Origin of the sequence: Chryseobacterium sp. OV279, from assembly GCF_900128945.1 — a bacterium.
Classification (GTDB): Bacteria; Bacteroidota; Bacteroidia; order Flavobacteriales; family Weeksellaceae; genus Chryseobacterium.
The window spans coordinates 1-115,343 of record NZ_FQUD01000003.1 but is presented as its reverse complement, the minus strand read 5'-3'; the positions used below and the strand labels follow the sequence as shown (position 1 = coordinate 115,343).

102 protein-coding genes, 1 tRNA gene and 1 pseudogene are annotated in these 115,343 nt (G+C 36.9%); 26 read left to right on the top strand and 78 right to left on the bottom strand.

Features of this window, described 5'->3' with window-relative positions; genetic code table 11:
• Nucleotides 1-512: 512 nt before the first annotated feature.
• The 16 genes and pseudogenes from BUA72_RS12915 to BUA72_RS12820 form a co-directional block, all read right to left on the bottom strand.
• Entirely contained in the window at nucleotides 513-674 is a 162-nt protein-coding gene (locus BUA72_RS12915; RefSeq protein WP_072923266.1) for a PTS sugar transporter subunit IIBC, read from the bottom strand.
• Complete coding sequence (locus tag BUA72_RS12910; RefSeq protein WP_072923265.1) at nucleotides 661-2,148, bottom strand: recombinase family protein; 1,488 nt, start codon at nucleotides 2,146-2,148, stop codon at nucleotides 661-663. Before BUA72_RS12910 ends, BUA72_RS12915 begins: the two co-directional genes overlap by 14 nt.
• Before the next feature lie 1,914 nt (nucleotides 2,149-4,062).
• Complete coding sequence (locus BUA72_RS12900) at nucleotides 4,063-5,337, bottom strand: amidohydrolase family protein (protein WP_072923263.1); 1,275 nt, start codon at nucleotides 5,335-5,337, stop codon at nucleotides 4,063-4,065.
• A 95-nt stretch (nucleotides 5,338-5,432) separates the two neighbouring features.
• Complete coding sequence (locus BUA72_RS12895; RefSeq protein ID WP_072923262.1) at nucleotides 5,433-6,329, bottom strand: DUF3078 domain-containing protein; 897 nt, start codon at nucleotides 6,327-6,329, stop codon at nucleotides 5,433-5,435.
• 622 nt (nucleotides 6,330-6,951) lie between these two features.
• Entirely contained in the window at nucleotides 6,952-7,392 is a 441-nt protein-coding gene (locus BUA72_RS12885) for a transposase (RefSeq protein WP_072923260.1), read from the bottom strand.
• A 44-nt stretch (nucleotides 7,393-7,436) separates the two neighbouring features.
• Complete coding sequence (locus tag BUA72_RS12880) at nucleotides 7,437-8,069, bottom strand: NAD(P)H-dependent oxidoreductase (RefSeq protein ID WP_072923259.1); 633 nt, start codon at nucleotides 8,067-8,069, stop codon at nucleotides 7,437-7,439.
• An 11-nt stretch (nucleotides 8,070-8,080) separates the two neighbouring features.
• A complete protein-coding gene (locus BUA72_RS12875; RefSeq protein ID WP_072923258.1) occupies nucleotides 8,081-8,944 on the bottom strand; it encodes an SDR family oxidoreductase in 864 nt (287 codons plus the stop codon).
• 73 nt (nucleotides 8,945-9,017) lie between these two features.
• Nucleotides 9,018-9,428, bottom strand: a complete 411-nt coding sequence (locus tag BUA72_RS12870) for a nuclear transport factor 2 family protein (protein ID WP_072923257.1) — start codon at nucleotides 9,426-9,428, stop codon at nucleotides 9,018-9,020.
• 156 nt (nucleotides 9,429-9,584) lie between these two features.
• A complete protein-coding gene (locus BUA72_RS12865) occupies nucleotides 9,585-12,029 on the bottom strand; it encodes an autotransporter outer membrane beta-barrel domain-containing protein (protein WP_072923256.1) in 2,445 nt (814 codons plus the stop codon).
• A gap of 35 nt (nucleotides 12,030-12,064) precedes the next feature.
• Nucleotides 12,065-13,624: a helix-turn-helix domain-containing protein gene (locus BUA72_RS12860; protein ID WP_072923255.1), complete on the bottom strand. Its 1,560-nt coding sequence runs from the start codon at nucleotides 13,622-13,624 to the stop codon at nucleotides 12,065-12,067.
• A gap of 731 nt (nucleotides 13,625-14,355) precedes the next feature.
• Nucleotides 14,356-15,708, bottom strand: a pseudogene (locus tag BUA72_RS12855) (IS3 family transposase).
• A gap of 604 nt (nucleotides 15,709-16,312) precedes the next feature.
• A complete protein-coding gene (locus tag BUA72_RS12845; protein WP_072923254.1) occupies nucleotides 16,313-16,645 on the bottom strand; it encodes a hypothetical protein in 333 nt (110 codons plus the stop codon).
• A 1,393-nt stretch (nucleotides 16,646-18,038) separates the two neighbouring features.
• A complete protein-coding gene (locus tag BUA72_RS12835; RefSeq protein WP_072924092.1) occupies nucleotides 18,039-18,365 on the bottom strand; it encodes a transposase in 327 nt (108 codons plus the stop codon).
• Nucleotides 18,366-18,426: 61 nt separating this feature from the next.
• Nucleotides 18,427-18,849: a transposase gene (locus BUA72_RS12830; protein ID WP_072923252.1), complete on the bottom strand. Its 423-nt coding sequence runs from the start codon at nucleotides 18,847-18,849 to the stop codon at nucleotides 18,427-18,429.
• Nucleotides 18,850-18,961: 112 nt separating this feature from the next.
• Nucleotides 18,962-19,495 (bottom strand): hypothetical protein, encoded by a 534-nt coding sequence (locus tag BUA72_RS12825; RefSeq protein ID WP_072923251.1) that lies wholly within the window; start codon nucleotides 19,493-19,495, stop codon nucleotides 18,962-18,964.
• A gap of 24 nt (nucleotides 19,496-19,519) precedes the next feature.
• Nucleotides 19,520-20,860 carry a hypothetical protein gene (locus tag BUA72_RS12820; protein WP_072923250.1) on the bottom strand — a complete coding sequence of 447 codons (1,341 nt, stop codon included), beginning with the start codon at nucleotides 20,858-20,860 and terminating at the stop codon, nucleotides 19,520-19,522.
• 519 nt (nucleotides 20,861-21,379) lie between these two features.
• Here BUA72_RS12820 and BUA72_RS12815 point away from each other — a divergent pair.
• Nucleotides 21,380-23,092, top strand: coding sequence for a tetratricopeptide repeat protein (locus BUA72_RS12815; protein WP_072923249.1), 1,713 nt, complete (start codon nucleotides 21,380-21,382; stop codon nucleotides 23,090-23,092).
• 473 nt (nucleotides 23,093-23,565) lie between these two features.
• Here the strand turns inward: BUA72_RS12815 and BUA72_RS12810 are convergent, their stop codons facing one another.
• A complete protein-coding gene (locus BUA72_RS12810) occupies nucleotides 23,566-24,009 on the bottom strand; it encodes a JAB domain-containing protein (RefSeq protein WP_072923248.1) in 444 nt (147 codons plus the stop codon).
• Nucleotides 24,010-24,459: 450 nt separating this feature from the next.
• On the opposite strand from BUA72_RS12810, the gene BUA72_RS24825 reads away from it, so the two are divergent.
• Both BUA72_RS24825 and BUA72_RS12800 read left to right on the top strand, forming a co-directional pair.
• Nucleotides 24,460-24,726 carry a helix-turn-helix domain-containing protein gene (locus BUA72_RS24825; RefSeq protein ID WP_072923247.1) on the top strand — a complete coding sequence of 89 codons (267 nt, stop codon included), beginning with the start codon at nucleotides 24,460-24,462 and terminating at the stop codon, nucleotides 24,724-24,726.
• Entirely contained in the window at nucleotides 24,716-25,006 is a 291-nt protein-coding gene (locus tag BUA72_RS12800; RefSeq protein WP_072923246.1) for a hypothetical protein, read from the top strand. Before BUA72_RS24825 ends, BUA72_RS12800 begins: the two co-directional genes overlap by 11 nt.
• Before the next feature lie 36 nt (nucleotides 25,007-25,042).
• Here the strand turns inward: BUA72_RS12800 and BUA72_RS12795 are convergent, their stop codons facing one another.
• The 5 genes from BUA72_RS12795 to BUA72_RS12775 form a co-directional block, all read right to left on the bottom strand.
• Complete coding sequence (locus tag BUA72_RS12795) at nucleotides 25,043-26,425, bottom strand: site-specific integrase (RefSeq protein WP_072923245.1); 1,383 nt, start codon at nucleotides 26,423-26,425, stop codon at nucleotides 25,043-25,045.
• 274 nt (nucleotides 26,426-26,699) lie between these two features.
• Nucleotides 26,700-26,784 (bottom strand) — tRNA-Ser (locus BUA72_RS12790).
• A 189-nt stretch (nucleotides 26,785-26,973) separates the two neighbouring features.
• Entirely contained in the window at nucleotides 26,974-27,405 is a 432-nt protein-coding gene (locus BUA72_RS12785; protein WP_228407881.1) for a hypothetical protein, read from the bottom strand.
• 5 nt (nucleotides 27,406-27,410) lie between these two features.
• Nucleotides 27,411-27,758, bottom strand: a complete 348-nt coding sequence (locus BUA72_RS12780; RefSeq protein ID WP_047454187.1) for a DoxX family protein — start codon at nucleotides 27,756-27,758, stop codon at nucleotides 27,411-27,413.
• Between the two features lie 81 nt (nucleotides 27,759-27,839).
• Nucleotides 27,840-28,412 carry a DUF6624 domain-containing protein gene (locus BUA72_RS12775; protein WP_072923243.1) on the bottom strand — a complete coding sequence of 191 codons (573 nt, stop codon included), beginning with the start codon at nucleotides 28,410-28,412 and terminating at the stop codon, nucleotides 27,840-27,842.
• 178 nt (nucleotides 28,413-28,590) lie between these two features.
• On the opposite strand from BUA72_RS12775, the gene BUA72_RS12770 reads away from it, so the two are divergent.
• The 3 genes from BUA72_RS12770 to BUA72_RS12760 all read left to right on the top strand — a co-directional run bounded on the left by BUA72_RS12770 (nucleotide 28,591) and on the right by BUA72_RS12760 (nucleotide 32,921).
• On the top strand, nucleotides 28,591-31,401 hold the full coding sequence (locus BUA72_RS12770; protein ID WP_072923242.1) for a TonB-dependent receptor: 2,811 nt from the start codon (nucleotides 28,591-28,593) through the stop codon (nucleotides 31,399-31,401).
• A 4-nt stretch (nucleotides 31,402-31,405) separates the two neighbouring features.
• On the top strand, nucleotides 31,406-32,440 hold the full coding sequence (locus BUA72_RS12765) for a phytase (RefSeq protein WP_072923241.1): 1,035 nt from the start codon (nucleotides 31,406-31,408) through the stop codon (nucleotides 32,438-32,440).
• A gap of 280 nt (nucleotides 32,441-32,720) precedes the next feature.
• Nucleotides 32,721-32,921 (top strand): bacteriocin-like protein, encoded by a 201-nt coding sequence (locus BUA72_RS12760; protein WP_072923240.1) that lies wholly within the window; start codon nucleotides 32,721-32,723, stop codon nucleotides 32,919-32,921.
• A 276-nt stretch (nucleotides 32,922-33,197) separates the two neighbouring features.
• Here BUA72_RS12760 and BUA72_RS12755 read toward each other — a convergent pair whose 3' ends face one another.
• From BUA72_RS12755 to BUA72_RS24770, 16 genes are all read right to left on the bottom strand, one after another.
• Complete coding sequence (locus BUA72_RS12755; RefSeq protein ID WP_072923239.1) at nucleotides 33,198-33,563, bottom strand: hypothetical protein; 366 nt, start codon at nucleotides 33,561-33,563, stop codon at nucleotides 33,198-33,200.
• Nucleotides 33,564-33,565: 2 nt separating this feature from the next.
• Nucleotides 33,566-33,796 (bottom strand): hypothetical protein, encoded by a 231-nt coding sequence (locus BUA72_RS12750; RefSeq protein WP_047454175.1) that lies wholly within the window; start codon nucleotides 33,794-33,796, stop codon nucleotides 33,566-33,568.
• Between the two features lie 433 nt (nucleotides 33,797-34,229).
• Nucleotides 34,230-34,646, bottom strand: a complete 417-nt coding sequence (locus tag BUA72_RS12745; protein ID WP_072923238.1) for a hypothetical protein — start codon at nucleotides 34,644-34,646, stop codon at nucleotides 34,230-34,232.
• Complete coding sequence (locus tag BUA72_RS12740; RefSeq protein WP_139259605.1) at nucleotides 34,643-35,182, bottom strand: hypothetical protein; 540 nt, start codon at nucleotides 35,180-35,182, stop codon at nucleotides 34,643-34,645. Before BUA72_RS12740 ends, BUA72_RS12745 begins: the two co-directional genes overlap by 4 nt.
• Nucleotides 35,094-35,348 (bottom strand): RHS repeat-associated core domain-containing protein, encoded by a 255-nt coding sequence (locus tag BUA72_RS12735; RefSeq protein WP_072923236.1) that lies wholly within the window; start codon nucleotides 35,346-35,348, stop codon nucleotides 35,094-35,096. Before BUA72_RS12735 ends, BUA72_RS12740 begins: the two co-directional genes overlap by 89 nt.
• Nucleotides 35,349-35,782: 434 nt before the next feature.
• On the bottom strand, nucleotides 35,783-36,313 hold the full coding sequence (locus BUA72_RS12730; protein ID WP_072923235.1) for a hypothetical protein: 531 nt from the start codon (nucleotides 36,311-36,313) through the stop codon (nucleotides 35,783-35,785).
• Between the two features lie 3 nt (nucleotides 36,314-36,316).
• A complete protein-coding gene (locus BUA72_RS12725; RefSeq protein ID WP_072923234.1) occupies nucleotides 36,317-36,679 on the bottom strand; it encodes a hypothetical protein in 363 nt (120 codons plus the stop codon).
• A 159-nt stretch (nucleotides 36,680-36,838) separates the two neighbouring features.
• Nucleotides 36,839-37,390, bottom strand: coding sequence for an RHS repeat domain-containing protein (locus BUA72_RS12720; protein ID WP_072923233.1), 552 nt, complete (start codon nucleotides 37,388-37,390; stop codon nucleotides 36,839-36,841).
• Nucleotides 37,391-37,491: 101 nt separating this feature from the next.
• Nucleotides 37,492-37,866, bottom strand: coding sequence for a hypothetical protein (locus BUA72_RS12715; RefSeq protein WP_072923232.1), 375 nt, complete (start codon nucleotides 37,864-37,866; stop codon nucleotides 37,492-37,494).
• A 103-nt stretch (nucleotides 37,867-37,969) separates the two neighbouring features.
• A complete protein-coding gene (locus BUA72_RS12710) occupies nucleotides 37,970-38,440 on the bottom strand; it encodes a hypothetical protein (protein WP_072923231.1) in 471 nt (156 codons plus the stop codon).
• A 14-nt stretch (nucleotides 38,441-38,454) separates the two neighbouring features.
• A complete protein-coding gene (locus tag BUA72_RS12705; RefSeq protein WP_072923230.1) occupies nucleotides 38,455-38,859 on the bottom strand; it encodes a hypothetical protein in 405 nt (134 codons plus the stop codon).
• On the bottom strand, nucleotides 38,837-39,772 hold the full coding sequence (locus BUA72_RS24780; RefSeq protein ID WP_317043246.1) for an RHS repeat-associated core domain-containing protein: 936 nt from the start codon (nucleotides 39,770-39,772) through the stop codon (nucleotides 38,837-38,839). The genes BUA72_RS12705 and BUA72_RS24780 overlap by 23 nt, the downstream gene beginning before the upstream one ends.
• A 156-nt stretch (nucleotides 39,773-39,928) precedes the next feature.
• Entirely contained in the window at nucleotides 39,929-40,495 is a 567-nt protein-coding gene (locus tag BUA72_RS12695) for a hypothetical protein (RefSeq protein ID WP_072923228.1), read from the bottom strand.
• Nucleotides 40,470-41,375: an RHS repeat-associated core domain-containing protein gene (locus BUA72_RS24775; protein ID WP_317043244.1), complete on the bottom strand. Its 906-nt coding sequence runs from the start codon at nucleotides 41,373-41,375 to the stop codon at nucleotides 40,470-40,472. Before BUA72_RS24775 ends, BUA72_RS12695 begins: the two co-directional genes overlap by 26 nt.
• 166 nt (nucleotides 41,376-41,541) lie before the next feature.
• A complete protein-coding gene (locus BUA72_RS12685) occupies nucleotides 41,542-41,793 on the bottom strand; it encodes a hypothetical protein (protein WP_047454171.1) in 252 nt (83 codons plus the stop codon).
• Between the two features lie 3 nt (nucleotides 41,794-41,796).
• Nucleotides 41,797-42,822: an RHS repeat-associated core domain-containing protein gene (locus BUA72_RS24770; protein ID WP_317043242.1), complete on the bottom strand. Its 1,026-nt coding sequence runs from the start codon at nucleotides 42,820-42,822 to the stop codon at nucleotides 41,797-41,799.
• A gap of 148 nt (nucleotides 42,823-42,970) precedes the next feature.
• Here BUA72_RS24770 and BUA72_RS12675 point away from each other — a divergent pair, with 148 nt between their 5' ends.
• Nucleotides 42,971-43,237: a helix-turn-helix domain-containing protein gene (locus BUA72_RS12675; RefSeq protein WP_228407880.1), complete on the top strand. Its 267-nt coding sequence runs from the start codon at nucleotides 42,971-42,973 to the stop codon at nucleotides 43,235-43,237.
• A gap of 32 nt (nucleotides 43,238-43,269) precedes the next feature.
• Here the strand turns inward: BUA72_RS12675 and BUA72_RS12670 are convergent, their stop codons facing one another.
• From BUA72_RS12670 to BUA72_RS12615, 13 genes are all read right to left on the bottom strand, one after another.
• Nucleotides 43,270-43,734, bottom strand: coding sequence for a hypothetical protein (locus tag BUA72_RS12670; RefSeq protein WP_034732076.1), 465 nt, complete (start codon nucleotides 43,732-43,734; stop codon nucleotides 43,270-43,272).
• Nucleotides 43,706-47,275 carry a DUF6443 domain-containing protein gene (locus BUA72_RS24480; protein ID WP_083544209.1) on the bottom strand — a complete coding sequence of 1,190 codons (3,570 nt, stop codon included), beginning with the start codon at nucleotides 47,273-47,275 and terminating at the stop codon, nucleotides 43,706-43,708. Before BUA72_RS24480 ends, BUA72_RS12670 begins: the two co-directional genes overlap by 29 nt.
• Before the next feature lie 8 nt (nucleotides 47,276-47,283).
• Entirely contained in the window at nucleotides 47,284-50,649 is a 3,366-nt protein-coding gene (locus BUA72_RS12660; protein WP_072923224.1) for a hypothetical protein, read from the bottom strand.
• Nucleotides 50,650-50,655: 6 nt separating this feature from the next.
• The gene (locus BUA72_RS12655) at nucleotides 50,656-52,254 is read right to left on the bottom strand and encodes a T9SS type A sorting domain-containing protein (protein ID WP_072923223.1); all 1,599 of its coding nucleotides are present in this window, start codon (nucleotides 52,252-52,254) and stop codon (nucleotides 50,656-50,658) included.
• Nucleotides 52,255-52,570: 316 nt separating this feature from the next.
• On the bottom strand, nucleotides 52,571-53,296 hold the full coding sequence (locus BUA72_RS12650; RefSeq protein ID WP_083544208.1) for a sterol desaturase family protein: 726 nt from the start codon (nucleotides 53,294-53,296) through the stop codon (nucleotides 52,571-52,573).
• Between the two features lie 447 nt (nucleotides 53,297-53,743).
• Nucleotides 53,744-54,016: a hypothetical protein gene (locus BUA72_RS12645; protein ID WP_047454155.1), complete on the bottom strand. Its 273-nt coding sequence runs from the start codon at nucleotides 54,014-54,016 to the stop codon at nucleotides 53,744-53,746.
• A gap of 36 nt (nucleotides 54,017-54,052) precedes the next feature.
• On the bottom strand, nucleotides 54,053-55,402 hold the full coding sequence (locus BUA72_RS12640; RefSeq protein ID WP_083544207.1) for a S41 family peptidase: 1,350 nt from the start codon (nucleotides 55,400-55,402) through the stop codon (nucleotides 54,053-54,055).
• A 15-nt stretch (nucleotides 55,403-55,417) separates the two neighbouring features.
• A complete protein-coding gene (locus BUA72_RS12635) occupies nucleotides 55,418-56,158 on the bottom strand; it encodes a hypothetical protein (protein ID WP_228407879.1) in 741 nt (246 codons plus the stop codon).
• Nucleotides 56,159-56,371: 213 nt separating this feature from the next.
• Complete coding sequence (locus tag BUA72_RS12630) at nucleotides 56,372-57,295, bottom strand: T9SS-dependent choice-of-anchor J family protein (RefSeq protein ID WP_072923222.1); 924 nt, start codon at nucleotides 57,293-57,295, stop codon at nucleotides 56,372-56,374.
• A 76-nt stretch (nucleotides 57,296-57,371) separates the two neighbouring features.
• On the bottom strand, nucleotides 57,372-58,685 hold the full coding sequence (locus tag BUA72_RS12625; protein ID WP_047454146.1) for a hypothetical protein: 1,314 nt from the start codon (nucleotides 58,683-58,685) through the stop codon (nucleotides 57,372-57,374).
• Nucleotides 58,686-58,734: 49 nt separating this feature from the next.
• Nucleotides 58,735-58,896, bottom strand: a complete 162-nt coding sequence (locus tag BUA72_RS24475; protein WP_175548898.1) for a hypothetical protein — start codon at nucleotides 58,894-58,896, stop codon at nucleotides 58,735-58,737.
• Between the two features lie 87 nt (nucleotides 58,897-58,983).
• Nucleotides 58,984-62,292, bottom strand: a complete 3,309-nt coding sequence (locus BUA72_RS12620) for a TonB-dependent receptor (RefSeq protein ID WP_072923221.1) — start codon at nucleotides 62,290-62,292, stop codon at nucleotides 58,984-58,986.
• Nucleotides 62,293-62,350: 58 nt separating this feature from the next.
• Entirely contained in the window at nucleotides 62,351-63,292 is a 942-nt protein-coding gene (locus BUA72_RS12615; RefSeq protein WP_228407878.1) for a FecR family protein, read from the bottom strand.
• Between the two features lie 242 nt (nucleotides 63,293-63,534).
• On the opposite strand from BUA72_RS12615, the gene BUA72_RS12610 reads away from it, so the two are divergent.
• Nucleotides 63,535-64,161, top strand: coding sequence for an RNA polymerase sigma factor (locus BUA72_RS12610; protein WP_072923219.1), 627 nt, complete (start codon nucleotides 63,535-63,537; stop codon nucleotides 64,159-64,161).
• Nucleotides 64,162-64,171: 10 nt separating this feature from the next.
• Here BUA72_RS12610 and BUA72_RS12605 read toward each other — a convergent pair whose 3' ends face one another.
• The 3 genes from BUA72_RS12605 to BUA72_RS12595 form a co-directional block, all read right to left on the bottom strand.
• On the bottom strand, nucleotides 64,172-64,936 hold the full coding sequence (locus BUA72_RS12605; RefSeq protein ID WP_072923218.1) for a hypothetical protein: 765 nt from the start codon (nucleotides 64,934-64,936) through the stop codon (nucleotides 64,172-64,174).
• Nucleotides 64,933-65,427 carry a MarR family winged helix-turn-helix transcriptional regulator gene (locus BUA72_RS12600; RefSeq protein WP_072923217.1) on the bottom strand — a complete coding sequence of 165 codons (495 nt, stop codon included), beginning with the start codon at nucleotides 65,425-65,427 and terminating at the stop codon, nucleotides 64,933-64,935. The genes BUA72_RS12605 and BUA72_RS12600 overlap by 4 nt, the downstream gene beginning before the upstream one ends.
• A gap of 160 nt (nucleotides 65,428-65,587) precedes the next feature.
• The gene (locus BUA72_RS12595) at nucleotides 65,588-66,454 is read right to left on the bottom strand and encodes an AraC family transcriptional regulator (protein ID WP_072923216.1); all 867 of its coding nucleotides are present in this window, start codon (nucleotides 66,452-66,454) and stop codon (nucleotides 65,588-65,590) included.
• 73 nt (nucleotides 66,455-66,527) lie between these two features.
• Here BUA72_RS12595 and BUA72_RS12590 point away from each other — a divergent pair, with 73 nt between their 5' ends.
• Nucleotides 66,528-67,907, top strand: coding sequence for an MFS transporter (locus BUA72_RS12590; protein WP_072923215.1), 1,380 nt, complete (start codon nucleotides 66,528-66,530; stop codon nucleotides 67,905-67,907).
• A 292-nt stretch (nucleotides 67,908-68,199) separates the two neighbouring features.
• Nucleotides 68,200-68,586: a hypothetical protein gene (locus tag BUA72_RS12585; protein WP_072923214.1), complete on the top strand. Its 387-nt coding sequence runs from the start codon at nucleotides 68,200-68,202 to the stop codon at nucleotides 68,584-68,586.
• A gap of 299 nt (nucleotides 68,587-68,885) precedes the next feature.
• Here BUA72_RS12585 and BUA72_RS12580 read toward each other — a convergent pair whose 3' ends face one another.
• Nucleotides 68,886-69,506 (bottom strand): helix-turn-helix transcriptional regulator, encoded by a 621-nt coding sequence (locus tag BUA72_RS12580; RefSeq protein WP_047454133.1) that lies wholly within the window; start codon nucleotides 69,504-69,506, stop codon nucleotides 68,886-68,888.
• Between the two features lie 192 nt (nucleotides 69,507-69,698).
• On the opposite strand from BUA72_RS12580, the gene BUA72_RS12575 reads away from it, so the two are divergent.
• The 6 genes from BUA72_RS12575 (at nucleotide 69,699) to BUA72_RS12550 (ending at nucleotide 74,783) form a co-directional block, all read left to right on the top strand.
• Nucleotides 69,699-70,325, top strand: a complete 627-nt coding sequence (locus tag BUA72_RS12575) for a superoxide dismutase (RefSeq protein ID WP_072923213.1) — start codon at nucleotides 69,699-69,701, stop codon at nucleotides 70,323-70,325.
• A gap of 165 nt (nucleotides 70,326-70,490) precedes the next feature.
• Nucleotides 70,491-70,991 (top strand): DUF2480 family protein, encoded by a 501-nt coding sequence (locus BUA72_RS12570; protein WP_072923212.1) that lies wholly within the window; start codon nucleotides 70,491-70,493, stop codon nucleotides 70,989-70,991.
• 6 nt (nucleotides 70,992-70,997) lie between these two features.
• Complete coding sequence (locus tag BUA72_RS12565) at nucleotides 70,998-71,552, top strand: NADPH-dependent FMN reductase (RefSeq protein WP_072923211.1); 555 nt, start codon at nucleotides 70,998-71,000, stop codon at nucleotides 71,550-71,552.
• Nucleotides 71,553-71,587: 35 nt separating this feature from the next.
• Complete coding sequence (locus tag BUA72_RS12560; protein ID WP_228407877.1) at nucleotides 71,588-71,917, top strand: 2Fe-2S iron-sulfur cluster-binding protein; 330 nt, start codon at nucleotides 71,588-71,590, stop codon at nucleotides 71,915-71,917.
• Between the two features lie 161 nt (nucleotides 71,918-72,078).
• Nucleotides 72,079-72,429, top strand: coding sequence for a 4Fe-4S dicluster domain-containing protein (locus tag BUA72_RS12555; RefSeq protein ID WP_047454127.1), 351 nt, complete (start codon nucleotides 72,079-72,081; stop codon nucleotides 72,427-72,429).
• A 209-nt stretch (nucleotides 72,430-72,638) separates the two neighbouring features.
• Nucleotides 72,639-74,783, top strand: coding sequence for a S8 family peptidase (locus BUA72_RS12550; RefSeq protein WP_072923210.1), 2,145 nt, complete (start codon nucleotides 72,639-72,641; stop codon nucleotides 74,781-74,783).
• Nucleotides 74,784-74,940: 157 nt separating this feature from the next.
• Here the strand turns inward: BUA72_RS12550 and BUA72_RS12545 are convergent, their stop codons facing one another.
• Both BUA72_RS12545 and BUA72_RS12540 read right to left on the bottom strand, forming a co-directional pair.
• Nucleotides 74,941-75,876: a ketopantoate reductase family protein gene (locus BUA72_RS12545; protein WP_072924085.1), complete on the bottom strand. Its 936-nt coding sequence runs from the start codon at nucleotides 75,874-75,876 to the stop codon at nucleotides 74,941-74,943.
• Between the two features lie 309 nt (nucleotides 75,877-76,185).
• Entirely contained in the window at nucleotides 76,186-76,767 is a 582-nt protein-coding gene (locus BUA72_RS12540; RefSeq protein WP_072923209.1) for a Crp/Fnr family transcriptional regulator, read from the bottom strand.
• Nucleotides 76,768-76,883: 116 nt separating this feature from the next.
• Here BUA72_RS12540 and BUA72_RS12535 point away from each other — a divergent pair, with 116 nt between their 5' ends.
• A complete protein-coding gene (locus BUA72_RS12535; RefSeq protein WP_139259601.1) occupies nucleotides 76,884-77,807 on the top strand; it encodes an NAD(P)-dependent oxidoreductase in 924 nt (307 codons plus the stop codon).
• A 115-nt stretch (nucleotides 77,808-77,922) separates the two neighbouring features.
• Here BUA72_RS12535 and BUA72_RS12530 read toward each other — a convergent pair whose 3' ends face one another.
• Both BUA72_RS12530 and BUA72_RS12525 read right to left on the bottom strand, forming a co-directional pair.
• Nucleotides 77,923-78,285: a hypothetical protein gene (locus tag BUA72_RS12530; protein WP_072923207.1), complete on the bottom strand. Its 363-nt coding sequence runs from the start codon at nucleotides 78,283-78,285 to the stop codon at nucleotides 77,923-77,925.
• 16 nt (nucleotides 78,286-78,301) lie between these two features.
• A complete protein-coding gene (locus BUA72_RS12525) occupies nucleotides 78,302-79,294 on the bottom strand; it encodes an MsnO8 family LLM class oxidoreductase (protein ID WP_072923206.1) in 993 nt (330 codons plus the stop codon).
• A gap of 164 nt (nucleotides 79,295-79,458) precedes the next feature.
• Here BUA72_RS12525 and BUA72_RS12520 point away from each other — a divergent pair, with 164 nt between their 5' ends.
• The 3 genes from BUA72_RS12520 (at nucleotide 79,459) to BUA72_RS12510 (ending at nucleotide 84,719) form a co-directional block, all read left to right on the top strand.
• Nucleotides 79,459-80,514 carry an AraC family transcriptional regulator gene (locus BUA72_RS12520; RefSeq protein WP_083544206.1) on the top strand — a complete coding sequence of 352 codons (1,056 nt, stop codon included), beginning with the start codon at nucleotides 79,459-79,461 and terminating at the stop codon, nucleotides 80,512-80,514.
• 148 nt (nucleotides 80,515-80,662) lie between these two features.
• Entirely contained in the window at nucleotides 80,663-83,515 is a 2,853-nt protein-coding gene (locus BUA72_RS12515; protein WP_072923204.1) for a TonB-dependent receptor, read from the top strand.
• Nucleotides 83,516-83,537: 22 nt separating this feature from the next.
• Nucleotides 83,538-84,719: a Ca2+-dependent phosphoinositide-specific phospholipase C gene (locus BUA72_RS12510; protein ID WP_072923203.1), complete on the top strand. Its 1,182-nt coding sequence runs from the start codon at nucleotides 83,538-83,540 to the stop codon at nucleotides 84,717-84,719.
• Nucleotides 84,720-84,760: 41 nt separating this feature from the next.
• Here the strand turns inward: BUA72_RS12510 and BUA72_RS24470 are convergent, their stop codons facing one another.
• Nucleotides 84,761-84,994 carry a hypothetical protein gene (locus BUA72_RS24470; protein WP_175548897.1) on the bottom strand — a complete coding sequence of 78 codons (234 nt, stop codon included), beginning with the start codon at nucleotides 84,992-84,994 and terminating at the stop codon, nucleotides 84,761-84,763.
• Here BUA72_RS24470 and BUA72_RS12505 point away from each other — a divergent pair.
• The 3 genes from BUA72_RS12505 (at nucleotide 84,986) to BUA72_RS12495 (ending at nucleotide 87,440) form a co-directional block, all read left to right on the top strand.
• The gene (locus BUA72_RS12505) at nucleotides 84,986-85,672 is read left to right on the top strand and encodes a helix-turn-helix domain-containing protein (protein WP_228407876.1); all 687 of its coding nucleotides are present in this window, start codon (nucleotides 84,986-84,988) and stop codon (nucleotides 85,670-85,672) included. The genes BUA72_RS24470 and BUA72_RS12505 overlap by 9 nt on opposite strands.
• Before the next feature lie 25 nt (nucleotides 85,673-85,697).
• Nucleotides 85,698-86,858, top strand: coding sequence for an FAD-dependent oxidoreductase (locus tag BUA72_RS12500; protein WP_072923201.1), 1,161 nt, complete (start codon nucleotides 85,698-85,700; stop codon nucleotides 86,856-86,858).
• A gap of 78 nt (nucleotides 86,859-86,936) precedes the next feature.
• Nucleotides 86,937-87,440: a DinB family protein gene (locus BUA72_RS12495; RefSeq protein WP_072923200.1), complete on the top strand. Its 504-nt coding sequence runs from the start codon at nucleotides 86,937-86,939 to the stop codon at nucleotides 87,438-87,440.
• A gap of 423 nt (nucleotides 87,441-87,863) precedes the next feature.
• Here BUA72_RS12495 and BUA72_RS12490 read toward each other — a convergent pair whose 3' ends face one another.
• The 3 genes from BUA72_RS12490 to BUA72_RS12480 form a co-directional block, all read right to left on the bottom strand.
• Complete coding sequence (locus BUA72_RS12490) at nucleotides 87,864-88,628, bottom strand: hypothetical protein (RefSeq protein ID WP_072923199.1); 765 nt, start codon at nucleotides 88,626-88,628, stop codon at nucleotides 87,864-87,866.
• 76 nt (nucleotides 88,629-88,704) lie between these two features.
• Nucleotides 88,705-89,607 (bottom strand): helix-turn-helix domain-containing protein, encoded by a 903-nt coding sequence (locus tag BUA72_RS12485; protein WP_072923198.1) that lies wholly within the window; start codon nucleotides 89,605-89,607, stop codon nucleotides 88,705-88,707.
• Nucleotides 89,608-89,624: 17 nt separating this feature from the next.
• Nucleotides 89,625-90,629 carry an aldo/keto reductase gene (locus tag BUA72_RS12480; RefSeq protein ID WP_072924083.1) on the bottom strand — a complete coding sequence of 335 codons (1,005 nt, stop codon included), beginning with the start codon at nucleotides 90,627-90,629 and terminating at the stop codon, nucleotides 89,625-89,627.
• A 267-nt stretch (nucleotides 90,630-90,896) separates the two neighbouring features.
• Here BUA72_RS12480 and BUA72_RS12475 point away from each other — a divergent pair, with 267 nt between their 5' ends.
• Complete coding sequence (locus tag BUA72_RS12475) at nucleotides 90,897-91,274, top strand: VOC family protein (protein ID WP_047454218.1); 378 nt, start codon at nucleotides 90,897-90,899, stop codon at nucleotides 91,272-91,274.
• Nucleotides 91,275-91,402: 128 nt separating this feature from the next.
• Here the strand turns inward: BUA72_RS12475 and BUA72_RS12470 are convergent, their stop codons facing one another.
• From BUA72_RS12470 to BUA72_RS24130, 3 genes are all read right to left on the bottom strand, one after another.
• Entirely contained in the window at nucleotides 91,403-94,420 is a 3,018-nt protein-coding gene (locus tag BUA72_RS12470) for a reprolysin-like metallopeptidase (RefSeq protein ID WP_072923197.1), read from the bottom strand.
• Nucleotides 94,421-95,676: 1,256 nt separating this feature from the next.
• Nucleotides 95,677-97,101 (bottom strand): tetratricopeptide repeat protein, encoded by a 1,425-nt coding sequence (locus BUA72_RS24135; RefSeq protein WP_083544204.1) that lies wholly within the window; start codon nucleotides 97,099-97,101, stop codon nucleotides 95,677-95,679.
• Between the two features lie 77 nt (nucleotides 97,102-97,178).
• Entirely contained in the window at nucleotides 97,179-98,612 is a 1,434-nt protein-coding gene (locus BUA72_RS24130) for a tetratricopeptide repeat protein (RefSeq protein ID WP_083544203.1), read from the bottom strand.
• Nucleotides 98,613-98,938: 326 nt separating this feature from the next.
• Between BUA72_RS24130 and BUA72_RS24640 the strand changes: the two genes are divergently transcribed.
• Together BUA72_RS24640 and BUA72_RS24220 are read left to right on the top strand one after the other, a co-directional pair.
• Nucleotides 98,939-99,160 (top strand): hypothetical protein, encoded by a 222-nt coding sequence (locus BUA72_RS24640; protein WP_072923196.1) that lies wholly within the window; start codon nucleotides 98,939-98,941, stop codon nucleotides 99,158-99,160.
• Nucleotides 99,118-99,420, top strand: coding sequence for a GNAT family N-acetyltransferase (locus BUA72_RS24220; protein ID WP_072923195.1), 303 nt, complete (start codon nucleotides 99,118-99,120; stop codon nucleotides 99,418-99,420). The genes BUA72_RS24640 and BUA72_RS24220 overlap by 43 nt, the downstream gene beginning before the upstream one ends.
• Nucleotides 99,421-99,508: 88 nt before the next feature.
• Here the strand turns inward: BUA72_RS24220 and BUA72_RS12440 are convergent, their stop codons facing one another.
• The 12 genes from BUA72_RS12440 to BUA72_RS12390 all read right to left on the bottom strand — a co-directional run bounded on the left by BUA72_RS12440 (nucleotide 99,509) and on the right by BUA72_RS12390 (nucleotide 114,941).
• Nucleotides 99,509-102,619, bottom strand: a complete 3,111-nt coding sequence (locus tag BUA72_RS12440) for a lantibiotic dehydratase (protein ID WP_072923194.1) — start codon at nucleotides 102,617-102,619, stop codon at nucleotides 99,509-99,511.
• On the bottom strand, nucleotides 102,609-103,814 hold the full coding sequence (locus BUA72_RS12435; protein ID WP_072923193.1) for a lanthionine synthetase C family protein: 1,206 nt from the start codon (nucleotides 103,812-103,814) through the stop codon (nucleotides 102,609-102,611). Before BUA72_RS12435 ends, BUA72_RS12440 begins: the two co-directional genes overlap by 11 nt.
• Nucleotides 103,798-103,962 (bottom strand): hypothetical protein, encoded by a 165-nt coding sequence (locus tag BUA72_RS24465; protein ID WP_165571910.1) that lies wholly within the window; start codon nucleotides 103,960-103,962, stop codon nucleotides 103,798-103,800. The genes BUA72_RS12435 and BUA72_RS24465 overlap by 17 nt, the downstream gene beginning before the upstream one ends.
• A 56-nt stretch (nucleotides 103,963-104,018) precedes the next feature.
• A complete protein-coding gene (locus BUA72_RS12430; protein WP_139259600.1) occupies nucleotides 104,019-105,728 on the bottom strand; it encodes a S41 family peptidase in 1,710 nt (569 codons plus the stop codon).
• A gap of 100 nt (nucleotides 105,729-105,828) precedes the next feature.
• Nucleotides 105,829-106,053, bottom strand: coding sequence for a hypothetical protein (locus BUA72_RS12425; protein ID WP_047454104.1), 225 nt, complete (start codon nucleotides 106,051-106,053; stop codon nucleotides 105,829-105,831).
• A 468-nt stretch (nucleotides 106,054-106,521) separates the two neighbouring features.
• Complete coding sequence (locus tag BUA72_RS12415) at nucleotides 106,522-110,007, bottom strand: glycosyltransferase family 117 protein (protein WP_072923190.1); 3,486 nt, start codon at nucleotides 110,005-110,007, stop codon at nucleotides 106,522-106,524.
• A gap of 71 nt (nucleotides 110,008-110,078) precedes the next feature.
• Nucleotides 110,079-110,354 carry a hypothetical protein gene (locus BUA72_RS24635; RefSeq protein WP_228407875.1) on the bottom strand — a complete coding sequence of 92 codons (276 nt, stop codon included), beginning with the start codon at nucleotides 110,352-110,354 and terminating at the stop codon, nucleotides 110,079-110,081.
• On the bottom strand, nucleotides 110,285-111,013 hold the full coding sequence (locus BUA72_RS12410) for a hypothetical protein (RefSeq protein WP_228407874.1): 729 nt from the start codon (nucleotides 111,011-111,013) through the stop codon (nucleotides 110,285-110,287). The genes BUA72_RS24635 and BUA72_RS12410 overlap by 70 nt, the downstream gene beginning before the upstream one ends.
• A gap of 89 nt (nucleotides 111,014-111,102) precedes the next feature.
• On the bottom strand, nucleotides 111,103-111,645 hold the full coding sequence (locus BUA72_RS12405; RefSeq protein WP_072923189.1) for a helix-turn-helix transcriptional regulator: 543 nt from the start codon (nucleotides 111,643-111,645) through the stop codon (nucleotides 111,103-111,105).
• A gap of 26 nt (nucleotides 111,646-111,671) precedes the next feature.
• Complete coding sequence (locus BUA72_RS12400; RefSeq protein WP_072923188.1) at nucleotides 111,672-112,529, bottom strand: DUF4240 domain-containing protein; 858 nt, start codon at nucleotides 112,527-112,529, stop codon at nucleotides 111,672-111,674.
• 357 nt (nucleotides 112,530-112,886) lie between these two features.
• Nucleotides 112,887-113,675 (bottom strand): SDR family oxidoreductase, encoded by a 789-nt coding sequence (locus BUA72_RS12395; RefSeq protein WP_072923187.1) that lies wholly within the window; start codon nucleotides 113,673-113,675, stop codon nucleotides 112,887-112,889.
• A 99-nt stretch (nucleotides 113,676-113,774) separates the two neighbouring features.
• A complete protein-coding gene (locus tag BUA72_RS12390; protein ID WP_072923186.1) occupies nucleotides 113,775-114,941 on the bottom strand; it encodes a cytochrome-c peroxidase in 1,167 nt (388 codons plus the stop codon).
• Between the last annotated feature and the right edge of the window lie 402 nt (nucleotides 114,942-115,343).

Below are 115,343 nucleotides of genomic sequence, written 5' to 3'. Positions count from 1 at the left end.
GAAATATTTTTCAAAAGAAAAACCGGAAAAAAGAAAGCAGATAATCTAAGCGGACAATGCGGGAAGCCAAAAGGAAACGGAATAATTGGAGGGTACCTTTAGGGGGGAAACCGTTTATGCCGTAGTCTTTTGGATGGAAATAGAAGATGGCTGGCCGCTATACCTTAGCTGCCTTTTTACCGGTTGATGATGAAAAGTTCTCTGAAAAATAGTATTAGAGTCTAATCGTCAAGATATTCTAAAACAAATTATTAGAAGAAAATAGATAGAGCATCCTGATTAAAAAATCAGGATGGTCAAAGGTTCGAATCCTTTCGCGCTCACTTAAAGAGACAACTATTTGATAGTTGTCTCTTTTTTTATACCCATAAAAATCTGTGACCCAAACTCTTACTATCTGGATTTTTATAGTTGGATTTTTGAAAATAGAATCTTCAGGCTGTTGTATTAAACTGCCTAAAAAAGTGTTTCAGTGTATATTTAATGGTCTTTTTCAGAAGTTCGATGTCTCCTTAAGGTTTAGATGCCTTATCTTTGGGTTTATTGTAATTCTTTGACATGAGATATAAGAAGTCCAAGATAACTGTCACTCCTGCATCATCCACCTGAATACCATTTTTTGCTAATATAGCAATTGCCCGTTCAACGGAAACCTTTTTATCAATGAAATTCATTTTTGTTACTTTTTCGGTTATTCTTTTTTGATAATATCTTTGATAACGGATCGTTTAAACCCAAAGAGAGATTTCCTGACTGGTAGTCAACATTAGCAGGCGGGATTAGATTCACAAGATGTTTTTTATCTGCGGTGTCCAAATCTGAGAATCCCTGAAAAATGTCCACAAACGATCTGTCTTCTAACTGGTTTTGTTTTTCAATATCTCTTAATTTAACATTGATATGAAGTAATTCCTTTTTTAAACATTTGGAATTAATTTGGTTCTCCCTTTTTAATTCACAGTAATCATCAAGTTTCAGTATTTCTCCCACAAATAACTTTCTGGCTCGGGAAAGAATCAATTCCTCTTCTTTTAACTTTCTCTCCACCAAATTCCGTTCGTACAAATACCCTGTTTTTTGTGTTTTTACACTCCGATCTTCTAAAATACAACTGAATAGGTCAATTGCCTTATTTGAGAGTGTCAATTGTTGAAGTTTACTTTGGTAACTATCATTGAGAATAATCGCATTTATTCTTGTCTTGCATCCTCCATGACAGTGATAATAGGGATATTTTTTTCTCGCGCCTTGAGAAAAACTTCCGCTAAGTTTGTGACCGCAAAGAGGACATACCAAAAATCCTCTTAGGAAAAACATGGCTTTCAGATCGTCTCTTTTAGCGGTGATTTTCCTCTTTGTTGTAATGATGCGCTGAACTTCGTAAAACAAGACTTCCGGGATCAATGGCTCGTGTGTTCCCTTTACCATTTGTTCTTCTTCAGAATTGAACTTTATCGTTATAAGGCCACAGTAAATTGGATTGCGCATAAGTCTGAAAAAATGTGATCGTGAACATATCAATCCTTTATCGTTGGCCATTTTTCGGATTTCTTCTACCCTGTGAATATTCTTGGAAAGCTGATGGAAGATCCATTTTATAATGCCTGCTTCTGGTTCTTTAGGAGCAATAATTTTTTTGCCATCCACCAGTGTCAGATTGATAAATCCCAAAGGGGCCTTATTGGGATACCTACCCATCAGTTTCGCCCGACGAATACCGTTAGCTGTATTCTGGGCCCTCCTACTGTTTTCTGCCTCAGGGACTGATAGGTAAACTGCAAGCATGACTATGCTTTCAGGCACGGAAAAATCTACGGGTTGATCAATAGCCATTGCAGTGGTTCTACATTTTCGAAGCATACCTATCATTTCATAGGCATATTCAATATTCCGACTAAATCTATCCCATTTAATAAATAATATATTCTTGTCTTCCTTTGATGATTTGTGTTTAATTATTGAAAGTAGTTTTTTCCATTCGGGCCGATTGAAATTCTTAGCTGAAAAGTCTTCGCGATAAATACCCTTAACTTCTATATTGTTAAATTTACAGTATTTCAATAAGCGATCCTCCTGCTCAGGTAATGAATATCCCTTTCTTTTTTGTTCGTCTGTACTTACACGAACGTATAAATAAGCTGTTTTCATATGAATCTGTATTTAGTATTTCTAGTACATTTTCAAACATTTAAAAAGTGATTATAGAGTTACAATCTCAATTTCATTTCCAAATTTAGTTCTTAATTCATTTTCAGTTGTTTGAGAAGGAACACAAATTGCTAAAAGCTGTTTTGGTCTCGAACATGCCACGTAAATCATTCGCTGCTTTTCGTTAGGAAATGATGTTGCTCTAACAAAGCTATTAGGACCTGCACTTTCACAAGTCCCAGTGGATGAAAAGAATAATAGGAAACTGATTTTTTTAATGATTTGAGCTTTGTATAAGGTTTATTCCATTCTGGACGCTTGATTGTTTGGCAGAATAATTTTCAAAAATGTTTTCTGCAATTTGCATTAATTGGTCAGTCTATCGGCTTGGTTGCGCAGAGAATAACCTTTTGCAGCCTGCTCATCGGTACTCACCCTAACCTATAAATATGCAGTCAGAATTTAGAAAAGCATTTAAGTACTTAATATTAAACGGAAAAACAGCTTCTTTATTAAGTGTATTTATATAATTCAAATAAAAAGGCAAAATATAGCTACAATAAATTATTTACACATAATTAATTTATTGCTAAATAAACTATGCACTTATAAGCATACCGAAAGTAAATCTTACGCATTTAAAAATAAATTTTAATGAAACATTGCAGAAGCTCCAGAATATTTTATCAAAAAAAACGTAAAAAAATTGTTCCCACTGATCTTGATAATTATTCAAATGATGATAAAAGTAAACATTTAGCTACTTTTTTTTTGAAGTTAGAACCGTTACCGACAATACGGTTATAGAAGAGCTTCGAACAGCTTCGAAGAGATATCCGACAAATATTTTCAGAAAAAACCATTGACGGGGTGAAGCTTGGAACATTTAGACAGAGGTTCAATCAGCTTAAAATCTGAAAAAAATGAATTTTCTGATATTCCAAATTTAAATATCGAACGTGAGGAGATCAATATGTTCTTTGATTGGGCTTATCATGATTTAGATAAGGAAAAATTAGGGACGGCAAAATTTCTGTATTCTAGTACGGAACGCTGAGATGGGAAAATCTGAAAGTATCCGGTACAGAAACTGAAGCTCTTTTATTATCAATACTTTAAGTAGTACAGGGGACAAATCGAGGATTGTATTACACAAACCTCGATTAACCTACTCAAAGATACAACGTATCAAATATTTAGACAAAACAAATTCAAACAAAATTCAAAATCGGAGGAAACTCAGAGTTTCACTTTAGGGATTTCCACCTATCTTATGAGATGAAATGTTTGCTAAATGTAGTTTATAATATCGATGGTTATCCCGGTCCATTTATTTTTGTTGATTGTAAGTAGTTATTAACTTAAATTTAAACATTTATTCCAGATGACACAGCAATTTTACGATCACACTAGCAAAACATTAACCTGAAGCTGGGAATCAAGAAGATTCTTAAACTTCTTTAAACTCGCTATCAAGCGAACATCAATATCGTATGCCATTTTGGACCGAGACGCTCATTCATTATCAATTCCACCGTTCCTTCCGGAAAAAAGATATGCAATACCAATATTACTAATTTGTTTTCTGATAATTTTGATGACTGCGAACACGTAAATTTTAATCAAAGTAGGTGCATTATTGAAGCTGGTGACTAATTGTTCATAAAAGAAAATAAAAGGAACGTAATACACTTAAATTTCTTTACAAGCATTAGTGACAAAACAAGGGAGGGAATATAGATATGTTAAATATTGTTTTGTATTGTTTTGTATTTTTTTACATTTGCTGCCGTTAGTGAATTTTTTGTGAAGTTTTGATATTATTAATTGACGGGCGTGTCAGGCTCCTTCATCACCGGGCTGATTATAAAATTCTTTTATCTTCATATTTAAAAATGTGAAAAATAGTTATGATTATGGATGGGCATATTTCTTTTTATCCGCAACTATTTTACCATCTTTAACAACAGTCTCTACTTTCAGCAAAGCGTTGATATCAACCAATGGATCACCATCAATCACAATTAGATCGGCGATTTTACCTTTTTCTAAAGTACCAAGATTTTTTGCCCCAATAGCTTTTGCTCCTTCTTTGGTTGCAGATAATAAAATGGTTTTATTATCTATACCTTCTCCTTTCATTACTTTTATAACAGTTGGAATAACTTCTGTAGGAGGTATTCCGGGCATATCAGATGTAAATAAAGGTATTGCACCTGCTTTCAGTGCAACCTGAATATTGTTTTCTAAAATAGTATAATCATTCTTGTCTTTTTCTTCTGCATATCCAAGACCGATGTACCGCTGTAAGAAACCTAGTGTAATGGCTATAGGAAGTTTGTGCTCACCAATAGGTTTCACTAAGCTGCCTTCTGTATCTTTGGTAATACCAGGTGGATGTATAAAACCATCAACGCCTGCATCTACAATATCTTTCACATATTTTGCATCAGAATTATGAATCAAAACTTTGAGATTGTTTTTATGAGCCTCATCAACTATTGCGACTAAATTTGCTTTATTAAGAACTTTTTGATTGGTTAAACCATCTACCACCACAACATCAGATTTGCTTTTTACTAATTGCTTAACAGATTCTCTTGCCAATTCTGGCGTATCTATGGGAAGTCTAACGTGCTTGTTGCACCAATCTAATTCTGCACCAGTAAGACCACCACACGCGTAGTAATCTCCGGAATTAATTAGAACAGGACCAGCAACAAAAACACGTGGTCCGCTAATAATACCTTTTGCAACTTTTTCTCTAACCTCATAGATTTGTGGTCCAAAATCGATAGGCGACAAAATTGATGTAATCCCTTGTTCCAAATGACCACGAAGTGTTTTCGATAAATCGCCATTAATGAATTTTTCAGCGCTAGCATCACTTGTTGCAGGCATTTTTGGTGGCATATTGTAAAAATCAAAAAACAAATGCAAATGGCTATTGATCAGACCCGGCATAACGGTTTTTCCAGCTGCATCGATTGTTTTCTTTGCTTTTACTGTTTTATTACCCTTATTAATACTCAGTATTTTACCATCTTTAATGGCAATACTTGCATTTTTAACTGTTTCTGCTCCTGTTCCATCAAAAAGATTCGCATTTTTGATGACAAGATCGGCCATTTGTGCGAATGCTGTAGTAGAGAATGCAAACACTGTTAATAGGCTTACTATTTTTTTCATAAAAATTATTATTTTTAGTTTATGTATTTTTTTTGAAAAATAAATGATCTTTAATTTCTAAAAATCATTATTCATTAAATGTTTGATTATATTTTTTATTTTTTATTCCTTTTTACTCCATTATTTATATTATAGGCTAATCCAACGCCTAGAGTTTGCTTAAGCTGTACTTGCTTTATTTGGTTGTGGTCATAAAATAGATCTAAAGTCAATAAGGTTGATAAATAATTATTGATTTTCATATTAAGAACCCCGTTATAAGACATTATTAAACGTTCTGAATGTTGTAAATAATCACTAAAGACAAAAGCTGTATTTGTTAAGGTTACCTGATCCATAATTTTCATTTTATAGATTCCCATTGCCAAGAAACCCAATTGAAACAGCGAAGAATCCCCATCATTTTTTAAACCGTATGTTCCGGCTTTTTGTAGTTCTTTATCCATTACAAAAGTCCATCTTGCATTAATGGGTCTTAATGTTATTGTAAAATTATCATTGGCTCTATATGTAAAACCCGACCCAATATTGAGACAACCAGGAGCCATAAAATTGGATATTTTAGGTGCATCAGGATTATTTCCTTCTTCGTAGCCTGCAGCAAATAATGTATGCAAACTTGTTCCTATTGATGCATACCACTTATCAGAAATTTTTCGGCCGTAATTGCTCGATATATTGATGACGTCTTGAGTTTTTCTTGACCCAACTCCCTGCATTTGGTTTTCGCCATAATCTAAGATGACTATGTTTTCTAAAAGATCCTTATCATTTTTGTAGGTGAAATTATAGTTAACACCAGCTAGCCAACCAACATTATTGATGCCACCACCGATCCAGTTAGAAAATGCAGATTGGTTAATCATTAAATTATTTTGCCCTACAATAGACCAATTTTTAGTAGAATCTACAATGGCTTTATCTGCTGTAGTATTTTGTGCATTTACAATTATTCCTAAAAATAGAGATATTGTGAAGTAAAAGAAATTCATAAATTTTGGTTTGAAAAGTGTACCAGGTATCCATTGATTTGAACCATCATTATAAAAATTGTTGAAGATTTTAGAAAAAAGTTGAGTAGAATTGTTATAATAAAGTAATGCAGTCTTAAGTTTCTTTTTTTTTTCATCATTTTCTTAGGTCGAAACAAAAGGACTGCATTACATACAACATATATTGTTTTTCTATATTAAATTTTTGTCCTGTTTCCGTAAGGATAAATTGTCAGGAAAACTAGCTATCGTTTAATGATCACCATACATTTTTTTCCATTTTGCCACGGTATTTCTGCTTAATTTAAAGTGATGAGAAAGCTCAGTATTATTAAGACCGTTCTTTCTCTGATAGGTAAGAATTTCTAATATGGTAGCTTCGTTATAGGATTTATATTTTTGGCTAAAACCTTGTTTGTTTTTATCCGTTATAGGAAATATTAAAGAATTAATCTTTAAAATATCAAAAAAGGATAGGCTTTTTTTCTCGAGTATCAATAGACATTTCTCCTTGTTCTCAGTATTTTTTTTAACGATTATATCGAAATAAATTCGCTTATAATCTGGTTGTACCATCTTCATAGTTTCAGTTTGTTTTATTTTGTCTTAAATTAATTCCATTTTAGTTATCCAAGCTATTGTATTTTGCAATCCATTTGTAAAGTGTAGTTTTAGGAATTTTGTATTCATCAATCACTTGTTGTCTCGTTTTTTCTCCCGAATTTAAAGTTTCAATAACAAAATCAATAATTTCCTGAGTGTAAAGATTTTTCCTAAATAGGGGAAGTGAAGATTTATTATTTTTTACCTCACCTTTATTTTTTGCAGGAGAAGGAGGAGCATAAAAAATTAAATGCTGAGAATATAATCTGAAAAAATCATACTCTAATATTTTGCACCATTTGAGTAGAATTTCAGTTTCAAGGCTATCCAACTTTAACATTTGCAAAATCTCCTGAGTCTCAAGTTTAAAAAAAGCACATACTCTTTCCATTGAGATTTTTTCTTCTTTCAATTTGGTCTCAATCAACGTTCCAATATGAATATTTTTTAGATTAGTCATATTAATTTTTTTTTGCTCCAAAATCTATTTATCGCAAGAATTTTTTAATCAATAGATGTTACAAATTGTTCTAAAGGTTGTCTTACTTTTTTTAATGGGAATAACCAATCTTCATCTGTTTTACGTCTTCCAAGAGCCATTAAGGTTACAGACCTCAATCCCTTTTCTCTCAGTTTCAAAAACTCATCTACGCCTTCTTTGTTGAAGCCTTCCATTGGTGTTGCATCCACGCCAAGCTGAGCTGCTGCCACCAATGCAACGCCCATACCTATATGTGCTTGTTTTGCAGTATGATGGTATTGTTCCTCTTCTGTAAAAGTAGAAAACAATTGTTTCAAGCCTGCCACCGTATCTGCTGTTGCGCTATTAGGTACGCCTCTTTCGTTATTGGTGTAGTTATAAACAGCATCAATTTGTTCGTCTGTAATCTTATCCCAAGAGGCAAAGACAAGTAAGTGCGAACTTTCCACAATTTGAGGTTGCCCGAATGCGATTGGCTGGATCTGTTGTTTAACTTCCGGATTGCTTATTTTAAAAATATGGAAAGGTTGTAATCCGGCAGAAGTAGGAGCCAATCTTGCAGCCTCGATGATTTCGTCTACAAGTTTTTCTTCTAGTTTTTCACCAGTCATTCTTTTTGTGGCATATCGCCAGTTCATTGCTTCTATTAAATTCATTTTTTTAAATTTTAGTCTAAGTGATAAATCTCTTTTAGAAATTCTATTAATGTAGTGGTGGGTCTTCCCAACAAAAGTTCTAGGGTATTATCTTCTATTTCGTATTGATGATTTCTGATATCAGCAACTGTTCCGCTCAATAGATAAATAGGAAAATCTGGTACTCCTGCATCTTTTAGAATGCTAAGAAAAGTATTGGCATCGACATCTGTATAATGAACTTCTTTGCCAGTAATAGCATTTAATCCAATTACAATGTCTTGATATGAGTACGCTTTGCTTCCCGTGATATCATAGGTTTTATTTTCGTGCCCTTCCTGCAACAGTAAGTTCGCCGTTGCCTCGCCCATTTCTCTGCGAAGTGCATAAGGTACTTTCCCATTACCACCAGGTAAGGAAATGCCACGTTCAAAAATTTCTTCACCTGCAATAAGAGGAATTGCGTCTGCATACATTGTATTGCGTAGAAAAGTGTAAAGCAATCCTTTTCCTTTGATGTAGTTTTCTGTTTGAAAATGGCTTATCATCAAATCTTTAACACCAGAAGTTTCTATATCTTTTATAGCCAATCCGGTATAAATAATATGCTTAACGCCAGCTTTTACAGCTGCATCTACTACATTTTTATGCTGTTCAAAGCGGTTTTGTTCCATTGTGGAAATCAACAACAACTTGTCAATATTTGTAAAAGCATTTTCCAAACTTGACGAATCATCAAAATCACCAATGCGAACTTCTATCCCTTTTTCTTTAAGAAATTCTGCTTTTGTTTCGTTCCTTGCCAAAACAGAAAATTGATCGGTACTGGTAATTTTTAATAATTGATCGACCACGGCTAAACCAAGATTACCTGTAGCTCCTGTAATTAGAATCATAGATTTTTAAATTTCTAAATATTATAATAACCATCTTACCACATATAAAATAAGATGGTTTTAAAAATTAATATTATGCTTGTCCGCCAGCATTCCCGCCATATTGCTCGGGTGTGGCAGAGGTTGCGAACTCTTCCATACGAGAAATCAATCCGTTGGTAACGGTATAAATCTGCACCCAACTATTTCTGATGTGCGAACCATCCTGATTGGAAATAAAATGTTCATTTCCTAAAACCACCACTGTATTTCCTTCTTCAATAAATTGTGTTTTATTGAAGTAAACTACTTGAAGTGCACTAAGGTTGAAATCAAAGAACATTCTCGCGCCTTCAGAAGTTTTGAATTTTGCAGCCGGCATCACTTGTGTGCCGTGATAAATGCAAACTGCATCATCTGAAAATGTTTTTACGATTCTTTCTAAATCTTTTGCTTCAAATGCAATAAACATTTCGTCTACTATTTGTCTTGCTTGTGAACTCATTTTGCTTTTTTTTAATTAATATTCAATTTATAATTAAGATTTTTATTTGTATTTAACATAAAAAACCAAAACCATTGATATTTAAACTTTTTGACGATTTCTTTAACCAAATCTTTTGTTATAATTTTAAACTTGTTAAATTAAATTTATGTAACCTTACTGTAATGGAGTAGCAAAAAAATAATTTTCTCCACTATTAGTTATTGAAACAATTTGAACTGCGCTAAAAGATGAAGTTTTTTCAACGCTTCCAAACCTTAAATAAAGTGTTGCGGATTGTGCTGTAATTTCTATCGGGATAACACCAGCTAACATTGAATATACTCCTGATGTAGAAGCAGGCCCTAACCATCCAGAAACGAGTGTACTATTAGTAAGAAAATTAAATCCACTAGTTTGTCCGGTAGTTGAACTACTACTCAAAGTTAATCGCATCCACATATTATTATCAGAACCAGCTGGATAACTAGCCTGTACCAATTGCCCAATATTTACCAGCCATTTTCCTCTAGATAAAGTTATTGAGCTACCTACATTGAGTCCTGTTGCTACTTGTCTAGTGGTCGAATTTAATGTCCCTAATACTGTAGCTCGGAAAGGACTTGGCTGCCAACTTCCATTTCCATTACTATCACTCACCAATATATTACCTTGGGCTTGGCTTGTGTCTTGTAATCTAAAACCAGTACCCATTGAAGGTGCAACTATATGCAATTTTGTCGCAGGCGAAGCGACATTTATTCCCACATTTCCTCCATCTACTACCATGGCTGGAGTAGCCCCAACACCTATAGGACTAGCTTCTGTAGCATTGGTGTAAAATGCAATCTTTGATGTGCCACTTTCGCCATTATCAGTACCTCGGGTAGCAAGTCTTAGCCATGTATTTGTACTATTGTATATACCAAAATCACTTGTACTACCAATCGTAGTATTTCCGTTCGTAAGACCTCTAGCTTTTACAATTCCACCTACCTCTAACTTTTGCTTAGGCGCTGTTGTACCAATGCCCACATCTCCTGCAGATGTAATTCTCATCTTTTCAGATGGATTATTCGCACTCCCTGTATTGAATTGTAAATCTACAGGTAAATTCGTACCATTTACTGTTCCATTGACAACTCCCGTAATACTAGCAGATTCAATATAAGTAGGATCAGCATTAGTAACAACATTTCCTCCGAAAACTAATGTTCCTAGACCATCTCCGGTTACTACAGGAAGCGCAGCCCCTACAGTACCTCTGGTTTTCATTAGAGCAACTTGTCCTGAGCTACTAGCAACGTTGCCAGTAAATGCCTGAATTTGAATATCATCTGAAGCATTACCATCTCCTATAATTGACAAAGCTCTTGGTATAGCTCTAGATTGAAAATAAGTAGAATTAGTAGCTGAACTTATACCAATGGATCCTGATTGATAAATACTTTGGGTGTTTAAAGTTGCTTCAGTTGTTCCTCCAGCTACACGCCAAGGTTCTACGGGTGCTCCTGGGGCAGATGTACGGATGATATCCCCATCTGCATTGGTAGCTAAGTAAGCCGCGCTTTTAACATTGTCCAAACGAACACCAGATCTATCTATTTCACCAGCAACAGGTTCACCGTTAGCAGCATCTACAGGTCCCTGTACAACTAATCTGTTTTGAGGACTGGCTACAACCCCTTTTCCTATACCTACATTACCTAAATTATTAACCCCTAAACGTTCTTGCTCGCCATCAACACCTCTGGTCATAAAAGAAAATCTACCATAGTTCAAACCATTTCCTGGAGCAACTACACCTAAATTGGTATCTGCCCAAGCGCGTATCTGGGAAGTCGCTACACGTGTTGTACCATTGTAACCCTCAAATATAATATTTCCTAACATCTGATTTGCAGTAATTGCTTCAGGTGCTGTAGCATTACCATTGCTTAGACGGGTTAATACCATACTCGGTTGAAGCGCCCATCTGTGTATCCCAAAATTCTCGTTTACAGCAAATTTTTGACCTATGAGTGTAGTAGGAGGAACTGTACTAGAGGTTGTTGCTATTGGAAACCCAACTAATACACGACCTGTCTGGTAGATGTTATCTGTATTGCTAGTCGCTTGATTAGCAGTCCCCAAAACATTCCAAGGTTCTATAGAAGCAGAAGGAATAGCACCTGCTACAAATTTTTGCCACACATTGGCAACACTGTCAAAGTAATAATAGCCAGGAGAGGTTACATTTATTCTTTGCCCAGTTGTGTTTCCACCAACAATATCTGTAACATAGATCAAAGCACCATTTTGATTTGTTCCATATGTTGCTGTAAGTGAGGAAAGCTCTGATCGTGTAAGTCTAGGTGCTTGCAAACCGACGGTTTGTGTATTGTCGGTAATGACTCCGGATGTATTTCTCTTTGCATTTACATCTAATGTTGTTCTCGGGGTTTCAGTATTTACTCCAACTTGGGCAGATACTAATCCTGATCCTAAAAGAGAAAGTAAAATAATTTTTCTTTTCATAAATATTGCTTTGTTTTTCGGCAATATTATGGCAAAATGTGGAAGTGTAAAATGTTTTACATGTGAAAACCTTTGTTTTTCTGAGATGATTAAAATATTAATCATCTGATTTTCAGTAACGTTTATTTGTAAATTCCGTTTTATTCAATCTCTTTTCTTCTTTGCTCAATATAAGTAGAAGGTGACAAATTTGTTATCTTTTTGAATACTAGAGCAAACGTATTATGCGAATTGAATCCCGAAATATCTGCCAAATAACTGATTTTATAATTAAGTAGATTGGAATTATTATATATTTCTTTTATAATATAATCTATCCTCAATTCATTGATGTACGTATTGAAGTTCTTATTCTTGGATCTATTAATTATATCTGACAAGTAAGAAGCATTGGTATTTAATTCTACTGCTAATACAGCCAACGTAAGATCTTTTCTTAAGAATCTTTTTTTGGTTTCGAATTTTTGTAACTTCTCTATTATCTGTTGTTCAGTTTTAGTAAACTCTTGTTTAGTGTTCTCGTTACTTATTTCTTTAGATATTTTTACTTTTGGAATATCATGATTTGTTAACTCTATACTTTTTATAATTTTTTGATAATATTCTTTTTCTTTTTTTAGTTTTCCTTTGTAACTTCTAAATCCAAGAAAGATGATAAATAACGAAAATACACCTCCAGCGATAGTGCTCATCTGTAAAATAGTGTGGTCTTGTTGTTTTTTACTTAGCTCACTCTCTACTTCACTTATTATGTTTTTCAAAGCTTTAGATTGTTGTACATTCATTAATGACTTTACAGAATCTATTTCTAACTTTTCTGTTTCAGCTTTTGTTTCTTCACCAATTTCCTTATATGCATTGTACAAACTCTCATGTATATCAAGTAGAAAAAGAGGTTCTATATTTTTATCATTTTTTAAAGGTTCCAATATTTTTATGGCTTCCTCAGGTCTATTTGTTTTCGAGTATATCGTTCCTAGTCTTACATTATTTATAAGCGATATATAATAATAATTATCATTAGGTTTTATTAACTCCTTAGCTTTATTGGCATAGGTTTCGGCTTTTTTGAAATCATTAAGAAGCATATAAACATTGCCAGTTTCAGAATTGAGCTGGGCAATGTAAACCATTTTTGAATCCATTTGTTTAGGATTGTTTACCTTATTGAAATATTCTAATGCTTTGGAATATTGTAATAGGGTTTCCTGGTATTTTTTTTGATCCAACAAAATACTAGCATAAACGGCATAGATCAATCCTTTCAAATTGTTATTATCAGGATCTTTTTTGTCAATGAGCTCAATTGTTTTCTTTATCTCCGATACGCTTCTTTCAGGTAAACCTATCCTATAATAAGTTTCGATTAAACACATATTATTATAAACAATTTGCTCTACGTCTATTTTGTTTTTAGAGAGTTCTTCCTGAGCCTTTAGGCAATTTCTAAAAGAATTAAGATAGTCTCCAATACTATAATAAGAAATCCCTAATGCCGCATAGCTATGGGCTTTAATACTATCGTTGTCACAATTTTTAATTAAATTTAAACCTATTTTTATAGATTTTCTAGCATCACTTACCTTTGTTAATTTTTGTTGGGTAATTTCGTTTTTCCAATTTGGAACAGTATTACTACCATAGAAAAAAGTAGAAAAGAATATGGCAATAAATACAGATTTATAATATGAAAAGAGCATATTTTAATTTTTTAATTGCGAAAAGCTACATATTAAATACTCCACGCATTTTTTAACAAATTATTATTTTGAAATTAATTTAATTGATATATGAAAATATCTCTGTTGTGAAAAATAAGAAAAAAAGCTAATTAATCCTATCATATTATCAAAAAAAACTCTTAAGTTTAATTTAATGATGGCAATCTCAATAATGTTATTTGTTTCAAATTTGTACCATGAAATTGTAATTATTTGACTACTATTAGTTTTTATTTTTGAAGAATAATTAATCACTTGTCATCAAAAACTTCTTCGATTGATTTTACCTTATACAATAAGTTACTATCACCGGTATTTAGAATACATTATTCATTAACTTTCTTCTCAAACAATCCAACTAAACGCAAAAATTTTTATCTTGTATTACTTTAATTGTAGTATTGCCCTTTAAAAGATTCTGCATCGAATTTTGAGTCAAAGCATTTATTTTACAATCTCTATTTGTAGCAGTCGTTGTAATTCTTTGTCCATGTTTTCTAATAGCATTTTCAACAAGAGAAATTTCTGTTGATTTCCAATCGGCAATTTCATTGTCTGATTTTTGTGTTAAAGGGTTGCCTTCTGTATGTCTTCAAAAGAAAATGGACTTTCTCTTAGGGAGTGTTTGTTAGTTTAAAGTTATAATAAAAGTTGATTTCCATAAAATTTTCCTGAGCTTTGAGGCTCAAAAATTTTCCAGAACAACTTTCTTAGCGTTTTACTTTTTCTTTAAAGTAATTCCGTTTTCTGAGTTGCAGTGTTTTCTCTTTTATTTTCCTGCGTTCCCGGAGTATTTCATCGCTTCTTCCAAAATATACATCAGCAGGAGTTAGATTCTGCAGAGACTCATGATACCGCTGATTATTATAACGGTTTACAAATTCCTTCAGTGCTTTTTCCAATTCTTCAGAGCTGTAATAAAAATGAAGTTTTACCACATTCTTCATCGTTCGGTGGTACCGCTCGATCTTTCCCTGGGTCTGCGGATGAGCAGGTTTTCCATGAAGCTGATTGATTTGATACTTTTTCAGCAGATACTCTTTCAATTCAGAAGCTACGTAGCAGGAGCCATTATCAGATAAAAGTTTAGGAATCTGTCCTTTTTTAAGCCCTGACTTTATTACAGCTGAATCTACCATTCTTTTTACATCATTCACTTTCTTGTTTCTACAGAGTTCGTGGTGGACAATATGACGGCTGTAATCATCCAGAATGGCACTTAGATAGTACCAGCCCCAACCGATAATCTTAAAATAAGTGAAATCTGTTTGCCACATCTCATGTACAAAATTGGTTTTATCTTTAAATTCATCAGCAGCTGAGAGCAGAATATGAGAAGGAGCGGTAATCAGACCCCGCTTTTTCAAAATTCTGTACACACTTGATTCTGAAATAAAAAGACCCTGCTCATTGATGATTTTGTAAGCCAGTTCTCGGCTGGAAAGTCCGGGATGCTCCAATGCGATCTCGACCACAAGGTTTTTTTGTTTCTCAGGAATGCTGTTCCATTGTTTTCTGTTAAAAGAAGGGGAAGAAAAAAATCATTCATATCCTTTTTTCAGATACAGATTGTACCAATTGTAAAGGTGCTCTTATGGATGCCGAGTTCCCTCAAAGTCTTATTAACATCTGTTTCACTGCGCGTAACAAGTTCTATGATCTCTAATTTTTCACCGGCGGATAACCTCATATATCTTCTATATTTCTGGTTAGTCCAACATGTACAAGCTTTTTTTTACAATATCATACCGTAAAACGAGATCTGCAACCATTTCTTTTAGCTTCTTGTTTTCTTCACGAAGCTGGCTAACTACATCAGAAGTAGCCTCACGAACTACATCACCAGAAAGGCGTTTCTTATCGACCTCAAGAAATTCTTTGTTCCATTTGCAAAATGTGGATTCCTGAATGCCATGCTTACGACACAGCTCTGCTACAGAGGTCTCTGCACGAAGGGCTTCCATTACAATGAGGATCTTTTGCTCGGCAGTGAAGATTCTTCTGGTTTTTCTCCTGATCTCTTTAATGTAGGTTTCAGGAGTTGGTTTTTTCCTGGTGTTCATAATATCAAATTTAAAAATTAGTCTCTTATGAAACACTCCTTAAGTGAGAGCCTAAATCAGTACATTTTTTGCTGACGATTTACATTCGCAACCCACTTGCAGTTGCTATTTGTTCTATTAGATTTTTCATGAATTTAGATCAGTTATAGTCTCAGACAGCTTTTTTAGTCCATAATTCTTTATGGGATTAATAATATCAATAGAAGGATCTAAAAAAGTATTGGGAACGTCAGTTATATTTCTTATCAAGTCTGTTACTTTACTTTTATCATATGTTATTTGTTGCGTAACAATGTAATCAACATCACTGAGGTTATTTTCCTGTATGTTTTTAAAATACCTTTGAAGTTGAATTTTTTCAAAGCTCGTAGGAGGATCACTGATGTTGGAGCTTATGAGAGATAATTGATATTTCTCATCATTGTGATCAAATACAAGATCCTTATAGCTGGGAGGAAATCAATTCCTTCAATAGCTTTTGTAATTATGCTATAAACAAAGCCAGCATCCATATAGAGAGCCAGATCCTAACGGAAATTACGATCACTTATAGCCTTATGAGCATTAATCCGCTCTTTAATTAGTTTTTTTACACCATCAAATCCTAATTCATCCAAATTTTCATAGCAAAGCTGCAACTTAGCATGCCACTGGGCCTCATTCGGATTAGCGAGGTATAAATTACTAGAGGTTCTGAAAGTATCTTTAAGAATGCCTTAACAATGGTAAACCAAAAGAGATCACTGTTCAACGCAATATCTAGCTGTTCAATCCACTTCTTGATTTCTTTAAGAGGAACAGATTTCACCTGCTTTATCCGGTGGCGTTCCTCTATGAGGTTAACAATATTATTAAGACAGAAATTTCTTTTTAATGCAATATCTTCTTGAGAAACAGTATCTGCTGGAAATAGCTTGTTTATTTCCGTATCAATCATATCTGAGATATCCTTTAATTTGTAAACACCATGTATTACAGCAAATTTATCAAATGTAATGGCTTGATAACGTTTATTGAAAGATGAAAGATCTTGCTCATATTCAATGATTTCCTGATCTGTAATTAAGGATCAATGAATCGGTTTTTGTCTTTTGTTCAGGCTGTAGAGTTCAATCTTTCTCCTTCCATCAGTAGGAACTTTTTTTTCGGTTTTTGAATAATGGTATTTATCTATCAACTCTGCGACAACATCTCTATATTTACTTAGCTTACCATATGAATCTTCAGCAGCAGTTCTGCTATTAGAAGGTATCAGCACAAATAATGGTGCTTCTTCTTTATTCCTTAATTCAATTAGTTTAGTTGCCTAGATAAACTTTCTATCAGCATTCCATTCTTCTGAAACTATAAAAGTATCAATGTTTGGATGTTGAACATGAATGAATTACATTCCATAAAAAATCAAGCTCGTTAAGCCCCAAACCAGTTATTTTCATACAGTGCCCAGCAATAGCCCTACTGAGATCTCCCATATAAAGTTCAAGGATGAGATCAAATATTCTTCTATAATAATGTATTAGGCGTTTTCAAAATTTCCATTTTACTGAGCGTTTAGTTCATAACGTGGTGTTATTCTTTGAAGAATGTATCACCAATATTTATTAAATATTTCAAGCAGTTAAATGAAGTAATTGCATCAAATCAGTTATAAAAGTGTTCGAGGATAATCCTGTTAAGCTCACTTAAAGAGACAACTATTTGATAGTTGTCTCTTTTTTTATACTCATAAAAACCTATGAACCAAACTCTTACTATCTGGATTTTATGATTGGATTTTTGGTAATTACATCAATTTTTGTGGCAATTATTTTGAAATTCTAAAAGTGCCACGAAGTTGCACATTGTTTTTGAGTGTTTTTGAATTTTTTAGCAATACAGCCCAATGAAAAACCTGCAAACTTTACAAATTGCAGGTTTTAAAAGCTTTTGAAGCATTTTCTGAGTTTTACTCTTGCTTTTCAGCAGAGTTTTAGAGAGGGATTCGAACCTACCATCTAAAACCGCTTCAGTATCTCATTTTCCGCTTTCAAAATGACAGTTATATAATCGGATAAAAAATTCATTTAAAGCTTGGCATCTTCTGTTAATTACTCTACGGGAAAAGCCGAACAAAATATTTCACGTTCTGTTTTTTTAGTGTAGGAATCGACCAATGACTCTATAACAAACGAAGTAAGAAAAGGGCAACACTGTTGTCGCCCTCTATTAATAATTTACAGACCAATTACAAGTCTTTAACAATTATTCTATGATTCTTTTCCAGCTGTAAGGTTTTGTTATTTATTTTAGGTTGTTTAGAAAGTTATACAGGAGAGAAACCTACCTACAGATTATATTATTTTTAATCTTTTCCATTTTGTTATCGAATTTCGGCTGAGCTTAAAATGCAAGGCAAGTTGATTGTTATTAATATTGTTTTTCCGTTGATATTGTAAAATTTCACGAATGGTATTTTCATCATAAGAACGAAGCTGTTGGTTGGATTTTAAAGTTTCCTTTCCTGCATTACTAAATATCAATGTATTTAAATTTAAAACGTCCAGAATGGATAGCTCCTTTTTATTTAATATATTTTTACAAATACCTCTCTTTTCGGGATATTTTTCATCAATAATATCGGTATAGATACGCTTATAATCAGGTGATAAATTTTTCATTCTTAGCGGTTTGTTAATAGTTAATGAATTATCAACGTTAATTGAAAGGATCTTTACTGCTCTATTTTTTATATTTACTAACCCATTTGTATAAAGTTGTTCTAGGAATTCTATACTCTTGAATAATTTCATTTGTTGTTTTCTTACCTGTTTCAATGAGCTCTAAAACAAAATCTATTATTTCTTTTGTATAAATATTTTTTCTGAATTGTGGCAAATGAGTTGTTGGCTTTTGAAACTTTCCTCTTCTAGCAGATGGTGAAAACAAAATAAGGTGCTGAGTATAAATTCTGAAAAAATCATATTCAAGAAGTTTACTCCATCTTAATAAGGTTTTTGTGTCCATATTTTCAGACTGATACATTTCTTCAATTTTATCTTCAGTATCTTTAAAAAAATTACAAATGCGATTTATATCTATATCTAACTCCTCTTTTCTTCTTTTGATTAAAGTTCCTATGTGTATATATTCGAAATTTTTCATGACCCTTTTTTTAAAACTTAAGCGACTAAAAGTCTTCAGCCATACTATTAGGGATGTAAAAATAGCATAGCCGAAGAACCTACATAATAAACAAACTGTAACTAATTTCTATTTAAGGTTTCCAGAAACTCCATACTTTTCCGTTAAAGACAGCTAATAGCTTTTTTGTGGTGTCATAAACAATCATTCCTGGCGAAGGATCAATGATATTGAGATAGGGACTGGCAACTTTCGGAAGTATCATTGCTTTATTATTGTTTTCCAGTACTAAAATACCCGGAGTGGAAGATAATGGGCCGATTGCTGTTTTGGCCCCAATGTTTTCGTTAACTGTATTCTGTATGGTCACCCCGTCAATACTGCTTACAGGATCTATGGTGGTTCCCGAAATATCCACTGATAAATCTTTCCATGCGGAATTGTATTTCACTTTTATTTTATGATCTGAAAGGTCGTATATCATGGTTCCGTTCACGGCACCTGTCACGCTTGTTGCTGAACTTACCCAGGGCAGTATCATTCCTCTGTTTGCACTTCCGAATTCCAGGGATACGGAAGAATTGGTAATTGATGTTTTTCCTATTGCTACCTGAGCGAAAATATTCCAAGGTAAAAACATGATTAGTATTAATGATAGATTCTTCATTGCACTGTATTTTTTTATGTAGTTTTATAAATTATCCGGACATGTCTGATTACTGAAACATTTCCAACCTGAACCGTCATAAATGCTCAAACAGTCTAAAGTAGTATCATACACCATCATCCCTTCCGCGGGAACCAGAGCGTTTTTCTGAACCGTAGTTAATCTGTTGGGAACAAATCCTTTTGTCTTTGATTCCATGGCTGTCCACGCCCCTTTTCGTACCATAGGCCAGTTGCTAATGCCTCCTGCTCTTCCGAGAGACGAAATTCCATAGGGCGTATTTAAAACTGTTCCTGAAATAGTTGAGGGTTTATAGCAGATACAAGCATTTATGGATGTGTTTTGTGACGATCCTGCTCCCTGCCCTACATCATTTCCTATATCGGCTGTACCTCCTGAATTTACCATATTAGGTACCCCTTGAGCATTCATACAGTTGACCGTTGCACACAAATTCTGATTTGCTGCAGATCCCGTTCCTACAGTTACAGTTCCACCAGCATTAACCAGCATGGAAATGGTGACATTTTCATCTCCCTCTATAGCATCTAAACAGCCATCATTATCAGAATCCAGATCCAGAAAGTCCGGCGTTCCGTCACCATCTGTATCAGCAGACAGGCATGTCCCAAACTGGAAGTCTTCGTAAGATAATGTAGTACTTGCAGCGGCTGCACCATATATGTACACCCGGAAAGTATAAGTTGTATTTGGTAATAACCTTACCAGATTAATCAATGTCGTTGTTGCCTTATATTCATAACCGGATCCTGATCCGTCTACAACCTGAAAATCCTGAAGCAATAATGTTCCGGCACTTAAAAATCCGTTCGTTGAAACCTCGACTCCCACTTTATAAGTCCCATTATCGTTATCATCTGCCCATCCGAATTTTGAAAACTCTCTGTAGCCTGTCATTGAAGCCGGAGTTGTAAAAGAATACTGCGCGTAATCATTTCCAGTTTTTGCTGCCGATAAAGTTGTGGCATCAACACCTGTTAAAAGCCATCGTGAAAGGGTTCCTCCATTGGTAGAAAAAGTGAGTCCTGTACCAAATGTAAAAGGAGCAGCAGTAGCAACCACAGCATTATTATGTGCTCCTGCATAGGTGATAGATGATGGATTGGAAGGTGCGGATGCCCAAAGTCCATCCTGGTTTTGTGTACTTAACGGAGCATTTCCAAACCAGCCGGCATCAAACAAAGAATTTGTACAGTAACCTTCACTGGTGTCAGGAATTCCGTCATTATCATCATCCAAATCATTGATGTTGGTAATTCCATCCCCATCACTGTCTTGAGCATGGAGTGTATTGAACCCGGTAAAGCAAAGCATAATAAATAATGTAATAATTTTTTTTCTCATATAATGTATATCTTTTCATCTCGATCAATTCCTTAAAAACTCATGGTTTTATCGTTAAAAAATTCTGAGCAATAAGAACAAATGGGGTAATAAATATTTTTCGCTACTTTACTATTTTTCAACAATTGAATGACAAGATTGTTTGTATTGTGTTTTTATGAAATTCTGAACACAAAATAAGTTTAAGTAAACAGATTATAGATTAAACATGGAGTTAAAAATTGTAAGCAAAAACAAGTTATTTCAAAATAAATTGTTAGCATTTTAAGCTTAATCAATTGTTTTACAGGATCTTATTTTTTGAAAATATTAGATTCCCATTATCGAAACTTAGATATATTATTATTTTATCTGTTATAAATAATTTATTTAACATTTATTTTAAACTATTGTATCTTTAAGTATAAACAATGTATTTTAATACTAAATATGTTTATCATAGTTCATTTTCTACACATATAATATTAACAGACAATTTTCAATAAATTAGAAAAATATTAAGCTTATCCGTTACTACCTATGAAGATAATACTATACATTATTTGTTTATTGTCTATATCGACATCTTGTCGTCCTGTATCGGACGAGAATAATTATTTTCATAAAATAACACAAGAGCTTAAGCCTATTGTTAGTAACAACGCTAAAATTGAGAACATCCGGAAAAGGGAGCTTGAAAAATTTGAGAAAGAAAAAGATCAGAAATACCTGATAAGTTCGAAATATGTAGAACTATTTTTATATCAGTATAATACAAATAAGCAACTTCTAATTGTCCATGAATTATTAAAGCTGAATAAAGACAGATATCCATATATTTCCATGACTTCGAATTATAATATAGCTATCCTACTGGAAAGCACCTCTCCTGAACTGGCAATGAATTTCATAGATAAGGCTATTGAGTACAATAAGACATTATCTGCAATGTATTATTATACGGGACATCTTTACCACATGAAAGGGAGACTTTATTATAATAATAAAATGTATGCTTCTGCAATATATTATTTTGATAAAGCATTAAAAAATTTCAGGCCGGATGATAAGCTTTACATCTCTTCAATGTACAATAACTTTGGTTTGACTTATGATCAACTTAACAATACAGGAAGAGCAATTCAGGAGACTGAAAAAGCAATAGATATTCTGAAAAGGAAAACAAAAAAAAACACGGAGGATTATGATTTCCTGATTATTATGAAAGAAAACCTGGGGTTTTATTATTATAAACTAAAAGAGTATCCGGCTGCTGAGAAATTGCTTCTTGAGGTTTTTGAATATTCAAAGGACAAAAAAGACCGCTTCACCTATACCATAGGAACTTGCGAAAGACTCTTTGATCTGTATAAATTCACAGGTCAAAAAGAAAAACAAAAACAAATTGTTGATAAGCTTATTCATATCGAACCTTTACTAAAGGATACATTTAATAAAATTACAGCTTGTGAAATTGTTCAAAAATATTATTCCGATAACAATGATCTTGAGCCTTTAAAAGATATATCCAAAAAGTTGGTTTTGTTGAATCATAAATTTGACGATGAAAACAGAAAAAGCATACAAAAAACATCAGATCTCCTAAATAAAAATCTTATAAGTAGTATCCATGAGAAGTACGAATATGAACTCAGAATTCAGAAGAAAAAAACAATTTTAACCATCACCATTTGTTTTCTCTTGATTGTTATTATCGTACTCATTGCTTTAAACATCTGGACTAACAAAAAAAGTGAAATAAAAGATGCTGAAAAGCAGAGAGAGATCCTGGAAACAAACAAAAAAGTACTTGAACAGGATGTTCTTTTCCAAAAGGAAAAAATCAAAAATCTATATCAGAATCTTAATTTAAAAATAGAAACAGAGAAGGCTTTTTTGCAAAATATAAAAAAGATAAAAAGATCTTCAGATACCAATTCAGAGCAAATTTTCAGAGATTTACATTTAAAAGTCAGCAAACTCATACAGATAGATAAAAAAAACGATACTTTCATCATTGAAAGCAGCACTGAAAATAAAATATTTTTAGAAAAAATTGAACATAATTATCCCAATTTAACGAACAGAGAGGTAAAGCTCTGTATTTATTTTAGGATGGATCTTTCATCAAAAGAAATATCTGCGCTTGAAAATACCACTACGGCTACAGTCAGGGTTTATAAGACCAGGATAAAAAATAAATTGGGTTTGGGCAGAGAAGATAATTTAAGCACATTTCTTAATGACATATAGTCACAATCAATACCGTTCAACTCATTTTGTTTTCTTTTACTTTCTCACTCAGTATATCAGATCTTGTCATAATTCGCTTAATCCATGAAATAAATTCTCGCTATCAATATTTATGTCCTAATTAATATGGTTTCTTTATATTACTGATTACTGCGAAAGATCTTCATTACTCTTTGTTAACAAATAATTTATAGAAATTAATTTATCCACATCATTTAGAAAATCATTCGAATTTATTCCTGGCGGGGCTGATGTTTATACCAACATTAATAATTGTCTATACGACAGGATTAATAAAGAAAAACCTATTATTATTTCATTATTGAAGCCAATACCCAAAAAAGTCTTTTTCTAATTAGCAGCGAAAAGACACTTCCGATCAAAGAGAGGGACTGGTCTTTTCGCCCGAAAATTTCACAAGAGAACGGCAATTTTTAATCGCCGTTCTCTTTATTATATATTCTTAAAAATTCCTACAGCATTCCTTCATCTGCAAATGAAAGATATTCGGTAGAGGTTAAAATACAATGATCAAGCAATTGTATGTTTAGAAATTTTGATGCTTCTTTTATTTGCTGAGTCATTTTTACATCTTCAGTCGAAGCTTTTAAGTTACCTGAAGGATGGTTATGCGCAATAATAATGCACGATGCATTACATAAAAGAGCGGCCTGCATGATAATCCTAATATCTACAATAGTAGAGGAAATTCCGGATTCAGAGATTTTCTTTATTCCTAAAACTTTATTCGCCTGACTTAGATAGAGCGTGTAAAATGATTCTCTATAATCAATTTCATCACTGTCAAAATGTTCTCTAAATACACCAACAGCATCTCTTGAATCCGTTATTAACCTTTCACAGTTCCCTTCTCTGCAATAACTTAATTTAATTTCATTAACTACATTAAATCTCATCTTTTTTGCTCTGAGTACGGCAGAGACTGATATTTCCCGCACTTAATTAATGTCTTTATTTTTCCCCTTTTCTCCTTCCCTTGCTAAAACCTCAATAAGGCTTCTGGAAATATTTTTCAAAAGAAAAACCGGAAAAAAGAAAGCAGATAATCTAAGCAGACAACGCGAAAAGCCAAAAGGAAACGGAATAATTGGAGGGTACCTTTAGGGAGCAAACCGTTTATGCCGTAGTCTTTTGGGTGGACCAAGAAAAGGCTGACTGCTAAACCTTAGCTGCCTTTTTACCGGTTAATCATGAAAAATTTTCTAAAAAATAATATTAGATCATAATTGTAAAGATATTTTACAATACAATTTTGATCCTAAAATCTAGAAAATAAAAGCCAGATTGTTCCAAACTCCGACAGAATAAATATTCTATAAAATAATCTCTCAAATTCACAAAAAAAAATGGAACAAATTACAAGAGATCACTTAAGACAGCTAAGATTAGAAATAGTAAGTGACATAAAAAAAATATTAAGTATGAAAGGGACCGATAAGCAGGAATTTGATATTGATTGGCTACGTAGCAAAACTATAAGGCGAATAATGAATATATCTCCCGCTACTCTTCAGAATTTGCGTATAACAGGGAAAATACGTTTTCGTAAAGTAATGGGCTCATATTATTACAACAGAACCGATTTACTTAAATTATTCGAAGATGGAAAATAATGCAGTCTATTGGTTAAATTTCATAAAAATGGCATCAAATGATTACAGACTAAATGTCTGGCATATAGCTCTTATTCTTGCTTTAGTGCAGCTCGCCTATTCACAAGATGAGCGTAACATTATAAGGGTAAGCAGAAGCAGACTGATGTCGCTTTCGCATATCAATACCCTTCCTACCTATCACAAATATTTTAAACAAATCCAGGAGTTTGGTTATATAAAATACACCCCGAATTATCACCCTGGTTATCGTAGTACCGTTGAATTTTTATTGCCCTGAAGGCTCTGTTTTTTCTGATGGGATGTTAAAATATTTTTAATTAAAATCAGTCTTGAATTTAATTAATCTTTCTTCAAATTGCGCAAATTTCTCATTAAAACTGGTATGCTCTCCTAATTGATGGCTTCGTTTTAAATTTGCCAAATCATTTTCAAATTGTTCCAACAATGACGAAAATCTATTATTACTTTCCTCCTTAAGTTGTCCAGACAATCTATCCCTGAGCTGAAGCATTTCCCGACTTATAGTCTCCTGCTCTGTAATGGCATAATCCTCAGTCTGCGCTACCGAATGGTGTCCTAACATTTCTTTGACAACATGAATAGGTACACCATTGTTTAGTGTGATGGTGCTTGCAAATGTACGTCTTGCTTTATGTGTATTGAGCGTACTGTAAACTTTGCTCAGCACAGCAATTTCTTTCAGATACTCATTCATTTTCTGATTGGATTTTACGGGAAGCACCAACCCTCGATCGACACAAACGGGGTGATTTTCATATTTTTCGATGATCTCTATAGCCTTTGGAAGCAGTGGAATATCGGTACTCGATTTTGTCTTCTGCCGGTTACTGATAATCCAAAGTTCCCCGTCAATTCCCCGCTTTATGTCAATCTTTTTTAACTGCTTAACATCAACATATGCCAGCCCCGTATAGCACTGGAAAACAAAGATGTCTCTTACCGTACTGAGGCGTTCACTATCAAATTGCTTTGTTTCCAGTAAATAAAGTTCTGCCCGGGTTAAAGGCTCTTTTAAAATTTTAATCTTTTTACCCTTAAATAATAGGAACGGATCCTTTGGAATAATTTCTTTAGCAATGGCTCGTAGAACAATCTTTTTGAAATTAGCTATATATTTCAAAGTTGTATTATTCCCACATTTCCTTATGGTTTTCAGGTACATTTCATAATCTTTGATAAATTCATAATTAAGTTCCCGAAACTCAAGGTCCTCTTTTTGATATTTAAAAAGAATAAATTCATGTACATGTGCCCGAGCGGTCACAAAACGCGTATGAGTACCAATAGCATATTCGTTAGGCACTAAGGCAAATACTTCATCATTATGCTTCTGAAACTCTTCCAGTAGTTTAGATTTTGACGGATTATTACCTTTCACAAATTCAATAATGCGCAGTGCCGTAATTGTCTTTCCTTCATTGATCAATTCAGTTCTATAGTTACTGACATTATTCACCAATGAATCCAGAAAAAAGTTAAGACTTCTAGCATCCTCTCTTGTCCCGACAGCCCTTTCCGTATTTTGATCCCATCTTTTGGCATCCCATTTTCTTTTCGTGGAAGTCTCTTTAGGTATTCCATCAACAGTAACTCTCAAATAAACGTACCTGATCATATCAGATTTTCTTTTTGGCGTCTTCAAAAAGAAGGTTAGCCCGTAACTGTTTTCCAGCATAATTCAACAATTTTTAAATATTAGTAAATGTCGAATTAAAGTGTCTATGAGTCAAGTCGTTAACGTTATTTACCCGTTGATCTACAGGCTTTTACGTCAATTTCTGTGGCAATTATTTTGGAATTTTAAAAGTGCCACGAAGTTGCCACATTGTTTTTGAGTGTTTTTGAAAATTATGGCTATACAACCCAAAAACAAAAAACCTGCAATTAGTTAAAATTGCAGGTTTTAATAGCTTTTTAAGCATTTTTTGAGTTTTACTCTTGCTTTTCAGCGGAGAGAGAGGGATTCGAACCCCCGGACCTGTTACAGTCAATAGTTTTCAAGACTATCGCAATCGACCACTCTGCCATCTCTCCTGAATAACGGCTGTACCGTCGTTTTCAGTGGTGCAAATATATAACGTTTTTTGAAACTGACAAAATATTTTTTATACTTTCTAAAAAAATAATTAATCACCGCTCTCAATCATCTTTTTCTTCAAAGAATTCCCTGACAGAGAAAGGATCTGCAACGATCTGATACAGAACAAAATTCAAATATCCGGCTTATTTTGCCTGCCCTATATCCAGCCTGTCGAATTTTCCTTCATTATTTTTGTGAAACTTAAAGAATGTGCGAAATGTACCCCACTTCCCTGCTTCAAAATTTCCGTAAATATCTTTGCTATCGTTTTCCACCTTATCTATACTGAGGAACTTTTCCTTTCCCAGAGCATGTGAAAAAAAAGATTTAAAATCTATAGTATTGCCGTCATCAGTCATCATGGGATTTTCAGTGAAGAAGGTATACCAGCTCTGATCCCCGTCCTGCAATGCCTGAATGGCCTGTTTTACTGTGTCATCAGTTATTTTTGATAGATCCATATTGTTTTGGTTTGGTGTTGTAAGTATTTTTTGAGATTCTTTCCCCTGTGTCTTTTGTCCGCATGCCGTACATGACAGGGAAATAACAGCTGCCATAGCGAAGTTTCTTATCATTAGGTCTATTGTTTTAAAGGATGCTGGAGATAAATAATCAGCAGATTGAGCAGAAAAAACGGAATTTCGATCATAGCTCCTTTAAAATCTCTGTCTTGTAGCTGAAAACATATAATCAGTAATATTCCTGCGGCCATCAGGAAGTTTCCCCAGACAAATGTTTTGGGAAATAAAATCAGTATAGCAGCAATCATAGTTACTACTCCGTTGATCATCAGCCCGGTTTTGCTAAAGCCCCATTTTCCAAACATAGCCGTCATCTCCGGTTTACCCATCAACATGGCCGTTCCTTGTTTTATACCCATAAAAACGGCAGTCAGAATTAGTAAAGAATTGATAATTTTTAAAATCATTTGTTTGCTTTTATACAAATATGCAGCAAATAAATGATTGGTCTATGGTGAATTTTTCGGAAGTTATTTAAATTTCATGGCTCATATTATCTCAGAAATCCATCCGGTTTTGATTCTCCATGCTGTATAATCAGGGTCTTTACCATCTATTTCTGGAATATCTTCTATTAAGGGAATCATATTAATTTCTTCTTGGGAAAGAGGGGTTAAATTTACCTGTATCCGTCTTTTATTAAGATTATTTTTATCTTCCACGGGATATGAGACTCCTTCCGCAGTCAACTGTGTGCCATACCGCTGTGGTTTACTCTGAAAAACCTGGATTCTGTCATACAGATAGGCAATATTGGTGGGGTTAGTGTCACTGTAGTTTTCAGTCATCAGCTTGTAACAGTCTTTCATGAATTCAGGTTCGCCAATGGAATGCTGAATAATCAGCCATGCGGCATCATTTGCCTTCGCTCCTACTTTTGAAATGGTAGGAAACCCAATTTCTTTAATAATCTCCCGAAGTCTTTCTGCATTCTGTCTGTGAACAAGTTCCATTTCAGGATGATATCCTCCGTAAAGCTTACCTTCAGAAGCCAGTTTTTCTCTTACTGACAGATCTTTTTGTGCCCGCTCAATTAATTCCCTTGAAAATATTTCATTCATGCTTCTATTTGGCTTAATAATTTATATGGTGACCTCCTTTTCCTGAACTTAAAAATAATCATTAAATACCTTATATCCCTACACCTGTTCACAAATCCTTAAAACAATCGTAATCTATATTTCAGGCCGCTCTCCAAACAGACGTTTAATTTTGCTCAGATCTAATATACTGTATAAAGTGAAGAAAATTTTTACCTCTGTTTTATTTTGTGCGTCTTTATTTTTCTATGCACAAACCGGGACTGTCTCCGGAACTCTCAATGATGATTCAAAATTATCCCTGCCGGGTGCAAAAATCTCTCTGATACCGGGGAACATCTATACCACCTCAGATGATCATGGAAACTTTGTCTTTCTGAATGTTCCTCCGGGAAATTATATGATGAAAGTTGATTATCTGGGCTATGGAACCAGTGAATACAACGTAAGTGTAGAAGCTGAAAAGAATACGAAACAAAATATTATTTTCACCAGAAAAGAAACCACGATTGCAGAAGTGGTGGTCACGGGAGCTACTCTTAAAAATCAGGCAAGAGCATTAAATAAGCAAAAAAACAATGCCAATATCACCAATGTAATTTCATCCGATCAGATCGGGCGTTTTCCTGATGCCAATATCGGGGATGCCTTAAAGCGTGTTCCCGGAATTACTATACAAAATGATCAGGGTGAAGCCAGAAACCTGATTATCCGCGGCTTGGCTCCGAATCTGAACTCCGTAACCTTAAACGGCGACAGAATTCCTTCAGCGGAAGGAGACAACCGTAATGTTCAGATGGACCTTATTCCTTCTGATATGATCTCTACTATTGAGGTGAATAAAACGCTGACGCCGGATATGGATGCCGACGCCATCGGTGGATCTGTCAACCTGATCACAAGGGCTTCTCCTAACGGACAGAGAATTTCGGCAACAGTTGCTGGAGGCTATAATCCAATCCGTGAAAAAGGAAATTATACGGCGGGATTTGTTTATGGGAACCGTTTTTTAAATAAGAAACTGGGCGCTGTTTTAAGTTTCTCCTATAATAACAACAATTTCGGTTCAGATAATATTGAACCGACATGGAGTCTTGCCAACGATGCTGCACAGACCGCTTACGTCAGCAAAATGGGGGTCCGTTACTATAATGAACACCGTATCAGGCACAGTTTTGATCTGAACATGGATTATGAATTTAATTCCAAAAACAAGATCTACGCTTCGGCGATGTACAATTTCAGAACGGATAAGGAAAACAGGTTTGCATTAGGGTATAAAGTAAAACCTGTTTATAATAGCGATGAAACAGAGATCACAGGCTGGAAAGGCAGCATTACCCGACAAAATAAAGGCGGAGATGCTGATAATGACAATACACGTCTTGAAAGACAGAAAGTACAGAATTATGCATTAAGAGGAGAGCATCTTCTGGGTTCAAAAATCGACCTTGACTGGTCTATGAATTATGCCACGGCTAGTGAAAAGAAACCTCACGAACGTTATATAGAGTTTGAAAATGGAAAGATGAATTTTTCTTCGGACCTGAGTGATCCGGGAAGACCTATGATCACTCCACTTTCTGCAGATAACCCGGGCGTTTACCAGTTAAGCGATCTTTCGGATTCGAATAGCTTTACACAGGAAAAAGAGTTTGGTGCCAAGGTGAATGTGCGTTTTCCGTTTTCTGTCATTGAAAATCAGAAAGGTAGGCTTCGTGCAGGTTTACGTCTGCGTTTAAAGGAAAAAGAGCGAAACAATGATTATTATGCTTTTGAACCTTTAGATACAATGGGAAGTCTGCTGTCTGTTCCTACGGTTCATTTTGACGGGCAAAATTTCCAACCTGGGAATTATGTTCCGGGAACATTTGTGAATCCTTCTTACATAGGTGGTTTGGACCTTTTTAATCCAAATTTATTTAAAGGAGAATCAAAGCCTGAAGAATTCCTTTCCAGTAATTATACGGCGAAGGAGAATATCTATGCCGGATACATCAGATGGGATCAGGATTTCAACGATAAATTCTCAATGATTGTGGGAGCGCGTTTTGAAACAACAAAAATTGATTATACCGGAAATTATGTGTTGGATGAAGAGGATCTGGCAGGAAAAATCAACCGAACCAATACCTATACCAATGTGCTTCCGAATTTGTCCTTCAAATATGTCCCGGTTCAGGATCTGGTGCTTCGTGCGGCCTTTACAACAGCTTTGGCCCGTCCGAATTACTATTCATTGGTTCCTTACCTTAATGTCATATCCGCAGACGAAACCATCGCAGCCGGAAATCCAGATTTAAAGGCAACATACGCTTATAATTTCGATTTTATGGCGGAGAAATATTTTAAATCGGTGGGGATCCTTTCCGGAGGACTTTTTTATAAGAATCTTAAAGATTTTATTTACACATATTCCAGGAGAAATTATACAACCGGGGATTTCGCGAATGATTTTGCGGGACAGTCCAACCCTATTCCTTCGGGAGAAAATAACTGGAGATTTACCCAACAACGTAATGGTGACAATGTAGACATTTATGGTTTTGAGGTGGCACTTCAGAGACAGCTGGACTTTATTCCGGGAGCCTTCTGGAAAGGTCTTGGAGTCTATGTGAACTATACCTATACAAAATCTAAAGCCAAAGGAATTACGAATGAAGATGGTGTGGAAAGAACGGATGTAGGTCTTCCGGGTGCGGCTCCTCATATGTTTAACGGATCGCTTTCATGGGAAAACAAGCGTTTTTCGGCGCGGGTTTCTATGAATTATGCCTCTCATTATATTGATGAACTGGGTGGTAAGTCATTTGAAGACCGTTATTATGATAAGCAGGTTTTCCTTGATGCCAATGCTTCGTACAAGATCACAAGCCAGCTGAGGTTTTTTGCAGAAGCCAATAATCTGACGAATCAGCCGTTACGTTATTATCAGGGAATTCAGAGCAGAACCGCACAGGTTGAATATTACAGACCGAGATTCACTTTAGGGGTGAAATTTGATTTTTAAACGCATGAAAAAGATACCATTTATATTCGCTGTTTCAGTTTTACTTTTTGTGGTAAGCTGCAGTACTCAACACTTAGGAAAAAAGATCCAACCTTCTGTTATTACAGAAACCGTTATGCATGATACGGATGATCCGGCGATCTGGATCAATCCTGAAGATGCCTCAAAAAGTATGGTTATCGGGACCGATAAAGATACGGATGGCGGACTTTATGCCTTCGATCTTAACGGAAAGATCATCCATAAGGTTCCGGGATTAAAACGTCCAAACAATGTAGATCTCGAATACGGATTTATGCTGAACGGAAAGAAAACGGATATTGCCGCCGTAACCGAAAGGGAAACGAATACCGTAAAGCTCTACAGCCTTCCTGATCTGAAAGAAGTTGGTCAGTTTACCGTATTTGATGGTGAAACAGAACGTGATCCGATGGGAATTTCGATGTACAAAAATCCGGTAACAGGAGAAATTTATGCTGTGGTAGGAAGAAAATCCGGTCCGGCCGATGGCTATCTGTGGCAGTATCAACTTTCTGAAAAAGAGGGAAAAATAACGGGTGAAGTTGTGCGTAAGTTTGGAAAATACAGCGGACTGAAAGAGATCGAAAGCATCGCTGTAGATGATGAAATGGGCTACATTTATTATTCTGATGAGCAATTTGGCGTGCATCAGTATTACGCAGACCCGGCAAAAGGGAATGAAGAGCTTCTGGTTTTTGGGAAGGGTGATTTTAAATCTGATGTGGAAGGCATTTCCATCTACCCTACTTCTTCCCAAACAGGCTACATCCTGGTTTCCAACCAACAGAAAGATACTTTTAACGTATATCTGAGAGAAAATCCGGCAAAAGGAAAAATTGCAGAAATCCCGGTCTCTACCAGCGAAAGCGATGGTTCAGAAGTAACGAATGTGAATTTGGGGCCTAAATTTCCTAAAGGAGTATTCGTAGCGATGAGTAATGGAAGGGTCTTCCATTTTTATGACTGGAGGGTGATTGAGGAGAGAATTCAAGCGGCTAGGAAACTTGAATTAAAATAAAACATTTCACAGGCATAATTGCTCTTTTGGGCGATGATCAACCACTGCAATTGCGGTGGTTTTTTTTGATAAATATAGAATAAGCATTTTAGTCTAACGATTGATTATGGTATATAAAAAGTCAGCAATTCCTTAAAAACCAAAGCAGTAATTAATTTATTCTGACCATTTTTGACAATTATTTTGACGTCATATATAAAAAATCACTAATTTGGGATAAATTAAAAGCGGAATCTGAAAAGCTTATCAAAGAGTAGGAAAAACTAAAAAAAATTAATTCATGAAAAATCTTACAAAAATTTCGAGAGAGGGTTTAAAATCAATAACAGGAGGAACTAAAGAAGGATGTCCGGGACCTGGATCACCATTCTACCGTCCTTACGATTCACAGGAACAATGTGAAAATGCAACAGGAAAAATCTGTTATTTTTTAGAGCAAGGCTATTGTTTCAATGAGGGATGGTTTGCTGATTTACTGTAAAAATACAGAATCAGAACTTTATAATATAACAACAAAGCCAGCTTTCAGGAGCTGGTTTTTCAGTTTATAAAGGGATAGAATTACGAAGTTAAGGGGTTGAATGTTTTTAGATAAAGCCATTTTTATTTTTAGAAAATACTTTTCTTTCAATATCTCTTTAACTTTAATATTCTGTCCTTACTAACTCAGGTAATTTTTTCAATAGTTATTTTGAATAATAAGACCACTGCAATTTTACAGTGGTCTTGTTTTAATTTTTGACTACACACCATGGTATCAATCTTCTACCTTGTAAAAATTTAATATTTCTCCAGTATTTTTGTTGATATTAATATAAATTTTACAAGATCTGCAATTATAACTTTTTATAATAACCTGCCAAATTTTATTATCATTAATCAAATTAACCAAATAAGGTTTTGCTTTATCAGCACTCAATAATTCTCTATTACTTATAAGCATATCAGCGTATTTTACAGCAGTTTCTTTGTCTGGTATAATGTCTATAGAATAGCGATTTGTAATTTTGCAAGGAAGTTGTTCAGCTCCCCTTTTTACATCTTTACATTTTTGATTCGTTTTTTGCTGAGCAGTCAATAATAACGGTACAAAAAATAAAACGATTAAAATTTCTCTAAACATAATTAGTATCTTTTGGGTTGTTCAGGATCAAATCCTCTTGGTAATACGTTAGGCATAATAGTTGGTGGTAAATTATTAAGTCTTAATGTTCCAGAAGCAGGATCAGAAGGTAAATCTTTCGCAACAGGAAGATCGTAATTTTTTATAGGAATTCCTGCTGCGTCTGTTTTTTTAGAATCAGAATTATTACTGACCCCCGGAGTAAATTGCCGTCTCCTGAAGTTCTTTACCATTGTACTTATAACTGTAATACCCTCCAAAATTACAATTACTTAGCATTCCTTCAATATGATTGAGCCCAAATGGATAATAGTTGTTGCTATCCGTTACTTCAAGAGCTCCTGCGCTGTTTTTGGCAAAACTTACTCTGGCATTTCCTAGATGTTCTCTGTATTGGTAAATATAACAAGTTAAACGAAATAATAAAAAAACACTGCAATTTTACAGTGGTTTTGTTTTGTTCGGGGCACAAGCGAGACGCTCGCGCCAGCCGAGGGGAGACCGCATTTTTCAAACCATTATTTAACTCCAAATCAAATGCACAATCAATCAGAAATCAGGATGAAAACCTATAAAAGCAAAAACTAAAGCAAAAAGAAATTTGCTCTGGTTTAATTACTTATTTTTATCCTTTAATCTGTATCGGATTTTCAGGACTAGTCATATTTATTTCTTTATTTTAGATTTTCCTTCGTTGTCTATATACAGACCGCACATATTTGTACAATCTTCATAAAAGGTACTTTTCATTTTACTCGTCCAAACTACTTGATCATTGACAGATTCTTCTCTATACTCTGCCTCTGGCAAGCTACCTCTTACATAAACTTCTTTTTTCAATTTAAAATAATATGATTCTCCTTTTTTTAATTTATAATTAAATTTTCCATTTTTTGAACAGAGTTTAGGCATGATAAACATGCCTTTTCCCAGTTTGCTATTTATATAAATAAAATAACAAGGTTTTAGAGAATCTATCTTTTCAACTTTTGCAATTATATTCACTTCACCCTCTTGTTGAATATTTTTATTTGTAGCAAATAAAAATAAACAGTATAAAATTATTATTGATAGTATTTTCATTGTTGTTTAGTTGTAAAGCTACCTAAAGAAGTTTTTACTCCTGTTTTAGTATTGGTCATTATTATTTCTTCAGTAATAGACTTAGGTTTATTTCCTTCACCCATATTTCTTACTCTGATATGGCTTGATACTTTAACAGTTCCATCTCCATCATTATGTCTCGGATCTAGTTCATTAGCTTTTTTATGAGCAGCCATATATCCTTTGTCATTATTTCCAGGTGTTCCAGGAGGACTACCGGGGCTATTAAGTATGCCCATATAAGCTTCAAGACCCTCATGTAAAGTTCCAACGCCTTTTGGTAAACCTAATGCTTCATCTACCTTTTCATTAACCATCGGATTTACTACATTTGTACCTATCATTTTTCCATTGCCTGCCATTTTACTTCCGCCATAAGCTCCTCCAACATAGTAAGTTTCATCATCAGTTTTTAAAACAACTATATTACATTGATCTTCTGTAGCTTTCAAAAATGTCGAAGATGCATCTGTTAATGTTGCTCCTTTTACTGTTTGTGCGATTATTAAATGCATAATTATAAGGACTATGTCTCGTCATCTTCTCCGCCAAAGGATCCACAACTCCCCATCTTCCCAGATCCGCCATATAGAACCTAGCCCCATAATCATACATCCCCGTCTCCTGCAGCTCCTTACCATTATAATTGTAATACCCGCCAAAATTAGAATTACTAAGCATTCCTTCTATATGATTGAGGCCAAATGGATAATAATTGTTGGTATCCGTTACTCCAAGAGCCCCTGCGCTGTTTTTGGCAAAACTTACTCGGGCATGTCCTAAATGATGTCTGTACTAGTAAATATAACGGTTTTCTCAAATAGTAAACCACTGCAATTTTACAGTGGTTTTGTTTTTGTTCAGGGCACGAGCGAGACGCTCGCGCCAGCGGGGGAAGGGATGGAACTACGAAGTTGAGGAATTTATACTTTTATATAAAGTCATTTTTATTTTAGAAAATACTTTTCTTTCAATATCTTTTTAACTTTAATATTCTGTCCTTACTTGACTCACATAATTTTCTCAAATAGCTAGTTAAATAAAAAAAACCACTGCAATTGCAGTGGTTTTTTTACAAATAGTCCTTAGAATTTATAACCGTGAAGCTATTCTGTTTAATTATTAGCCCTTTCTAAACTGTATACATCTCCACCATCTTTTGTACAATGCACAAATATTTGATTAGGAATACTATCTTTCAAACTGATTTTAGTCGTTTGATTGCAATTCTCATTGTTGTATTTAAAAATCAACTCCTTATTATCAATACTGCTAGGGACAGCAGATGCAGAGCCTAAATTATAAAAGCCTAGCAGTTTATTGTGAGAATTGTAAATATATACTTGTCCGTTTCCTCTTTTGGAATCTTGGTAAATACCAGTATAGTGAATAGAGTTTAGGATTTTTAGTGTGTCATTTTTAGAAGTAATAATACTACCTAAATATTTAACTACTTGCTCATCTATTTCTTTTCCTTTTTTGATGAATCCAAAATCTTGATTTGGAGTATTCTGCTCCAATGTTAATAATCTACAACGTTCATAATAATCTACATCTGTTTCTATTCTTTTATTATTCGGCTCTGAAATAGATTTATTACAACTTATGAATGAAAGTATAATTAAACTTAAAAAAAATCTTTTCATATTTTAATAATCTGAAGTTTTAGGTTTTTTAGATTCTTGTTGCATTTGCAAAACACTCTTTTGATAGCCCGCTGTTCCACCACCATTATATGCCTCTACGGCTTTTGACCATCCCTGAAATTTATAACTCAATTTTCCTGTTTTTGAATCAACTGAAACGCCTCCCTTAAACCCTTTTGTTGCCAAAACTCTTGTTCCCGCATATAAAGAATTCGTTTCAGTTGTCTTTTCTCCTTTATTTAGTTGATAACTACTTTTCATATTAGACCAATCTCCAGGAACATTAGCCTGCATGATATCAGTAAGACCTGTTGTTCCTGCATTAGATTCTTGAATAGTTACTGCTTTTACTAAAGTTGGATCCAAATCTGGGATATCTTTTGTAGCTTCATTTGGAATAGAGTTTCCTCCCTCAGTTACTAAATTTAATTGTCCCGAATTTTTAGCCTGGTTAAAATAACCTGTTCTTGCTGCAATTTGATAATCATTCCCCTGATAAGCAGCACCAGATACATCTTCATTAGATTATGGTCTGTGTTGAATTATATTAGGCATAGGAACTGATTTCCATCCTGCAGTACTTTGGGCAGGATTGCTGCTTGCATTCGTAGATTCTTGTATGTATGTTTTAAATTGAGTATCACTTTTAATACGATGAATTTCTACACCACGATTATTAATAAATACAATATCATTTGGTGCCATTCCATCAGGATCAATAAATCGAATAGGATTATTAAGACTATAATTATATGGTGACCAAGCGGGAAATTCAGCCCCCTTTAGATCAATAACTCCCCATCTTCCCAGATCAGCCATATAAAACCTCGCTCCATAATCATACATTCCTGTTTCCTGAAGCTCCTTCCCATTGTACTTGTAACTGTAATACCCTCCAAAATTAGAATTACTTAGCATTCCTTCTATATAATTGAGGCCAAATGGATAATAATTGTTGGTATCCGTTACTTCAAGAGCTCCTGCGCTGTTTTTGGCAAAACTTACTCTGGCATTTCCCAGATGATCTTTGTAATGATAAATATAACAGTTTAAACGAAATAATAAAAACCACTGCAATTTTACAGTGGTTTTGTTTTTATTTAGGACAAAAGCGAAGCAATTGTGTCAGCGGTAGAACTATGGCAATATAAGTCTATATTTATTTTGATCATTTAATCTTAAACATATATTTTGTTTGTAGCCTTCGTCAAATCAAGTACAACTTTTATAGGTGTCTTTTTTACGTAATCGACATCATCATCAAATTCTACTACATCTTTAATTGAATGGTTAATAACAAAAATATACTCATCTGTTTTGTTAAGTTTATTATTTGATAAAATATTAATTCCTACGTTTCTTAAATCATAATCAGATATAACATATCCTAAACTCTCATGAAAATATGAATTTTTAAAAAGAGAATCATTAAAAACTTCAAAATTATATTCACCTACAAATTCAGTTTCGACTTTCTTTTCTTTATCAACAGAATAAAAGATTATAAATACTATTAAAAGGAAAGATATTCCTACAATTATTTTTCTATTCATTAGTTTATTTTTAAGGATATGCTTTATAATTTCCTGTTGGAAGACTCATTTTTTGTGATGGCTATTCACCATTCTTAAAATATTGCCAGCCTCCTCCATAATACTATTGAGTAGTTGCCTGACCCTCACTATTAAAATTAACCTTTTTATTTGTTCCTCTAACTTGACCAACTTGAGTATCTCGGCTAAAGCCTTTTGCTAAAGTTGTTCCTGCAGTCATTGGCGCTGAATTAGGATTATTTGAATTGCATGTATTTAAACACAATGTTGTCCCTGAAATATCAGCTTTTGGATCTGGTAAGTCAGATATTTTTTTTCCTGGTGTTTGTGAAGTATTAGTTTTTCCATTATCTGTAGATACAATATATTCTCCATCTTTTGTTTTAATATTATTATCTGGATCTATATTTAAATGTAACTGCTGATTACTCCCATGATGATTCATAACGATCTCAGATGGTTTTCCTTCCATATCACCCCAATCTTGAGCAAAATCTTTTTCAGTCATTGCATCACTTAATGCTACACTTCCTTTTCCAAATTTCTTTTCATACTCCCGAAGATGTTCGTGCAAGCACGGTAGAGAACTTATTGTCGTATGCAATGATTGATTATTTGATCAGATGTATACAATATAGGCTGGTGATTAATACTTCCCTTCCAAATAATTTGATTATCAAAAGAAATAGAAGTATTATCATACTCACTACTTGTAATAACTCTATCTAAAGAATACTTTTTTAATTTTAAATTATATGAAATACCTATTTTTACAGCATTACATTTAATGAGATTTTTTCCTTTCTTTTCGGAAATTAAAAAACTTTTCTTTTCTCCTTTTATTTCTAAAATATAAAAATTAGATGTCTTAATAATCTTATTAAATATTATATTGTCTGGAGAAATATTCGACCTGTCCTGCGCAAAACAAGATGATGTTACAATAAGAACTAAATTAATAAATATTAATTTAATTAGGAACTTTATTTTCATAGAGAGGGTATTTTTTACCATTTATATCAAGAAATATCTTTTCTGTTACTGATCCATCCCGATTTTTCTTTATATCTTTACCTGGAGTTCCGTTTCTAATCCTATCTGGATCTAGTGCACTAGCTTTATTATGTGCATTTAAGTAATTGGGTATATTTCCTTTATTAGATCCCGGTGTTTCAGATGCAGATATGTAGCTTTCTAAAATTTCATGTAAAGCTGCCGAACCTTGTGGTGATTTTTCGGCTTTATCCACTTTTTCTGCCTGATTTGGATTTAAAGTCTGATAACCTTCAGTAATTGTTTCACCATTTTCATTTTTAACAACCTTATTTCCGCCATAAGCACCACTTACAATATAATTCCCATCAGCTGTTTGATTTGCACTTGTCGCTTCTAAATTAACTATGACACTGTGATCATTAGTCGCTTCTAAAAGTTTCTGTTCAGCTTTTGTTGCTTTTGCTCCCTCCTTTACTGAACCTGTGACTTTACCATTCTCATCAAGTTTTAAATCAAGATTTGTTGTTTTAGATTGTAATTGCTTAAAAGCTTTATCTTTTAAATCTCCTGTAATTACAACATCACTTACACCTCTACCATCAGGATCTATAAACCTTAAAGGATTATTAATTGCATAGTTAAATGGTGACCATCTTCTATATTGTTCCGCCAACGGATCTACAACACCCCATCTCCCAAGATCCGCCATATAAAACCTCGCCCCATAATCATACATCCCCGTCTCCTGCAGCTCCTTACCATTGTACTTATAACTGTAATACCCACCAAAATTAGAACTGCTTAGCATTCCTTCTATATGATTGAGGCCAAATGGGTAATAATTGTTGGTATCCGTTACTTCAAGAGCTCCTGCGCTGTTTTTGGCAAAACTTACTCTGGCATTTCCCAGATGATCTCTGTACTGGTAAATATAACGGTTTTCTCAAATAGTAAACCACTGCAATTTTACAGTGGTTTTATTCATTAAATGCTAGTAGTACGGATATAGTTACAATAAATAATATTTACATTTATAAGAATATTGAAATAGCTGCTATTATAAACTCTATTTAACAAATGAAAGATTGTATTGATTAAAAAAAATTAATATTTTCAAATAATTTTTTAATTTTGATAAATCATTATCACTTAGTTTTTTTGAAGAAGAATCATAATAATAACTAAAAATTTTACTATCTTTTTTTATTAAACTAATATAATTATAACATCCAAAACACATTCCGCAATTTTTATACATCCCAACATTTTCAAAATTTTCAAATAATAGATCAAAATCAGAATTGTTAATGTGTATTTGCTCTTGTGCAACTATCTTATTATTAAAAATTTCAATATAAAACCATTTATTATTTTTGTCTTTATAAATTCTTTTGAATTTCACATCAATTTCCCCAGATTTGGATTGATATAAAACAATATCATATTTGTTGTTAACCTGATAAAATTCTTTTACTTGATTCTTATCTAATATCATTTCTTTGTTAGAGGTTGCCAATACACACTTTCTATTATTTGGCTCATCTACTTGACTCTTGCAATTAGTGTAAAATAATAAAATGAGTAAAAAAGAGTAAGTAATGAAAACGTTATTTTTTTTTCTTATAATAATCATATCCTGGCTTTATTACATTTAAGTTGACTGTTCCTGATTTTATTTTCCCTGTAAGAGGATCTATTGTAATACTTGGTGCATTTTTAAATGTTTGTCTTAAAGGAATTTTAGTACCTGTAGGGTCAATTTGAGCTCTAATAACATTTTCAATATGCGAAACTTCTGTTTCTTCTGTTTGTCTTACTTTAGCAGCATGTTGTATAGATTTAGAAAAATAGTCTGGATCAGAAATATTTCCCTCATAGTCACCCTCTACTTTTCCTTGATCAAATCTAAAGGCATGACCTTCTTCATGACCAATACCAACTATACTTGTACCTAAATCAATATCATTAGAAGTTTTTTTGTTTAAATCTAAATAAATATCAGTCCCACCTCCTGTTTCAGTATTATATCCTTCTTTAGGCTCAGTTACATTCGAAATAATGTTTCCATTTGAATCCTTTTGGTTAAGATGTATAGTATGTACATTTTTTGATTTAACCAATGTATTCCAGTTATTTCTCGCCTCTTCAGAACTTCTATTTAATTCCCTTTGAGATCGTTTAAAATCTCTCTTTAATTCCCCATTCTCTTTTTTAGATTTATTCGGGTCGTTTGCATATTCGATCTTCATTCCATCAGGATCTATAAATCTTATCGGGTTATCTACAGCATAATTATAAACGCCATGTCTTCTATAAGCCTCCGCCAGCGGATCCACCGCACCCCATCTCCCAAGATCCGCCATATAAAACCTCGCCCCATAATCATACATCCCCGTCTCCTGCAGCTCCTTACCATTGTACTTATAACTGTAATACCCACCAAAATTAGAACTGCTTAGCATTCCTTCTATATGATTGAGGCCAAATGGGTAATAATTGTTGGTATCCGTTATTTCAAGAGCTCCTGCGCTGTTTTTGGCAAAACTTCCCCTAGCATTTCCTAGATGGTCTCTGTACTGGTAAATATAACGGTTTTCTCAAATGGTAAACCACTGCTATTTTACAGTGGTTTTTTTTAATCTGGTATATAAGCCAGAGTTTGGTATTGGGTTGTTTCCTTTAAGAGTATTTTGCTGCTATAAATTCAACAACTTGTTGCTTAGGATTATAAATTATAAATTCAATTTTATCATTTACTAAAGATATTTTATTGATGAACTCTTTTGTTTGTTCCATACTTTCAAATACACTATATGCTGATTTTTCTTCATCCCCCCTATGAATTTCAAGATCAACATTTAAAACAATTCCTGTTTCACTATTTGACATTAGAACCGAAAATTGATGTTCTTTTAAATTTGGAAATTTCATAATTTATCTATCTAAATTAACTTTTTTTACATTCGCTCCTGTTACAGGACCTTTCACTAACGTTTCAGATTCGCTAACAATTGTACCTGGAGACTGTACTAAATTAACAGATTTTAAATTTGGACTTTGTACTAATTGGCTATTAGGAATTTCAGCTGTCAAAACAACCCCTTCACCACTAGTTCTCAAGCCAAAATTTTCAGCTACAGACATATTAGAAGTCCAAGATGTATAATTACTTTCTGTTGTGACAGTATTATGTTCTAATGGAGTTGCGCTGCCACCTCTTGGTTTCGCTATTCCTTCTAAAGCATTTTCATATCCCGGACTGGTACTATTCACTCCTCTATATAATTTTGTTGATCCTGTTACTTTTGAGGTTTTTGTAATTTTATGAGTTAATATTGCTGCTCCACCAACGGCAACAGCGGTTCCAATAGATTCAGCATCTCCATTTTTAACTCCTTTTGCAGTTTGTACAATTGCCTTTGCTCCACTTGTCTCGTACAAAGAATTAATGTATTGATTACCTGCTGCTTTTGCACCTCCTTTTTCGTATGCATTATAAACCTTAGTCCATTCTTTTTTAGCATTAATCATTACTGAAGCTGTATTGGATTGAACCAAACCTATTGCTAGACCTTTGGTTCCACCCCATAATCCTCTACCAAAACCTTTAACATCATTCCAACTACAGCATCTTTCTGCTTCTCTACCGTCAGGATCAACAAACATGATAGGATTATCTAAAGCGTACGTATAAGTAGAGAATCTTCGTGATTTTTCTGCAAATTCATCTACAACACCCCATCTCCCAAGATCCGCCATATAGAACCTAGCTCCATAATCATACATACCCGTCTCCTGAAGTTCTTTCCCATTGTATTTATAACTGTAATACCCTCCAAAATTAGAACTACTAAGCATTCCTTCAATATGATTGAGACCAAATGGGTAATAATTGTTGGTATCCGTTACTTCAAGAGCTCCTGCGCTGTTTTTGGAAAAACTTACTCTGGCATTTCCTATTAAATGATCTCTGTATTGGTAAATATAACGGTTTTCTCAAAATAGCAAACCACTGCAATTTTACAGTGGTTTTGTTTTGTTCGGGGCACGAGCGAGACGCTCGCGCCAACTCAGGGTAAGAAAAGATAAAAAGATGTAGCAGGACGAAGTGGGCAAACTTGTGGGTGTTCACGGTGCTGTCATCGGAAGATATGAACGTGACGAAGTAAAACCATCTATTGAGGTAGCTACACAACTTGCGGAAGCTCTGGAAATTTCTCTGGATTATCTTATAGGTGCTACAGATGTTCTTTTGGAAAAAAATATTGTTTCTAAAATTTTGGATATCCAAAAACTAAAAGAGAACGATAGACAACATGTCTTCGATCTCCTTGATGCGTTCCTCAAGCAAACTAAATTGCAATCGATTATGTAAAATAAAAGCCACTCTTCCGAGTGGCTTTTATTTTATTTATTATTTGTTTTTCCTTTATATCGTGTAAGGATTAAAACACCTTCGTAATTACTACGCTTTGTTCCTTGTAAAATAATAGTATCTTTATTATAAAAGAGTATTTTACTGGTATTTTTATGATAATAGCCACTTTTAGGATTTCTCTCAGAATCTATACTAACAACTGAATCATTGATGATAAACCATTTCTCAGGATTATACATATCATCTTTTGGGATAGTATCTAAATTCTTAGTAGTAGAATTATTTATGTATTGGATCTGCCTTCCATCTTTAAAAAATTCTTTTACTCTATATGGATAAAATGAATGATCTTCATCAATGCTATAACAATACCATTTTTTACTAGTTTCTCCTGCAAAGACAGATTGTATTTTATCTTTATTACTTTCTTTACATGAAAAAATAGTAAAAGCTAAAAGAAGTAAACTACTCTTGAGGATGCTTGATGTCTTCATATGATTTTGTTGGATAAATTTTATTTCCTATTTGAACAGTAAGTTTTGTACTTGTTGGCAGGTTATTCCCTGAGTTATAAACATTTATATATACTCCTCCCGTATTCTCTTCATTATATTGATTAATCATATCCATGGGATTATTACCATAGCTTGATTCTTTTTCTGCTGCATTAAGAACATGTTGACCAAAACTTGCGGCTTGACCTGCTCGAGAATTATCTGGAGTCTTTCCAAAATCAGGATCCTTAGCTTCGTTTAAGTAAACTTTAGAGTGTAATGTAAAAGTATAGTCTCCCTTGAAATTTTCATTTTTATGTCCAAGCTTTCCTCCTTCGTGGTTTAAAGTAGATCGGATATAATATGCATTATCATACTCACCACCTTTTAAAGATGTGGTATTAAAGAAAATATTTCCTCGCCCATTTGTATGAGCATCTCCTTTACCGTATGTCCCTACACCCACATATCCTCCAATATTTTTTTCTCCTGCATAGTGTGCTAAAACTTTAGAAACAGCTGTTATAGTTCCTTTCTTGCTGTAATCTAATTGTGAAAGACTTGCATTTCCTTTATCTGTATGTATAATTACATTGTTGGTTTTTTTATTATCAGTGTACATATAACGTCCGTACTTATTAAAATGATCATCAACAGGTGCTCTACCATCCGGATCAATAAATCGGATTGGATTATCAAAAGCATAGTTATAAGGGCTATGTCTTGTCATTTTCTCCGCAAGCGGATCTATAGCATCCCAGCGTCCTAAGTCAGGCATATAGAATCTTGCTCCATAATCATACATCCCACTCTCCTGAAGCTCCTTGCCGTTGTACTTATAACTGTAATACCCTCCAAAATTAGAACTGCTTAGCATTCCTTCAATATGATTGAGGCCAAATGGATAATAATTGTTGGTATCCGTTACTTCAAGAGCTCCTGTGCTGTTTTTGGCAAAACTTACTCTGGCATTTCCTAAATGATCTCTGTATTGGTAAATATAACGGTTTTCTGTGAAACTGTAAAATCCTTCTGCTGTGGGTACAAAATCCAGTTTCCATTCCGGCGTTCCGCCAAGACCGGGAAATGTTTTTCCTACATTTTCATAGGCCTGCTCTTCAAAAGCAGACTCTGTTCTGCAGCCCAGACAGGGTTGAAATCCATCTCCCGTATCGATATAGCTGTACTGGAACCCATCCAGATAGTCCGTCATTCGGGTGGTAGTCACAGCTCCTCTTCCATCCATTCTGCCGGTATAGATTTTTTTCAGCTTCGTTCCGTCTGCACGGTAAAGATAACCGAGATTGGAACGAAAAGTAACGCCCATCGTGGTCTGTACAATATCAAAAGTATTGGGCAAACTCAGATAATTGTACGTAATGGTTTGAATCCCTTTATCTTTCATATTAATCATATTGCCGTTCAGGTCATACTCAATGATATTATTTCCTCCCTCATATCCAGTATCATTTAAAGAACTTTCAATAACCTGATTCAAACGGTTTCCAATGTATTTATACTCAAGATCATCCACCTGTGTGGATGTTGAGCCAAAAACAGGAAGGGCATTTCTTTTTAAGAAGGCAATATTGCCATTTAAATCGTAGATTAAACGTTCATCAAAATTCTTGTTATGGGGATTGGTTTTCTCAGGTTCTGCATATTCAGCGTCGGTTAATCTGTTCAGTTTGTCATAGGTGTAATTGTATCTTTTAAGGTTATTCACCGTTGACATATTCCAGTCTATTTCAGCAATATTTCCATTGAATTTCCCCGGTGAAATACTACTGTAAACAGGATCTGTATATTTTACTTTATATCCGAACAGTTTTCCGTTCAGGCTTACAGGATCATTGATCTGGGTCATCCAGCCTCTGATGTTGTATTTGTAATCGATACTTTGGAGCGGTGAACCCATACTAACTCCTCCCACTTTCTTGTTTTCAACCTGGGAAAGTTCATTGTATTTATTCTGAACCAGAATTTCTTCAGGATTCCCGTCTACCTGATGCTTATGCACTAAAAGTCTGTTCTGGTGATCATAGGTGAAGTTTTCAGTGATGACTCTTTCTGTATCTGTCTCTAACCTTTTGTGTTTTGTAATAACCATCTGCGGTGCCCCCCCAAAATCCAGTTTAGATTCTGTTTTGGTATACCCTCCCAGATGATTAATGGAATAAGTGCCAATTGGTCGGCCTTTGATATCGTAATAGGTATAATTCCTGGTCCATCCATAATCACTGGCTTCTGTATTTTTTATATAACTGGCAGTAGGTAATCCTTTTGTACTGGACGTTGAATTTTGGGTGTTTTCCGGCAAAACACTATCTCCAAGTATCTGTGATGGAATATCTGGTGCTCCTACAGGATAGGTATCATAATAATTAAGACTCAGAAAATTATATACTTTGTCATATTGAGGGTAGCCTTGGGCAACAGAATAGTACACGCCCATCCCGCTGTAATTCACCACAACGGAAGAGCTTCTGGTTTCATTGTTACTCCCTTTGGTATTTGCGTAATTTTGTTCTTCCAGACGGGAATTTCCCATAGCAAGGCATATTCCGGTCATGATAACTCTTCCGAACTGGTCATATTTGGTATACAGCCAATGCCCTTTTGCATTTAAATTCGCATCCTGGGTAGCTACCAGTCTATCCTGTTTATCATACACCATAAACTCTCGCCCTTTTCCAGGAAGTTTCTTCTCAACAAGCCTTCCTCTCCCGTCGTAGCTGTATTGGTAGCACAATTCATCCTGCTTTACCGTATTCGCAACAATATCACCACGGATGCTTGCCAACGGTGGAACTACAAATGCCAGCTGATTAAATTCATTGTAAACATAATAGGTATCAGCATATTCATCATTGGCAATGACTTTTCTTACCAATATCGTTTGTCCCTTCCCGTTTTTAAATTCTATGGTTTCATTTAAATCTTCATCTTTTACAGAGTTTTTATACAACTGCCCATCGGTATACAGCCAATTTTCTTCCAATCGGGACTTTGTTGCCCCATTTTCCCATGAGGTAACGGTGATGAACTTTTTAACCCTATCAGCTACAGTAACCACATCGTATCCAAATTTCACAGGCTGGGTGTTCCAGGCATTCCCCACCTGTTTCTGTTCCAAAACCCTGTCTAATGGTGAATTTTCTAATATCTTTTCGGAGTAGATCTTTTCGGAGCCATAGATATCAGGCTGGGTGGCATTGGCTAAAGATAAAGGAACGATTCCTCCATTTTGAGTTCCAGGCTGAGGAACAGGAAGAAAATCAAAAACCTGTCTGCCGAACTGATCGTATTCTATATGGGTAACCACATCTCTTCCCAAAGGAGAAGCTTTTATGTTCACTACCTGTTTAGGTCTTCCAAGACCATCTATATACTGAACGGTTTCTGAAGTTTTTGTCGGTTGGCCGCCTGAATTATAATCAAGATAGGATTTAGAATACACATAGTTTTCTCCCTGGGTCAGCTGGGCATTCACGGAATGAGCCATCAGCAAAACCCCAATGGGAATGATTATTTTTTTCATGCTTGTGTTTAGTTTTTATAGTTGTATTTGTATTCTTTCGCGATTCTGTAAACACCATTTTTATCCAGCTGTTTTACTTCTTTCAATCGATTAGCGGTATCATAGGTGTAAATTTCTCTCATTCCGGACGGTGGAGTGATGCTGGTTACACCAATTAATGGATTGTAAGTATAGGTGCTGATCTGGTAAGCCGATAATGCAGAATTGTTTCTGAACAAATCTAAAGCCGCAACCAATGATTGCTCGGAAGCCTCTGTACCCAACTGGGCATCATTGTCTGAGGCATTGACGATATTATCAATTAATGACTGGCTGATATCTGATAGTTTCGCGCCCTCTATTTTAACGATAGGCTGGGTTTTCTTGTAACCCCAGATTACAGTCGTAGAAATTCCATCTTTTGTGGTGTATTGCTGTATGTTTCCTTTGGAATCATATCTGTCATAGGACACTTCCACACTCATTGCCGGAAGATTAACATTTGTATTTAGATCTTTTAAGTCATAAGAAACTACAGATAGAGGAAGTACCAGAGAAGCACTGTTGTTTGTAATTTCTGCAACAGTTTTCGGATAAATGGTTTCTGTTCTTGACAACGTTTTTGTAGTAGTTCCAATCTTCTGCGTTGTTGAAGTTTCCAGAGGAAGTCCTATCATATTCTTATCGATCATCAACTGATTACCTTTTTCATGAGCATATTGGTAAGTGGTTTCTGTTACCGTATTGTCTGAAGTTTTTGCAGTTACGGTTCTCACATTCATAGGTTTATTGATATCCGTATCGTAGTAAGCTGATTGAGTAACCGTTTCTATAACTTTATTTCCAGGGAAATATTCTGTCGTTTTAGATTCAGTATTTTCAACTTTACCTGAATTGATTGATAAAATTTCTTTATTTACTAAATATATATGGCCATAAATGGTCTCATGTGTACTACTCGTTATTCTTTTTGGATATTTTACGATATCCAGATTTAAAGCAAATCCCATTTGGTTGGGATCTCCGGTAATAAATCCGGCTTTGGGGTTTTTTAGATTATTAAAGGCATATTTATTAGTTTGCACTCTCAACGTATCACCCAGCTTATTTAAGATGATATTTTTTTCCAGTAATCCATTTTTCCAGTCATCATAATTGGAATAAATGTGGGTATACATTTTATCACTGTCTGAACTGTTGATCTTTGAAAATATATTGATGTTTTCTCCCAAATCATTATACTCTGTTACTTGCTTATAAGTAATAACATCTGAAGAACCATAGCTGTTATAACTGGTGCTTGAGTTATTAATAACAAGATATTTTTGAACATACGGGGGATATATTTCAGCTCCTTCGGTGTTAAGTTCAGAATATCTTTTCAGTAAACTGGTATATTGAAAAGGCATATTCAGAACCCCGCTGCTTTTATTGGTATTGGTAGCCGGATCGAAGGTTTCGTATTTATAATTGTAGGCATTTACAATGCTGTTTTCATTTTTATCTTCAATTTTTTTAATTCTAAGCCCTCCAATCGGAACGTTGGTATTCAACGTGTTATACTTCCCATACTCTACATCTATAGCATATCCACACTGGCATTTACCCTGTCGGGATAAAGATATGTTAAATACATTATTTGAGGAATAAAGTTCAAATACAGCAGGTTTTCCATTAGTTCCATAATTCTGCCCCATAACAATAGCATTACCATAGCAGGATGTATCGTGAACCTGACTTGTTTCGTCATCCACATTGTTTTGGCAGGTGTTCCCAAATGTCAGTTTGATCTTAGGAGCTACTTTTTCATCAAAGAAACTTTGCGGAATAGTAACGGTTTGGTTTACATTTCCGAAACCATCACTGATTCCTCCTGCAGGTTCACTCATTACCGTGGCAAAGTTGTCGAGATATCCCCACTGGTAATTTGTTTTCGTAAAAAATTTATTGGCATTTTCATAATACAGATTTTTGCTTCCTCCGGTTGGATATTCAATTCTGTTTAAAATACCAATCTGTGCATAGGTCGGATTGGTATCACGATTCCTGGTATATTGAGGTTTTACAGAAACATTTTCATTTGGGGATACATAATCTGTATAAACCTGATCGGGAAGATTGTATGAGCCTTCACTGGAATTAGTAGAATTAATATATCCCCAATAGTCATCATTATTAGAATTACGGGCAGGAAAGGGAATACTTTCATTATAATAGAATTTATAATAATTATTCTGCAGGTCATCATAAACGTTCAATAGCTTCAGCCTGTAATTCTGAAAATCAGTACCGGTATTTGAGGTAAAGTAAGAATAATTCATGTGATAATTCTTGATGATCTTTCCATAGTTATCTTTCACAAGGACCTGACGTAGTGCCACGCCATTAGTACCCGAAAGGTCTTTTCTTATGCTTGTTCCGTCAGAAAAAGGCAATCCGTCATTAGAATAATTGAAATATACAGTTCCATCGGGGAAAATAATTTTTGTAATTAATTGCTCCATACTGGCTGCTGTTCCTGTATACCTTTCATATTCAGGTAAACTAGGTGGCAGATTTACATCTGTCATAACGTTTTTAGTGATATCAATATTTACTTTTTCAGTAATACTTTTTTCCTCATAGGAGTACGACTTTGCATATTCGAATAAAATCCTCTTATTATTTGCAGTTCTTATGCTGTCTACCTGATAAAGTGTTTGTGAACCGGAGCCTGTATCACCAGGGACACCCGAATTGACCAGGGTAGAGTTCTTTGTACTTAAGAAATAGGTAGCTCCATCCGTACCTACAATTTTGATATTCTTTTTGTTATTTGTAGCTGTAATCAACAGATCCTCATGAGGAATCGTATATCCTGTATCGTTATTAAAAATAAAGCTCCCTCCTCCCAATGGCAGGGAATAATTGAACATATCGGGTCTTGTATCATATACCCCTTCATAATGATCAGCCACGACTTGTCGGAGCTCATTTTCGTACATACTTATATCAACAAGTTTGGATAATACAGTATTGATATTTTTAGTATACATTGAAGAATACTTGTCATCTTTATCTACAATATTCTGGTTGATGCTGCCAGGAATATTTAAAGACCAGCCTAAGCCTGCAGTACTGGCCACCTCATTTAATTTTATTCCGCCGGTATTATATGACAGGGAAACGGGAATATTAACCCCATCCACATTCACTGTATAAAAAGGAATATTGATATTGGCTTTTCCTCTAAACATATCAACCGGAAGCTTCCCCACTTTGTCCATCGCATATGCATTTGCGGAAGTAGGAAAAGCGACAATGTTTTTTTTCTGTGTACTGTAATCTCCCACTCCGGATTGACTGTATCCGGTAGAAAATATATAAATAAATAATAGTATAAAAACTCTTTTCATCTTAGTTTATTTCTTAATTAATTTTGCATTCGCCGTCTTATTCCCATCGGTCTTTACCGTCACCAGATAAGCCCCCTGAATCAAATTCTGAGTATTGATCTTCGTTACTTTATTCTTCGTTTTCAAGCTCTGAAGCTGTCTTCCACCCATATCATACAGCATAATATCAGCTTCTTTGAAATCGAAACCTATTTCTACATAAGCATAGTCTGAAACCGGATTCGGATAAATCTTGATGTCTTGTTTTTCTATGAGTTTATTGATCTGGTTGTCTCCAAGCTTCACAATCTTCCAGTTCTCTTTTCCAAGTTCTTCCGCACTGGTTCCTGCTAAAATTATTGAACCATCTCTGTTTAATTTTATATCTGAAAGTCTTTCCTCTTTCTTTCTGGATTCTCCTTTCACATATTTTCGCCACTCTTCATTTCCGTCTTGGTTGAGATAAAGCATCCAGAAGGTTTCATCATCTGTCTGTATTTTTCCTTCTGCCTGTGTATAGCCTCCTAAAAGAATTCCTTTTGAGGATTTATCATCTGCTGAATGAAGAACACTCATTCCCATTAAAATATCTCTGTTTTTGAAATTGTAAGACTTTTGCCAGATTTCTTCGCCTCTTTCGTTTAAAGAAATTAGCCATAGATCTGTTCCGTCTTCAATTCCTACCGTTTTATTTCCCGATCTTTCAGATCTGGATTCTCCACCGATTACATATCCTGCAGATGTTAAGGCCAATGTTCTGATATGGTCATCACCTTTTCCTCCAAAGTTCTTTTCCCATTCTACTTTTCCAGTTTTATCGAGCTTCACGATCCAGTAGTCGCCCTCGCCGAAATTATCCGTAGACTTAGCGGTTCGGGATACGGGATATGAGGTTGCCGAAGACGACTTATCTGTGGAACCCGAAACCCGGATCTCGGAGCTCCTCGAGTAAATTCCCAACAACGTTCCTCCATCTCTGGTAGGAATCATTTTCTCTACTTCATCCAGGCCCTTTCCACCTAAAATCGTTTCAGAAAGTATTTTTCCGTTTTTATCAAGTCTTGAGATCCAAACATCTTTTGATCCATAACCTTTAGATGAGTTTTGAACATTTCCGGCTATAAAGAATCCGAGGTCTGTTGTTTGAATAACAGATCTAGCTTCCTCATCAGAAGAACTTCCCAATGTTTTTTGCCAAAGCTCATCTCCGAATTCATTGATTCTGATCAGCCAGACATCAGATCCACCTTTGGAATCTTCTTTTTTATCCAATCCTTTTCCGGAATAAGATGTTCCGGCCAGAAGAAAACCTCCTTCCTGAGTGGCTACAGAAGCCGACAGATAATCGTGGTTCTGTCCTGAGAAATATTTTTCCCAAACCTGCTCTCCCTGCTGGTTCAGTTTGATTAAATGGAAATCGTAACCATTGTTCTGTTGATTCCCTTCTTGTATTTTGGATGCCTGAATTGAGCTTCCCGAAATAAGATATTGTTGATCAATAGTCGTCGTAACCTGGCTTAGAAAATTCTGTGTAGAAGACCTGATGTCTTTCTGCCACAATACTTCCTGGGCAGAAAGCCCCAGAAGCGTGCACAAGGTCAATGCACAGGAGTAGAATTTCTTCATCTGTTTGTGTTTTAAGTTAATATTAGTTTTATAAATAATGCGGCAAATTTAACATTTTTTAACACACCCGCAAGTCTCTTTAATGAGATTTAATGAGTAATTTATCACTTACCAATGCATTTCCAGTTTTACCACTACAAAAGTATCCCGGGACAGCGACAGAACGTGACGCATATAAATTGTACAGGGTGCTTTTTCTTTGATATCAAAGAAAATAAATATTGAAAAAAAATTACAGAAAATGCCTGTGTACAACGGAACTGACAGCAACTAGAGTAAATGTGCAGAATGTAAACCTGGTAAAACATTCATTTTTTCATGCGCGGTATGTTCCAAACAGCCTGTCCCAAACAGAAGTATAAAAACCAAAGTTTTTGTTTCCATCCAAATGATGCTGATTGTGAAACTTGGTTGTTCCAACAAAGAGCCTGTCAAATGATGCCGGAAAGAATTCCCGGTTCAGATGGCCTATAGTTCCCCAGATAAGATTGATGAATACATAAAGACTTATAGAAATTATAGAAAAATCATAACTCATTAATAAGGCTAAAATCATGAATCCAAAGCCGATGGTTTCAAAAGGATGCAATACAAAGAGGCTTAGAAAGTTGGTGCTTATATGCTCATGATGCCTGCCATGCAATATTTTATACACAAAAGGCAGATGGGCGGCATAGTGAAAAAAGTACATCAGAAGATCCATTAAAAGAATGAAACCAATGGTTTCCAGAACAACAGAAACCGCAGACGGGTTTATATCAAGGATAATCCAATGGGTTTTCCATAAAAATGCACCCAATAACATTACCACGCTGTTACAGAAAACCGTAAGAAGGCTGAGATAGAAATCAGATTGGGTAATGGGATGGTTTTGCTCCTGCAGCACGTCTTTGCGGCATGTTTTTTCAATAAACTGATATAAGCCTACTGAAAATAAACACAAAAGAATATTGGATAAAAAGCTGAATATGATCCATTGCGGCCAAGAGAACTGCCAGAATATTTTTACATACTCAGAAAAATGAAACCAATCAAAATACATACACTTGTTATCTGTCAACCTGATAAATGTATGAATTTCACAGTAAAGAATCTAATGAAGACAGAATAAATAATCCGTAGAGCCTTTTAAACACTTAAAGCTCTGCTTGAAAATATCCTGAAAAGATTAATTTCACATCCATTGAAAATCAAAGATTTTCAAAAAACTTAAGTGAACTTCTTATTCTCAAAACATTCAACTTCAAAATAACTTACGTGTTAAAACCTTTTTTCAGCTGAATCGTGAGCACTTTTTCACCACTGATTTCACTGATTATACAGATGATTGGGAATATTTCACGTGTTCTTCTGAGTGATTCCTATTAATCTTTCAAGATAAAAATTTTAGATTTTCAGAAAGTTTATATGTTCTTCTATGCAGTTTTTCATCAACTTTATTCAACTAAAATATAGAAAAAATTTTGCGGCTTTTGTGGTTATATAAAAATCATTTCTGCCTTGTCTTCCGTCTTAATTCCCGCACCCGCAAAGTCAGCTGTTTACGCAGATCATTATGGTATTGTCTGTAGTTTTTAATGCTTCTTTCCAATTGTCTTTTATTGGCCAGATAATCTTCATACAATTCTCCCAATTCTGAGATCTTCGAGATCATATCAGAAGGCTGGACCTCCGAAGTTCCGGCTGTTTTCTTCAGGAGACCGCGGTAATACTCCATCCGGTCTGTGAGGCTGCTGTGAAATTTAGGTTCTATTCCCTGCATGGCTGTTGGTTTATGTATTAAAGCTTAAAAAGACATTCATTTTCCGATGGCTGCAGAAGGCGTATCGCTTTGAAATAAAATCTTAACACCTTGGTCCAGAACTTCCCTGCCTGCTGATTTTGAATAAATATTGTTCAGGGCAGAAGAAATTAAAGCTTCTTCTGAATCTCCCAGCGGAAGCAGCGGAAGTGTAGCATATTCATTGGCTGCAATCTGTGGGGGAATTCCGTTACTGTAAGCTCCTTCCCCATTGGCATTAAAAACTTTATAGATCACTGGATGAAGCTGCCACGAGATCTTTTTGGGCTTCCTTTTATCTTCCACCATAAATCCGGCCATATCTTTACCCAGTGTCACATCGCCTATCTGAACAACCTGTAGATAAGGTTTAAGATTATTGATTACAATCTCTGATGCAGAAGCCGTACTGTTTGAGCTTAAGATATAGACTTTATTTAATCCCAGGGCATTGGCACGAAGGGTGTTGAAATCAAGGGCAGTTGGATCATAAGCAATCTGCTGGGCGAATGTTCTTTTCACCTCACCTCCATTTTTGTTTCCTTTGTATATAATGAATGGTGATGTTGCTGTGATATTTGAAGGAATCAGGGAACAGAGCGCCGCAGCTGAGGATACGGAACCGCCGTAATTATAACGGAGATCCAAAATCAGTTCCTGTACTCCGGAAGCTTTGAATAAAGCGAATTTCTGATTCAGTGCTGATGTCATTCCATCCGGGAAATCGTAGACGTAGAGATAGCCTGTCTTTTTCCCGTTCTTTTCAAATATTTTTGATTCCAAAGGCTGTTCAAAAGAGTATCCGTAATAAACTTTGATGTTCTTTTCATCCGTAACCGTTCCGTTTTTCCAGTTTCCTACCGTAAGATCTATTACGGTTTGGTCTTTAATCGATGAGGTTAACTGTTCTGCATTGGATGCCGTAATCGCCTGTCCATTGATTTTTGTGATCATCATTCCTCTCTGCAACCCCGAATTGAATGCGGGAGAGTTTTTCATCACCAGCTTAACGGTGGTCACTACATTTCCATTGGGGAGCTGTATCACTGCGTAATCAAAACCATACATATTCCGGACAGAGCGCGGATAGGAAGAAGGGTCCTGAGGATCTACCGCAAATGAAAACCGGTCCTGAGGGGACAACAGACTTTTAAAAAAATCTTTTACCGGAAGATGATAATCCGGTTTCGCCGGCATCTGATCTGCCCAGTAATAGTACCGCCTCATGCTGTCCTGTACCCAAAGGTTGACAGATTCTGTGCTTCCGTCCGGAAAATTGGGAACACCCTCATCATCGTTATTGCATGATAAGAACAATAGTGAAACTGCCACAAGGAGCAACAGACGAAAATAAATAAAGTTCTTCATAGAGTCGGGCTGGTATTACAGATAATCTGCTACATCGATATCTCCTTTGACCGTAAGGACACCATTTTCCATTTTTTCCTGAATCACGATCAGATTGGCTCCCATGTCCTGTTTTATTTTAACTTTGATGATTTCAGATCCGATATAGGGAGTGGTAGTTCCGGGTTTATAGAGTTCAAGGTAAACCGGAGCTGTATTACTGAAATAGTTATATATTTTTACCTCCGTAAAGCCCTTCTTTCCGATGTTGTCAAACTCTGCCAGCACTACTCCATTTTCCCTTCTCAGAATTCCTTTCACATTGGCTAATGTGGTCCCGGAATATTCGCCCAGGTTTGGAAAAATGAATTCAAATCCTACTTTTCCCAGATTAACCTGTGGTTTTACGGCTGAAGCCTGAAGAAAGATCCCCGGAAGATTGAAGAAGTTCAGGGTTTTGTAATCGTCGATATTGTTGTAGGTCATATTATAATGGGCTACCTCAGCGCCCGTTTCATTGTTGTAGATTCCAAGTCTGTCTGTTTCGCCTTCATCCAGGACAAAATCAAGTCTGGTTTCTATTTTATTGGTGTAAGACGTGCTTCCGTTAATGGATACCGGGGTCCCGTTCAGTCTCAGCTGAAGAACATCCGGCTTTGAATATCCTTTGATCGTAACCTGAGCAGGTTTCTGCGATTTATCAAACGGCTGCATTACGCTGCTGTCTGCACAGGAAACCAATAGAGTAAAAAATAAAAGTGCAATGAACTTATTCATTTATATCAATTTAAATTATAAAACCGGACTTAGAAATATTGTCCCGCCCGTTGACTAGCGGGACAATAGGATAATTATAAAAAAACTAAGTCAGATATGTTTATGGTCAAAAAAAGTCTCTGCGGGGAAGCTTCAAATCATTTTTGACCGATTAAAGTTTTCATGTCAATTCCTGCAGAATGCTCTGTAGGTGGGTGGATAGCTGCTGTCTGATTATTTTTTAATAAACTTCAGTCTTTCCGTTGTTTTTCCGTCAGAAACTTCAGCGATGTACATTCCTGCCTGTAATGATGCTACATTCACAGCTCTGTTATATGGTACTGAAAGCACTTTCTGTCCGGCCACACTGTAAATATTCACCTCCGTCTTATTTACATTAAAGTCTGGATTCAGTTGAAGCTGAAGGAATTCCTTTACCGGGTTTTCCGTTATTTTAGTTAGATTTTCTTTCTTATTTACATCCTTTGTTCCCAAAAATGTTGAAGCATAAATCGCCATTTCATCGATGTTAATATTCTGCAGATTGTTTCCTGTAGTTTTTCTGTTGGACCATAAAGCGATGTAGATCTTTTTACCTGCAAAAGCAGAAATATCCAGAACGTTTTCTTTAAACTGAGTAAGATCAGTTGGAAAAGGGTTGCTGAGCGTTCCGGCGATAATTCTGTATGGACTTGGAATATCATTTCCACTTCCGTCTACGGTCATTGCCTGAAAGTCTGCCAATGTAGGAACGGGTTTCTGAGGGGTGCTTACATAAATATACACATCACGTCCGAAATTAAGGTGTGTGGTTCTCTGTCTTCCGATATACGCAGCCAGATTGATGGTTCCGGATGCTCCTTCCAGGTTGATCTGCGGAGAAATGATCCAGTCGTTTTCAGTAGCAAGGCTTGGAACTGTACCTGAAGGAACCAAACTAGTCGAATAGCGAAGCGTTCCTGAAGTACCATAGGTAAGAGTGGTACCGCTTAAATAAATATTTTGTCCCTGTACCCATCCGTTTCCGTTGTTGTTAAGATCATGAGTAGTCCATCCCTGAAGATCAGCGGGTGTATCAAAAGAATTGCTCCATACCTGAACCTGCGCTGCTGCAGCCTGAGATACCAATACAATAGATAATAAAAATAGTTTTTTCATAATACAGATTATTAGAGATTTTTTAAAAAAATAAAAGCAGGGAAAGACATGGGAAGCTTCCCCTGCATTTAATGTTTTATTCTACAATAGAGAAGTCATATTTAGTCCATGCTCCCTGGAAGTTTCCGCTATTTCTAGGAGATACGTTCCATGGTCCTTCGTTGAAGAATGGCTGGCTCATCCCCCAAGATGAAGCAGTAGTTCCTGTTAATAGGTTGGCAGCAGGAATTCCTGATGTACCTGCACCTGTAACAGAAGTTGTAAATCCGTGTACCTGGATTGAGCTTAGGTTAGAAGCTGAAGTAAGTTCAGAACCTGTACCTTCTACTTTAATTCCAACAGGATATCCTGTTACTACGGCGTTGTTCAACGTTAATTTTCCGTTTCTTCTGATGTGGATACCATTTTCATAATAAGATCCTGAAGGTGTACCTGTAGTATATAACACATTAGTACGAGATCCTACAATTGTCAGATTGTTGATTACCGGATTGGTGATCAATGTTGTAGCAGTACCTGTTGCGTTATTATCCAGCTCAATACCGTTAGTATCAGAAACACCACCACTTAAACTGTGTGTAGAGTTTGTATCTGCTAAAGCAAGTGCGTTGGTAATTGTTCCTGTGTACCCGTTGTCAAAGTCAAAGTTGTCATCATCTGCAGCAAAAGAAACAAGGTTAGAAGCATTTACTGTACCTCCGAAGAATTCGAAAGAGTCATCTTTACCGTAAGAAACCTGGATATGGTCTAAAGTAGTACCGTTTCCAACACCTCCTAAAGTAAGACCGTTGATCTCATTTCCTGAGTTAGGCGCTAAAAGATCGAATCCTGCAAATTCAATACGAACATATTTCAATGTACCTCCGTTGTGAGCTGCATCGGAACCTCCGTAATAAAAATCTGAACCTGTTAATCCTTCAATCGTCTTAGTATCAGGTGTATTGGTAGGTGCATTACCTAAAACAATTACCCCACCGAAATCTCCAGGAGCAGCCGTTGTGTTTTCGTCTCCGTCTAACAGTTTATAACTTGTAAAAATAATCGGCTGAGATTCTGTACCGGTAGCATTGATTTTACCTGTCTTAGAGATTACTAAAACTCCTGTAGCGGTATTGGATGTGTTTGGTTTTGCCTTAATGAAAGTTCCCGGCTGAATAGTTAATGTAGCACCATTCTTCACAGTTACGATACCATCAAGTTCTACAACACCACTCCATGTAGTGCTTGAAGTAATATCACCGCTTACAGTAGTTACAGGAAGAGAAGAAGCTGTAAGATACTCAGCAGAAGCAGGCTTCATTTCAAAAGGAGTAGAAGAATCTGCAAGGTTATCATTTTGACAAGCAGTAAGAGATAATGCTGCAAAAGCAATTAAAGTTAGTTTTTTCATTGTTATAATTTTTAGTAGACCCGTTCATATTATTTTTATGACCGAATTTTTAATATTTAGGAACATCCGCCTCTATATTCCTGCGATTTGGTTGTATGATTACCCTGCATTTCAGGAGGAGCTGTCCTGCCGGGTTTCCCTGCTTATCCGCTGCTGTCCGGGAAAAATAGCAGCGGCCGGTTTTTGTCTGATCCTGTACTGCTGTGCGCATCACCAGTATTGATCCGGATCGTCTTCAGGTTTCCGAAAACCTGTGCATTGCATCAATGAGCTCTTTTATTCTGTTCTTTATAATCTTTTAAAACGTATAGTTCACACTTAGTCCGAATATCCTTCCGCTGTAAGCACGGAATGTGATCTTATCGATATTCTTGTCATATTTATCTGTAGCTCCCGGAAGAAGCTGCCACGCCTCACGATCCGTTGATATGGTACTTCCTCCGGATCCGTTGGGCACTGAATAGGAATTGAAATTGTTATAAAACTCCTTCACCCTGTTGAAAAGGTTTCTGACGTTGAATTTAACTTCGAGATTTCTGTTTCTTAAGAATTTATAGGAAAGCTGGGCATCTGCTACCGCATAAGGACGCTGTATTTCCTCTCCGTTATAATCATACCCTACTGTGATATACTGATCACCCTTGGCGTTGTATAAAAAACTGGCACCAAAACGGCTTCCGTCGTAGGTCATTCCTAAATTATAGGCATAAGGAGTCTGTCCGTAAAGAGGTCTCTCCACTTCATAGGTTTCACCATTCTCCCCTGTTTTATACTGATCTTTGAAAGCGATTACCTTTGTGGTATTGTAGGTGAAGTTTCCACTTACAAAAAGTTTTTCCAGCAGAGATCCTTCGGCAATAAATCCGAGATTTTTCCTTACCTCCACTTCCAATCCTTTCAGCTTTGCATTCTTAGAGTTCCCATTGTACAGAAAGAGGTTTCCTTCATTTGAAAGACGGCCTTCACGCTCAATAGGCCTGTCGATATCCTTATAATACAATCCGGCAGAAAATATTTCCCCCAGGCCGGGAAACCATTCAAATTTAAAATCGTAGTTGTTAACAACCGATGAGGTCATTTCTGTATTATAGATCAAACCGTTGGCAACCGGATCAAAATATGGCAACCCTGTTCTTTCATTAAACTGAGGTCGAATTACAGTTTTATTATAAGCCAACCTTACATTGATCTTATTGGTAGGACTGTAGGTAAAATTGACAGAGGGCATCCACTGCCATGCCTTATCATCAATAGGCGCTTTTTTAACGTTTTGATTATCCGAATCGTCCATTTGCTGAGAAATAAGGTCATACTTAAAATATTCCGCACGAACTCCCCAAACCAATCTGAATTGATTCTTCCATCTGTTGTCAAACATGACATAAAATGCATTTTGGGTTACTTTCCCTTCATACTTGTCATTTTTGTACATAGGTTTTGTCTGCCAGCCTATTCCTCCCGGAACATATTTAGAGCCATCAAACCATTGATGCAAAGAACCATACAACGACATGAATCCTTTTTCACTGCTGGGAACATCCCTGTTTTCATCCACCCTAAGAAAGAATTTCTGCTGTTGGTTGGTATTATTCTTTATCACACCGGCGTAACCTGCTTTAATGTCGGTTTTAAAGTTTCCCTTATCTAAATTCCATTTCAAGGAAGTTCCGTAGTTATAATCCGTTTCTTTATTGGCGATATATCCCCTGTAAAAATCAGATGCTGAGTTGTATACCATATGATAGGTAAGAATCTCACTCCCCACGAAATCGTATTGGCTCAGATACTGTGTGTAGTCTTTGGTGTCAGACTTCACGCCTGTTCTTGCAGCAAACCAGTTGATATCTACATTTCCGATTTTATGATTTCCTTCCAGTTTGTTCTGCAAAAGCGTCTGATAAATAGGATAATTGGTATTATCGGTATATGGTTTGTCCAGAGCTTTGATCTGTGCAGGATCATTATTGGGAATAATTCCGTTGTAGAAATAATTATAGGATGCTTCCGCATTGGCCGCCATACCGCTTCCTCCTGTATATTCATTCCAGCCCGTCACCCTTGTCAGTGTATTATCATAGATATGAGTATATGAATTACGGAAGGAAATTCTGTTTTTCCCCAGCTGTAATCCGAAATTCAACATTCCCGCCAGCGTGGAATTATAATTATAGGAAGCTCCTTTGTTTTTAAAATTGTAAAACACGATGGGATCTGTTCCATTCGCCTGCCAGTTAGGATCATAAGGAGCTGTAGTATCCAGCCAGTTTCCTCTCCCCGTATGGTCAATATCCAGTGTATTCTGCTCGTTTCTTACCGTAAATGCTCCAGCAAATCCCCACTTGTTGTTATTTTTAAGGGCAAACGTTCTTCCCAGCGCCAACTGCAGATTGGATCCCATATCCGCTTTCGTTTTGAAGGTGCTGAAATTGTCATTCGTAAATCTTTTCGACTGTTCAAAAAATAAGGGATTGTTCCAGTCTGTTGGTTCAAGGCCTTTAGGAAAATCTCTTGTTCCGTCATCATATCCGAAATAATCATATTTCCCTTGCTTACGGGTTAGAAATTCTTTGAATGCCGACTGGTCATTATAAGAAGTTCCTACACTTACCGTTGTAAAGTTTTCATTGGGAATATCTTTGGTTCTTACTTCTACATAACCGCCTGCAAAACTGGCATTCATATCCGGTGTTGCCGTCTTGCTTACCACAATACTTTCCACCATCGCTGTTGGAATAATATCAAATGAAAAGTTCTGGTTATAAGCTTCAGTACTTGGAAGATTGATTCCATCCATAGCTGCGGTATTCCAACGCTCTCCCATGGAACGCACCACTACATATTTGTTGTCGATCGTCGTGATTCCCGTTACCCTTTTCAATGTTCCTCCCACGTCATTATCTGGCGTTTTTGCGATCTGCTCGGCAGAGATTCCGTCACTCATCTGAGCCGCTTTTTTCTGTTGAGCCAATAGGCCTGCCTGAGTATCTGCTTTTCGGGTGGCCGTAAGAACGACTTCTTTAATATCCGTTATTTTATCCGATGCCTTCTTCATCGCAAATGATACCGTACTGGTTTCATTGGTATTCACTGAAAGTTTTTCTACCCTCAATGGGCTGTATTTTGAAGCTTTTACAGTAAGGGTATAAACTCCTGAGGGAACATCTACAACAAAATCACCGTTGTTATCCGTTAAGATGGTTTTCTTTGCCACCGTTACTTCAGCTCCGGCAACTGGATTTCCTACTTCATCCACTATTTTCCCTGAAATTTTCCCATCTCCTGTTACCGAGATGCCGTTTCCTTCATATTTTATTGAAATCAGGTCCCCACGGAGGCGGAAGGCTACCGGAAGCCCGTTTGTAATATCTTTAAGACAGTTGTTGACAGAAGTATTTTCACATTTTACGCCTTTTACCTTTAGCTCCTTAATGTCCATTTTAGAATAGGCCAGCCTCATTCCCGTTTTTCCGGCAAAATCTTCCAGTACCTCAATGAGAGGTCTGCTTGCCGGGACAGCAAATGATACTTTCTGGACCAGTTCCTGTGCTTCGGCTGCTACCGTAAAAAATACTGCCGCAACGGTAAGACCGCATTTCAATCTTTTCATATGTTCAAGTTCTCTTATTAAAAGTTTTATTTTGTAGGGTTAATTCTGTAGGGTGATTTTATTTTTTTAAGGTGTAGATATGATCTTCTTTATGCACTTCCAGTCCCAGTATAAAGGCCAGTGCTTCCATATTTTCATCAGCTGTACCGCCTGTAAAATCTGCTGTGATTCTTTTCTCTGCCGTTTCTTTCGGGTACACAATCTTAATTTTATAGTTAGCCTGCATGACATCGGCCACTTCTTTGAATGAAACATCGTTGAAACTCAGTGACAGTAATTTTGCTTTCTGCATTCCCGATTTTTTTTCTGTGGTTAATGATAATACCGCAGCGGTATGGGGGATCCCGAAATTCGTCCACTTCTGATTAGGCTTCAGGTAAGAAACTTCTGTTCCTACTGATGATACAGCTACTTTTCCTTCGTAAAGATGTACTGACTTATCTTTTCCGGACTGAGAGATTTTAAAAACAGTTCCCAATACTTTGGTACTGAAACCGTCTGCACGAACAATAAACGGGTGTGTCTTTGATTTCGCCACGGAGAAAACAGCATCTCCTTTCAAATCCACAATTCTCGTGGAAGCAGGGAATGATGGGTCTACCGTAAGCTCTGCCCCTTTCAGTAAGGTCACTACAGAACCGTCCGCCAGATAGACTTTCCGGTTTCCGGTTTCTGCGGTGTAGGTATCCGGCTTAAAGAAAGTAGTATAGGTAAGAATTCCTCCAACTGATAATAGAAGTATCACTGCAGCAGCATAAGCATATTTCTTAAATGGATAGATCGGGGTCGTTTTTACCGGTTTGATAAAATACAATTCCAGCGCAGATAAGACTCTTTCTTTAGATTCTTTCATATGAATCTTATCAAGATCTCTTTCTGACTGGTTTTTCCATTGACTTAATAATTCATCTTCTTTTTCTGAGATTTTTTCTTCGGAAACTTCCCTCTGCCAGAGCTTAAAAACGAAGGCGGCAGTATTTTTATATTTTTGACTTTTCATAAAATATTTCATGGTATTCACAGATACTTCTATCTATAAGACTGTGAAAATGAAAAACTTCCCCAGGCCATTCTTAATATTGTATTCACATTAAAACCAGCTTGTTAATAATTTTAAGCCATTTAACTATCTTCTCAACATTTGATTCACATTTAAGGGATATTTTTCAGAAATAATTAATCTTAGGATCCCCAAAGTTCATAAAAAGTTAATTTTCCTTTAGGTAATTTTGCGGTAACGATATGAAACCAACAGACTATACGATATTAAAGAAAATAAAATCAGGCGACCGTCCTGCATTCATGCTGCTTTACGAGCGGTATTGGGATAGTCTTTACCGTTTTGTTTTCACGAGAACGAGAGATAAGGAGATGTCTGAGGAACTGCTGCAGAACCTTTGGATCAAGATCCTTGAAGATACCGCTGCCATACAGACCGATGAATCAGAAAGTGCCAAAGGCTACCTGCTCCGATATCTTCATTACAGGATTATTGATCATTATAACAGCTCTAAAAAGATACCGTCTACCATTAGTATAGATGAGTATGATCCTACCGGCGAGATCGATATATCAGACACGGAATATTTTGAGATTCTGGAGGAAAATGAGATCTCTGCTTTATTATTGATGATCGATGAGGTCGTTTCACAGCTTCCTAGTACGGAGCAGAGTGTGTATGATATGAGAATCAGAAGAAATATGTCTGTTGATGAAACGGCAGAAGCCCTGGGAATCAGCAACAAAACAGTAAGCAATAAATTAAGCAAAGCTTTAGGGGAAATACGTGATCAGCTGAACCCGGAATACCAGTCTTCTAAAAAACTGGTATCTATCCTGATGCTGATGGAACTTCTGACGAAGTATTAAAAAAGAGTGATTATTCGTACACGACATAGTTGACCTTGTCTACGCCTGTGTTTCCTGATTTCTCATGATAGGCATACAAGGTCAGTTCATAGTTTCCGGGCGTATTTAAAAGGTCACTTCCTTCAAACAGATTGGTAGAGATCAGTGAGAAATTGACCTCTTTCAGATATTGGCCGTCTTTTTTAAGAATGCCTTTGACTTCAATTTCGTCGGAGTTCCAGACACCATTTTTATCAATAACACAGCCACACATCATGACGATATTGGCCTGAAACGGAAAAGGTTTTCCCTTAATGCTGTTCAGTGAAATATACTGATGGGTTCTTGGTTTCAGGATATCAATGATGAATCCGGGGATTTCTAAAATAATCCCGTCACCCAGAATATGTTTTCCGGGAATCAGCCATAGCTCGGTAGTTACGGTAGCCTGCGCCTGTTTATTGTTAAATGGAGAGACTACCTCAATACTGACAAAAGTTGGCTCGTTAATATCTAAAGACACAAGAAAGCCAGCCGTCTGTGGATCGGTGATGGAAGTGCCCCTTGTTTTGGCTCCCTTCATGATCAGATCTGTATTTCCGGTACTTCCGGTTGTATTTCCTTCAGCCAAAATCTGCTGATTGACTTTATTCCGGACGATAATATGGGCACCGCCCAAAGAGCTTCCGATAAATTTTGCATCTCTTGCTTTTGCCCTGATCATAATCTTGGTCTCGGCTGCAGAAACCGTCAGACCCGACATAAGAAAAGCTGCGATAAATAGGAGTGTTTTCATACAATATTGGTTTTTAAGTATTCTTTTTTAAATCTGTCATGAAAAGAGTCGTCTTTCAATCGGGCATCTATACTGTCCAGATAAGCCAAAATTCCCAGATCATCGGAAAGCACTTGTAAAATCGCTTTTTCACAACTGTCCCATATTTGTTCCAGATGGGGAAGCATTTTCACGGCCTTTTCTGTAAGTGAGACCATCTGTTTCCGTTTATCTATACTATCTTTTTTGATGACCAGATAATCTTTGTCCGCCATTTTCTTTACAATAGCAACTACCGAAGGGTGGGAATATCCCAAAGGCTCTGCAATATCTATAATAGACATTTCTTTATTTTTTTGCAGCAGCATAAAAACAAGATACCAGTTAGGTTCTACATCAATATTCATTTCTTTGTAAAATTTCCGGACATCATGGGACATCCGGTCACTTATTCTTTTCAACCTGCTATCCAGTGCTTTATATCCTAATTCTTTAATAAAATCCTGATTCATTTCCTACTGATTTAATTACAAATATATAAATATAAAGTCAACTATATAGTTAACTTTATATTTATTCTGAAATTTATTGATTTTGTTAAAAAAGAAAAGAGGCAAGAATTATTATACCAGACATAAATCAAACACTATCAAACCATTACCTCTCTAAAATTTAGTTCCCTTGCTCCGGGTTTAAGCTATTTTTCCTGTATTGTTTGGGTGTCATCTGTCTGTACTTTTTGAAAAGCTTAGACAGATGGCTTTCATCACTGAACTGAAGTTCGTAAGCAATTTCGCTTAACCGTGCACTGCTGTATTTCAGATAGGTTTCCACCAGTTTCAAGCGGTAATCCAACAAATAATCCTGATAAGAAACCCCGGTATGCTGCTTAAAATATTCCCCGAAATAATTCCTTGAAATGCCAAAATGATCAGCGATCACCTGAATTCTGGTTTTCTCCTTATCCTTTACATGTTCCTGAATATAGGTGATGATTTTCATGATGGAAAAAGCTTTCCTGTTCTGCTGCAGATCAGAAGTTTCACTTTCAATGATGTTTCTGGCGATAAGATTCAGCAGAATGGAAATACAGTTCCGGATGATCAGATAATCATTGGTTTTGTTCCTGTACTCTCTGCCAATCTGTATGATAAGGACTTCTGCAAAACGTTCATCTTCTTTATTACGAAAAACACATCCTGCCCTTGCATGATAATTATTGCTGATATACTGAAGCTTGTAAAGATTTTCGCAGCTTTCAATACGGTCGGCCTCCAGTCTTATTTTATCAATAAACTCAATCGGGCACTGTATGGTAACAAGTTCTGCATTTTCACTTTTAAATTGATACAGTTGATTTTGGGGAATAATAAACAACTTAGATTCCTTAAAAGTAATGGTCCGCTCGTCATAAGTAAGCGTTCCATGCCCGTTCAGAACATAAACCAGGGAAAGAAAGGTTTTCGTTTTGAGTGAAATTTCTTCCTGACAAAGTTTGATTTCATTAACATCAATACGTTCAACGGGTAAGATTTTCATGTGTGAGTACTTATTTATCCTCCAAAAGTACAATTTTACCAGTACAATAAGCGGGTAATTTTGCAGAAAAAATATGAACATCTACCCCAAACGGTGGCAGGCACTCGGTTATCTGACCGCAGGCGCTTTTCTTTCGCCTCTGGACTATTTTATCGTCAATATGGCACTTCCTTCCATTAAAAAAGCGTTCAACGCCAGTGATCATCAGCTTCAATTGGTCGTTGCGATTTATGGATTGACTTATGCTGCTTTGGTAGTATGCGGAGGCCGTCTGGGAGATGTGTATGGCAGGAAGAAGATTTTCATCCTCGGATTGTACATCTTTTTACTTTCTTCTCTTGCTTGTGCTTTTTCTCCTGATATTACATTTCTCATTATTGCCCGCCTGTTTCAGGGAGTCGGAGCTTCTTTTCTGGCACCTCAGGTTCTGGCTTCCATAAGGGTTTTGTTCAGTAGTCATGAGCAGCCAAAGGCAGTCAGTATATTCAGTTCCGTATTCGGGCTTGCGTCTGTTGCAGGGCAATTATTGGGAGGTTTTCTGCTTAATCTTCACTGGACCGTATTTTCATGGGAAATGGTATTTCTCGTCAATGTCCCTGTCACCATACTTTGTATCATTGGTATTCACTTTACTATGGACAATAACCGTGAAGAAAAAAGGCAAAGCATTGATTTTACCGGAGCTTTCCTGCTGATTATATCATTGTTGATGCTGATCTGTCCCATCATCTTTGGTCGGAAGTACCATTGGGCGTGGTGGATTTTTGCGATTCTGTTGTCCGGACTTTTACTGTTGATGGTATTTTACAGATATGAGGTTAAATCATTGCGTAAGAATAAACCTGTATTGATAGACCCCAGTCTTTTGCAGCATCGCCCATTTGTTCTCTGTCTTCTGATTATTTTCTTTTACAATTTCACATCCGGACTGTTTATCTGTTATCCGTACTATCTGCAGCAATTTTTGCATCAAGATCCGGTAGAAACAGGTTTGGCTATTATTCCCTACGGGATTGCTTTCTTCCTTGGACCGTTGCTTGTTCCGAGGATAAAACTTTCTTCACATACCATGATCTATATAGGTTTGAGTCTTTTGATGACAGGATTCTCCCTAACCTCGCTATTCATTGATCTTCAGGAAAAACCTTCTTTTGGAACAGATGTCAGTCTGTTTATAGCAGGACTGGGTCATGGTATCATTATGCCAGTGATGATGAGAAAAACGATTGCATTGGTCAGTAAGGAAAAAGCAGGACAGGCATCCGGATTGATCGGTATCAGCATACAGATTGGAAGTGTAACCGGAGGGACTATTATAGGAACAATCTTTTTCAGTGCCATAGAATATTTGGGGTTTCCAAAAGCTTTTGCATTAGCTGTTTTGATGATTGGTGCAGCTCAAATCGTTGGAGTTTTCATCAATAAAACCCTCCTGAAGTACAGTAAAGATTAATTCAAGGTTATGAGATTCGGGGTGAGAGAGTTTGAGAGTAAATGAGTTGCTAATTCGGAATTGTTGAGCCAGAATCTGACGTTTCCCATCTTGTGTCTTGGATCTGCCATTCACCATTCACGTGCTAGGCAAAATTCATTATTGACATTTTTAAAAGTCTCGTGTCTGAAATCTGATGTCTGGTATCTTGGTTCTTGGCTCTTGAATCTATCATTCACCTCAATCTTAATTTAAACCTTAGCCTGATATCCCGGTTCTTACCATTAATACAAAACATTATATATTTAAACTTATGAACAACACAGAAAAAGTTATTAAAGAAATTAAAGAATTCCATACGGATATTGAAGCATGGTTTCGTGGAAAAGAAGATCAGGAAAGCCTTTATAAAAAGCTTTTGGCTGGTTTTAGTACAAATTTTAAAATGGTTAATGGTAATAATGATACCATTACTTTGGCTTCATTTTCAGAATGGCTTCCGGGAGCTTATGCCCAATTTCCGGACCGAAGCATCGTTCTTGAAAATATAGAGGTGCATACTACAGAAAGTCATGGATTGGCTTCCTATGTTGAGATTCAGACGACTGGAAGTACGGTAACACGCAGGAAATCATCAGCCGTCTTTGTGATTAGTGAAGAAAGAGCGTTTTGGCTTCATCTTATTGAGAAATGGATTTGATGTTTTAGTATGGGTGTTTTTAGGTTTTGGCTAAAGCCTTTGTCATATCTTTAAAATGAAAGCGGGCTAAAGCCCGCTCCTATTGAATATCTTAGTCTTTGTCGAAAATATTGTCATTGATTTTAAAATGGCATATTGATAATAACCCTTGTGATTTTATTATTATATTTTATAAAAGCCTTTACGATTCCTGTAAATTGAAAGCGGGCTAAAGCCCGCTCCTATTAATGTTTACTATAATCTGCAACCTGTTACCTGCTATCTGCAGCCTATTACCTATTACCTGCTACCTAAAAAAATCACCCACTTATTTTATACACACATCGCTGCCCTCCCGACAAAATGTGATTGATCCTTTCCACCTGATAATTTTTACCGATGAGGTTTTGAAAATTGGATAGTTCAGCGCGGCAAAACCCTTGGCATTCAGTAGCAGCAGCACAGATCGGACAGTGATTTTCGATTAAGAAATAATCATTCCCTTCTTTGGTCCATTCTGCCATGTACCCTTCTTCACTTCGGACTTTTACCAGGACATCCAGACGTTGCTCCAGAGACTCTGCCTTCACTAAGGCTTTTTCATACCGTTCGTACGTATTTTTTTCTCGGTCATTAATCAAAAGATTCAAGGCATTTTCTCCAAGAAGATTTTTTACAGACCGAAGGATCTGAACCGTTACATCCGCATGAGAATCTGGAAATTGAGAAAGTCCTTTTTCGGTCAGCGTGTAGTAAGTTGATGGCCTCCCCACCCCTTCACTTTTGGTGACGGATCTGATGAGTCCTTCCTCAGCAAGGTTCAATAAGTGTTTCCGTGCTCCCTCCTTTGTAATAGAGAGTTCTTTAGAGATCAAAAGGGATGTGGTTTCTCCTCTCATCTTTAAAAACATCAGGATACGGTCTGCTGCCGGCTTCTTCATTTGACAATATTTGAGTTGTTTTATTTGCTACAACAAATATAGTCATTTTCTATAATTTATCATTTTACACATCAAATACATATAAATCAATCCATTGCATTGAATTCACAATATGGCATAAAACAACCAATAAGTTGTTTTATTAAAATATATGATTACCTTTGAAACACATTAATCAAAAAAATAAAAGAAATGAACTCATTTACCCTGCCTCAGCTTCCTTATGCTTATGATGCACTGGAACCATTTATAGATAAAGAAACCATGACGATCCATCATCAGCGCCATCACCAGGCGTATGTTGATAATTTGAATGCGGCCTTACAGGAAGCTGAAGAAACCTCTACCGATTTAGATTCCATTCTTCAAAGAATAAGCGAATATAGTCCCGCAGTAAGAAATAACGGAGGCGGTCATTACAATCACTCTTTATTCTGGGATATTCTTTCTCCTCAGCCTAAATTAAACACTGAAGGAAAACTGGCAGAAACGATCAACAACACTTTTGGAAGCCTTGAAGATTTCAAAGCTGAAATGAAAAAAGGAGGTCTGGGACAATTCGGATCTGGATGGGTCTGGCTATTTGTCAAATTCAATGGTTCACTGGCTATCGCTTCAACACCTAATCAGGACAATCCTATGATGGATACCCAATCTGTCAACAGAGGTTTTCCGATCCTTGGGATCGATGTGTGGGAACATGCTTACTATCTGGCTTATCAGAATAAAAGAGCAGATTATTTAGATTCCTTCTGGTCGGTTCTGGATTGGTCGGCTGTAGAAAAAAAATATGAAGAAGCGCTTTCAAAAATCAGATAATTCAAGTTTAATGTGACCTGAATTCGGGTTAAAAAATTAGGATTTGGAGATTGGAATAAGGAAGCTGAAAGTTACTGTCAGGACGATTATTTCTTATAGTTCTTTTGGGTTTAATAATTTCCTCTTTTTAGTTTGAAACTCCTTATCTTAACAAAAGAATCAATTATGGATCAGAAAATTTTCATCAATAAAGCAGAAGCCTCAGGAATCATTGCTCTTGATCTTTTAAACTATAAACCTAGTACAGAAATTGTAGAACTGGATATCAAGGACCATCTTTTCATGGGAATGATTGTGAAGGAGAAAGAGTTTAAAGAATCAATTGCTGCCGTAGATTTTTCTGTGTACAATGAAAAAGCGGTAGGAATAATCTGCTCTACAGATGCTATTATTCCGCCCTGGGCGTATATGATGTTAATGGAAAAATTATCTCCGTATGCTGTTTATGCAGATTTAAACAGTGCGGAAACTATCCTGCTGGATCTCTGGAAACGCCGCCTGATGTATGCAGATCTGAAATGCTATAAAAATCAGAAAGTAGTCGTAAGAGCAAGAGCTGATCATGATCCTTCACTCTATTTATTAGCTGCCGGCCTCCTGAAGCCATTGGTTAAAACCCTGATGTATGGCGAAATAGGCCTGCCGAAAGTAATTTTTAAAAGTTAACTCATCATGAAAGCAATTATATTTAACGGCTCACTGGAAAGAAGATCTGAATCCACCTCCGGTCGGATTTCGCAATATTTCGCAGAAAAGCTTCATCAAACAGGGTTCAGTAGTGAAATTTTCACATTGGCTGATTCAGGGATTCCTCTATTTGATGTTACGCTTACTAAAACACCGCTGGCAGTAGAGCGTATGACTCAGCTGTTTCTGGAAGCAGATATTCACTTCTGGCTTGCCCCACTCTATCATGGAAGCATTCCCGGAGTGATGAAAAACTGCCTGGACTGGCTGGAAGTTACCTCAGGACATTATCAGCCTTACCTTACGGATAAAACGGTTGGACTGGTTTGCTGGGCAGATGGGCTTCATGCGATGCAGGGCATCAATACTATGGATGTTGTTGCTAAATCTCTTCGGGCATGGCCGTTACCTTTTAGCGTTCCAGTCATTAGACCGGCATTATTTGATCATGAAGACCCAACTAAAATATCTTCTCTATACGCCGATAAATTTGATAAACTGATCAGCATCGCTACCACAAAAAGGATAGAAAGAATTTAATAAAACTATAGTATAAGAACTATTAAAATTGACAGATGACAATGAAGGATGAAATTACAATTACCGTAAAAGATCAGGAAGGAAATATCCATGAACTGATCTGTCCGCTGGAAATGGGCCTTAGTCTTAAAGATATCTGTAAGGCTTACGAGTTGCCTATGGAAGCCATGTGCGGAGGAATGGTCATGTGTGCAACCTGTCACTGCTATATTCTGAATGAAATTGCAGTGTTGCCGGAAAAAGGAGATATGGAAGAAGCTCTTTTGTCTGAACTTTTTACAACGACTCCTGCAAGCAGACTGGCCTGTCAGATTCAGCTCACTGCTGCAATGGACGGACTTTCCATAGAAATTGCACAAAATTAATTCAGTAAAAGTATAAAGAAGACTGCTTGAGCAACGATCTGATCAATGCTTAAAGCCAACTGTTTTTTTCATTTAAATTATGTTTAGACGGAGGGATTTCCAGGGCCGTAAACCAACGGAAATCCCTTTTTTTCAAATAAATCTGTAAAATCAAAATACTTATGGCTATTAGAATAACGGATGACTGCATCAACTGCGGGGCCTGCGAACCTGAATGTCCCAACTCAGCTATTTATGAAGGCGCCATCGACTGGCGTTGGCAGGATAAAACAAAACTTTCCGGAAAAGTGGTCTTTCCGGACGGAACGGAGGCCGAGGCAAGTGCCTATCAACAAGCCTATTCAGATGATGTTTATTATATTGTACCCGGAAAATGTACGGAATGTAAAGGCTTTCATGAAGAGCCACAGTGCAAAACAGTCTGTCCTGTAGACTGCTGCGTAGATGATCCTGACCATCGTGAAACAGATGAAATTCTATTTGACCGTCAACACTTTTTACATCACGAATAACGTTCACTTTGAATGATCACACAATTAACACTTTATCAAAACTAAAACATTGATTTACAAATCATTGTTTTTTTTAAAGCTAACAAAATAAATGGAATATTTTCAAAACAGTTAACAAGTTTTTAATACTGTTCTTTTCATATACTTATTAAAGTTTTTTTAATTGCACTGTCAATTTTTGATACTTAGAATTAAAAAACCTATTGGATATGAAAAAACAATTACTCCTAATCAGTGCGCTAATGACTTTTTTTGCCGCTGCACAAGATAATGAGGCACTTAAAAAACAATTTGAAAGAAAAAATAAAGAGAATTCCGAAAAATTTGATGCATTTATTTCAAAGGAATATGGATCAAAGGAAAAAACCCCGAAGATCCAGAAAGAAATAGAAGAAAAGAAGAGCAAATTGGCTGGTTTTCTACCGGACGGAAGACCCTATTTTCTTCAGACTCATGACGGTGATCAGATCAAGAATTCCAATTCTGATTTTCTCCAAAATGGAACCGTAAACGGGCTTACGGGAACTTTTAACGGGGAAAATATAAAATTTACCATTTTTGATGGTGGAGAGGTTGACAATTCGGGTAGAGTATTTGCCGGGCATGTGTTTTTTGACAATATCCCCAACAGAATTACCAATAAAGAAGCATCAACCATGAACTATGGGGGTCATGCCACTTCAGTTGCAGGATTCATTGGAGCAAAACCATACAGCCAAACGGTAACTTTTACCAATGGCAGTACCAGAACCATTAATTTTCAGGGAATTGCCAAGAATTCCACGATAGATTCTTATGCTTTCGCGACAACTACACTACCCGGCGATACTTCCACAAGTACTGTTTTTCAAAAAATACTAACTGCCCAACCCAAAATATCCAACCACTCTTACGGAACCAATCCTGGCTGGAATCTGGAAAAAGTCAACGGAGTAAATGCATGGGTATGGCGAAGCAGCTTTACGAGCCCATCTACATCGTATGACCTTCAAGGTTCATATCTTGAAGAAGATCAAAGTTATGACCAAATTGTCTACACCAATCCATCATATATTATTGTAAAATCAGCTGGAAACAGTTATGGATTTGGTCCTACTTATCCCGGAACTTCAACATTTCCAAAATACTATTACGCTACTGCTACTCCAACTCAATTTGCAGCAACGGATACGCTTCCACCAACAAATTGTGGTTTAGGATATGACTGTATTGGTCCGGGTTCTTTAGGTAAAAATATTATTGTGGTGGGCGCAACTGATATTATTACGACCAATGATGGAAGATACACTGCTGCAACAGATGTGATACATTCCGATTACAGCAGCGCAGGTCCAAGGGATGACGGTGCTGTAAAGCCTGACATCACCGCTGTTGGCACAAACGTTGGCAGTGCTGCCACCGCAGAAGATACTACTGGCAGCCAACAACTTACCGTAGGCAGCGGAACTTCTTTTTCCGGGCCGGTGGTTACCGGAATTATCGGACTCTGGACCCAGATCAATAAGCAGCTTTTCAACGGTGCTGAACTTAATGCAGCCTCTGCTAAAACACTAATGGTACATTCCGCATTGGAAGCAGGAAATGTAGGACCGGATCCACATTTCGGCTGGGGATTCATTGATGCTAAAAAAGGGGCAGAATTATTAGTGGGTAAATCAAACAACAGCGTTTTGTTTAATAATGAAACTTTAACCAGTGGTACACCTAACAAAAAAAGAGTTCTCGCTTCAGGAAGTGAACCATTAAAAGTAACTGTTTCATGGGTTGACCCGGCTTATGCAGTTCCAGCCAATATAACATATGCCGGTGCTCACAATGACAGAACCTCGAGATTAGTGAATGATGTAGATGTAAGAATTATTGATGTGGTGACTGGTAGTACTTATGAACCCTGGAAATTAAATGCATTAAGTCCTATGACCCCTGCCACAAAAGGAGATAATACAGTAGACAATGTAGAACAGGTTGTCATCCAGACCCCTGCGGCCGGCCGGGAATATAGAATTGAAATCACCAATAAAGGCAGTTTGGTAAACGGAACCGGAGCTAGTGCTCCACAAAACTATTCTATTATTGTTTCAGGATATACACAGGTTTTGGGCACCGGCGATACCGTAAAACAGCACGATGATATTGCTGTAGTACCATCGGTGACTAAAGACATTTCTCAAATAGTCAATGCTCCAAGACAGTCCACTTATACCGTTTATGATATTTCCGGTAAAAAACTCCAGGCCGGTGTTATCAAAAGCGATCATGAGCCTGTAGATTTATCGCCGTATGCAAAAGGAATTTACATCATTGAAATCAAAACAGGAAAAACCAATGTTTCTAAAAAAGTAATCAGAGACTAAGTGTTTACTACCGATTAGATCTATTTAAATCTTTTACAAAAGAACCATAACATACTATTTCTTAATGACAGACAGGAGGTATTCTTTTTCTCACAGTACATTATTTGGAACATCCAGTTTAGCACCCAACCTCCTGTTCTGTTTTTAATTATTGCAATTACATTGACAATATCTCATCATATATTTTCCGGGTAAAAGGCGTGTCTATGCCTAATTCCTTTCCGAAATTCAAAACGGCACCACCCAACAGTTCCAGTTCATTATTTTCTTTACCGGAATTCACGTCGAGTTGTAAAGAGGTAGGTGTTTCGAAAGGAAATGTTGCTGCTTTGTCAAAGGTTTTCTGAATGATATCTTCATCCAGTACTATTCCCTTTTGATCAGCAATCATTTTTATTTCTTTCATAATCTCAGAAGCTTCATGTCTCTGCCCGTCATCCGTACCTACTTTTCCGATAGAAGAATTATGTTTCGCTGTTACCAAGCCGAAACTGGCGATGAAAATATATTTGGTCCAGATATCGTTCAGTGAGTTATCTTTAAAATCAAAGTCGATTTTGCTTTCTTTCAGCAGATCTACGATCCAGTTTATATCCCCAGAAAAATGCTGAGGATCTCTGCCTACGATCATCTTTCCTGTTTTTCCTTTGTGCTCTACCACTCCTTTCTCTTTAATATGAGAAGCCACATAAAGACATGTGGGCAGAATGATATTATCGGGAATTATTTTTCTTATTCTTTCATAAATATCTGCGCCGTTCATCATAGGAAGCAAGATGGTGTCCTTACTGATGACATCCTTAAGCTGATGACAGATATTTTCCAGATCATATTCTTTTACACAGATCAACACCAAATCCGGATCTTTTACATCACTAATATTCTGTAAGATAGCATCAGGATGTGTATGATTTACAGAATGTTCGGGAGAAAGAAGTACCAAACCATTTTCCTTTACTTTCTGATACGTTTCACCTCTTGCAATGAAAGTGACTTTATATTTTCCGGAAACTTCGTTTTCCTGATTGATCTTAAAACCAAAATATCCTCCTACTCCGCCCAATCCGGCCACTACAATATGTTTCTTAGTCATAAATTTATTTTTAACAAAGATGGCTTTCAAATTTGAATAAATCACTTGACAAATGCGAAGAAATTGAATTTTCAGACCAAGGCTGAGGGAAAGGTTTAGAAGATAGATTTAAGAACCAAGATACTAGACATCAGACATCAGATTTCAGACACGAGACATGAGATTTTTTAGGTTGAGGTTAGAAATGTCAATGGTGATTGGTAGATTTAAGAGCCAAGATGCAAGATGTCAGATATCAGATCTTAGCTAAACAATTACGACTCAGCAACTCATTTACCCTAAAACCCACCGGTTCTCAAACGCCTTGGGTTACATTTTATTGATGTCTCTTCTGATCCTGCTCAGTGAACTGTCTTTAATTCCAAGATAAGAAGCGATAACTTTCAATGGTACATGCTGGAAAATATCCGGATGCTTTTTCATCAGATTAGAATACCGTGTGGAAGCTTTCTGACTGGCCATTTCAATCAGCCGGTCGTGGATGCTGTAATAATTCAGAACGAAAAGAAGTCTGCTAAATTCTCTGAATTCCGGGATGTTATGAAAATTATGCTGCACATTTTCGAGGCTCGTTTCCCAGAAAGAACAGGCCGTCATGGTCTGATAGGTTTCCTTTGCAGGCTGCTGTCTGAAGAACGACAGAAAGTCATTCACAAAACACGGTGCCACATAAATATTAGTTGTAATTTCTTCATTGTCCTCATTCAGAATAAAGGAACGTACGTAGCCTTTTTCCAGGAAAAATGTTCTGGTACTGACCTCATCTTTATGCAAGACAACTTCATTCGCTCTTAATTCAAATGGATTGAATGTCTCAGTGATTTTTTCTACCACTTCTTCTTTGATGTCAAATAAGGAATGGAAATATTGATTTATTGTGGACTTATTCATGATAATAAAGGACTGCAGCAACAGTCAAAATTAAGCAAAATCCGGAACACTTTCCTTTATTAATCGGTTTTATCAATAATTACCATCGAAACAATATCCATAACAGCTTGAAAAAAATGAAGAAATTTGTATTTTCAAACTATTCATCATTTCAAAAATTATCTATATTGAAAACCCAGCCTGTCATTGCTGTTCTGTTTCCCGGAGATATGGGAACCCAAATAGCCAAAGTACTTATACGCCATGATTTTAAAGTCATCACTGCGGGAGAAGGAAGATCGTCAAGAACATTGGAAAATATACAAAATTCAGGAATTACAGATAAGCATTATCTTCAGGATGCCATTGAACAGGCAGATGTTGTCCTTGCACTTACCAAACCGGAAGGAAGCCTCACGATGGCAGAACATTTTATTTCCTGTCTGAAAACAACTTCAAACCGTCCTCTCTACGTGGATTTGAACTCTAATACTCCTGCTCTGGCCTCATCCATTGAAAAACTATTTTCGGCTGTAGATGTTCCTTTTGTTAACGGAGCAGTAATGGGCGCTTCCAGGGACGTTCCGGATCATGCTGTTTTCTTGGTGAGTGGCCCTTACAGGCATCTGTTTATCAATTTATTTGCGTCCGTTTTTAAAATTAAGGATGCCGGTGAAAAAATAGAAGCAGCATCCGCTTACAAACTCTTATTTTCTATGGTGAATAAAGGGATGAATGCTCTGTTTTTTGAAACTATGACCGCAGCAGCTCACTTCGGAATCCTAGATGAACTGAATGAAAGTCTTCAGGCATTTCTCCCCGGAACCTATCAGGATCTCATTAAAACAACACCTACCTATCCACAGCATATTTCAAGAAGGATTGATGAAATGAAAGGGCTGGCCGATATGTTGAAAAATGAAAATCTCCCTCATGCCATCGCTTCCGGAACTGCCGAAACCTTTGAACGGGTTTCAGAATCGGATATTTTTACCAATGAAAAGCCTGAAGGAGTTACAGAAACTTTCCAGAATTTTAAAAAATTATCTGACAAAAAGTAACCAGTAGTTTTTTAATTTGCTTCAATGGAATGATCGCTAAAAGGAAAATTTACCTCATGTATTTTATCATGGTGGTGTTTCAGTTAACCAACGTTATAATTTGAAACCTCAGTGTTTAAAATTCTTCCCAGCCTTCATTCTGTGGATCATACTTTGCAAATTCGCCGGTATCGGTAAATTCAGATGCTGTCATTCCCACTTCGAAAATGGAGCTTTCACTTAAATTCGCGTTGAAATACAACCCTTTATCCGTCAGTAAAACATTTCCAAAATCTTCATCCGGATGACTGAAATGAAGTCCGAAATCATCTTCTTTGGCCAGTTCAAATTTGTATTTTAAAAGACGTTCTTTTAACCCTGCCATCTGTTTTTCTGTAAAAGGGGCAAGATTTTCTTCCCGGTCAAAAAAGCTGTCGTCATTGGCTGCCTGCTCTTTTTCTTTTGTTTCAACGGTGAATAACTGGATACTGTAGCTCATAAGAAGGATGTGATTATTAATGGGCCAATATAATACTTTTATAGGTATTCAGACGGTCTGTTTCCCGATACATATTACAAAGGAGCAAAAGTTCATCTGTATGATACTCTTCAGCCTTCTCCCGAAGTCTTTCTGAAATATTTCCGGGCGTATCCAGAATAATATGATCCAGGATTTTAAAGAATTCTTCCTCATCTTCAGTTCCCAGGATTCTCTTTTCAATGGTTTCGGTGGGAAGAAGTGCTTCCGGAGCCTGAATATGTCTAGCCTGCAGAAACTGATAAGCCATTCCGTATGCATTGTACCGGGCAGATTTCAGATCTTCCGCGACGGATACCGCAACAGCGACCTGCAGTGAAGGAGCAGAACTGTACTGGTTTTTATCAAATTCTCTTAAATAGGTTTCTGTACTTTCCACGCCCGGCCCGTTTCTCATAAAATCTGCATAGGAATACCCTACTCCATGTTTTGCAGCTTCTGTAGCAGACTGAATCCCGGAACCCAGCCAAAGGATTTCGGGAAGGAGGGTAACATCTGTAGGTTGAGCAATAAGCCCGTCATAGATACCTTTTTCTTCTTTGATATACTGAATGATTTCTTCAAGTTTGGTTTCCTGACTGGATAGAATAACAGGTCTGTGATTATTAAGAGCGGAAACAGCATCTTTTAGACCTCCCGGCGCTTTGCCCAAGCCCAGAATGAAACGCTCAGGATACAGACTTCCCAGCATTTTGGTCCATTCCGCGATCTTGTAGGCCGAATAATTCTTCATCATAATGCCTCCCGTGCCTACTTTGATGCGTTTTGTCTTACTTAATACCACTGCAGAAAGAATCTCAGGACTTGAACTTCCATAGGCTTCTACGCCATGATGTTCGGAATAGATGATGCTATGAAAACCTGCTTCATCTGCAAATACGGCAAGATCAATACTGTTCTTTAAGGCTTGTAGAGAAGTTCCTCCTTTTACAGTTGGAGACTGATCCAGAATGCCTAATTTTAATTTCATACCGGTTGTTTACTTTTTTAATTCAAAACTAAATATTGACTGAGTGAAAACGTATCCCCCCCCATTAATCACAGAAAACTTTTCATAAAAATACCAAAAATTTAATGATCCGTTAAAAACAGACTTCCCGTTTATTGATAATTTTGGGCAAATATAAACTGGCTATGTTGTACATTTTAATGGTTGTCATCCTGCAGGCTGTAATTACGCTAGCTGTCTTACTCTGTCTTGCGAAGAACAGAAAGTCTTTTCACAATATGCTGTTGCTCTACATTGTGACGGTAGTAACGGATATGGGATACGAATATTTCATCATTCAAAGATTCGGGTATGAATCTGTTCTTTATGAAATACCGGGCAGTCTGAGGGTTTTTAAAGGTTTGATATTCCTGTACATTACTTTTTATCTGATTAATTTCAGGCACAGGGATAAACTCAAATACCTGCTCTATCCTTTATCTCTGATCGTTCTTATCCATACTTTTGGATTGTCGGCAAAGCTATTTGGGTACAGAGAGGGAGATGTAATTATTAGTTGGTACACTAAGTATTTTGCCAATTATTATATTCACTATTGGATCGGAAGTCTGATAATCTGTATCGTTGTATTGTCAGTATATCAAAAAAAGATCGAAAATCCATTCATTAAAAAGTTCAGGCTGTTTTTATCTTTTGTACTATTGAGCGTTTTGACTTTCTGGTCCAGCTATCAATTAGGTTTGGATATTCTTCTGTTTCAAAAAATGTATAACCTTTCATTTCTCATCCAGTTTGCCTGGATACTGTACGTTTATGTTTTAACGTACCACGAACAGCAGAAAAAAGAAGTATCTGAAGTCATTGAAGAGGCTGCATTTAAGGAAAAATACCTGTACAGAGACCTTTCTAAAATAGACTTTGAAAAAGTAAAATCCTCAATAGATGAATTTTACGACCAAAGTATGATCTATCTGGATGAAGACTTTACCCTGGATCAGCTTTCTCAGTCATTATCTGTTTCCAGAACGGATCTTACCATTACATTCAGTCAGTACCTTTCTTCCAACTTTCACGAATATACCAACCGCAACCGGGTTTTACGGTTCAAACGGATGCAGGAAGAAGAGCCCGGTTCTAATGTTACAGATCTGGCTTATCAATGTGGCTTTAAGTCTAAATCTACCTTTTATAAATATTTTAAAAAAGAATTCAACTGCCTTCCAACAGATCATATCTTATAACGGCAAAATGGTATATTACAATTATTTAACAAACATAATCAATTGATAATAAACACATTAAATAATGTTTCATTTTAAATAAGTCTGGTAAAATTTAAATGAACTGAATTCTTTCTCAGGGAAAACATCTTTGTGCAAAATTTAGAAAATGTTACGAAGAAGATTTTTTTTAACCACTGCAGCAGGCTTTTTTCTGGGAGGCTTTGCAATGGCTCAAACGACAGTACACGGCGTTGTAGTAGACCAGCAGGGAAACCTGCCCAATGCTTTAGTTTATATAGAGAATAAAGCAGAAAAAATAACGTCGAATACAGACGGTTCTTTTGTACTGAGCAATATTCCGGATGGAAATTACAGGTTGATCGTGGAGTATACAGGCTACGAAACCTTCTATTTACCATTTACAATCGTTGATAAGAAGACCATTGATCTTGGTTTAATCAGCTTAGGAGAAAAAAAAGCAAAAGAGAATGCGATTCAGGAAGTAGTCATCAGCAGCGCCTATAAAGCGTCACAGGCACGGGCTATTACCATGAAGAAAAATTCCAATACCATAACGGAAGTTCTGAGCGCGGATGCTATCGGTAAATTACCAGACCGTAATGCTGCAGATGCCGTACAGCGTATGCAGGGAGTCTCTATCGAAAGGGATATGGGAGAAGGACGTTTTGTAGCCGTAAGAGGGACACCTGTTCAATGGACCTCCTCCACGTTAAATGGCAGCAGAATGCCTAGTGCCAGTGGTGATAATGCAAACAGAGGTGTCCAGATGGATATCTTCCCCTCTGAACTTATACAGAGTGTACGCTTATCAAAAGCACTGACTCCTGATCTTGACGGCGATGCTATAGGCGGAAACGTAGATTTCATTACAAAAACATCTCCCAACAAAGAAACACTGGCCATAAGTACGGCTACCGGATATGTCAATATGTCCAAATCCCCGACGTTTAACTCTTCTATTGTGTATGGAAATAAAATTACGGAAAAGCTGAAATTTATTTCTTCTGCTGTGATATGGCAACGGTCCAGCGCTATAGATCAGATGCGGAATATTTTCAATTATGGTTTGGCAGACCAGACGGCATCCTATTCCATCAATCAGTTACAGCTTCGTGATTATTTAGCGGACAGGAGAACTCTGGGCTTCAATTACGCGATGGACTATGATATCAACAGTAAAAACAAGCTGTACTTCAAAGGACTGTACAGCCAATACAAAGATGAACAGTCTGTCCGGGAAACCTATTTTAATTTTGATGCTAAAAATGTTACTTTACAGGCAAGACATGCCGATTATCTTACCGATTTGTATTCCATGCAGTTAGGTGGAAATCATCAGGTTGGCCAGCGTTTGGAAATAGACTGGTCTTTGTCTAAAGCCAGATCAAGCTTTAAATTCAATTCTCCGGAGAATCTGGAAGACCATGACAGAGGCTACCCTATCGTCAATTTTGTACAGCCTATGACTTATGGAAATCTGGCTTCGGATGGCAGAAAATATTTTGCCATGGATGCTCCCGGCGGAACAGGTGATCCGTCAGACTTTACCTTACCTCATCATCAAAGCCCGGTTTCCGCCAGCCAGCTAAAACTGAATCAGGTGATTCTTAGCCAGAACCGTAACAGTGAAACGGATCTGCGGGGCCAGATCGATCTGAAATACACCGTTTCAGAGGATTTTAAACTCCAGTTCGGAACCAAATTCAATAATAAAGAAAAAGTAGTAGATGCCGCTGTATTGGTATGGATGCCAAAATCAGCACTGGGCATTCCGGGATCTCCGGTAAGTTATATGAGCCAGTTTGACCAAACTCCTTTTCCATTCAAAGGAGGTTTTATGAATCCTCTCGGCAATCCTTATCAATCGGTGATGATCAACCAGATTACCAACGGACAAATCGATCAGTTTTATAACACAGATACCCAAAACAGCCTGGGACTTCAGCAGGTAAGCGGAAAGAACAGCAATTCCAATATGACCAGCTCCTACCGGGGAACAGAAAATGTATGGTCTGCCTATATGATGGGAACCTGGCGAATTAGTGAAAACCTGCAACTGCTCGGCGGTATAAGAAATGAATACAATGATATTTCCTTTTACGGTAAGAAAGTGGTTTCAGATAAGACAGGAACTGTGACCGAGGATATCAAAGACGGGAAAAAGTACAATATATTTCTGCCGATGATCAATATGAAATGGAAACTGAACAAAGACCGGATACTGAGGGCTGCCTATACAAGATCTTTTGCCAGACCTGATTTTAATGACCTCAACCCGGGAACTATTGTCAATGATCTTTCCAATACGGTCACTCAGGGAAATACCCAGCTGAATCCTACTTTTTCGAATAATTTTGATCTGATGTTTGAAAACTATTTCGGAAAACTGGATCTTGTCACCGCCGGAGCTTTTTATAAAGACATTACGGACCTTATCTACAAAGACCAGTCTATTCTGAATGTCAATGGGCTTCCTTACACCTTTACCACTCCCAAAAATTTAGAGGGAGCAAAACTCTACGGTTTTGAAGTCGGGATTTCCAAACGATTTGAACGGCTGCCCGGTATTCTGAAATACTTCGGTTTTGAGGGCAATTACACGTATATCGCTTCGGAAGTGAAAATGCCGGTCTATGAAAACGGAAAACAAACCGGAACAATGAAAACGACCATTCCTAATCAGGCCAAGCATATTTTTAACACCATATTATTTTTCGAAACCAGTAAACTCATGATCCGTCTGGCTGGAAATTACAAGGGCGATTACGTCAGCGAAATAAGAACAGCTGCCGGCCCGGATCATTATCAGCATTTTGATAAAAACTTTACAGTAGATGCCTCTACGTCGTACAGTATCAGTAAAAACATAAGACTGTTTGCAGAACTGAATAATATTTTCAATGAACCCAACCGATATTATATGGGGACAAAATCCAGAGTAGAAAACCTTTCCTATTCAGGGATCAGAGGCCAGCTTGGCGTTAATTTCAATTTTTAATTACAATATAACCTTCCACTTTATGAAAAAGTATATGTACACTGCTGCAGTAGCTGCAGCCTCGATATTCCATGCCCAGGAAAAATGTAAAAACATTAAAATCAACCAACTACAGGTTTTGGGAACCCATAATTCCTATGCCGAACCGGTAGACCCAAAAGTACTGGATCTGGCAGCCCCAATTCTCAAAAATTTAATCCAAAAATATGACTCCGGAATGTCCGCTGAGCAAAAAGCTAAATTCCAGGAATATCATCCTAATGGAATGGATTTTACAGAAGCTCTCAATTATAATCATCCCGGTTTTACAGAGCAGCTTAATGCCAATCTCCGCAGCCTTGAACTGGATGTTTATTATGATCCGGATGGCGGCCGCTTTGATCATCCTGCATCTTACCGTATTTTAAAAGAGCAAGGAGTAAAAGATCTGGCATCTCACAATACCAAAGATCTTGACCAACCGGGTTTTAAACTTCTGCACATGGCAGATATTGATTTCAGGTCTCATTATCCTACATTAAAAGATGCTCTCAAGGAACTGCGGCAATGGTCTGATCAGCATCCTCAACATACGACCTTATTTATTATGGTGGAAGCGAAAGATTCGGGGTTTCCTATTTTTCCAAATTCTACTCAGGTTTTGCCTTTTACTCAAAAAGCATATGATGATCTGGATCTGGAAATCCTACAGTATCTGGGAAAAGATAAAATCATTACTCCCAAAGAAGTACAGGGCCAATTTTCTACTCTTCAACAGGCCGTCTTACATCATAACTGGCCAAAAGCAGAAAACAGCAGAGGAAAATTCATATTCATGCTGCTGCCGGGAAGTGCAGGAACCCAATCTACCAAAAACAGTCCTTATCTGATCAACGGCTCTCTGGAAAAAAGAGTCATGTTCATGGAAAGTGAACCGGAGGACAGTTTTGCCGCTTTTATTTTAAAAGATAATGCGATAGTCAGGCAACAGGAAATACAAGCTTTGGTGAAACAGGGTTTTATGGTACGGACAAGGGCCGATATTGAAACTTATGAAGCCAAGACCAATGATCTTACCCGCTCAAAAGCAGCCTTCAGCAGTGGCGCGCAGGTTGTTTCTACAGATTTTTTCCGTCCCGGAAATGCTTACGGAACTTCCTATTTTGTAAAACCTCCACAAGACAAAGATTATATCCTTAATCCTGTCAATGCGGATTGCCGCTAAACCTTATGGAGCAGCCTCAGATATTATTTTTGAGGCTGTTTTTACTTCACTGCCAGCTCTTTTGGATTGGTTAACGAAGAGAGTCTTGTTTTTGCATAATAAATTTCACTTAAAATAAGTCTTCGTACAGAATTATTCTTTTCAATGACAGTTTTTTCGTAATTTTCTCTTTTGAAATACCGGACTGCCATTCTATGAACAATGAATTCTACTGCCAATTTATCAAGCCTGATCCATCTCTGAGCAACTTTGTAGAAAACATCGGTATGTTTCATAATCCGACAGATATAGCCAAAGAAGTTGTGGTAATGCCTGACGGAAGGGTCGATCTGTTTTTTATGCGTTCCGGCCCTAATAATCCTTTCCATGTCTTTCTTATCGGACTGGAAACGGCACCGGAACAAAGAGAAATTCCACCGGGAACTATAGCCTATGTCATCAGCTTCAGACCTATAGCTGTTGAATATATTTTAAAAACCTCCATTGCAGATCTGCTCAATACGGCAAGAGTTCTTCCGGATAACTTTTGGAATTTCACGGCAGATCATCTCAAAGACCTCGAAACATTCACAAAAAAAATAGTTCAAATTGTAACGGAGCTTCTCCCGGAAACCGTCGATGAAAGAAAACGTAAGCTTTTTGACCTTATCTATTCATCAAACGGAGAGATGAGTGTAAAGGAACTTTCGGAACAGACAGACTGGAGCAGCAGACAGATCAACCGTTATTTCAATCAGCAGTTTGGACTTTCTTTAAAAGCTTATTCAACCATTCTTCGTTTCAGAGCATCTTTGGAACATATTGCTGAGGGTAAGCTGTTTCCGGAACTTAATTTTGCGGATCAAACCCATTTCATCAAAGAAATCAAAAAATTTTCCGGCGTGGCTCCAAAAGAATTATCCAAAAACAAAAATGACCGATTTATACTATTATCTGTATTGAAACAGAAATAATTTTGCATTAGTAAAACAAATTACAATGCTACTAGAAAATAAATCAATCGCTATAGTAGGCGGCGGTCCCGGAGGGTTGACGCTGGCCAGACTTTTACAGCTTAAGGGTGCTGACGTAAAAGTATATGAAAGAGATCTCAATAAAAATGCAAGAGTACAGGGCTCTCCGCTCGATATGCATGAAGGCTCTGGAATGGACGCTCTACGCGGAGCAGAACTGCTGGAAGAATTTAAACAGAATTACCGTCCCGGCGCAGACAAAACACTGATCGTGAATGAGCATGCAGAAATAATTTACAGTGACCATGAGACAAAACCTGATGAGGATTTCGGGAATCAACATTTCCGTCCTGAAATTGATCGTGGACCGTTAAGAAATATGCTTCTGGATTCTTTAAAACCGGAAACCGTGGTATGGGACCGTCATTTTCTTTCGATGGAAGCGCAAAACGGAGGCTGGCTTTTACATTTTAAAAACAGTTCCCCGGCCTATGCAGACATTGTGATTGCAGCGGATGGCGCTAATTCAAAAATCCGCCCTTATCTTACAGACCTGAAACCGATCTATTCCGGAATTTTAATGCTTGAAGGAAATGTTCCCAATGCTGAAAAATCCGCTCCTCATGTTAAAGAACTGATCAAAGACGGTAAAATAATGGCTTTCGGAAATAATAAAAACATTCTGCTGGGTCAGAAAGGAAGCGGGGATCTTGGATTTTATGCCAGTTTCAGAACAGATGAAAATTGGGCAAAGGAAAGCGAGCTTGATTTTTCTGATCAAAAGCAGATCCTGGAATGGTTTAAAAACGAGTACCCCGAATGGAACAGCATCTGGTACGAGCTTTTCGAAAATGCTTCGGTGCCTTTTATTCCGCGGCCTATCTATTCGATGCCTCTGGATCAGACATGGGAAACTCAGCCTAATCTGACTTTGCTTGGTGATGCCGCCCATGTGATGCCTCCTTTTGCAGGAGAAGGTGCCAATATGGCGATGTTGGATGCTTTAGAACTCAGTCAGTGTCTGACATCCGATCAGTTCAGCACATTGCAGGAAGCTATTTCCCATTATGAGCATCAGATGCAAAAAAGAGCTGCTGAAGCCACCAGAGAATCATTGGAAAACGGTGATAAGATGCATTCTGAAACCGCACTGGCTACGATGCTGGAATTTTTCACCAGTCATTAAGTTTTAACACAAAATAGTCTGAAATGTTTTTGCCCGTCCCTGAATTTTCAATAATTTACAGGATCAAAAGATCGAGTCATGGAAATCACTTCTGTACAGTCATTTATTGATTATTATGAAAAAGTACGGGCCAGAACGCTTCGGCTTATTGAAGTTGTTCCGCCGGAGCATCTTGATTTTTCCTATAAACCGGGAAAATTTACCATCGGCGATCAGATCCGGCATATTGCTGCCATCGAAAGGTATATGTATGGGGAAACCATTTCAGGAAGTAAAAGTGCTTACCAGGGTTGTGGAAAGGAGCTGGCAGACGGCTATGACAATATCCTTGCTTTCTTTAATGAAATGCATCGACAAACCATAGAAGTCATCAGCGGACTTTCTGATGAAGACCTGAACCGGAAATGCCTTACACCTCCTGGGAATGAAATTTCTATCTGGAAATGGCTGAGGGCCATGATAGAACATGAGATCCACCACAGAGGCGAATTGTATATTTATCTTAATCTTCTGGATGTGAAAACGCCGCAGATCTATGGTTTTTCGGCTGAAGAGGTGCAGGATATGAGTGTGAGGTTGTAGCTACGCTGGTTATCAGTTGCTGGTTGTCAGTTACTCGTTAAAATAATGCAGTTGGTTGTTGGTTCGTAATAAATAAGTTAATCCGACCATTGTTTAGATGCTTAGATAAGCAGATGGAATTTTGGATACACGCAAGGACGCAAGGTTTTTCCAGATGTGAATAGGTAAGGCGCAACAAAATCAAAGATTTCAGCAAGGTTAAAAGTAGCCTAATACATATTTTGAAGCTTAAAGGTTTTGAAGCCCAACTTTAATCTAAAGTTCTGATGTCTGAAATCTGATGTCTGATATCTTGGTTCTTGAGTATATCTTTCACTATTCACTTGCGAAGCAAAATTCACCATTGACATCTTCCATCACCATCTCAACCTTAATCTAAAAGTCTCGTGTCTGAAATCTGATATCTAGCGTCTGATATCTGCTTTAATCATAAAAATCCAGCTCATCAAAATCCTTGATCTCCGAAAGGGTCATCAGTTTTGTGGTTTTTAGTTTTTTCCAGCTGTCTTCAAATACTTCGTCACCGCCTTCCGCGCCTTCATTGACGTTGCTTTTATCAAGCTGTTTTCCGGTTAAAAAATTAATACTGGTTGTACTGTTCACTCTTGGACCTGTATTGGAGCTGTCATCATAACCGATCAGTTCAAAATCTGAGCTTCCATATCTGAAAGTATAGGTCCAATAGCCATATCTGCCATGGGCGTAGTGAATGTACAGCTTTCCTTTTTCAGCGTAAACATCCAGTTCGGGTGCGTAGTAAACGCCTCCTTCTTCGTTTTCTGAGGAGAAACAGGTTTCATTTTTGGAAGCTAGCTCATACCCTTGTCCTTTTTTGAAAAGAACAATAATTCCACGGCGGTTGCGGTCGAGTTTTCCGCGATATTCGTCGGTAATGATGTTAGCCGGATCTACTTTTTTGATAATGAGAATACAGTCTTCTGCCCCATCTTTATTTAAGTCTCCAAAAGATTTATCAAAAATCTTATAGCCTTCCGGGACAAATTCGGCGGGATCTTTTTTAGTTTCAACAACGGGTTCAGACTTTTGAGAGTTGGTAACTGTTGTTGTATTTGATGTGGTTTTATCAGTAGATTGAGGCTTTTTTTCCTCTTTTGCACATCCGAAGATCAGGATAAGTGATAAAGGAAGCAAGGTGAACTTGAAAAAGCCAGGTATATTTTTTTTCATACGTGATCAGGTTAGCCATAGAGGCAGAACCCAAATGTAAGCATTTCAGTAAATTCCTTCAAAATACTTTTTTCAATCAGTTAAAACGAAATCCTGCCCTGAATTCTAAAGGAGCCATTCTGGTTTTCTTCTTAAATAAGGTACTGAAAGACTGGGCGTGCTCAAATCCTAAGCTATATGCGATTTCACTCACTGACAATTCGGTTGCAGAGAGCTTTTCTTTGGCTTTACTGATGAGCTTTTCATGGATATGCTGCTGGGTATTCTGGCCTGTCTGAATCCGGAGAAGATCACTCAGATAATTGGGTGAAAAGTTCATGGCTTCTGCAATGAGATGTACGGTTAAAAGTCCTTTTTCTGCAGACTGTTCCTGATCAAAATAATCATTCAGAAACTTCTCAAATCTGGCCAGAAGCTGCTGGTTGCCATTTTTTCGGGTAATAAACTGCCGTTCGTAGAAACGATTGGAATAATTTAGCAACAAATCAATTTGTGACAAAATAATTTCCTGGGTATGCTGATCAATATGCTGGCATTCTTTATCAATTTTATGAAGAACCTCAATCAGGTTAGTTTCTTCATCTTCAGATAAATGCAGAGCTTCATTCACTGCATAAGAGAAGAATCCGTAACCGGAAATGGTCTGGGCTAATGGGTGTCGCAATATAAAATCTTCATGGAAAATCAACAGATATCCTGCACCGCACTCCATATTATGGAAGTCGAGATACTGCACCTGATTGGGCGCAGTAAAACTCAGAACTCCTTTATCGTAGTCATAATGCTGCTGGCCATACCTCACTTTTCCTTTTGATTCCCGTTTCAGAGCAACACAATAAAACCTGTTGACAAAACCTTTCCAGACTTCATCATCCAGAAATATACTCTCGGATAAATTGATCACACTCACCAGCGGATGTTTGGGCTCCGGCAGCGACAGTAAGCGGTGAAAAGCGGAAACAGACTGAATGGTATTCATAGCTTATGATGTAAGGTTTAATCTAAAAGCCCCATGCTGAACTCATCGTACGGAGCACCTGTATCTGTTCCCAAAGGTACGATACTTTCCAGTTTTAAAAGATCAGTTTCACTTAACTGAATTCCAGCTGCTTCAATATTCTGTTCTACGTATTTTCTGCGCTTGGTTCCGGGAATCGGGATGATGCCTTTACTGATGATCCAGGCCAGAGCCAGCTGTGAAGAAGTGATATTCTTTTCTGCAGCCATGCTTTCTACAGCTTTCACAAGTTCAATATTCTTATCAAAATATTCTTCCTGAAAACGGGGAATTCCTCTTCGGAAATCATGCTCCGGAAGATCATCGATGGAACGGATCTGACCGGACAAAAATCCACGACCCAATGGTGAATACGCTACAAAACCTATTCCCAGCTCTCTCAGTGTTGCTAAAACTCCTTTTTCCTCTGCTGTTCTTTCAAATAAAGAATATTCACTCTGTACAGCAGTAACGGGATGAATGGCGTGTGCTCTTTTTACGGTTTCGGAAGACACTTCAGACAAACCGATATATCCCACTTTTCCTTCCTTAACAAGATCACTCATAGCACCAACGGTTTCTTCAATCGGGGTATTTTTATCAAGGCGATGCATGTAATACAAATCGATATAATCTGTTTTTAAATTTTTAAGCGATCTTTCCACGGCTTTTTTCACGTAATCTTTGGTTCCGTTGATGGCCCAGGTTACTTTATCCGAATCATCTATTTCCCATCCGAATTTCGTTGCGATAATGTACTGATCCCGGTTATTTCCAATGGCTTTGGCGATAAGCTGTTCATTTTTAAAAGGCCCGTAAAGATCGGCGGTATCCAGAAAGTTTCCGCCTAATTCAAGGGAACGGTGGATGGTGGCAATGGCTTCGCTTTCATCTGCTTCACCATACATATTGGCCCCTTCAAAACCGGTCATTCCCATGCAGCCAAGGCCGATATTGGGGATCATCAGACCCTGGCTTCCTAATTTTACCTGATTCAATTTCATATTGTTGATTTTTATTAACACAAAATTCAGCATAAATCAGGAGGCGGATGTTTGCAGAATCACGAATGTTGTATGTAAATCACGGAATTGTATTTTTCTTAAACCTAAGCCTTTTATTTTATGATCATTTACATTATTTCATCCTGAAAAGCTTATCATTTAAAACGAAAAGAATATTCCGATGAAAAGTTTTACATATATTTGAAAACAAACGGAAGCAATAATCAGCTTCGCATTATCTTAATTCTAACGGTTAAAAAAATAGACATGAAAAAAGTAACAGGAATCGGAGGTATCCTTTTCAAATCAAAAGATCCGGGCGCAATGAACGAATGGTATAAAACCCATCTTGGCCTTGAAACAAGTCCATACGGAACCAGTTTTGAGTGGCGTGAAAGTGAAGACCCCAACAAAAAAGGGTTGACTCAGTGGGCTCCTTTTGCAGAAAACACAAAATACTTCGAACCTTCTGATAAAGATTTTATGATCAACTACAGAGTGGAAAACCTTGAAGCTTTGGTAGAGGAGTTGAAAAAAGAAAATGTTACAATCCTGGACAGTATTGAAACTTATGATTATGGAAAATTCCTTCATATTCTTGATCTTGAGGGCAACAAGATTCAGCTGTGGGAACCCATTGGCTAAAAACATATAAAAACAGAAAGAGTCCGGTGCAATACCGGACTCTTTCTTCACAAAAGGTACCATGAAATCTTATCTCAATTGGCAGGACAGGTGATTAATCTGCCTTTCAACCTGAAGCATTTCATTTTTTATTTCTTAATCAGCTTGGTGCTGTAAGTTTCAGTCTCGCTCGTAATTGAAATGATGTACACTCCTTTAACCAATGCTGCCACATTAATTTTCTGTCCTTCCAGTTTACCTTCCAGTGCCAGTCTTCCGTCTGCACTGTAAATCTTATAATCTGCTTTTCCTTTGATGTTTTTCACTTCTACATAAGTATCAGCAGGATTTGGATAAATGGACAGTTCTGATTTTGTAGTCTTGGTTTCACTGACAGCCAGTCCGCTTGTGATCTTCACAGGAAGATCCATAATACCGCCTGCTCCACTTGAAATTTCACCACAAATCCCGGCTAATGCTCCGGTTCCATATTTAGCAACCACTCTCATTCTTAATAATTTATCTCCAGCATACGCTGTAGCAGGTACTGTGAAAATAATATCTCCATAATTGATAGATGAGGCACCTGCAGGAGAATTTCCGGCAGTTTGTCCTACCCTTTCAGAATCTTCAAATGTTCCGTTTCTGTTATAATCGATCCATACAGAAATGTTTACAGGTCTATTGGATCCATACCCGGTTGATGAACGGATTGTGGGCTTGAAAGTATATTGAGTGCCTTTAGTCAGGTTAACCGTTTTTGTCAGGTCCTCACTAAGATCTTTATACGTTCTGTAGGTAGGATCATCGTAATCGATATTGGCTACCCGCACTCTTCTTATAGCAGAATAATTTGATACCCCTGAATTAAGGATACAATAATCTACTCCTGTTGTTAGACCTTTAGTTTTAAAAGCATAATTAGCAGAGAAAGTACCCGGTACGCTATTGACAACCGCTGCTACCTGTACTTCATAATTCTTTTCATCTTCAAGATTGCTCAATACCACAGAACTCGTTGGGCTTGTTGTATTTTGCCAATTGGTTTCACCCTGTTTTCTGTAATTGACAGAATAGGTATTGGCTCCAGGTACGCTGTTCCATGATATTCTGGCTGTTGTTTTGAAAACTTCCTTGCCTATAGAAGAAACTCCCGTAGGGGCTGCAGCAGCTGATGTAGGAGCTGTTCCTACATTAACGGCAGGAGATACGGCATAAAACACGTTTCCAAGTGCAGATATTCTTAGTTTAACGGCACCGGTAAGATTAGCAGGCATCTGTACTGCATAGCTTCCTGTATTAGGTACTGAGGCTGCAAGATCTGTCCACGTGATCCCGTTATCCGCTGTATAATCTATTTTTACATTGGCCACATTATAAGGCGCATTGTTTGTATTGGCAGCATCCCAATTGATGGTATTGGATGAGTTGTTATACAGTACGGTAGCAGCTGTAATTCCATTAAATTTAAATGGTCCTTCACTTCCTACTGTCAGTGTTACATCTGAAGAGGAATGCATTGGCCGTTGAGGGTTTTCATCTCTTACGGTGACAGCGTATCTAAGCGTTCGTGGAATATAAGAAACCGTTTCCCAGTCCTGTTTGTTGGTCAATGAACCGCTCATTACGGTTTCCATTTTAGGGAAATATCTTCTTCCACTGGCTGTTCCTGTGTAAGATCTGGTCAAAGCTCCCTGGGAATTATACCCCCAGCCGGTGTCTCCGGAAATCGTAGTTCCGCCACCTACACTATCATTTTGCTCCCAGGTATATTTTACAGGATCATTCTCAGCATCTACTGCATTAGCTTCCAGATAGTAAGCTGTTCCCTTAGGAATAGTGTAAGATGCAATCGGAGAAATAGCTGGTGCAGTATTATTGTCAATTTCCACTGATGTACCACATCCTGCTTTCCCTTCCATATTGGTCATGATCTGGTCGATACTTTTATAATGGAAATAAGGATTGCTCACCATTTGAACATTATCGTTGGTAATTCCCGCATAGGCCATAATAGTGGTTCCTCCTCCCGGTTCAACATTGGCCCCAGAATCTTCAGAGTTGTGTGAAAACGTATGATTTCCTCCAAACTGGTGCCCCATTTCGTGAGCTACATAATCTATATCAAATGAATCTCCCTGAGGAACCGCATCGGATGGAGAAGTAAATCCTGCACCTTTATAATTTGATGGAATTCCATCACTGTCAAGCGCTGTATCATCGCTGCATACACATCCTATACATCCTGCCATACCGCCACCGCCGGAAGCTCCAAAAAGGTGACCGATATCAAACAACCCGCTACCTACATTGGTGGTAAGCGTAGTCATTAATTCTCCACTCCATAAAGCGTCATCAACGCCTGGTCCTGAATCAGAATAAGGATCAGTGGCAGCGTTAGTATAAATAATTCCCGGTAAGTCCTGAACTATAAGGTGAATTCCAAAATCTTTTTCAAAGATCCCGTTCACACGGCTCATTGTATTGTTCATAGCAGTCAGTGCTCCGGCCGGAGTTCCGCCATGAAACTGGGTGTATTCTCCTGTAACCGAAAGTGCCAGTCTGTAGGTTCTGTATTTTGTACTGGAAGGTCTGCTGGTGATCCCTACGTTAGAGAGATTTTTTTTTCCGTTGGCCTCCAGTGTTTTTATATCTTTTATATCCTTTTCATTCATTCCGCATTCAAAACCATGCTCTCCTGCGGTCTTCTTTGTTTTATAGAAAACCCCATACGTTTTTTTATCTGAGGAAATAGGTTCTATAAACTGGAATACGCCATCTTTGATGATCATAGACTGCATATCTGTAGGAGATGTACTGAATCTTACGTATTTGGAAGGATCATCTATACCGGCTCCTACATAGGAACCCAGCTGATATTTTTCAACCAGAGATTGGGCCATCACCGGATTGCTGTATACCGCAAATTTTTCGATCTTACCTTCTGCTGTGGGTAGAGATATAATCACAGGCTTTGCATTCTTTCCTGTTTCTACAGCATCCTTAAGAAGGTTTCTAAGGGAGTTAAGATCTACGCGATAGGTCTGTCTGACTTCCACATCTTTTCTTATTTCGGATCCTTTTTGTCCTACAGGCTCCCATCTTTGCCCATAAACAGCTGTAAATCCGGCAGCCAAAACACTAACTAATAAAATTTTCTTTTTCATAAAACGGATTAATATAAATAGTTGGTTTATTAACCAAAGTGACATAAACTGCTGTTTTTTATTAATTAAAAAACAATCCTTTCAGAATAACCAATCTTTAATTGTTAATGAAAATCATGAAACTTCGATTAAAAAAATAAATCTATCATTATTGAATTGAAACCTTTATAAATTCACATACTACTCAGATACTTCCGCAGCGTAAAACACTTATTACCAAATGATTAAAAATCACCTCTATTTGACAGTATTTAACATAATCTTTATAATTTACCGGAAAAAACTTAAAATAATTACGAAAAGTAAGACAAAAATTAAGGATATCTTAAACTGATTTTGAGTTTTAGAGTGAAAAAATTTGTAAAAGGATTACTGGTTGACAATAACATGGCTAGCTATTGGCCCGAACGACGAAACCCACATCACAAAACTTTATGAATTCTTAAAATTCACCGGGACGAATTTTAAGTTTCCGATTTCATATCTGATCCCTGAAGTCTAGCATCTGAAGTTTAAAATCTTGACCATAAAATAAAAAAGCTACCTGACAGAGTCGGGCAGCAATTCCTAATTTTTATTAATGAGAACAATTGAAAAATCATCCTGTTCAAAATTCCTACATATGCAATTGAAAACCAAAAATTGACCCTCTACTTATATACTACTACAAAAACATATAGCAATAATTGAATACAATTAAAAGAGCACGTCAATTTTGATCATTGTCTGTTAAGATCGCAAGATTTAAGCTGCAAAAACTGTGTTTTTAAGGCATTAGATTTCTAAAAACCAGCGAGATACAGCCATAAAAATTCAATTCACCGAAACATTAAAAATTAATCATATTTTGATAATTAATGAAAAAAAATCACAATGTAGTACCCATGTAGTATAATATTTTTTCTATTTTCTTAATAAAAAGTGCAAATTTGAAACTACAAACAACAAGTGATGAAATTGGTTTTCAGTTATGATGGAAAAAAATATTTCGAGGGCTGTCTGATATGATCAGGCAGTTTTTTTTTGTCCAAAAATGTGGGATGCAGAAGATGGAAGTTATAAAGTTTACGAGGTACGGGTTGAAATAGCGCTTCGGGTTGCTGAAGTTCGTGTTCCGGATTTGAGTACTTAATCTCAGTTTAAACCTTGGCCTCAATCTTAGTCTGAAATCTGATGTCTCCCATCTTGTTTCTTGACTCTTAAATCTATCATCCTCTCTCAACCCGAATCTGGAGCCGGAAAACCCGAAACCTATCTCACACCAAACTGTCGAAAAACTGATAGGTATCTGTTTCTGTAGGGATGTTCAGTTTTTTTCTGAGCCTGTACTTTTTCTGCTGAACAGATCTTGGCTGTACAGAAGTGTAGCTAGCGATTTCCTTGGACGTAAAATGAAGTTTCAACATGGCACAGAAAATCAGATCTGAATTTTCAAGATCAGGATTTACGGCCAGTACTTTTTCAATAAAACCGGGATAAGCTTGTCTGAAACTGTCCAGAAATAAAGGATCGTTCTTCCTTGCCAATTCTAAAACTTCTTCCTGGCTGTTGTCATGCATCTGATTTTTCAGCTGTTCAGCCTCACCCTTTAGCATTTTTCTTTTTTCTTTCAGCTGTTTAATGGTTTTCCAAAGGTACATGGATACCAGAGAGAGAATAAATACGGACACTATGCACAAAAGCAATACCTTACTTCTATGCTGTTCCGAGTCGGTTTCTGTCTCAGTGATAAAACCTTCCATATCATGATTGATGGCTTCCAGCAAAGCGGTATCAGATCTATCTCTTTCCTGCGTATAGGCCTGTAAATATATAAGTGCCTTTTCTTTATCTCCCATGCTCTCATACAGAGATTTAAGATCGGTATAGACATATTTGGTATATTGGGCAAAGACATATTTCGTTTTCTTATTGATTTCCAACGCCTTCAACAGCGATACTTCTGCTTTATCATACTGTTTGGTGGTCATATAATATTCACCCAGAACAGTATTTGCATTTAGAGCTACACCATCTGTCCTACCCTCCCGGTTGGACTTTTCTGCTATTGTGGAGAGATAAAACCGCGCTGAATCCATATTTTTAAATCCATACAGATACAGGTCTCCAAGAGCGCATTCTGCCCTTCCTGAATGGTCTAATTTCCCTGCTTTGCGAAAATATTCCAACGCCTGATCGTACATCTTCTTTCTGTAAAAATAATCTCCGCGCTTGTAGTAGATTTTAAAGAGAACATCATTACGGAATGGGGAATCTTCCGTGTCTTTTATATAACTCATTGCCAATGCATTATACTCAAAAGACTTGTCCAGCCGTTTGAGATGCAACTGAAAATTGCTAAAGTCATTGTAGAATTTGGCTCTGTGGATATTACTTTTCGAATATTTAAGGATTTTTTCTGCTTTATTAAAGAAGAACTCCGCTCTCTTGTAGTTTTCAAGGGGCAGATTTACATTGCCGAGATTCAGAAAACACAATGCTTTTCCTTCTTCATAGTCTGTCTTTTCTGCTTTTTGATAATAATCTTTATTCAGTTTTACCAAAGCATCATAATCACCGGAAAGACGCAACTGTTCATTCTGTTTTAGTAAGGGTGTATCGAAATCCCTTTCATAACGGTGCGAATCCGTACTGCACGAAAGTAGTATGAAAAATAGTACGAAAATAAGACAGCGTATCATGATACGTTTTTATATAAAGTTATTTCAATCCATAAAGGTATAAAACCATTTTCCCGGTTCCAAAATAAAACAGGGTTTTAAATAGTATCTAAAAATTCATAAATATCCTGATCTCCTTCAATATTCAGTTTCTTTCTAAGCCTGTATTTTTTCTGTTGAATAGATTTATGCTGAACAAAAGTGTAATCCGCTATTTCCTTCGAGGTAAAATGCAGTTTCAACAGGGCGCAGAAAGCCAGTTCTGAATTTTCAAGATCAGGGTTAATGGTCAGCAATCGGCTGATAAACTCAGGATGCAGTTCTTTAAATTTCATCAGGAATGAAGAATCATTATTTTTGGCCAGATCCGTCACTTCCTGAAGTTTCTTTTCATATACGCGGTTTTTCAGTGTATCGGTCTCTGTTTTCAGACTTTTCTTCCTGTGTTTTAAATGCTGTATATTTTTCCATACAGACATTCCCGATACCGAAATAATAATAAGAGACACGATTCCGATGATCCATAAATCGTTTTCACGTTTATCAGATTCTTTTTTAGCATCGGATATAAAACTGTCCGTGGTGGTATTGATGGCTGCAAATCTGGCTTCGGCGAGTCTGCCATCTTCTTCAAGGTATTTATTGAGATAGAAATAAGCCTTTTCACTGTCTTTTTTCTTCTTATAGAGATCCGCAAGGGCTTTATAGACGTCTTTTATATGAAAAGAATAGGTAAGTCTGGTTTTGATACTGAGTTCCAATGCATTTTTCAGCATTTTCTCAGCTTCGTCGTACTGGTTGATTTCATTATTGTAATACCCTACTGTATAATAGATCCAAAGTCTCTCAACATCAGGTGTTTTGTTGATGTTCATCATATCTTTGGCCCGTAAAGCATAAATTCCAGCCGAATCTAATTTGTTGGTATAGAGATAATACTGGGCCATCATACAGTTGGAGTATGCGGACTTCTCCAAAGCATTTCCTTTATGAAAATTTTTCAGTGAATTTCCAAACTGCCCTTTCCAGGCAAAATAGGTTCCCCGATTGATATAAATTCGCGGCATCAACCTCTTTTTAAGTTTTGAATCCGGAGCCTTTTTCAAAGAATAAAGTGCAGAATCACTGTAGATTACCGCTTTATCATATTGCTTGAGATGGGAATAATAATGGGCGTAGCTGTCGTAAAATTTAGCTTTGTGAAAGTTATTTTCTGACTTTTTAAGACTTTCTCCGGCTTTATCCAGAAGAGTGTGAGCTCGTTCATAGTCTCCTTCTGTAGAATTGACATTGGCCACATTGAGAAAGCAGAGTCCTTTTCCCTCTTCATAACCCATTTTGCCTGCTTTCTTAAAATACTCACCATTCAGCTGAATAAGTGCTTCAAATTCACCTGAAGCATTCATTTCATTATTCTGTGTGATCAAAGGCAGATCAAAGTCTTCTTCATGATTGGAGTTAGAAGTCTGGCTGCACGAAATAATAATAAATAATATAAAGATCCGTGTAAAACGGATGATTAACTTTTTCATAGTACGATGGTATTCATATACAATTGATCAGTTATTTTGCTGTATTCTGCTTTTCTGTGCAACCTGGAGTTTTTTTCTAAGTTTAACAATCAATATTAAACATATTAACGGATTATTTGTTTTTTTGTTATAAATATACACAAATTTAGATTTCAGATTGAATAAAACACAAAAAGCAGAAATATTAATTAGAAACATTCTTATTAAATATCTTAATTAAAAAAGGTAATAATTCGTTTTTTATTAAAAAGAATGATTTTATTTTAAAAATATTTTCTCAAATTTAGTAGATAATAAGAAAAATAGTAATTACCTTTTTATTTCATATGAATATTACCTACCGGGTTCTTTTACCTCACGAAAGCAAAAATTACAGAACCATCCGGCTGGAAAGTCTGGAACAATTTCCGGAATCATTCGGAGCCGTTTATCAGGAAGCTCAACAAATTGAAAAGTTCAGAATGGAATCCGATATAGAAAATCAGACTCAGGGAAGATTTATCAGATGTACGTTAATGAAAATTTTCAGGGGAAAAATATCGGTTTAGGACTGATTCAGGCTGTCATTGGAGAAGCTTGTGAAAGATTTCCCGGCATCACTATTTCCTTAGAAGTAACCGATAAAAATGAAAAAGCCTACAATCTGTACCGAAAAATCGGGTTTACAGACGTCATTGACACCGGGGGAAAAGAAAATTCCGGCAATACACAACTTTATCTTCACACAGCAAACAAGCAGACTGAACGGGTTAACAAAATTAAGGTTACAGACCTAACGCTACCAGTTAATATCCATGGCAAGGTTTAAAACCTTGCCATGGATTCTACCAAATGTAAGGATAAAAAAGTCCACCGAATCTTCGATTCGGTGGACTTTCAACTTATTTTTCAATTATTTATTCAACAGGAGTTTCCTGTATGGATGTCTTTTTATTCAGCTGGGTTTTATAGAACTTCAGCATGAAATTGTAAATAACCAGTTCCTGCTTTCTGTGCTGGGAAACAAGAAGTCTGTTGAAGAACATATGAATTAAGCTTCCCACATAACTGTTGCGGTCTTCTGTGCCCTTTTCACTTAAAAGATTATCAAGCGAGAAAGAATTCAGGAATGAATCAAACAGTCTGTAAACATTGATTAATTCACTATTTTCCAATCCGATAGAGCTATGAATCAACTGTTCGGAAGCTTTGTATTTTGTGGCTATTACTTTTGTGAGGGCTTTGTTGGAATTGAACTCCTGATTGAACTGGCTGCTTAACTGAGTGAAAAATTCCATTTTACCATCCAGCGTATAGGCGAACTTATCCATCAGTTTATCTATGAAAACAGTTCCCGCCAGCCATCGGTCTTCAAATCCGATTTCTTCAAGTTCTCTCAACAGAAGCATGACCATAGTACTTTCTTTCCCGAAATAGGTTTCAGAGAATTCAATGCCGGCATAGTCATATCTTTCAAGCTCTCTTTTGTAGGTAGTGATCTCAAATGACTTGATGATATCCTGATCTATGTATGTTCCCATCGCTTCACGGATATGGGCAAACAGATCGTTGTATACCCCATAGTTTTTGATGAAATACCTCAGTCTGATGTGGGTTCCGTTTTCATTATACCGTATAAAGAAGAAGTTGTTGATCAGATCTTTTTCAAACAATTTTCCATTAAGTTCAAAAAGTTCATTTTTGAGAAGAGAATCCATCTGTTGCTCTCCCGTATAGATATTCATATATAAACATTCTGACAGTGGTGACAGCTTGGAACGGTTTTCGGAAAAGTCTTTAAACTCGAAATTCTGTTTTTCATCCTGTATGATAACAGGAATCAGGAGTTCAGAATAAAAAGGTTTCTTATCTGGGTTCATAACGTTGGAGTTTTCTGTAACCAGATCTTCAACCAGGGTAATTTTCTCCTTTTTTGCAATCATAGAAACGAAAAGACGGATAAAAACGTCCGAGGAAAGATCAAAAAGAAGCTTGTTGTCTCCTTCCACCAGATAGACACTGTCCGGAATTTTCCATTCTTCCTTGAATGTTTTGAATTCTGAGAAAAGGTTTTCATCTTTTCCCTTTAAAAAGGTCAGATCTGTCCGGTTCAGGTTCCAGGCAGCTTCTTTGACGATTACTTTTTCAATTTTTACACGAGGGGTAAATTTGGCAAAGGAATCGATAAAGCCCCATGAAAAGCTGATTGAGCAATCCCACTGTACCTGAATCAGCGACAGGAATCTGTAAATATGAGACAAATTCTGCAGCTGGAAATTATGAGAATTACTCAAACGCGGAACGATGATCTTTCCGGTATTTTTATTTCTTAAAATCACCTCTTCACTTCGTATAGAAATGGTGATATCAGACAGTTTTATAGTGTTCTTGCCCGTATCTGACGGAGCCGGAATATTGATCAGAATCTCGTCTTTCAGATAATTTTCCCTTACCACGAGATTTCCATGCCTTAAACTTGGAAGGTCTACAATTTCAGCATATTCTACCGATTCATGTAGATTTTCGTATTCTATTTCTACGATTTTTTCGGCCAGCTTCTGCAGCTTTTCAGAACCATGGGTAAACCTCCCCATATTATTGACCGCACTGGACCCGAATGCCCCATGAATAGCTGTTACTGTCTGACCCTGCTGATCTTTAAACAGCGTCATGTTACAGTTCAGCGTCTGGCTGAAAACTCTTGAATAAGAAGGTTTAAATTTTGCACATTCTTCTTTCGTCAAAACAACCTCGCTTTTCCCGAACTGTAAAGCATTTTGGTATTTACTGAACAGATATTGATCTACTTCTGTAAATTTATAATCCTTTCCGCCTCCGGTCTGAAAAAGAATTCCATCCAGAAACGGTGTGGAGATGCTGCTTACACGATCTGTAAAGATACCCAGCTCCGGATCGATCACATGCAAAAGCGGAAGTTCCGATTCTCCGTATTTATCTTTAAATTCATCAATAAACTGGGTCAGTGAAGGATCTTTTTCTTTCCGTCTGGAATTCAGGTAGGAAAGTGAAAAGAGGGTATTTTTTACATTATGAAAGACCTTGCTGCCAATCTCAGCCTCACCGTCTCTGAAGCTGGTGACATCAATATTCTGCATCTCATTCAGGAGCAGATTCTCCAGCTTTTCTGATGATCCTGCTTCTGATTCTTTGATCCCGTTTTTAAGATCATCCTGAAGCTGAATCACTTCTTCAACAATCTGATTAACCGTTTTTTCCTTTCCTTTTATTGAGATAACTTCTCCGTTATCTTTAAACATTTTCAATTTCTCTATGAATGCCTCTACGTAATGATTGGTGGCTGGCGACGGGAAAATATCCATCAGCAGGGCATTATTTTCAATCAGTTCATCAAGATACTCCTCTACTTCTTCCTTTTCGTAGCCTTCTTCCTGAAGCTTTGCTGACAGATCTTCAAAATAGATTCCCTGTCTGCTTTCTGAAAAGATATATTCCAGAACATCGTTGGAAGCTACTGATGACAGTCTGTAATTCATAGAATAAGGCTTGATATACAGCTCATTGTACCGAATGTCTTCAGCAATCTTGAAAGCCGTTTGATTGGGATACAGAAAACTGTACTTCCACAGATTTTTGCTGCTGCTGATTTCTCTGCTTAATTCATAGATGTAGCTCAGGCTTATTCTCATACGGATTTCGCTCTCCTCCATCTTCACAGAAAATGCATCACCTCCTTCTTTAAAATCACAAATCCCATAAGTAGAAAACAGCCCGAACGGTGTAGATCTGGTGCAGTATCTTACATAATATTTTACATAGCTGAAAAACATTTTCTCCGGAAGATCTTTGGTCTCTAAGGCTTTTGTAATTTCCTCAAATAAATTTTTTGTAGCATACAGAAGCGCCAGTCTGAAGTGTCCCGTAAAGGTTTTCTCCACAAATTTCAATCCTTCTGTAGTAATATCTTTAATCTCACGGATAGGCTTAAGATCATCAACAGAGCCTATAGGGGTCCTGAGGATCATTTTATCTATAAATTCAATGTTCATGGTCTAGTAAAAATAGTTTTTCTAATGGGTTTTTATAGTCTTTATGGGTTACGGCATAGAGTTGTAAAAGGAGTCCTGTGCGCCCTTCCAGAATGGTATCCTGCTCTATCCAGCCTTCACTGCCCAGCCATGTTCTCATCCCGGTTTCCGGATGGCTGCCAATGCTAAGGGTATCCTGGGTCCAGAAATCTGTAGCTTTTTTAAAGGCTTCATTTCCGGTAACTCTGTACAAATAATGATACATCATAATCAGTCCTGAGCTGCCGTGGCATAAGAACACATCTACAACGCCAGTTTTTCCGTATTCTCTTTCCGTGGTTTTCAGGAGTATTTTCTCAGCTTCGGAAACACTTTCCTCATTCCCCAATGCCTTTCCGTAATGGAGCATCGCAATTCCTACACTTAGATCACCGTAGCACCAGGCCAGACGGCTGCTGTCGGTGGCAATGCATTCTCCGTCACGTACAGTAATAAAATTCGGGAAGCTTGAACCGTCGTAATCCCCCTGTACGGATCTGATGAAATTGTAGGACTTATCCAACATTTCTTTAATGATTTCCTTTTCAATACCAGCCGTATATACATTACTGAGCAGACTTATGATACTTGGAATTCCGTGGGCAAAACCAAATGAAAAGCCTTCCACTTTGCTGTAAAGCCCTTTTGATATCCAGGCAATTTTGTCTTCGTCAACTGGTACTGACAGGGATTTCAGCAGGTGAACCACCGTGATGATTCTGTCTTTTATTTTATGTTTAAAATCATCATCCGTGCTGAAGGAATACAGCTCAAGGCATAAGAACAGAACACCCATAAAACCATGGAGATAATCGAAATTTCTTTTTCCTGCATAATATTCCAGAAGATCATCGGCATATTCAGGGAATTCTTCGAAAGATTCTTCTATAGGCTCATCAAAATATTCGTTTTTGGTAAGATAAAAGATCAGATAATAGATGCCTACAGAACCGGAGCATAAAGAAAACACCTTGTCTTCCTGCAACCCGTTGAGGGATTTATCCAGATAATGTTCAAATTTTTCAAATGCTTCACTGTCATTAAACAGCTTATGCTTTTCAAAATAATACAGGGCCAGGCCGGGATATCCGGTGAAAATACCCAAGTCTACAATATCTTCCTTGATCTCTTTTTCACAGATTCTGATCAGTGTATTAAGTTCATCTCGTTTTTCCATGCAGCATTTTTTTTCTGATCAGATAAGCAATATAATAAATCACCAACAGCACAATAAACAGAATCATTGTTCCGAAAGCCACTTCCATGGTAGATTCGGAGTTTCTGTATATTTCTATCAGTGAAACAGTTTCATAGTCTAAGTACATTAATAAGTTTACCGTGATAAAACTTATCAAAAAAAGGGTGAGTATACGTTTGGTTTTCATAGTTTTTTGTTGATATAATTAATAGCTTCTTGCAGCTGAATATCTTCACCTTTCATTAAAGAAGCTGAATTTTCCTGAACCAGAATATCAGGTCTGATTCCCGTTCTCTGAGTGGCACTGTAATCAGGCAGAAGTACCCCTATTCCGCTCATCCGGATCTTTGTTTTTCCGGGTAGCTTGATCACCATCACATTTCCGTTGGTTCCTGCTGTATAATCGCCTAAAGTAACTGAGTTTTTTATTGATTTCATAGCCAGAAGCATACTTTCGCCCTGACTTTGGGTATATTCATTGATCAAAATAACCACTGGTGCCGTGTATGCGTCTTTTTTAGCATCAGGAATATGCATTTGGTTTTCTATGGTCCTCATCATTCCGGGATAGGTGACATCTGCCCGGTATAAATTCATGGTTTGAAAAGGTCTGGTATCGAAATACTTCAGAAAATCTACAGCAATTTCATTAGGATAAGCCCTTACATCAAAAATAATGGCCTTAGCATTGCTGATTTTCTCAAAAGAAACTCTGAAATTTCCGGAAAAGATATCATTGATCCTGATATAACCGATATTCTTGTCTATCATTTTTGACACAGCCTTTCCTGCATTGCTTTTATACTGTTTTTCTTCAGTTTCTCTTGCGGTATTGATATGCGTTAAATGTTCCTGAACGGTAATCATTCTGTTTTGCCTTACAATCTCGAGCTTAGCTGTTTTCTTTTTGGAAAGCAACAGTAAACGATTGATATCACGGCTTAAAACAATGTCATTGGAACCTGAATTTTTTTCTTTTAAACTGTCCTGAACCGAAATAATATTCTTTCCGTTAATGGTTAGTATTTCATCACCTTTCTTTAGTGCGCTGTGAACGGAATTAACAATAAAATCTTTTACAAAAGTTCTTCCTTCTATGGTTTTTAAAACAGCATTGCCTACATATTTTCCATCGTACTCATCAGAATCTCCCATTTTGACGGCAACGTGGCTGTCTTTTAATCGGGAACCGAAGATCTGAACCGCCGCATAATATTTTTGCTCATTATCAGCATTGATGAACAGGGGCAGCATTTCGAAAAAGACATGATTCCAGTTTTCAGAAATGGTTTGAAAATAAGGATAATAGTAGCGTGTAATATTCCACAGTTTACACAGGGAAAGGAAACGTTGTGCAGGTGTTGTTTTTGATTCGTCATAAAACAGAGAATCATCTTCAAAGCTTAATTCCCCATTGTCTTCAGCTGTTACCAGTCTTTCTCCGGAATTCCGGTAAGATGCAGCAATAAAGTCTATTAAATTTCTTTTGTTTTCCGGGTTAATGATTTCGGAATTTTCAATCCAGTTTTTATCCGGTAGAAAACCGATATAGGAAGGATGGATGTCAGACTGATTATTTGCGGGTAATTGAAGGTCACGGGACATTAAAAGATTTAGATCTGCTTTGCCCGTCATGATTTTCTCATAGGCTTTGATAAGCGAGGCATCGGACGACCGGATGAGATCACGCCCGGATGAATGGTATTTTATGACACCCCACACTTTACACAGTTCCAAAAGCTCTTTCTCTTTTCCTGCAGCAGAATCACTTCCCGCACTCTGAATGGTATTGTAGAAAAGGGTCGTGCCTTCTTTGGGTGCATTTCTTTTACTGAAAAAAAAGATCCCGATCAAAACCGAAACAAGAATTCCGAAAAAAAATTTGAGTTTCATAAAATTAGCAGCTAAGAAGTTCCTGGCAGTATATCCATATAAAAACACAGATGATCTGTTAATTAAAACAAATCATCTGCAGCCAATAGTTAGCTATTTTTTACCACTTCGTACTGTGGAAGAAACCACACCATGTACAAGCTTTTCTGAAAGTTGTAGAACCTCCATCAAAACACTTGTCATTAAATGTTGGGGTATCAAAATCTTTGGAAACACCTACTTCTTGTTCCAATTCTAATGCACCTCCTTTTACAGAGCTCTGCTCTACTTTTGTCAACTCATTGATAACTTTCTTATCAAATTTAAGTTTTGTTAATTTTTTCATGGTTGTTAATTATTTTAATTGCAAAACAAAAATAAAAAAATATTTTACATACAAAACAAAAAATCACGAAATAGGGAAGAATACCGCCTATTCCGGTTCGATACAGCTTTCTTCTTGCAGGCTGTTTCATAAAGCATTCTATATCACCAATCACCTGCATTAAGCCACAGCAAAGGGAAAAACAATAAATAGTGAAAACATTTACTTAATAAAAATAACGGAATTTATCCCTGAAAAAAAATTAAAAAAAAATTAAAATCTGAACTGAAATAAGGTGATAATCGGTTTTTTTTGTCGGTTTTTCAGCTCAGATGACTCCCATTATTTCACCGAATCCGTTGACCAACACTCAAAATTTGCTTCAATCATCCCGGTTTTTAGTTTTGGCTTTACACGAAACATCCGCCAAATCGTGATTTGACGGATGTTGGATCGTATTGAAATACTCTATTTAAATAAGTATCGATTTTACTGTGTTACCTTAATAATAGCTCTGGTAATCTGATCTTCTTTTTCTTTTGAATAGGTAGAATCAAAAGGCTGCATCACATCGAACAGGTATTGATAAAAAGGGGTGATTTTCTGAACATTTTCAGACTCCTTTATCGCTTTTTCTTTGCCCATCTGCTGTAATTCTTTGATAAAAATGTTGAATTTTTTATCGATGGGCTCTATAGATTTTACCAAGTAGGCATAGGCTTTCTCATTCTGCCCCAGTTTTTCATAGGCATCTGTAACGGCTGATACCACCATAGAATATTCCATCGGCTTCACCCTCATCTGTCTGGCGGACTGCTTCTGGAATGTTGGAGAAAGGCTCAGGTAATAATCATATTCTTCGAAAATTTCTTTCTTCAAAATTTCAGCCAGTTGAAGCCCCTTTTGCTCCTGTCCGGCTATAATATATCCTGTTACCATAGAACTCAGCGAACGCGGATCATTGTATTTTTCAGCAGGAATTTCTTTTGAAACCAAGTCTAATATCTCTAACGCTTTTCCTTTCTGTCCGCTTAATGCCAGCGCTGAAGCAGCTCTTCCTGCTGCCATTCTGTACACCATGATATTGGATGTGGCGGCTTCGTCATAATGAATACTGAGGTCTTTAAAATTTCCCCATCTGAAATTTTTCACCGCATTATATAAAGAATTCACATCTACCCTTCCCATGTCACCGTCCGGGCTTGAAGCCGTATGAATAGGTATCAGCTTGTAGCTAAAACCTTCAAACTGCAGGTATTCATCCAGATAGAAAATATTCTCGCTGTCATAGACTCCTCCTGATGAGAAGTTGATCGGACGTTTCCAGTCGAAGTTCGCCAGCATATCCATCATCATAAGGTTGTTTTTGTAAAGAGTGTTTCCTTTATAAGTAATCATGATCTGGTTGACCACGTTCGGAAGATCGGCTTGAGTGATAATTCCTGCTTTTAATGCATTTTCCTTATTCACAGGAAGGATGAATTTATTGACCGGAAGGATATTGTATTCCTCAAATTTTTCCTCACCAAAGTACATTTTTAAAAGATGATCTTTTTCGGGAGATTTAAATTTTAAAAAGTTCATCGCTTCTTTCAGGGTCATAGAATCCTGGGTAAGGTATTTTCTAAAGGCCCCGAATTCTGTATCCGGAACGCCCTGTTCTTTTAACATAGAGAATACGCCTTCCCAATCGTCTTTTTTCATCATATAGATCTGGTCGTTCACCCCATCTCTGTAATCATCGTGGGTCAGCTGAGTAGGTATTCCTGTTGCATTATAAGTCTTTCTTTTCACCTGGTCAATATACCACGGAGTCGCTAAAAGCGTAAAGTTGACTGTTTTCACATCATCCCGAAAACGTTCTGTCTCCTGAATAGCCCAAACCGGAAAAGTATCGTTGTCTCCATAAATGAAGATAATATCGTCTTTAGAAACTGATTTTAGGAATGAATAGGCATAATCCCGCGCCGCTGATTTTTTGCTTCGGTCATGCGGTACATAGTTCTGGAAACCCATCATAAAAGGAACTCCCAATAATACGACACCTAAAACAAGATTAATGGAATTGGATTTTACTTTGGACTGGATAAACCATAAAATAGCACCAGCTCCAAGCCCGATCCAGATGGCAAATGCATAGAACGAGCCTACCATCGCATAATCTCTTTCTCTTACTTCAAAAGGCTTAACACCTGTATAAAAAACAATTCCAAAACTGGTTAAAACAAATAGTGAAAGAAGTGCATAGAATCTTCCGAAGTCTCTGTTCAGCTGGAAGAAGAATCCGATCAGTCCTAATATTAATGGTAAAAAGAAGAACTTCACCGTGCTGTCATTTTTGAATTTAGCCGGCATTTTGTCCTGATTTCCTAATAAAGCATTGTCTATAAATGAAATTCCTGAGATCCAGTTTCCTCTTGTGTTTTCCATTTTCCCTTCAAGATCGTTCTGTCTTCCCACGAAGTTCCACATCAGGTATCTTACAAAATAATATCCATTCTGAAAGGTGATGAAATAGTCCATATTCTGAGCCAGTGAAGGCTTCTGAACATTGATCAGGTTATAAGGCTTTACTTTCAGATAATCTGCTGCTGTGATGGATTTATCTTCGTATTTAGATCTCAATTCATCAAAAATCTGTTTCGCCTGAGGATTGTCTGCCACGTCCTCATTATCGTAATTGAAAGTAAAATCCGGAGCTCCGTACATCGCAATATAATTGGCCATCACATCCTTATCCTGATTGAACATTCTCGGCAGTAAGCTTACCTGGGATTTACTGAAAACATAATTGAAACGGTCTCCGGTTTTTCTATAGGTTCCTGTTTTTTCATCTTTTTCATACGTTTCGCCGGTTTTTTGAGTTTTAAAACTTCCGTCTTCGTTCTTTTCCATCCCGTTAGCATCAAGAAAAGCAGTATAATTTTGGCCGTAAATGGTTGGCCAGTCACCATATTGCTCTCTGTTATAGTAATCCAACATCCCGATCGCGGTATCCGGATCATTAAGGTTCATCGGAGGATTGGCATTGGCTCTTACAGGAATGACCATCCAGCATGAGAAACCAATAACCATATACACCACTGATAATGCGATGGTCTGATACACCTTTCTTTTAGCTTTTCTGGCATATTTAATCAGGAAATAAGAGATGGTGACCATCAGAACAAATGCAGCTATCGTTCCTGAGTGGAAAGGCAATCCAAGTCCGTTCACGAAGAATATTTCAAGTCTTCCGAACATGGTCATGATCAGCGGGAAGATAATTTTGAAAACAATGATCAAAATCCCCAGTGTGATCGCATTGGCCCAGATAAAGTTTTTCCAGGTGAATTTGTAATTTCTGGCATAATAAACCAGACACACAGCCGGAACCGCAAGCATACACATCATGTGAACCCCAACGGAAAGGCCAAGTATAAAGAAAATAAGGATGACCCATCTTTCATTATCTGCCGCTTTGTACTCATTTTCCCATTTGGTCACGAGCCAAACCAACAGGGCGATAAACATAGAAGCCATAGAATACACCTCCCCTTCTACCGCAGAAAACCAGAATGAATCTGAGAAGGTAAAGCACAATGCTCCTACCGCTCCGGCAAACAGAATGGAAATTTCCTGATGTTTGGTTATTTCTTCAAAGTCTTTATTTAAAAGTCTTCTTAAAAAATGGGTAATGGTCCAGAACAGAAACAGAATCGTAAATGAGCTGAACAGGGAAGACATCGAATTGATCACTATGGCATAATTCTCTTCATTTCCCAGAGCAAATATACTGGCTACAGCTCCTACAATCTGGAATAAAGCCGCTCCGGGAGCATGCGTTACTTCTAGTTTTGAGGCGGAGGAAATATACTCGCCGCAGTCCCAGAAACTGAGATAATGCTCCATCGTGGAGAAGTAAGTAATCAGGGCAATGGTGAACATCACCCATCCTAAAACGGTGTTCCATTTTTTAAAAGACCAGTTCTTCATATACTATGTAATTTCAATACATAGTAAGACAACCCAGACAGGTGAATTATTACATTACTATTAAAAAAATTCTATTCCACTTTAAATTTTTCGTTTTTGCAGTCTAAAATCAGTTTAGAATTAATGAAAAGTTGATTCCCTATCATTCCCTGCATGCCAGAGGTTTTCATGAGGAGATTTTGCATCTGCGAAGTTCCCTCCACATAGGTCACTTCCGAAAGTTTCAGTTCACGGGTGCCAATTTTGATGCTTTGATCAGCGGGAGCAGAAATTACCTTCAGTATATTTCCCCAGGAATTTCCTTTTTCTTCTTTAATTTTTCCGTTCGGAGTTCGGTATTCCCCCATTCTTCTTTATTGGTAAGAAGTTCATAGCCACTGGTTCCTGAGTCATAAAGCAGTTTTAATTTCTGTTCTCCAATGGTTCCGGGAATCAGGATTTTCCGTTTTTTAAATTCTAATGATTCGAAACCATTTTCATCAATATTTTTGATAAATGAAGAGGTTGTGTTCCTGAAATCCAAAATGACAATTCTCTTTTCAAACAGATCGGTTCCAATGGTTCCAATGATGTGGTTCGTTTTAGCATCGTTAAAGTCCACAGCATGACCATAATCCAATAATTCAAAATCAGAAGCTATGTTCATACTTCCTATGCTGAACTGTATTGAAAGCTTATTTTCAGCATTATTGATCTGAATCTGATCCGGAAATTTTGTACAGATGGATTCCAGTGATTTTTTATAAAACAACGTTGTAGGAGAACCGGAATCGAGCTGCATGTAAAAGGTCTGTTCAATTCCTTTGAGACTGACGGGTACAAGAACTGCCGCGTGAGCATTACCTTCTGCAACCTCCCATTTCATATTGATATGTTCTGCAATTCCTGAAACCTTCAGATTATTTTCCGGCGGAGTGAATTTTTTGTCAAAATAGAAGTATCCACTCAATAAAGATAACGCGATCAAAAGCGCAATTGATAACACAATTTTTTTGAAGATTTTCATGTTGAAAATTTTTCTGCAAGATTCAGCATTCTGATCTGAATTTCCTGCAAAAAGAAGACGACATCTTTACGTCATCTCCATGTCACCCATCATAAAAAGCTGTTTTTCAACTTAATACACAAGTCGCCATTTTTATTCAGGCACATTCCATTTTTGATGATAATGAGCAGCTTGACACAGAGAAATGTCATTAAAAAGATGAGGAAAAGAGGTATTTTCAGGGATAATTCCTTTTGTATAAACGGACTTACAATCATTAAAATGGAAACAATAACCGCCAGAATAATCTGAATACTTACGATATTTTTCCCCAGTTCTTTATTGATATGATCCTTGGTTTTATAAGTTAAAAGTAAAGGAAATATCACTCCGCCATAAGGAATGATGAGACCGGACAATGCAACAAGATTAATCAACTTTGCCCGGTCAATGTTGGGTGTTTCTTCATTGGAGAAGATCAGATTTTCGGGTTCTGTTTCCAAAGCTTTAGCAAGAGCTTTCAGGGTAAATCCTTTGAGAATGCTCCCCGCCTCAATCCGCTGAACCGTTCGCAAGGAAAGACCTGACCTTTCAGCAAGCTCAGCCTGAGTCATATTTTTTTTCTCCCTTAAAATTTTAACCGCATTTTTCATTTTATATGGTATGAACCGGCTTCATTCTATGAACTTCTTAATACACCTATTTCTTCTACCAGTTTCGGGTACATTGTCTGTAAATCGGCACCACCTTTTGGTTCACGATTCATACTGCGATCCATGCCGTCGTAGTCGTTTTCAGGGTATAATTCATACACCGTATCTTTTATGATAGATTCTTCATCGTCATGGTTTTGGGCATACGCATCATCGGCAACATAAAGCAGTCCTTCCGCCCAGCATTCTCCAATATTGAAGCTATACTTTCCACTTACAAATGACTGAATATCCGCTTTTATATCTTCAAAAAATTCTTTACCCTTTAAGATCAGCCAGCATCTGAAATAGATAAATCCGTCATCTGAAAGATAATCATCAAAAACATATACTCCATTTTCCTTCTTAAAATCACCTTCAAGGATAATTGAAAGTTCTGCTATTTCAGCGGTATACAGTTCGCTTAACTTTTCCTGCAGTGATTTTTCAAAAAGGATCATTCTGTCCTTTCCAAATTTCGATAAATAATCGGTCAGGTTTTCAATATGTTCCTCAATATCATATTCGCTCCAGTGGGCTTTTTTATATTTGTTGGATTTCTCAATGGCTTCCCAAAAATAAATATCCGCCTTTTCATTATCCGAAAGTTCAATCTTCTGGGGAATGGCATCATTTTCCTGAATTTCAGTGTAGCCCTTTTTAATTTTCTGATGAATCAGCTTTTCAGATTCCAGATTACATTCTTTTTCGTCGGCATATTCTTTAACTGTTTCCCGGCCTTTGGTTCCGGTTTTCCCAAAAGATATTTTCTGTACATTTCCGGAACACTCAATATTCCAAAATTTGTCGGACAGTTCTTTCTGGTTGATAAAGTTTCTTTTCATAGGAGATTGTGGTGGTATTTTTATTAAAAGAAAGTGAAACTACGAAAAAACATCGGAACCGGAAAGGAAGAATGGCCTGATGATGCAGGTTTTTAATGAATAGTTAATCAGAGATTGCACGGATTTTCACAGATGATTACATTGATTCCTGTATGTTTTGGGAAATATTTTTTAACGCAAAGCTTTAATGTAAAAATGTATAGTTTCAAGGTGGGCAAAGAAGGGTGACTGCGTCACTGAATAAGCGAACGTTTTATCCATGTGCTTCATCGAATCAATTTTAATTGGTTCTCCTCTTTGTATTCCTAAAAATATAAAGTATGATATTCAAACTTTCCGTTAAAAAAATCCTCTGAGTTAATATGTATTATTTAATCCTCCGTCTAATGGAATACTGGACCCGGTAAGATAAGACGAATATTCTGACGCCAGGAAAGCCGCCAGATGACCATATTCCTCAGTTTTTCCAAGTCTTTTCATTGGAATCTTCTGTTCTCTTGCTTTTTTGATTTCTTCCTGAGATTTCCCGGTTTGCTGGGACTCGTGGCTGATCAGATTCTGAATACGCTCCGTATCAAAATATCCTGTTAAAATATTATTGACCGTGATCTTATGTTCCGCTATTTCATTGGATAATGTTTTGGCCCATGCAATCACTGCCGAACGGATGGAATTTGAAAGGGATAAATTATGGATCGGTTCCTTTACAGACAGTGAAGACACATTGATAATACGTCCGTTCTTCTGTTGGATCATATGCGGCAAAGCGAGCAGCGTTGTTTCACAGACTGTTTTAAAAAGAAGGTCAAATGCTTTCTGATAATCATCCACTCCTTTATCTATAGCCAAGCCCGGTTCCGGACCGTTGGTATTATTAACCAGAATGTCTACAGAATGACTTTCAAAATAATTAGAAATGATTGTTCTGTAGTCCTCAAAATTGGAGAAATCCGCCACGAGATACTGATGCTTCTGATCAGAGTTGATGACCGGAAGTGATGCTACCACGTTCTTAAGTTTCGTTTCATTACGTGCCATTACGGTAACATTGGCTCCACATTTGGCAAGCTCCAAAGCTATTCCTAAGCCTATTCCCTGTGTGGCTGCTCCTACTAAAGCATTCTTTGAAAAAAGTTGAATATTCATGAATTGATGGTATTACTGATTGATTACAGATAAATGTAGCAAAAAAGCTTCACATTCAGTTCACCGAATCTTTAATAATTATCAGATTTTGAGCTTTAATTACTGAGGAAGCGCAGGAGGAAGTACTCTTTCCGGTTTTGAAGATAAAGTCCGCAGGAATGCTTCCAGCTGAGCAATTTCTATATCGGTAAGATCCAGTAATCTTACAAAGCTTGATTTTTCGGAAGAAAGTGCAATGCCCTGATGAACTGTTGAGCGTTTTTGGGAATGTTCCGGATTTCCTCTGCTGTAAAACTGAATCACTTCTGTAAGTGTGGTCATAGAACCATTGTGCATCCAAGGTCCTGTTCTAGAGACTTCACGCAGACCCGGCACCCGGAATTTTCCGGCATCTTCAGCTTTTTTGGTCACAAGATAACGGCCAAGATCTTCTTCTTTTGAACCTAATAAAGAAGTCCCGACATTTTCAAACTGGTTATTTGAAAAATATCCCGAACTGTGACAGTTCATACACTGCGCCTTGGTTCTGAAAAGATGCAGCCCCATTAACTCATCATCAGAATAGAGCTCTGCTTTTCCATCAATAAACTGATCAAATTTGGAGGTTCCGCTTTTAATCGTTCTTTCAAAAGCTGCTATGGCTTTTGAAATCCTGTCCTTTGATACTGTTTTATCCCCAAAAGCTTTTTCAAATAATAATTCATAGCCCTTGATTTTGGCTATTTTTCCAGCGGCAAGATCGATATGACCACTCATTTCCCTTTCATCCCGGATCGGCATTTCCGACTGTTCTTCGAGAGAGGCGGCACGTCCGTCCCAGAATAGAGGTTTTGCATAGGCTACATTCAGAATGCTCATGGCATTTCGGATCCCGAGCTGTCTGTCGTGCCCGAAAGAGAAGGTTCTGTTGTCGCACCAGCCCAGTTCCGGATCATGGCAGGACGCACAGGCAATCTGGTTGGATTTGGAAATTCTCGGGTCGAAGAAAAGTGTTTTTCCCAATACTGCTTTGTCTTCAGAATAGGGATTATCCGCAGGAAACTGAATGTCAGGAAGATGGCCTATTTCAGCAAAAAAGGGTTTTGCATCGGGATCTAAGATGGGTTTTGGCCACTTTGAAGCATCTCCTGAGGAATATAATTTCCTCAGCTCGGCCAGAAATGAGGCTTTCTCCCGGATTTCCTTCTGAACACTGTTGCTGAAACAGTTATTCAAAAGGGAAACCGTAAGAAATGCAATTAATATCCAGCTTAGGACACTTTTCATGAGTCATGGAGTTTCCGCAAAAATAGGGAAACTAGGTGACATGGGAGGCATCAGTTTTTAGATATCAGACATGAGACACGAGACTCTTAAGTTAAGATTGAAATTGATGTGGGAAGATGTCAATGGTGAATTTTGCTTCGCAAGTGAATGGTGAATTTTAAAAACCAAGATGCTAGATGTGAGACACCAGACATGAGACTTTGATACAGAGTTCAATAGTATAGGAATGGTGGCTTCGAGTGCTTCAGCCACAAGATATTGCACTCGTTATTGAATATTCCAATGAATAAGTGATATTCCAAATGGTGGCTGATTTCTATGACGTTACCAAATTATTTATATAATTTTTTTCATAGGGCTTTTGTTTATTGATAACGGCAAAAGCCCTATGAATAATTTTAT

What these genes read in the sequence shown, in the direction of transcription:
- BUA72_RS12535 (WP_139259601.1), top strand. Translation starts at nt 76,884, where the DNA reads ATGAAGAAATTTGTATTTTCAAACTATTCATCATTTCAAAAATTATCT.
- BUA72_RS24475 (WP_175548898.1), bottom strand. Translation starts at nt 58,896, where the DNA reads ATGCGCACAGCAGTACAGGATCAGACAAAAACCGGCCGCTGCTATTTT.
- BUA72_RS12540 (WP_072923209.1), bottom strand. Translation starts at nt 76,767, where the DNA reads ATGAATAAGTCCACAATAAATCAATATTTCCATTCCTTATTTGACATC.
- BUA72_RS12860 (WP_072923255.1), bottom strand. Translation starts at nt 13,624, where the DNA reads ATGCTCTTTTCATATTATAAATCTGTATTTATTGCCATATTCTTTTCT.
- BUA72_RS12530 (WP_072923207.1), bottom strand. Translation starts at nt 78,285, where the DNA reads ATGAGCTACAGTATCCAGTTATTCACCGTTGAAACAAAAGAAAAAGAG.
- BUA72_RS12415 (WP_072923190.1), bottom strand. Translation starts at nt 110,007, where the DNA reads ATGAAGAACTGGTCTTTTAAAAAATGGAACACCGTTTTAGGATGGGTG.
- BUA72_RS12585 (WP_072923214.1), top strand. Translation starts at nt 68,200, where the DNA reads ATGAACAACACAGAAAAAGTTATTAAAGAAATTAAAGAATTCCATACG.
- BUA72_RS24635 (WP_228407875.1), bottom strand. Translation starts at nt 110,354, where the DNA reads ATGGGGGAATACCGAACTCCGAACGGAAAAATTAAAGAAGAAAAAGGA.
- BUA72_RS12550 (WP_072923210.1), top strand. Translation starts at nt 72,639, where the DNA reads ATGAAAAAACAATTACTCCTAATCAGTGCGCTAATGACTTTTTTTGCC.
- BUA72_RS12475 (WP_047454218.1), top strand. Translation starts at nt 90,897, where the DNA reads ATGAAAAAAGTAACAGGAATCGGAGGTATCCTTTTCAAATCAAAAGAT.
- BUA72_RS12670 (WP_034732076.1), bottom strand. Translation starts at nt 43,734, where the DNA reads ATGAAGACATCAAGCATCCTCAAGAGTAGTTTACTTCTTTTAGCTTTT.
- BUA72_RS12715 (WP_072923232.1), bottom strand. Translation starts at nt 37,866, where the DNA reads ATGAATAGAAAAATAATTGTAGGAATATCTTTCCTTTTAATAGTATTT.
- BUA72_RS12570 (WP_072923212.1), top strand. Translation starts at nt 70,491, where the DNA reads ATGGATCAGAAAATTTTCATCAATAAAGCAGAAGCCTCAGGAATCATT.
- BUA72_RS12800 (WP_072923246.1), top strand. Translation starts at nt 24,716, where the DNA reads ATGGAAAATAATGCAGTCTATTGGTTAAATTTCATAAAAATGGCATCA.
- BUA72_RS24220 (WP_072923195.1), top strand. Translation starts at nt 99,118, where the DNA reads ATGTACGTTAATGAAAATTTTCAGGGGAAAAATATCGGTTTAGGACTG.
- BUA72_RS24825 (WP_072923247.1), top strand. Translation starts at nt 24,460, where the DNA reads ATGGAACAAATTACAAGAGATCACTTAAGACAGCTAAGATTAGAAATA.
- BUA72_RS12555 (WP_047454127.1), top strand. Translation starts at nt 72,079, where the DNA reads ATGGCTATTAGAATAACGGATGACTGCATCAACTGCGGGGCCTGCGAA.
- BUA72_RS12515 (WP_072923204.1), top strand. Translation starts at nt 80,663, where the DNA reads ATGTTACGAAGAAGATTTTTTTTAACCACTGCAGCAGGCTTTTTTCTG.
- BUA72_RS12845 (WP_072923254.1), bottom strand. Translation starts at nt 16,645, where the DNA reads ATGATTGATACGGAAATAAACAAGCTATTTCCAGCAGATACTGTTTCT.
- BUA72_RS12440 (WP_072923194.1), bottom strand. Translation starts at nt 102,619, where the DNA reads ATGAACATTGAATTTATAGATAAAATGATCCTCAGGACCCCTATAGGC.
- BUA72_RS24640 (WP_072923196.1), top strand. Translation starts at nt 98,939, where the DNA reads ATGAATATTACCTACCGGGTTCTTTTACCTCACGAAAGCAAAAATTAC.
- BUA72_RS12795 (WP_072923245.1), bottom strand. Translation starts at nt 26,425, where the DNA reads ATGCTGGAAAACAGTTACGGGCTAACCTTCTTTTTGAAGACGCCAAAA.
- BUA72_RS12875 (WP_072923258.1), bottom strand. Translation starts at nt 8,944, where the DNA reads ATGATTCTAATTACAGGAGCTACAGGTAATCTTGGTTTAGCCGTGGTC.
- BUA72_RS12655 (WP_072923223.1), bottom strand. Translation starts at nt 52,254, where the DNA reads ATGAAGAAATTCTACTCCTGTGCATTGACCTTGTGCACGCTTCTGGGG.
- BUA72_RS12880 (WP_072923259.1), bottom strand. Translation starts at nt 8,069, where the DNA reads ATGAATTTAATAGAAGCAATGAACTGGCGATATGCCACAAAAAGAATG.
- BUA72_RS12595 (WP_072923216.1), bottom strand. Translation starts at nt 66,454, where the DNA reads ATGAAAATCTTACCCGTTGAACGTATTGATGTTAATGAAATCAAACTT.
- BUA72_RS12390 (WP_072923186.1), bottom strand. Translation starts at nt 114,941, where the DNA reads ATGAAAAGTGTCCTAAGCTGGATATTAATTGCATTTCTTACGGTTTCC.
- BUA72_RS12580 (WP_047454133.1), bottom strand. Translation starts at nt 69,506, where the DNA reads ATGAAGAAGCCGGCAGCAGACCGTATCCTGATGTTTTTAAAGATGAGA.
- BUA72_RS12750 (WP_047454175.1), bottom strand. Translation starts at nt 33,796, where the DNA reads ATGGTAAAGAACTTCAGGAGACGGCAATTTACTCCGGGGGTCAGTAAT.
- BUA72_RS24135 (WP_083544204.1), bottom strand. Translation starts at nt 97,101, where the DNA reads ATGATACGCTGTCTTATTTTCGTACTATTTTTCATACTACTTTCGTGC.
- BUA72_RS12490 (WP_072923199.1), bottom strand. Translation starts at nt 88,628, where the DNA reads ATGAAAAAAAATATACCTGGCTTTTTCAAGTTCACCTTGCTTCCTTTA.
- BUA72_RS12410 (WP_228407874.1), bottom strand. Translation starts at nt 111,013, where the DNA reads ATGAAAATCTTCAAAAAAATTGTGTTATCAATTGCGCTTTTGATCGCG.
- BUA72_RS12900 (WP_072923263.1), bottom strand. Translation starts at nt 5,337, where the DNA reads ATGAAAAAAATAGTAAGCCTATTAACAGTGTTTGCATTCTCTACTACA.
- BUA72_RS12625 (WP_047454146.1), bottom strand. Translation starts at nt 58,685, where the DNA reads ATGAAAAAACTAACTTTAATTGCTTTTGCAGCATTATCTCTTACTGCT.
- BUA72_RS24480 (WP_083544209.1), bottom strand. Translation starts at nt 47,275, where the DNA reads ATGAAAAAAATAATCATTCCCATTGGGGTTTTGCTGATGGCTCATTCC.
- BUA72_RS12430 (WP_139259600.1), bottom strand. Translation starts at nt 105,728, where the DNA reads ATGAAACTCAAATTTTTTTTCGGAATTCTTGTTTCGGTTTTGATCGGG.
- BUA72_RS12630 (WP_072923222.1), bottom strand. Translation starts at nt 57,295, where the DNA reads ATGAAAAAACTATTTTTATTATCTATTGTATTGGTATCTCAGGCTGCA.
- BUA72_RS12760 (WP_072923240.1), top strand. Translation starts at nt 32,721, where the DNA reads ATGAAAAATCTTACAAAAATTTCGAGAGAGGGTTTAAAATCAATAACA.
- BUA72_RS12635 (WP_228407879.1), bottom strand. Translation starts at nt 56,158, where the DNA reads ATGAATAAGTTCATTGCACTTTTATTTTTTACTCTATTGGTTTCCTGT.
- BUA72_RS12480 (WP_072924083.1), bottom strand. Translation starts at nt 90,629, where the DNA reads ATGAAATTGAATCAGGTAAAATTAGGAAGCCAGGGTCTGATGATCCCC.
- BUA72_RS12510 (WP_072923203.1), top strand. Translation starts at nt 83,538, where the DNA reads ATGAAAAAGTATATGTACACTGCTGCAGTAGCTGCAGCCTCGATATTC.
- BUA72_RS12425 (WP_047454104.1), bottom strand. Translation starts at nt 106,053, where the DNA reads ATGAAAAAATTAACAAAACTTAAATTTGATAAGAAAGTTATCAATGAG.
- BUA72_RS12470 (WP_072923197.1), bottom strand. Translation starts at nt 94,420, where the DNA reads ATGAAAAAGAAAATTTTATTAGTTAGTGTTTTGGCTGCCGGATTTACA.
- BUA72_RS12735 (WP_072923236.1), bottom strand. Translation starts at nt 35,348, where the DNA reads ATGCTTAGTAATTCTAATTTTGGCGGGTATTACAATTATAATGGTAAG.
- BUA72_RS12835 (WP_072924092.1), bottom strand. Translation starts at nt 18,365, where the DNA reads ATGAAAAATTTATCACCTGATTATAAGCGTATCTATACCGATATTATT.
- BUA72_RS12745 (WP_072923238.1), bottom strand. Translation starts at nt 34,646, where the DNA reads ATGAAAATACTATCAATAATAATTTTATACTGTTTATTTTTATTTGCT.
- BUA72_RS12620 (WP_072923221.1), bottom strand. Translation starts at nt 62,292, where the DNA reads ATGAAAAGATTGAAATGCGGTCTTACCGTTGCGGCAGTATTTTTTACG.
- BUA72_RS12740 (WP_139259605.1), bottom strand. Translation starts at nt 35,182, where the DNA reads ATGCATTTAATAATCGCACAAACAGTAAAAGGAGCAACATTAACAGAT.
- BUA72_RS12915 (WP_072923266.1), bottom strand. Translation starts at nt 674, where the DNA reads ATGAATTTCATTGATAAAAAGGTTTCCGTTGAACGGGCAATTGCTATA.
- BUA72_RS12435 (WP_072923193.1), bottom strand. Translation starts at nt 103,814, where the DNA reads ATGGAAAAACGAGATGAACTTAATACACTGATCAGAATCTGTGAAAAA.
- BUA72_RS12645 (WP_047454155.1), bottom strand. Translation starts at nt 54,016, where the DNA reads ATGCAGGGAATAGAACCTAAATTTCACAGCAGCCTCACAGACCGGATG.
- BUA72_RS12520 (WP_083544206.1), top strand. Translation starts at nt 79,459, where the DNA reads ATGTTGTACATTTTAATGGTTGTCATCCTGCAGGCTGTAATTACGCTA.
- BUA72_RS12500 (WP_072923201.1), top strand. Translation starts at nt 85,698, where the DNA reads ATGCTACTAGAAAATAAATCAATCGCTATAGTAGGCGGCGGTCCCGGA.
- BUA72_RS12765 (WP_072923241.1), top strand. Translation starts at nt 31,406, where the DNA reads ATGAAAAAGATACCATTTATATTCGCTGTTTCAGTTTTACTTTTTGTG.
- BUA72_RS12575 (WP_072923213.1), top strand. Translation starts at nt 69,699, where the DNA reads ATGAACTCATTTACCCTGCCTCAGCTTCCTTATGCTTATGATGCACTG.
- BUA72_RS12885 (WP_072923260.1), bottom strand. Translation starts at nt 7,392, where the DNA reads ATGACTAATCTAAAAAATATTCATATTGGAACGTTGATTGAGACCAAA.
- BUA72_RS12695 (WP_072923228.1), bottom strand. Translation starts at nt 40,495, where the DNA reads ATGATTATTATAAGAAAAAAAAATAACGTTTTCATTACTTACTCTTTT.
- BUA72_RS12895 (WP_072923262.1), bottom strand. Translation starts at nt 6,329, where the DNA reads ATGAATTTCTTTTACTTCACAATATCTCTATTTTTAGGAATAATTGTA.
- BUA72_RS12495 (WP_072923200.1), top strand. Translation starts at nt 86,937, where the DNA reads ATGGAAATCACTTCTGTACAGTCATTTATTGATTATTATGAAAAAGTA.
- BUA72_RS12825 (WP_072923251.1), bottom strand. Translation starts at nt 19,495, where the DNA reads ATGAAGAATCTATCATTAATACTAATCATGTTTTTACCTTGGAATATT.
- BUA72_RS24470 (WP_175548897.1), bottom strand. Translation starts at nt 84,994, where the DNA reads ATGAAACATACCGATGTTTTCTACAAAGTTGCTCAGAGATGGATCAGG.
- BUA72_RS12775 (WP_072923243.1), bottom strand. Translation starts at nt 28,412, where the DNA reads ATGAATGAAATATTTTCAAGGGAATTAATTGAGCGGGCACAAAAAGAT.
- BUA72_RS12615 (WP_228407878.1), bottom strand. Translation starts at nt 63,292, where the DNA reads ATGAAAAGTCAAAAATATAAAAATACTGCCGCCTTCGTTTTTAAGCTC.
- BUA72_RS12600 (WP_072923217.1), bottom strand. Translation starts at nt 65,427, where the DNA reads ATGAATCAGGATTTTATTAAAGAATTAGGATATAAAGCACTGGATAGC.
- BUA72_RS12405 (WP_072923189.1), bottom strand. Translation starts at nt 111,645, where the DNA reads ATGAAAAATGCGGTTAAAATTTTAAGGGAGAAAAAAAATATGACTCAG.
- BUA72_RS24130 (WP_083544203.1), bottom strand. Translation starts at nt 98,612, where the DNA reads ATGAAAAAGTTAATCATCCGTTTTACACGGATCTTTATATTATTTATT.
- BUA72_RS12610 (WP_072923219.1), top strand. Translation starts at nt 63,535, where the DNA reads ATGAAACCAACAGACTATACGATATTAAAGAAAATAAAATCAGGCGAC.
- BUA72_RS12815 (WP_072923249.1), top strand. Translation starts at nt 21,380, where the DNA reads ATGAAGATAATACTATACATTATTTGTTTATTGTCTATATCGACATCT.
- BUA72_RS12785 (WP_228407881.1), bottom strand. Translation starts at nt 27,405, where the DNA reads ATGATAAGAAACTTCGCTATGGCAGCTGTTATTTCCCTGTCATGTACG.
- BUA72_RS12640 (WP_083544207.1), bottom strand. Translation starts at nt 55,402, where the DNA reads ATGAAGAACTTTATTTATTTTCGTCTGTTGCTCCTTGTGGCAGTTTCA.
- BUA72_RS12395 (WP_072923187.1), bottom strand. Translation starts at nt 113,675, where the DNA reads ATGAATATTCAACTTTTTTCAAAGAATGCTTTAGTAGGAGCAGCCACA.
- BUA72_RS12810 (WP_072923248.1), bottom strand. Translation starts at nt 24,009, where the DNA reads ATGAGATTTAATGTAGTTAATGAAATTAAATTAAGTTATTGCAGAGAA.
- BUA72_RS12525 (WP_072923206.1), bottom strand. Translation starts at nt 79,294, where the DNA reads ATGAAATTAAAATTAGGCATTCTGGATCAGTCTCCAACTGTAAAAGGA.
- BUA72_RS24465 (WP_165571910.1), bottom strand. Translation starts at nt 103,962, where the DNA reads ATGTACTTAGACTATGAAACTGTTTCACTGATAGAAATATACAGAAAC.
- BUA72_RS12870 (WP_072923257.1), bottom strand. Translation starts at nt 9,428, where the DNA reads ATGAGTTCACAAGCAAGACAAATAGTAGACGAAATGTTTATTGCATTT.
- BUA72_RS12400 (WP_072923188.1), bottom strand. Translation starts at nt 112,529, where the DNA reads ATGAAAAGAAACTTTATCAACCAGAAAGAACTGTCCGACAAATTTTGG.
- BUA72_RS12705 (WP_072923230.1), bottom strand. Translation starts at nt 38,859, where the DNA reads ATGAAAATAAAGTTCCTAATTAAATTAATATTTATTAATTTAGTTCTT.
- BUA72_RS12830 (WP_072923252.1), bottom strand. Translation starts at nt 18,849, where the DNA reads ATGAAAAATTTCGAATATATACACATAGGAACTTTAATCAAAAGAAGA.
- BUA72_RS12820 (WP_072923250.1), bottom strand. Translation starts at nt 20,860, where the DNA reads ATGAGAAAAAAAATTATTACATTATTTATTATGCTTTGCTTTACCGGG.
- BUA72_RS12660 (WP_072923224.1), bottom strand. Translation starts at nt 50,649, where the DNA reads ATGAAAAGAGTTTTTATACTATTATTTATTTATATATTTTCTACCGGA.
- BUA72_RS12685 (WP_047454171.1), bottom strand. Translation starts at nt 41,793, where the DNA reads ATGAAATTTCCAAATTTAAAAGAACATCAATTTTCGGTTCTAATGTCA.
- BUA72_RS12650 (WP_083544208.1), bottom strand. Translation starts at nt 53,296, where the DNA reads ATGTATTTTGATTGGTTTCATTTTTCTGAGTATGTAAAAATATTCTGG.
- BUA72_RS12780 (WP_047454187.1), bottom strand. Translation starts at nt 27,758, where the DNA reads ATGATTTTAAAAATTATCAATTCTTTACTAATTCTGACTGCCGTTTTT.
- BUA72_RS12910 (WP_072923265.1), bottom strand. Translation starts at nt 2,148, where the DNA reads ATGAAAACAGCTTATTTATACGTTCGTGTAAGTACAGACGAACAAAAA.
- BUA72_RS12865 (WP_072923256.1), bottom strand. Translation starts at nt 12,029, where the DNA reads ATGATTAATATTTTAATCATCTCAGAAAAACAAAGGTTTTCACATGTA.
- BUA72_RS12505 (WP_228407876.1), top strand. Translation starts at nt 84,986, where the DNA reads ATGTTTCATAATCCGACAGATATAGCCAAAGAAGTTGTGGTAATGCCT.
- BUA72_RS12730 (WP_072923235.1), bottom strand. Translation starts at nt 36,313, where the DNA reads ATGAAAAGATTTTTTTTAAGTTTAATTATACTTTCATTCATAAGTTGT.
- BUA72_RS12485 (WP_072923198.1), bottom strand. Translation starts at nt 89,607, where the DNA reads ATGAATACCATTCAGTCTGTTTCCGCTTTTCACCGCTTACTGTCGCTG.
- BUA72_RS12560 (WP_228407877.1), top strand. Translation starts at nt 71,588, where the DNA reads ATGACAATGAAGGATGAAATTACAATTACCGTAAAAGATCAGGAAGGA.
- BUA72_RS12755 (WP_072923239.1), bottom strand. Translation starts at nt 33,563, where the DNA reads ATGTTTAGAGAAATTTTAATCGTTTTATTTTTTGTACCGTTATTATTG.
- BUA72_RS12565 (WP_072923211.1), top strand. Translation starts at nt 70,998, where the DNA reads ATGAAAGCAATTATATTTAACGGCTCACTGGAAAGAAGATCTGAATCC.
- BUA72_RS12545 (WP_072924085.1), bottom strand. Translation starts at nt 75,876, where the DNA reads ATGACTAAGAAACATATTGTAGTGGCCGGATTGGGCGGAGTAGGAGGA.
- BUA72_RS12590 (WP_072923215.1), top strand. Translation starts at nt 66,528, where the DNA reads ATGAACATCTACCCCAAACGGTGGCAGGCACTCGGTTATCTGACCGCA.
- BUA72_RS12605 (WP_072923218.1), bottom strand. Translation starts at nt 64,936, where the DNA reads ATGAAAACACTCCTATTTATCGCAGCTTTTCTTATGTCGGGTCTGACG.